90 protein-coding genes and 2 tRNA genes (1 of these 92 running past the window's edge) are annotated in these 115,343 nt (G+C 40.4%); 33 read left to right on the forward strand and 59 right to left on the reverse strand.

Annotated elements, in window-relative coordinates; translation table 11 throughout:
• The first annotated feature begins 595 nt into the window (after positions 1-595).
• Positions 596-2,002: a Gfo/Idh/MocA family protein gene (locus tag B3E00_RS16980; RefSeq protein WP_293939441.1), complete on the forward strand. Its 1,407-nt coding sequence runs from the start codon at positions 596-598 to the stop codon at positions 2,000-2,002.
• A gap of 67 nt (positions 2,003-2,069) precedes the next feature.
• Positions 2,070-3,107, forward strand: a complete 1,038-nt coding sequence (locus tag B3E00_RS16985; RefSeq protein ID WP_293939443.1) for a formylglycine-generating enzyme family protein — start codon at positions 2,070-2,072, stop codon at positions 3,105-3,107.
• 46 nt (positions 3,108-3,153) lie between these two features.
• On the opposite strand, the gene carB is transcribed toward B3E00_RS16985, so the two are convergent.
• Together carB and B3E00_RS16995 are read right to left on the reverse strand one after the other, a co-directional pair.
• Positions 3,154-5,973: a carbamoyl-phosphate synthase large subunit gene (carB, locus tag B3E00_RS16990; RefSeq protein WP_209578755.1), complete on the reverse strand. Its 2,820-nt coding sequence runs from the start codon at positions 5,971-5,973 to the stop codon at positions 3,154-3,156.
• Positions 5,974-6,235: 262 nt separating this feature from the next.
• Positions 6,236-8,494: a beta-N-acetylhexosaminidase gene (locus B3E00_RS16995; RefSeq protein ID WP_293939445.1), complete on the reverse strand. Its 2,259-nt coding sequence runs from the start codon at positions 8,492-8,494 to the stop codon at positions 6,236-6,238.
• Positions 8,495-8,643: 149 nt separating this feature from the next.
• Between B3E00_RS16995 and lipA the strand changes: the two genes are divergently transcribed.
• On the forward strand, positions 8,644-9,525 hold the full coding sequence (lipA, locus tag B3E00_RS17000; protein WP_046672297.1) for a lipoyl synthase: 882 nt from the start codon (positions 8,644-8,646) through the stop codon (positions 9,523-9,525).
• 285 nt (positions 9,526-9,810) lie between these two features.
• Here the strand turns inward: lipA and B3E00_RS17005 are convergent, their stop codons facing one another.
• From B3E00_RS17005 to upp, 8 genes are all read right to left on the reverse strand, one after another.
• Positions 9,811-12,471 (reverse strand): hypothetical protein, encoded by a 2,661-nt coding sequence (locus B3E00_RS17005; RefSeq protein WP_293939447.1) that lies wholly within the window; start codon positions 12,469-12,471, stop codon positions 9,811-9,813.
• Complete coding sequence (locus B3E00_RS17010) at positions 12,471-13,376, reverse strand: GLPGLI family protein (RefSeq protein WP_293879479.1); 906 nt, start codon at positions 13,374-13,376, stop codon at positions 12,471-12,473. The genes B3E00_RS17005 and B3E00_RS17010 overlap by 1 nt, the downstream gene beginning before the upstream one ends.
• 123 nt (positions 13,377-13,499) lie before the next feature.
• Positions 13,500-15,155 carry an amidohydrolase gene (locus tag B3E00_RS17015; RefSeq protein WP_293879480.1) on the reverse strand — a complete coding sequence of 552 codons (1,656 nt, stop codon included), beginning with the start codon at positions 15,153-15,155 and terminating at the stop codon, positions 13,500-13,502.
• A 292-nt stretch (positions 15,156-15,447) separates the two neighbouring features.
• On the reverse strand, positions 15,448-15,858 hold the full coding sequence (locus B3E00_RS17020; RefSeq protein WP_209578750.1) for a BrxA/BrxB family bacilliredoxin: 411 nt from the start codon (positions 15,856-15,858) through the stop codon (positions 15,448-15,450).
• A gap of 146 nt (positions 15,859-16,004) precedes the next feature.
• Positions 16,005-16,538, reverse strand: coding sequence for an ATP-binding protein (locus B3E00_RS17025; RefSeq protein WP_293939449.1), 534 nt, complete (start codon positions 16,536-16,538; stop codon positions 16,005-16,007).
• A 23-nt stretch (positions 16,539-16,561) separates the two neighbouring features.
• The gene (gene pnuC, locus B3E00_RS17030; RefSeq protein WP_209578748.1) at positions 16,562-17,164 is read right to left on the reverse strand and encodes a nicotinamide riboside transporter PnuC; all 603 of its coding nucleotides are present in this window, start codon (positions 17,162-17,164) and stop codon (positions 16,562-16,564) included.
• A 74-nt stretch (positions 17,165-17,238) separates the two neighbouring features.
• The gene (locus tag B3E00_RS17035; protein ID WP_209578747.1) at positions 17,239-17,712 is read right to left on the reverse strand and encodes a ribonuclease H-like YkuK family protein; all 474 of its coding nucleotides are present in this window, start codon (positions 17,710-17,712) and stop codon (positions 17,239-17,241) included.
• Positions 17,713-17,816: 104 nt separating this feature from the next.
• Positions 17,817-18,464 carry a uracil phosphoribosyltransferase gene (upp, locus tag B3E00_RS17040; protein WP_209578746.1) on the reverse strand — a complete coding sequence of 216 codons (648 nt, stop codon included), beginning with the start codon at positions 18,462-18,464 and terminating at the stop codon, positions 17,817-17,819.
• A gap of 284 nt (positions 18,465-18,748) precedes the next feature.
• Between upp and uvrB the strand changes: the two genes are divergently transcribed.
• From uvrB to B3E00_RS17060, 4 genes are all read left to right on the forward strand, one after another.
• Positions 18,749-20,782 carry an excinuclease ABC subunit UvrB gene (gene uvrB / locus B3E00_RS17045; RefSeq protein WP_209578745.1) on the forward strand — a complete coding sequence of 678 codons (2,034 nt, stop codon included), beginning with the start codon at positions 18,749-18,751 and terminating at the stop codon, positions 20,780-20,782.
• Between the two features lie 148 nt (positions 20,783-20,930).
• A complete protein-coding gene (proB, locus tag B3E00_RS17050; protein ID WP_209578744.1) occupies positions 20,931-21,962 on the forward strand; it encodes a glutamate 5-kinase in 1,032 nt (343 codons plus the stop codon).
• Positions 21,959-23,209, forward strand: a complete 1,251-nt coding sequence (locus tag B3E00_RS17055) for a glutamate-5-semialdehyde dehydrogenase (RefSeq protein WP_209578743.1) — start codon at positions 21,959-21,961, stop codon at positions 23,207-23,209. Before proB ends, B3E00_RS17055 begins: the two co-directional genes overlap by 4 nt.
• A 12-nt stretch (positions 23,210-23,221) precedes the next feature.
• Positions 23,222-23,629: a hypothetical protein gene (locus B3E00_RS17060; protein ID WP_293939451.1), complete on the forward strand. Its 408-nt coding sequence runs from the start codon at positions 23,222-23,224 to the stop codon at positions 23,627-23,629.
• 156 nt (positions 23,630-23,785) lie between these two features.
• On the opposite strand, the gene B3E00_RS17065 is transcribed toward B3E00_RS17060, so the two are convergent.
• Complete coding sequence (locus B3E00_RS17065) at positions 23,786-24,922, reverse strand: acyl-CoA dehydrogenase (protein WP_293879482.1); 1,137 nt, start codon at positions 24,920-24,922, stop codon at positions 23,786-23,788.
• A gap of 318 nt (positions 24,923-25,240) precedes the next feature.
• Between B3E00_RS17065 and B3E00_RS17070 the strand changes: the two genes are divergently transcribed.
• Positions 25,241-25,876, forward strand: coding sequence for a peroxiredoxin (locus B3E00_RS17070; RefSeq protein ID WP_209578740.1), 636 nt, complete (start codon positions 25,241-25,243; stop codon positions 25,874-25,876).
• Between the two features lie 163 nt (positions 25,877-26,039).
• Here B3E00_RS17070 and B3E00_RS17075 read toward each other — a convergent pair whose 3' ends face one another.
• Together B3E00_RS17075 and B3E00_RS17080 are read right to left on the reverse strand one after the other, a co-directional pair.
• A complete protein-coding gene (locus tag B3E00_RS17075) occupies positions 26,040-27,146 on the reverse strand; it encodes a S1 family peptidase (protein ID WP_293879483.1) in 1,107 nt (368 codons plus the stop codon).
• Positions 27,147-27,170: 24 nt separating this feature from the next.
• Positions 27,171-27,743 carry an RNA polymerase sigma factor gene (locus B3E00_RS17080; protein ID WP_293879484.1) on the reverse strand — a complete coding sequence of 191 codons (573 nt, stop codon included), beginning with the start codon at positions 27,741-27,743 and terminating at the stop codon, positions 27,171-27,173.
• Positions 27,744-28,135: 392 nt separating this feature from the next.
• On the opposite strand from B3E00_RS17080, the gene B3E00_RS17085 reads away from it, so the two are divergent.
• The gene (locus B3E00_RS17085; RefSeq protein WP_293939453.1) at positions 28,136-32,182 is read left to right on the forward strand and encodes a glycoside hydrolase family 2 TIM barrel-domain containing protein; all 4,047 of its coding nucleotides are present in this window, start codon (positions 28,136-28,138) and stop codon (positions 32,180-32,182) included.
• A gap of 104 nt (positions 32,183-32,286) precedes the next feature.
• On the opposite strand, the gene B3E00_RS17090 is transcribed toward B3E00_RS17085, so the two are convergent.
• The 7 genes from B3E00_RS17090 to B3E00_RS17120 all read right to left on the reverse strand — a co-directional run bounded on the left by B3E00_RS17090 (position 32,287) and on the right by B3E00_RS17120 (position 37,763).
• A tRNA-Asp gene (locus tag B3E00_RS17090) sits at positions 32,287-32,363 on the reverse strand.
• A gap of 31 nt (positions 32,364-32,394) precedes the next feature.
• A tRNA-Asp gene (locus tag B3E00_RS17095) sits at positions 32,395-32,471 on the reverse strand.
• A 173-nt stretch (positions 32,472-32,644) separates the two neighbouring features.
• Positions 32,645-33,718, reverse strand: a complete 1,074-nt coding sequence (gene prfA / locus B3E00_RS17100) for a peptide chain release factor 1 (protein ID WP_209578736.1) — start codon at positions 33,716-33,718, stop codon at positions 32,645-32,647.
• 98 nt (positions 33,719-33,816) lie between these two features.
• Positions 33,817-34,146, reverse strand: coding sequence for a DMT family transporter (locus B3E00_RS17105; protein WP_209578735.1), 330 nt, complete (start codon positions 34,144-34,146; stop codon positions 33,817-33,819).
• 61 nt (positions 34,147-34,207) lie between these two features.
• On the reverse strand, positions 34,208-34,798 hold the full coding sequence (locus tag B3E00_RS17110) for a Crp/Fnr family transcriptional regulator (protein WP_293879486.1): 591 nt from the start codon (positions 34,796-34,798) through the stop codon (positions 34,208-34,210).
• Positions 34,780-35,535, reverse strand: coding sequence for a UDP-2,3-diacylglucosamine diphosphatase (locus tag B3E00_RS17115; RefSeq protein ID WP_293879487.1), 756 nt, complete (start codon positions 35,533-35,535; stop codon positions 34,780-34,782). Before B3E00_RS17115 ends, B3E00_RS17110 begins: the two co-directional genes overlap by 19 nt.
• Before the next feature lie 59 nt (positions 35,536-35,594).
• Complete coding sequence (locus B3E00_RS17120) at positions 35,595-37,763, reverse strand: M1 family aminopeptidase (RefSeq protein ID WP_293879488.1); 2,169 nt, start codon at positions 37,761-37,763, stop codon at positions 35,595-35,597.
• A 320-nt stretch (positions 37,764-38,083) separates the two neighbouring features.
• Between B3E00_RS17120 and B3E00_RS17125 the strand changes: the two genes are divergently transcribed.
• Positions 38,084-40,207, forward strand: a complete 2,124-nt coding sequence (locus B3E00_RS17125) for a prolyl oligopeptidase family serine peptidase (protein WP_293879489.1) — start codon at positions 38,084-38,086, stop codon at positions 40,205-40,207.
• A gap of 116 nt (positions 40,208-40,323) precedes the next feature.
• On the opposite strand, the gene B3E00_RS17130 is transcribed toward B3E00_RS17125, so the two are convergent.
• The 18 genes from B3E00_RS17130 to B3E00_RS17215 form a co-directional block, all read right to left on the reverse strand.
• Positions 40,324-41,562 (reverse strand): thioredoxin family protein, encoded by a 1,239-nt coding sequence (locus B3E00_RS17130; protein ID WP_293879490.1) that lies wholly within the window; start codon positions 41,560-41,562, stop codon positions 40,324-40,326.
• Positions 41,563-41,673: 111 nt separating this feature from the next.
• Positions 41,674-42,861, reverse strand: a complete 1,188-nt coding sequence (locus B3E00_RS17135) for an aminopeptidase C (protein WP_293879491.1) — start codon at positions 42,859-42,861, stop codon at positions 41,674-41,676.
• Between the two features lie 266 nt (positions 42,862-43,127).
• Positions 43,128-44,180 carry a TerC family protein gene (locus B3E00_RS17140; protein ID WP_293879492.1) on the reverse strand — a complete coding sequence of 351 codons (1,053 nt, stop codon included), beginning with the start codon at positions 44,178-44,180 and terminating at the stop codon, positions 43,128-43,130.
• Between the two features lies 1 nt (position 44,181).
• The gene (locus B3E00_RS17145; protein ID WP_293879493.1) at positions 44,182-45,153 is read right to left on the reverse strand and encodes a polyprenyl synthetase family protein; all 972 of its coding nucleotides are present in this window, start codon (positions 45,151-45,153) and stop codon (positions 44,182-44,184) included.
• Positions 45,154-45,200: 47 nt separating this feature from the next.
• On the reverse strand, positions 45,201-45,767 hold the full coding sequence (locus B3E00_RS17150) for a DUF3109 family protein (RefSeq protein WP_209578726.1): 567 nt from the start codon (positions 45,765-45,767) through the stop codon (positions 45,201-45,203).
• 5 nt (positions 45,768-45,772) lie between these two features.
• Entirely contained in the window at positions 45,773-46,558 is a 786-nt protein-coding gene (locus B3E00_RS17155; RefSeq protein ID WP_209578725.1) for a DUF3108 domain-containing protein, read from the reverse strand.
• A 118-nt stretch (positions 46,559-46,676) separates the two neighbouring features.
• Complete coding sequence (locus B3E00_RS17160) at positions 46,677-47,198, reverse strand: DUF2480 family protein (RefSeq protein WP_293879495.1); 522 nt, start codon at positions 47,196-47,198, stop codon at positions 46,677-46,679.
• 61 nt (positions 47,199-47,259) lie between these two features.
• Entirely contained in the window at positions 47,260-49,359 is a 2,100-nt protein-coding gene (locus B3E00_RS17165) for a peptidylprolyl isomerase (RefSeq protein WP_293879496.1), read from the reverse strand.
• Positions 49,360-49,652: 293 nt separating this feature from the next.
• Positions 49,653-50,321, reverse strand: coding sequence for an LPS export ABC transporter periplasmic protein LptC (lptC, locus tag B3E00_RS17170; RefSeq protein ID WP_293879497.1), 669 nt, complete (start codon positions 50,319-50,321; stop codon positions 49,653-49,655).
• Positions 50,287-51,612, reverse strand: a complete 1,326-nt coding sequence (locus B3E00_RS17175) for a hypothetical protein (protein WP_293879498.1) — start codon at positions 51,610-51,612, stop codon at positions 50,287-50,289. Before B3E00_RS17175 ends, lptC begins: the two co-directional genes overlap by 35 nt.
• A 175-nt stretch (positions 51,613-51,787) precedes the next feature.
• Positions 51,788-52,771, reverse strand: a complete 984-nt coding sequence (locus tag B3E00_RS17180) for a DUF6427 family protein (protein WP_293879499.1) — start codon at positions 52,769-52,771, stop codon at positions 51,788-51,790.
• 18 nt (positions 52,772-52,789) lie between these two features.
• Positions 52,790-52,999 carry a CcmD family protein gene (locus B3E00_RS17185; RefSeq protein WP_293879500.1) on the reverse strand — a complete coding sequence of 70 codons (210 nt, stop codon included), beginning with the start codon at positions 52,997-52,999 and terminating at the stop codon, positions 52,790-52,792.
• Between the two features lie 86 nt (positions 53,000-53,085).
• Entirely contained in the window at positions 53,086-53,751 is a 666-nt protein-coding gene (gene ccsA, locus B3E00_RS17190; RefSeq protein WP_209578719.1) for a cytochrome c biogenesis protein CcsA, read from the reverse strand.
• A gap of 37 nt (positions 53,752-53,788) precedes the next feature.
• Positions 53,789-54,448: a heme exporter protein CcmB gene (locus tag B3E00_RS17195; RefSeq protein ID WP_293879501.1), complete on the reverse strand. Its 660-nt coding sequence runs from the start codon at positions 54,446-54,448 to the stop codon at positions 53,789-53,791.
• A 78-nt stretch (positions 54,449-54,526) separates the two neighbouring features.
• On the reverse strand, positions 54,527-54,925 hold the full coding sequence (locus B3E00_RS17200; protein ID WP_293879502.1) for a hypothetical protein: 399 nt from the start codon (positions 54,923-54,925) through the stop codon (positions 54,527-54,529).
• 103 nt (positions 54,926-55,028) lie between these two features.
• Complete coding sequence (locus B3E00_RS17205; protein ID WP_293879503.1) at positions 55,029-56,864, reverse strand: ABC transporter ATP-binding protein; 1,836 nt, start codon at positions 56,862-56,864, stop codon at positions 55,029-55,031.
• 158 nt (positions 56,865-57,022) lie between these two features.
• Positions 57,023-57,574, reverse strand: coding sequence for a hypothetical protein (locus B3E00_RS17210; RefSeq protein WP_293939455.1), 552 nt, complete (start codon positions 57,572-57,574; stop codon positions 57,023-57,025).
• Between the two features lie 314 nt (positions 57,575-57,888).
• Positions 57,889-58,686: an SAM hydrolase/SAM-dependent halogenase family protein gene (locus B3E00_RS17215; protein WP_209578714.1), complete on the reverse strand. Its 798-nt coding sequence runs from the start codon at positions 58,684-58,686 to the stop codon at positions 57,889-57,891.
• A gap of 351 nt (positions 58,687-59,037) precedes the next feature.
• On the opposite strand from B3E00_RS17215, the gene B3E00_RS17220 reads away from it, so the two are divergent.
• From B3E00_RS17220 to B3E00_RS17280, 13 genes are all read left to right on the forward strand, one after another.
• Positions 59,038-60,003 carry a PhoH family protein gene (locus B3E00_RS17220; protein WP_293879505.1) on the forward strand — a complete coding sequence of 322 codons (966 nt, stop codon included), beginning with the start codon at positions 59,038-59,040 and terminating at the stop codon, positions 60,001-60,003.
• 147 nt (positions 60,004-60,150) lie between these two features.
• The gene (locus tag B3E00_RS17225) at positions 60,151-61,101 is read left to right on the forward strand and encodes a phosphoribosylaminoimidazolesuccinocarboxamide synthase (RefSeq protein WP_293879658.1); all 951 of its coding nucleotides are present in this window, start codon (positions 60,151-60,153) and stop codon (positions 61,099-61,101) included.
• Positions 61,102-61,134: 33 nt separating this feature from the next.
• Positions 61,135-61,515: an STAS domain-containing protein gene (locus B3E00_RS17230; RefSeq protein ID WP_209578711.1), complete on the forward strand. Its 381-nt coding sequence runs from the start codon at positions 61,135-61,137 to the stop codon at positions 61,513-61,515.
• A gap of 1 nt (position 61,516) precedes the next feature.
• The gene (locus B3E00_RS17235) at positions 61,517-62,428 is read left to right on the forward strand and encodes a ribonuclease Z (RefSeq protein ID WP_293939628.1); all 912 of its coding nucleotides are present in this window, start codon (positions 61,517-61,519) and stop codon (positions 62,426-62,428) included.
• Between the two features lie 82 nt (positions 62,429-62,510).
• Positions 62,511-63,569: a histidinol-phosphate transaminase gene (hisC, locus tag B3E00_RS17240; protein WP_293886569.1), complete on the forward strand. Its 1,059-nt coding sequence runs from the start codon at positions 62,511-62,513 to the stop codon at positions 63,567-63,569.
• A gap of 4 nt (positions 63,570-63,573) precedes the next feature.
• Positions 63,574-64,713 (forward strand): bifunctional histidinol-phosphatase/imidazoleglycerol-phosphate dehydratase HisB, encoded by a 1,140-nt coding sequence (gene hisB, locus B3E00_RS17245; protein WP_293939456.1) that lies wholly within the window; start codon positions 63,574-63,576, stop codon positions 64,711-64,713.
• Position 64,714: 1 nt separating this feature from the next.
• A complete protein-coding gene (hisH, locus tag B3E00_RS17250; protein WP_293939458.1) occupies positions 64,715-65,305 on the forward strand; it encodes an imidazole glycerol phosphate synthase subunit HisH in 591 nt (196 codons plus the stop codon).
• A 21-nt stretch (positions 65,306-65,326) separates the two neighbouring features.
• On the forward strand, positions 65,327-66,079 hold the full coding sequence (locus B3E00_RS17255) for a HisA/HisF-related TIM barrel protein (protein WP_209578707.1): 753 nt from the start codon (positions 65,327-65,329) through the stop codon (positions 66,077-66,079).
• A gap of 1 nt (position 66,080) precedes the next feature.
• Positions 66,081-66,833, forward strand: coding sequence for an imidazole glycerol phosphate synthase subunit HisF (gene hisF / locus B3E00_RS17260; RefSeq protein WP_209578706.1), 753 nt, complete (start codon positions 66,081-66,083; stop codon positions 66,831-66,833).
• A 123-nt stretch (positions 66,834-66,956) separates the two neighbouring features.
• Positions 66,957-67,541, forward strand: a complete 585-nt coding sequence (hisIE, locus tag B3E00_RS17265; protein WP_293939460.1) for a bifunctional phosphoribosyl-AMP cyclohydrolase/phosphoribosyl-ATP diphosphatase HisIE — start codon at positions 66,957-66,959, stop codon at positions 67,539-67,541.
• Between the two features lie 258 nt (positions 67,542-67,799).
• Positions 67,800-68,702 (forward strand): WD40 repeat domain-containing protein, encoded by a 903-nt coding sequence (locus tag B3E00_RS17270; protein WP_293939462.1) that lies wholly within the window; start codon positions 67,800-67,802, stop codon positions 68,700-68,702.
• A gap of 124 nt (positions 68,703-68,826) precedes the next feature.
• Positions 68,827-70,047 (forward strand): LVIVD repeat-containing protein, encoded by a 1,221-nt coding sequence (locus tag B3E00_RS17275; protein ID WP_293939464.1) that lies wholly within the window; start codon positions 68,827-68,829, stop codon positions 70,045-70,047.
• Between the two features lie 31 nt (positions 70,048-70,078).
• Positions 70,079-70,681, forward strand: coding sequence for a hypothetical protein (locus B3E00_RS17280; RefSeq protein WP_293939466.1), 603 nt, complete (start codon positions 70,079-70,081; stop codon positions 70,679-70,681).
• Between the two features lie 134 nt (positions 70,682-70,815).
• Here B3E00_RS17280 and B3E00_RS17285 read toward each other — a convergent pair whose 3' ends face one another.
• From B3E00_RS17285 to dacB, 10 genes are all read right to left on the reverse strand, one after another.
• Positions 70,816-71,292: a GAF domain-containing protein gene (locus tag B3E00_RS17285; protein ID WP_293939468.1), complete on the reverse strand. Its 477-nt coding sequence runs from the start codon at positions 71,290-71,292 to the stop codon at positions 70,816-70,818.
• Between the two features lie 224 nt (positions 71,293-71,516).
• Positions 71,517-71,621: a hypothetical protein gene (locus B3E00_RS17290; RefSeq protein ID WP_293939470.1), complete on the reverse strand. Its 105-nt coding sequence runs from the start codon at positions 71,619-71,621 to the stop codon at positions 71,517-71,519.
• Positions 71,578-73,224 (reverse strand): S41 family peptidase, encoded by a 1,647-nt coding sequence (locus B3E00_RS17295; protein ID WP_293939471.1) that lies wholly within the window; start codon positions 73,222-73,224, stop codon positions 71,578-71,580. The genes B3E00_RS17290 and B3E00_RS17295 overlap by 44 nt, the downstream gene beginning before the upstream one ends.
• 2 nt (positions 73,225-73,226) lie before the next feature.
• Positions 73,227-74,948, reverse strand: coding sequence for a thiol-activated cytolysin family protein (locus B3E00_RS17300; RefSeq protein WP_293939473.1), 1,722 nt, complete (start codon positions 74,946-74,948; stop codon positions 73,227-73,229).
• Between the two features lie 127 nt (positions 74,949-75,075).
• Positions 75,076-75,999: a hypothetical protein gene (locus tag B3E00_RS17305; RefSeq protein WP_293939475.1), complete on the reverse strand. Its 924-nt coding sequence runs from the start codon at positions 75,997-75,999 to the stop codon at positions 75,076-75,078.
• A gap of 69 nt (positions 76,000-76,068) precedes the next feature.
• Positions 76,069-77,223: a thiol-activated cytolysin family protein gene (locus B3E00_RS17310; RefSeq protein ID WP_293939476.1), complete on the reverse strand. Its 1,155-nt coding sequence runs from the start codon at positions 77,221-77,223 to the stop codon at positions 76,069-76,071.
• A 20-nt stretch (positions 77,224-77,243) separates the two neighbouring features.
• Positions 77,244-78,431: a thiol-activated cytolysin family protein gene (locus tag B3E00_RS17315; protein ID WP_293939477.1), complete on the reverse strand. Its 1,188-nt coding sequence runs from the start codon at positions 78,429-78,431 to the stop codon at positions 77,244-77,246.
• A 544-nt stretch (positions 78,432-78,975) separates the two neighbouring features.
• The gene (gene ruvA / locus B3E00_RS17320) at positions 78,976-79,557 is read right to left on the reverse strand and encodes a Holliday junction branch migration protein RuvA (RefSeq protein WP_293939479.1); all 582 of its coding nucleotides are present in this window, start codon (positions 79,555-79,557) and stop codon (positions 78,976-78,978) included.
• Between the two features lie 32 nt (positions 79,558-79,589).
• Complete coding sequence (locus B3E00_RS17325; RefSeq protein ID WP_293939481.1) at positions 79,590-81,872, reverse strand: NADP-dependent malic enzyme; 2,283 nt, start codon at positions 81,870-81,872, stop codon at positions 79,590-79,592.
• Positions 81,873-81,965: 93 nt separating this feature from the next.
• Positions 81,966-83,390, reverse strand: a complete 1,425-nt coding sequence (gene dacB, locus B3E00_RS17330; protein WP_293939483.1) for a D-alanyl-D-alanine carboxypeptidase/D-alanyl-D-alanine endopeptidase — start codon at positions 83,388-83,390, stop codon at positions 81,966-81,968.
• Positions 83,391-83,633: 243 nt separating this feature from the next.
• On the opposite strand from dacB, the gene B3E00_RS17335 reads away from it, so the two are divergent.
• Complete coding sequence (locus B3E00_RS17335) at positions 83,634-85,409, forward strand: aminopeptidase P family protein (RefSeq protein WP_293939485.1); 1,776 nt, start codon at positions 83,634-83,636, stop codon at positions 85,407-85,409.
• A 159-nt stretch (positions 85,410-85,568) separates the two neighbouring features.
• Here B3E00_RS17335 and B3E00_RS17340 read toward each other — a convergent pair whose 3' ends face one another.
• The 8 genes from B3E00_RS17340 to B3E00_RS17375 all read right to left on the reverse strand — a co-directional run bounded on the left by B3E00_RS17340 (position 85,569) and on the right by B3E00_RS17375 (position 98,131).
• A complete protein-coding gene (locus B3E00_RS17340) occupies positions 85,569-87,422 on the reverse strand; it encodes an alkaline phosphatase (protein ID WP_293939487.1) in 1,854 nt (617 codons plus the stop codon).
• A complete protein-coding gene (locus B3E00_RS17345; RefSeq protein WP_209578698.1) occupies positions 87,416-88,936 on the reverse strand; it encodes a RagB/SusD family nutrient uptake outer membrane protein in 1,521 nt (506 codons plus the stop codon). The genes B3E00_RS17340 and B3E00_RS17345 overlap by 7 nt, the downstream gene beginning before the upstream one ends.
• Before the next feature lie 53 nt (positions 88,937-88,989).
• Positions 88,990-92,334 (reverse strand): SusC/RagA family TonB-linked outer membrane protein, encoded by a 3,345-nt coding sequence (locus B3E00_RS17350; protein ID WP_293939488.1) that lies wholly within the window; start codon positions 92,332-92,334, stop codon positions 88,990-88,992.
• A 67-nt stretch (positions 92,335-92,401) separates the two neighbouring features.
• A complete protein-coding gene (locus tag B3E00_RS17355) occupies positions 92,402-93,349 on the reverse strand; it encodes a FecR family protein (protein ID WP_209578697.1) in 948 nt (315 codons plus the stop codon).
• Positions 93,350-93,447: 98 nt separating this feature from the next.
• Positions 93,448-93,975 carry an RNA polymerase sigma factor gene (locus tag B3E00_RS17360; protein ID WP_293879525.1) on the reverse strand — a complete coding sequence of 176 codons (528 nt, stop codon included), beginning with the start codon at positions 93,973-93,975 and terminating at the stop codon, positions 93,448-93,450.
• Between the two features lie 127 nt (positions 93,976-94,102).
• Positions 94,103-95,566, reverse strand: coding sequence for a hypothetical protein (locus B3E00_RS17365; RefSeq protein WP_293939490.1), 1,464 nt, complete (start codon positions 95,564-95,566; stop codon positions 94,103-94,105).
• A 368-nt stretch (positions 95,567-95,934) separates the two neighbouring features.
• A complete protein-coding gene (locus tag B3E00_RS17370; RefSeq protein WP_293939492.1) occupies positions 95,935-97,026 on the reverse strand; it encodes a DKNYY domain-containing protein in 1,092 nt (363 codons plus the stop codon).
• 34 nt (positions 97,027-97,060) lie between these two features.
• Positions 97,061-98,131, reverse strand: coding sequence for a S41 family peptidase (locus B3E00_RS17375; RefSeq protein WP_293939494.1), 1,071 nt, complete (start codon positions 98,129-98,131; stop codon positions 97,061-97,063).
• A gap of 575 nt (positions 98,132-98,706) precedes the next feature.
• On the opposite strand from B3E00_RS17375, the gene B3E00_RS17380 reads away from it, so the two are divergent.
• The 9 genes from B3E00_RS17380 (at position 98,707) to B3E00_RS17420 (ending at position 112,037) form a co-directional block, all read left to right on the forward strand.
• A complete protein-coding gene (locus B3E00_RS17380) occupies positions 98,707-100,446 on the forward strand; it encodes a hypothetical protein (RefSeq protein ID WP_293939496.1) in 1,740 nt (579 codons plus the stop codon).
• A 10-nt stretch (positions 100,447-100,456) separates the two neighbouring features.
• Positions 100,457-103,954 (forward strand): DEAD/DEAH box helicase, encoded by a 3,498-nt coding sequence (locus B3E00_RS17385; protein ID WP_293939498.1) that lies wholly within the window; start codon positions 100,457-100,459, stop codon positions 103,952-103,954.
• Between the two features lie 16 nt (positions 103,955-103,970).
• Complete coding sequence (locus B3E00_RS17390; RefSeq protein WP_209578689.1) at positions 103,971-104,660, forward strand: hypothetical protein; 690 nt, start codon at positions 103,971-103,973, stop codon at positions 104,658-104,660.
• Complete coding sequence (locus tag B3E00_RS17395) at positions 104,644-105,297, forward strand: hypothetical protein (protein ID WP_209578688.1); 654 nt, start codon at positions 104,644-104,646, stop codon at positions 105,295-105,297. Before B3E00_RS17390 ends, B3E00_RS17395 begins: the two co-directional genes overlap by 17 nt.
• A 7-nt stretch (positions 105,298-105,304) precedes the next feature.
• Positions 105,305-106,066, forward strand: coding sequence for a hypothetical protein (locus tag B3E00_RS17400; protein WP_293939501.1), 762 nt, complete (start codon positions 105,305-105,307; stop codon positions 106,064-106,066).
• Between the two features lie 108 nt (positions 106,067-106,174).
• Complete coding sequence (locus B3E00_RS17405; protein ID WP_293886544.1) at positions 106,175-106,549, forward strand: hypothetical protein; 375 nt, start codon at positions 106,175-106,177, stop codon at positions 106,547-106,549.
• A gap of 124 nt (positions 106,550-106,673) precedes the next feature.
• Positions 106,674-106,991 carry a hypothetical protein gene (locus B3E00_RS17410; RefSeq protein WP_209578685.1) on the forward strand — a complete coding sequence of 106 codons (318 nt, stop codon included), beginning with the start codon at positions 106,674-106,676 and terminating at the stop codon, positions 106,989-106,991.
• Between the two features lie 138 nt (positions 106,992-107,129).
• Positions 107,130-110,381 (forward strand): SusC/RagA family TonB-linked outer membrane protein, encoded by a 3,252-nt coding sequence (locus B3E00_RS17415; protein WP_209578684.1) that lies wholly within the window; start codon positions 107,130-107,132, stop codon positions 110,379-110,381.
• Positions 110,382-110,516: 135 nt separating this feature from the next.
• Positions 110,517-112,037, forward strand: a complete 1,521-nt coding sequence (locus tag B3E00_RS17420; RefSeq protein ID WP_209578683.1) for a RagB/SusD family nutrient uptake outer membrane protein — start codon at positions 110,517-110,519, stop codon at positions 112,035-112,037.
• A 48-nt stretch (positions 112,038-112,085) separates the two neighbouring features.
• Here B3E00_RS17420 and B3E00_RS17425 read toward each other — a convergent pair whose 3' ends face one another.
• From B3E00_RS17425 to B3E00_RS17435, 3 genes are all read right to left on the reverse strand, one after another.
• Entirely contained in the window at positions 112,086-113,174 is a 1,089-nt protein-coding gene (locus tag B3E00_RS17425) for a Gfo/Idh/MocA family protein (protein WP_293939503.1), read from the reverse strand.
• A gap of 14 nt (positions 113,175-113,188) precedes the next feature.
• Positions 113,189-113,836 carry a hypothetical protein gene (locus tag B3E00_RS17430; RefSeq protein WP_293939505.1) on the reverse strand — a complete coding sequence of 216 codons (648 nt, stop codon included), beginning with the start codon at positions 113,834-113,836 and terminating at the stop codon, positions 113,189-113,191.
• Between the two features lie 150 nt (positions 113,837-113,986).
• Positions 113,987-115,343, reverse strand: partial view of a heparinase II/III domain-containing protein gene (locus B3E00_RS17435; protein ID WP_209578682.1) — the 3' portion only. 569 nt of this gene lie beyond the right edge of the window; 1,357 of the gene's 1,926 nt are visible here — the last part of the coding sequence; its start codon lies beyond the right edge, outside the window; its stop codon occupies positions 113,987-113,989.

A 115,343-nucleotide genomic window follows, 5' to 3' on the forward strand; every position in this document is an offset into this window, starting at 1 on the left:
CATAGATGCGGCTGGTCCATCGGCGATGTTCCGTTCCCATTCTTACCCGCTGCGGGCCCAGTGACGGTCCACTTTCTATGTGCTATCATTCGTATTTCCAGTAGTTGCTACATGGATCTTCTATAACTGTATCCGGTTAAAAGATGTAAATAGTTTATTCGTTCCGGAATATAGTTTAACGATCGCCATAACGGTATAGCAGCATTTTTCATCGACAGGAACTCGCTCTTCTGTGAGGTATATCAGCATAGTATCCATCTAGACAATCTAGCTTCAAGGGATAACATGGCTATAATCGTAATTTGGGAATACAGATTTAATGGCGAAATAATTCGTCATGGCCAATAGCAGAAAGCAATAAATATAACAAATTAAGCAATCGTTTGTGTAAATTGAGCAAACGATTGCTTTCATATTTCATTTTTTATTTCGGAAAAAGTGCCCTATCATTGTCACAGAGATTAAGTTCTTTAAATAGAACCGAATAAAATCCACCCCAAAATGGATTTTTCTATTGACTGTTTAGTTTGTTTTAAAATAGGTGATTTTTTAAAGGGACCAATTGGTCCCTTTAATTTTATATGAACTTTAAATTATGGATTCTAGAAGAGATTTTCTAAAAAAGGCCGGAATTTTGTCAACACTGGCTGTTTCACTTCCTGCGTTGGTGAATGCCAATGGATCAGGAGAGTCGTTTAATATGTGCGGTTATGCAGCTCCTAAAATTGATAAGGTCAGGGTAGCAGTAATTGGACTTGGTATGCGTGGACCTGGAGCTGTTGAACGACTGTCTTATATTGAAGGTTGCGAAATTGTCGCACTTTGCGACAAGCATCTAGACCGGGTCGAACGTGCAACAAAGATCGTCACATCAAAAGGTTTGAAGGCTCCCAAAGCTTATTCTGGCGAAGATGGATGGAAATCGTTGTTGAAAGAGGAAAAGCTTGACCTCGTCTACATTTGTACTCCTTGGGACTATCATACTCCTATGAGCATTGCTGCAATGAAAGCGGGTAATCACGTGGCTTGTGAAGTGCCAATCGCATTGACGATAAAAGATTGTTGGGAGGTAGTAAAGACTTCGGAAGCGACTAAGAAACATTGTATGATGTTGGAAAACTGCTGTTATGATTTCTTCGAAATGCTCACGTTGAACATGGTACGTCAAGGCTTGTTTGGAGAACTTATCCATGCCGAGGGTGCTTATATCCATGATTTGCTGGATCTGAATTTTGCAAAGAATGGTTATGATAACATGTGGCGCTTGAGAGAGAATATAAAACTGAATGGAAACTTATATCCTACGCATGGACTCGGACCTGTAGCGCAGTGCCTGAATATCAATAGAGGGGATAAAATGAATCATCTTGTCGCCATGTCTTCGAATGATTTCATGATGGGTGAAAAGGCAAAAGAATTAGCCACCAAGGATTCTTTTTTTCAGGAATTTGTCGGAAAGAACTACCGCGGAAATATGAATACAACACTTATCCGTACCGCAAAAGGAAAAACGATTATGCTGCAGCATGATGTTACTTCCCCCAGACCTTACTCCAGATTACATACACTGAGCGGTACGAAAGGTTTTGCTCAAAAATACCCGACAGAAAATATTGCATTTGGCCATGAATTCATTTCAGAGCAAAAGTTAAAAGAGCTGTATGATAAATATACGCCCGAATTGGTGAAGTATATTGGAGAGCAGGCAAAACAGGTGGGTGGACATGGTGGAATGGATTTTATGATGGATTGGCGTCTGATCGACTGTTTGCGTAATGGATTACCGCTGGATCAAGATGTCTATGATGCTGCTTCGTGGAGCTGTGTTGTACCATTGAGCTTTGAATCTGTAGCGAAGAACTGCAAGACCGTTGATATACCGGATTTTACGAAAGGAGCGTGGAAAGATAACAATCCTGTTGACATTACGCTGAAAGGTGGTGGTAATACACCTATTCGTTCAAGAGCTGCAAAAAAAGAAAATATACAATTGGGTGTATAGCTCGGTGTGTTAGTAATTAATAAAAGGGGAACTTTTTAATGTTCCCCTTTTATGTTTATCTTTAATTATGTTATTCAATCTAACCCTAATGACCTGTTTATCGTTGTTTTCCGCAAATGATACACTTTCTTGTTGTGTTGGGGAAAATATACCAACGCGGGCGGGCATAATTAAATCTCAAATCAATAAGTTAAATAGAAATACCGCTGACAAGATGATATTGGTCGAGGGCGGGACATTTCTAATGGGGAGTTCGAATTTTGAAGATAGTAAGCCATTACATCGGGTTGAATTACATTCATTTTATATGGATGAGCACGAGGTGACAAATGCGCAGTTTGCAGCGTTCGTAAAGGAAACAGGTTATGTGACAGTGGCGGAAAGGGAACTGGATCCTCAGGATTTTCCGGAAGTTGATCCCAAAATGTTGGTCGCGGGTTCAGCCGTATTCTCCAAGCCCAAAGAACTGAATTCATTAAATAATTATCTGATGTGGTGGGAATACGTTCCTGGTGCAAATTGGCAGCATCCAGAAGGACCCAATAGCTCGATAAAAAACAAAATGAATCATCCGGTTGTCCAGGTTGCCTATGAAGATGCTGCAGCTTACGCGAAATGGGCAGGCAAACGATTACCTACGGAAGCAGAATGGGAGTATGCAGCAAGAGCACGGAACGATGCGAACGACGATCTATATTACTGGGGCAAAGATTTGAAACCTCATGGACAATGGATAGCAAATATCTACCAGGGACAATTTCCTATTCAGGATTCTAAAGAAGATGGATTCGAAGGAACAGCACCCGTTAAATCATTTCAGGCAAATGCGCTAGGGCTATATGACATGGAAGGAAATGTGTGGGAATGGTGCGCTGATTTATATAGACCCGATTATTATCAGTATAGTACAATTGCTAACCCCAAAGGACCACAAGATTCTTATGATCCGCAGGAACCAAATCTGGAGAAACGCGTTCAGCGCGGTGGATCATTTCTTTGCAATGATCAATATTGTGAAAGGTATAAAGCCGGAAGTAGGGGAAAGGGCGAAGTCAACAGCCCCACCAATAATGTTGGGTTTCGTTGTGTAAAAGATATCAACTAAAAAAAGGCTTGCAATCGCAAGCCTTTTTTTAGTTGATTAATATGCCTTATTGGGCATTCAAAAACATTGATTTTTTATTGTACAATTCTCTGAAATATGGATCTTGAAGATCTTTAATAAAGCGAATTGCTTCACCAGTTGATTTCATTTCAGGACCTAATTGTTTGTCCACCTCCGGGAATTTGTTGAAAGAGAATACCGGTTCTTTAATTGCAAATCCTTTCAGCTTACGTTCGATTGTGAAGTCTTTTAATTTATTAGCGCCCAACATGACTTTAGTAGCAATATTGATGTATGGAACATCATAAGCTTTTGCGATGAAAGGAACTGTACGGGATGCACGTGGGTTAGCCTCGATAACATATACATTTTCACCTTTGACAGCAAACTGGATGTTTAGTAGACCACGGACATTTAACGCTTTTGCTAATTTGATCGAGTATTCTTCCATTTTGTCCTGAACAGCTTGTGACAAGCCAAATGGAGGCAATACCGCCGATGAGTCACCAGAGTGGATACCTGCAGGTTCGATGTGTTCCATCATACCAATGATGTGTACCTCTTCACCATCACAGATTGAATCTGATTCAGCTTCTTCGGCACGATCCAGGAAGTGATCGATCAGAATATGGTTTCCAGGAAGGTTTTTCAACAAGTTGACAACCGCTTTTTCTAAGTCTTCGTCGTTGATAACGATGCTCATCCCTTGTCCACCCAATACGTAAGAAGGACGGACCAATACAGGATATCCCACTTCGTTTGCTACTTGTAATGCTTCTTCTGCCGATGTCGCGACACCGTATCTTGGATATGGAATTTCCAATTCTTTTAAAAGATCGGAGAAACGGCCACGATCTTCTGCCAAGTCCATGTTTTCGAACGAAGTACCGATAATTTTTACACCTAACTGCTCCAGACGTTCAGCCATTTTAAGCGCTGTTTGTCCACCCAGCTGTACGATAACACCTTCTGGTTTTTCTAATTCAATGATCTCACGTACGTGTTCCCAGAATACGGGCTCGAAGTATAATTTGTCAGCCATATTAAAGTCTGTCGAAACAGTCTCTGGGTTACAGTTAACCATAATCGCTTCGTAACCACATTCTTTAGCCGCCAATAAGCCGTGTACACACGAGTAATCGAACTCGATACCTTGACCGATACGGTTTGGGCCGGAACCTAAAACGATGATTTTCTTTCTATCTGAAGAGATGGATTCGTTCTCTTCTTCGAAAGTCGAATAGTAGTATGGTGTTTGTGCAGGGAATTCTGCGGCACAAGTATCTACCATTTTGTAAACACGGTTAATGCCTAACTCCTTACGACGATCGTAAACTTGATCTTCTGTTACATTACCCAACAACCAAGCAATTTGTACATCTGAATAACCTTTTTGTTTTAAGGTCATGAAGAAATCGCGTGGGATATTGTTCAATTGGTAACGACGTAATTCTTGTTCAAGGTGTACCAACTCCTGGATCTGCACTAAGAACCATTTGTCGATACGAGTTGCTTTACGGATAGATTCCAAAGGAACGCCCAATTCGAAAGCATCTTTGATATGGAACAAGCGGTCACCACTTGGATGCTCCAGACTATCCATGATCTCGTCTAAGTTTCTCCATTGACGACCGTCGGCACCTAAACCAGCGCGGCCAGTCTCCAAGGATTGACAGGCTTTTTGTAAAGCTTCGATAAATGTACGGCCGATTGCCATAACTTCACCTACCGCTTTCATCTGTAGACCTAATTCCTTGTTTGCTCCTTTGAATTTATCGAAATTGAAACGCGGGATCTTTACGATCACATAGTCTAACGTTGGTTCAAAATATGCGGATGTTGTTTTCGTGATCTGATTTTGCAATTCATCCAAGTTGTAACCGATTGCTAATTTAGCTGCAATCTTTGCAATTGGATAACCTGTTGCTTTGGACGCCAAAGCGGAAGAGCGTGATACACGTGGATTGATTTCGATGGCAATGATTTCTTCGTTTTCTGGGTTTACAGAGAACTGAACATTACAACCACCGGCAAATGTGCCAATGGAACGCATCATCAGAATAGCCTGATTACGCATATCTTGGTAACATTTGTCTGATAATGTCATGCCCGGAGCAACCGTGATCGAGTCTCCAGTGTGGATACCCATTGGATCGAAGTTTTCAATGGTACAGATGATGATGACATTGTCGTTGGTATCACGAAGCAGTTCGAGCTCAAATTCTTTCCAACCCAATACAGCTTGTTCAACCAAAACTTCATGTGTTGGTGAAGCATGTAAACCTCTATTTAAGGCTGCATCAAAATCTTCTTTTCTGTGAACAAATCCGCCACCAGTACCAGCAAGGGTATACGAAGGGCGAATAACAAGCGGATAGCCAATTTCTTGTGCAGCTTCTTTACCTTCTAGGAATGAGTTTGCAATTTTGGATGTTGCAACGCCCACGCCAATATCAACCATTAATTGACGGAATTCTTCACGGTTTTCAGTTTTTTCAATGGCAGCAACATCAACACCGATAACTTTTACGTTGTATTTTTCCCAAAGACCTAGGTTGGAAGCTTCGATACATAAGTTCAAAGCGGTCTGTCCACCCATGGTAGGAAGTACAGCGTCAATGTTGTGTTTTTGCAAAATCTCTTCAATACTTTCGCAGGTTAATGGAAGTAAGTAGACATTGTCCGCAACAACTTTATCCGTCATGATTGTTGCAGGGTTTGAGTTGATGATGGATACTTCAATACCTTCTTCTTTCAATGAAAGGGATGCTTGAGATCCAGAATAATCAAATTCACAAGCTTGACCGATAACGATGGGACCTGATCCGATGATTAAAACCGACTTAATGGAAGTGTTTCTTGGCATTATATCTAGTTCAAAAAATTAAATTTCCTATTGTAAATCTGAGCAAAGACAATCAAAAATAGCTCATGGGGAAGGGTCATTCCGACTGCTTTGTCGGAGTGCAAAGTTACATTTTAAAATTTGAAAATTAAGTATTTATTTTAAGAATATTTAAAAAAAACATTTGGTTTGTTGGAAAGGTGCGTCTTAAAATGCAAAAACGAGTTAAAAAACATAAGTAAAATGTTCTCCAACTCGTATTGGATAAGGGTGTTCGATTTTGTTAATAGACGATTATTTCGTCCGTAAATAGGAAGCCCTTTTTAGTGTTGCTCGCTTTGATTTTGATATAACGCGCTTGCTGCGCTTTGTCCAGCTTAAGTTCAAACCTTTTAAAAGTCAATTTTGATTCTTTATCGGAGATGTCATTTTTAATCGTTCCGACGGATCTAAAAGTACGGCCATTATCCGAAAGCAGCACTTCCATTTCTCCGGGCATATACACACCAGGTCCAATAAGCTGCATGAAATTCATGGCTACCAAATGTATTTCTTCTCTTCTCTCCATATCGACAACAACATCAATAGGGCTCGTGAATCCTTGCCATTGCCCATCATGATAGGAGAGCCCGCCCATGATTCCGTTTGTTAAGGTCGAATCTTTTTGTGCCGGATACCCCGACCATGGTGAATTGTAGGTTACCTTTTTTCCAATGGCGCGGTGGATATCAATAGCAAAGGATAGCGTAGGGCCTATTTTGATCGAATCTTGAAAATACGCGGCATTGATATGTCCTGTAGAGCTCAATTCAAATGGCCCCGTATACGGTGTTGACTGGATGGTAGGCTCACTGCCATCTATCGTATATCGAATCTGATCTGTTTTAAGTTGTTCTGTTGTTAACGTGATTTTATTGTTGTTTTTTGCGGCATTGTATGTTGCCGTATAAGCGACATTATAGGAAGGACGATAATAGTTAACGTTCAGATCCTGTAATAGCTTGTAATGAGATTGTAGTCGGCGCTGAAAGTCTGCCCAGTTCTTCGCATCTTTGTTGGTCCAGTTGACCTCAGCCAATGCTAGCGCCCGTGGAAATACCATATATTCGAGATGTTCGGTGGTAGGGATATATTCTGTCCATATATTGGCCTGTGCACCGAGAATATGCTTGGCTTTATCTCCTTGTATGGCTGATGGAATTGGATCATAGGAATAGACCTTATCCAGAGTCAGATAGCCGCCGATGGCTTCAGGCTGTGTACGAGGGTCTGTCTGATAAGAATCAAAATAGAGGTGTGACCCTGGAGTCATGATGACATCGTGACCGGCATTAGCGGCCTTTATGCCGCCATCTTCACCGCGCCAGCTCATGACCGTCGCCCCTTCAGTGAGGCCGCCTTCCAGAATTTCGTCCCAACCGATCAGTTTCCTCCCTTTGGATTGCAAGTATACGTCCATTTGCTTGATCGCATAACTCTGCAGTTCATCGACAGATTTTAATCCTTCTTTTTGCATGAGTGCCTGATCTTTTGGACAGGTTTCCCAATGCTTTTTCTCGGCTTCATCACCGCCGATATGGATGTACGGAGAAGGGAATATCGTAAGGACTTCATCCAATACATTTTTTAAGAACTCAAAGGTTTTTTCATTTCCGATACAGAATTCGCCTTGACTATAAGGTTTTCCTGAACAAGAGAGTTCCGGATAGACGGCCAATACTTCTTCAGAATGTCCTGGCATTTCAATCTCAGGGATGACATTGATTCCTTTTCTGGCGGCATAATCGACCAATTCGCGAGCCTCTTCCTGCGTATAGAATCCACCGCTGGCATTAGGCGTACCTTTGTCTACATACTGGCGACCATTATTCCACCAATCTTTCCAGCTTGTATGGGTACGCCAGGCGGCTTTTTGCGTCAATTCAGGATATTTTTTGATTTCGAGCCGCCATCCAGCGCCGTCGGTTAAATGCCAATGAAAGTTGTTGAACTTATAGATGGCCATGATGTCGATATACTTTTTTACAAAGGATAAGGGCATAAAATGGCGCGATACATCCAGGTGTAGGCCACGGTAGGTAAAGCGAGGCTCATCGACTATTGTCGCATAGGCTATTTTACCTGGGTCAGCTTGTAGGTAGCCTAATTGAATGAGGGTATAAATCCCATTGATAACCTGAGGCACATTCCACGCTCTGAGTAGAAGGCCTTTTTCATCGATTTGAATGGAGTAGGTATTTTTGCTCACATTGTCAGCGTCGACAGCTTTAACAATTCGAAAACCTTCTTTTGGTGCTTTTTTATTTTTCTTGAGTACTTCGACAGTTAAACTTTTAATGGCAGGATGTTCCGTAAGCAGCTGGGCCGCTTCCTGAAACTCATCTGAAACAATGACCGGGACATGCGCAGGAATGGTGTATGTCCCTGTAGCCAATATGATTTTCGAAGGTTTGGGTATAATGTCAAAGTTGGTTTGGGCCTGTGCAGCAAAGATGGAGGCACCCCCAAGTAACAATATGGATAAAGATTGGCTCAGTCGCATAGTTTTGTTGTTAGATTAATGATAACCAACACAAATATCTTAATTTTTGTTTCATTATTGCATTACCGCATACAATCGGTCATTTTTTATGATATAAAACCAACAAATTGACGGTTAGAAATTACATTTTTAATCCTTAACTTTGTTGTATGATTGAACTTCCAGTTATTCCGGCAACTCCTGCACAGCGCAAGCCTGATTGGTTGCGTGTCAAATTGCCTGTTGGTAAAGAATATAGACATGTCAGAAGTCTTGTAGACGAGCATAAATTACATACAATTTGTGAGAGTGGAAATTGTCCGAATATGGGCGAATGTTGGGGGGCTGGAACGGCAACCTTCATGATTTTGGGGAATATCTGTACACGTTCTTGTTCGTTTTGTGCGGTAGCAACTGGCCGGCCGCTAGCGGTAGATTTGGATGAACCAAATCGGGTGGCGAATTCGGTTAAGTTGATGCAGGTTAAACATTGTGTGATTACTTCGGTAGATCGCGACGATCTAAAGGATGGTGGTTCAATTATTTGGGCCGAGACCATCAACGCTATCCGCAGAGAAAGCCCTGAAACGACATTGGAAACACTTCTGCCGGATTTTAAAGGACAATGGGATAATTTAGACCGCGTGATCGCAGTTCGCCCCGAGGTTGTTTCACACAACTTGGAAACGGTTCGCCGTCTGACAAGAGAGGTTCGTGTTCAAGCGAAATATGATCGTTCATTGGAATGTCTGCGCAGAATTTCTGAAGCGGGTCTCCGTACAAAATCAGGTATTATGCTTGGTTTGGGTGAAACAGAAGAAGATGTGATCGAGGCCATGCAAGATCTATATAATGTTGGCGTACACATTTTGACCTTGGGTCAATATTTACAGCCTACAAAAGCTCACCATCCGGTTATCGAGTGGATCACACCGGCGCAGTTTGAGAAATATCAGAAAATCGGTTTGGAAATGGGATTCAAGTATGTAGAATCTGGACCATTGGTACGTTCATCTTACCATGCTGAAAAACATTTATTCGACATGCAATAGAAAACGGGTTTAAAGTTTTTTTGGAAGGTATATTTCGCCTTATAGTGGAATTATCTTTTCAAGATATAAAAAAGAAGCCTGAGTGATTTTTCGCTCAGGCTTCTTTTTTCTGAAAATACCCGATTTGGTGAGTTAAAAAGCCTTTCGCTCATTTTCAATACTACTGGCCGGCTTGAAAATAGAAAACTTCGATCGGAAGATATTGGTCTATAGGCGCAATAATAAAACAACAATAGACGAACATTAGGCCAACGCAATTGTCTTTTTCCGAGGTGGTCTGATGCCTTAGAGGTTAAAAACTGTACGCAGTAAAATGGTTCTTCCCCGAAGCTCAAATTCACTCTGGGCAATCATATTGGCGGTCATCATATAGGTGCGATAGTTTTTGATATTGGCCAAATTATTCATTTCCAATTCGAAGTCCATTTTCCATTTGTTGACCTTATAGCGCGCAAAAAAGTCTATGAAGGTGTAACTTGCATTCTTCATGTCTGTTTGGAAAGTAGCGAGATTGCGGATGTTCACACGCATGAAGCCGTTTTGGAAGGGGTTAACCGGGAAGCCTATATTATGCATCATTGTGGTGGTTTTATTTTGGATCACATTGCCCAGCCCTTGTTGTTTACTCCAGCTCCAATTGAATAGTCCTGAATAGGAAATGTGATAAGATTGAAAGACTTTAGCTTCTATACTAGGCTGAAATTGATAGCTTATACTTCGAATAGGGACTAGGGCATTGTTTAACAATTGATTGTATTTGAAGTAAGAAATGCTTCCTTTTAGTTTGAGGGTACTTGCCAGGGGGAAAATGTATTTATCAAACCCGATCTGTGAAGACCATCGCTCCTGCAGGTTATCCATATTGACCAGGATATTTTCGGTGATGTTATTTTTTATAACGGAAGATAATATCGTGTTGGAAAGTGATCTTGAATAGCTGATACCAGCATGTGCAAATAATACTTTTAGGGTACGTGCGAGATTGTAATTCAGATTAAATGAATGCTTTTGAGATTCATTTAGCGCCGCATTATTTTGGCTCAGCATTCTATAGTTACGTAATACTGCTCCGCGGTATATGTCTTCAATGTTACCAATGTCCTGTGCGTACTGATAGTTAAATTGAAGATAATCTTCTTGAGAAACCTGCCATCGTGCTTTTAGATTGGGATTGACCAGCACTGAATTTTTGGAGCTCGTCAACTCCTGACCGTCATCTTCATAATGTGTATATAGATAGTTCACCGGAATATCCAACTGGGTTTCAAACCATTTGTTTTTCCAGGAATATTGAGGTGTAATGAATGCTTGGGTTCTGTTCCAATGCAGATCATTATGCATCCTTTCGCCGAGTGGCCGACTACCTTGGTCATTGTCCGCTATGGTTAGTAAAGAGTTGAAATGTTGACGATCTGTATTGAATCCAATTTGATAGTACTGCTTTATTCTACCTTTATTGAAGCGATAACCTGTACTGATCTCTGTAAAAAATGAGGGTACATCAATTTGCTGAAGACTACTTTTATAGGGAATGCTATCGTTGAGTATTTCAGGAAAAACACCGGGATAGATCTGTAAAGACTGTGGCTTGCTGCCATAATTTAGAGACCAGTTAATAGCAATGATGTCGTTATTTTTAAGTTGCGGGATATAACTGAACAAGTTACTGAATCCCTTAATGTGGTGTTTTTGGAATTGGTCGATTTGGCCCGAAGAGTTTGTTAGCAATGCTGTTATATCTTTTTTTTCATACTCAAGTGATAAGCTATTGCTCGCATATTTCTGTTCCGTATTGGTGGATGCCGAAAGCCTGGCCGCGCCAAGCCACCGCGCTGTTTTTAGGTGATTTTGTTCATTAAAATAAACATCACCCTCATCGAGCAGGTATTGTGTACTGGAAGCATTATTTTGCTTGTCGGTATCGTATAATACCTGAATATTGGATTTTAATTGCCAGCCATTTTTGAGATTATATAAGTTATTGGTATTGAGTAAGCCTGTATTGTTGAAATAATAATTATTTTTAGGTATGTTGGGACTGCCTGTTGTACTGGTCGCCAGAAGATTATTGATTGCCGAGCTGCCAAATTTGGCCAATAAAGATGACTGATTGCCGCCGATGATATCCCCAGAAAGATCTTTACCGGTATTATTCCCGCTGAGGACATTGAGCATCTTTACTTTTTTGTTGAATAAGATGGAATTCAGTTCGGGATCGTACAGACTAGGGGGACCGGCAGCGATTTTAGCCTGTCCCGTGAGTTTTAACTTCGCTTCGTCTTTAATAACCAGGTTAATAGCAACGTCGTCTGTAAATCTTTTATTTTTGAGAACCTTATAATGTTCATGGTTGTCGAGCACCTGAATGTCCTTCACCATTTTGTGTGGGATAGTCCGTGTACCGATTCCATAGCGATTTTCCAATAGGTCGTCCCCGTCGATGTAAAGTTTAGAAACGGTTTTGTCCTGGTATTTAATAAGACCCGATTCAGTCACTTCCATGCCAGGAAGGCGCTTGATGACATCACCGATATTTCGGTCTTCTTCTTTGGCAAAAGAGCCAACATCGTAGGAGATGGTATCATTGGAACGGGTGACCTTTGGCTTGCTTTTTACAACGACATCTTGCAATAGATTGTTTTTTGGAAGGAGTATAATCCGGAGATTTGAGGTCTGAGAACCAAGTTTACGTTCAAATTTCTCATAGGTTAGGTGGTTGATCTGCAGGTAGATGTTTGTGTAGTCCTTCGTTAAGGTAACGGCAAAGCGACCCTCTTTATCCGTCGGTTTAAAGGCAATAATTTTATTTCCTGAGAGGATATTAACACTGGCGTAGGGTACAGTACGAAATGTTTTATCCACTTGGACTGTTCCACTAATCGTTTGCTGGGCAAAGATGCTCTGCCCAAGCAATACGACTATTAATAAACATAGAAATACTTTCATTAAGGCGTCAGCTCTATCGGATTATTGGTAACTTTTGAAGGTTTGTATTTATCGTCTTTTGAAATATTGAAACTCTTTATTTTTGACGGATCCAAAGCACCAACCGGGGAGCCCCCTCCAGAGCCGGAACTGGATTTAACCACGGCCATGTTTCCTGATGAACCTACACTGATGGTTCTGTTTTTTCCCGACTGCGCTTGCAGGTAGGCTTGCGGATTGGCTTTAAAGGCTTCCTGAATTTTTTTTACTTCTTCTGCAGTGGTTGTGATGACATTCTGCGGCAGAGCGACCGAGGTTTTGCCATCCTCAATTTTGTCGAATCCAGCGTAAGCAAAAATTACTTCATTTTTTGTGTCTCGGGCATCCAGGATTAGACCGGGAAGACCATGGAGTTTCCAGGGACCATAGGGAAACGGCAGTTCGGTTGTAAACCAGGCGATATAGGTTCGGCCTTTAAATGTTGTTTTTGCGTTCTGACAATGGTATCCACCAATCTCTTTCTGATCGCTCAGCATTTCCCAATCTTGTGTGGGGTAGGACTGTGGAATGGCAAAATTGTCGCTGGCAACACTAATCACTTCGGTCATTTTGTTTTGATTGGCGTCTAATAAATAGGAAGAACTTGATGGCGTAGAGCGCTTAGTAATGGTTAGTGTACCGTCGAAGCCAGGGCCCTCCATTTGTCTCTTGACCTCTTCCTGCATACGCTTGGTCGAGTAGGAAGTATAATAGCTTCCTTGTTGATTGAGGTAGGTAACAGTTTCGTCTCGTATAAATTGATCCAGTTGGGTGCTATCGTTTACATGTTTGAATTCGTAGTGAACCTTGGCAATAGCTGGGGCACTTTCTTGTGCAAATGATAACTGTGTCATGACAGCTAGTAGAAATGATAATGTATATTTCATAAAATTATGTTTATATCGTAAATGTACGAAATATTCGTAATAATCAAGATTTATTTCATTTTCGCGCTTGATTTTTGGAAGGCAAAGGAAATAGAGATCAGTACAAGGCTCGTTACTAACGGGTTATTGAGTGGTTCTATTCGTGTTGCTATTAAAAACCGTCTCGCCAGCAATGACTGTCCGTTCTGTTTTTACATTTCGCAGTTGCTCATTCGGGATGTTCAAGATATCCTTTTCGAGGATAACAAAATCCGCATCTTTTCCAACTTCGATGCTGCCCCGTTTCTTGTCTTGAAAGCACGAGAATGCCGCCCATATGGTCATTCCTCGCAGGGCATCTTCACGGCTTATCGCGTCTTGCATCTGAAATCCCTGGTCTGGATACCCTTTTTTGTCGACACGAGCCACTGCTGCATGGAAACCATATAAAGGATTGAAGTGTTCTACCGGGAAATCACTTCCCAAAGCGAGTTTCCCGTATTCTTCCAACAGATGCTTATAAGCATAAGCGCCTTTCATACGTTCTGCCCCTAGCCGGTCTTTGGCCCAGTACATATCTGAGGTGGCATGTGTGGGCTGTACTGAAGGGATGATTTGGTACTCTCTAAATTTGTCAAAATCTGTAGGCGATATAATCTGAGCGTGCTCAATACGCCATCTCCGGTCATTGTTATTGTGCGGGTATTTGCCGTAGATATCCAAGATAATACGATTGGCCGAATCGCCTATGGCATGGGTATTTGCCTGAAATTTGCTTGCAGCGATCTGTTTGATCATTTCTTCATACTCCTGCGGACTATGAAGTAAAAAACCATGTGTGGGTGCATCATGGTAATGGGCGAGGAGGCAGGCTCCACGGGAACCCAGCGCACCATCGGCAAGTAGTTTAAACCCTTTGATTTCGAACCGGTCGGTCTCATAGAAACCTTGGTCGATAAATGATTTTATATTTTGAGGACTACCGAGGATCATGGCATAATCTCTGATTTTTAGCTGGCCTTCGCGGTAGTATTTTTTTAAAAGTTCGAGTCTCTCTTTTGATAAACCTGCATCAACAATTGAGGTAAGACCTACAGAAAGTAAAGAGTCCTGTGTGCGTTTGATCATTCTTAAGTATTCCTTTTCGTTGGGAACAGGGATTGTCTTATTGACAAGCTCCATTGCATTGTCGATCAACAGACCATTTGGTATGTTATTGATCCCCCCGACCACCCCACCGCGGATGCTGGGAGTACTGGTTAATTTGGCCCATTCCAGCGCTTTGGAATTGGCGACGGCCGCATGATAATCTACCCGCATAAGATAAACGGGAATATCAGGGAATGCTTTATCCAACAAATCTTTGGTGGGAAAAGCTTTATCTTTCCAGCGATTTTGGTCCCAACCTGCACCGATCAGCCAGGTTTTGTCTGGATTCTTCTGCCTGTAGTTTTTGACACGTTGAATGATCTCTTCAAAGGAGTCAGCCCCGTTTAGATCGACTTGATCCATTAATTCGGCTTCGTCAAACAGATGCGCATGGGCGTCATAAAATCCGGGGTAAATGGGTTTTCCTTCTGCATCAATCTTTTCCTTTGCTTTATATTTCCGCTGTATTTCATCATCCGAACCGATGGCTATAAATTTACCATCTTTGACCGCAAATGCCTGTGCTGTACTAAATGTGGAATCTACGGTATATACTTGCGCATGATATACAATAAAGTCCACTTTGGTTTGTGGAGAGCATGCGATGATCGTCAAGCAGAAAAAAAGAATGGTTATTGGAAGGGTTTTCATAGCCTAAAAATAGAAAAAAGCTTTTAATAAACTGCATCTGAGTTAGTGGCAAGGTATACTGGAGCTCAGGTTTGAGGTTTTGACAGGTTGGTGGAATGCCCTTTGGCAAAGAACCTAGGCTATTTTATGGTGTATGGCTAAGAAAAAGATAACCTGTTAAGTAATGAAATATGAAACGTTCCTTGAAGGAAGGATATGGGGATACACTGTATGCTGCTGCATTTTAAAAAGCAAAAAAGGCTATCCAATTAAATTTGGATAGCCTTTTCAATTCAAAAATCAAAATACGTGATTAACAGTACTCGTCAAATGCTGCGACTAAGTTGTCAGCGATCATTTGAGCTGGGCGACCTTCAATCATATGTCTTTCAATCATGTGTACCAGTTTTCCGTCTTTGAACAAAGCCATTGCTGGAGAAGATGGCGGATAAGGCAACATGTAATTACGAGCAGTGTTAACAGCATCCGTTTCCATACCTGCAAAAACAGTTACTAATTTAGCAGGGTGTTTTTCATTTTTGACAGCAGCTTTTGCAGCAGGACGAGCATTTGCTGCCGCACAACCGCAAACAGAGTTTACAACCACAAAAACGGTTCCTTCTGATGCAATCGCCTGATCAACTGCTTCAGGTGTTTTTAATTCTTCGAATCCTGCATCAACTAATTCTTGACGCATTGGAGCTACTAAATATTCTGGATACATTATTTCTTAAGTAAAATGTTAATATTCTATTTCAATTGTGTGTGATAAAACTTCCTATCCTTGACCTAGATCGGGTCAGGCACCGCAAGTTCTATTTCACTTGTACAAATATAGCTGTAAAAGGCAGCTTCGTCAAGATGCTTGTCTCAAATCAATGTCAGAAAATCGTTTACTGCGCGAAGTCCATTTTCAAGACGCTGCTCACCGAGCCCAGACACAATGCGATATTGTGCATGAAGGGCTGTCAATTCACCTTTCCAGATTTCCATAAAATGATCCCGTTGTTCGGGGAAATCTCGTAACGGATCATCCTGCCAGGGCAGATCGATATCCATCAGGAGATAAAGGTCGTAGGGATGTTGCTGGATTTTATCGGTAACTTCTTCTGGAGTATGGCCAAATAGATAATCAGACCAGATTTTTACGGTAAGGAAGGTCGTGTCGCAAATAAGAATTTGTCCTTGAGCTAATGGAACCAGTGCTTCTTCAAGTGCGACCTGTCCATAAAACATATTGACTTCGTCCTGTAAGGTGTATTTATTGTTGAGGCCTTGACAATAATAGCGTGAATATTCGGGTACACATACCGTTTTAAACTCTTTGGCAAGAAACTGTGCCATCGTTGATTTTCCAGTAGACTCGGGGCCAACAACAGCAATTTTTATACATTCTTTTCCCACATCGATCGTTTTGATAGGCAATATTACGCAAAATTTTTATAGGTTTTCTGCCAATCGCGGTAGCCATTCCAGGCGATGACCGCGAAGACAAAATAAAGCACGGCTGTCAACATAAGATCTTTATGGATGTAGAGTGGGATATAACAAATGTCTACAAACACCCAAAGTAGCCAGTTCTGGAGGACTTTTCTGGTCATCAGGAATTGGGCGACAAAACTTACCGATGTACAGAATGCATCAATGTAGGGCACATCCGAATTAGTTTTGCGGTCGAGAAGGTACCCGATGGAGATGGTGAGGATAAATATGGCTAAACAGCAGAGAAGCAATTGATTGCTGTTAGCATTGACGATGGGTTTCTTTTTTTCCTCTTTTCGTTTTATCCAATAGTACCAGCCGTAAACAGCAGTAGATAAAAAGTAGAATTGCAGGACAGTGTCTCCGTATAGTTTGGCATCATAAAACAGAATAGCATAGGACGCCACGCTGATGATACTAATCGGCCAATTCCATATGTTTTGCTTAGCGGCCAAATAGACACAAAGGAAGCCTGTCAGTGTACCTAACCATTCGAGCCAAGAGGTATGGGCAAATTGGCGGGCAATCTGCTGAAAAAAATCCTGCATGTGGTGTGTTAAAAATTACACCCTAAATATACAAAGTCCAACCAATAGTCAGTAATTGTTTATCCAATAGTCGATTATTGAACCTGTTTATTGGCACAGTTGGTACTGGCAAAAGACTCCGGCTTAGCCTTAAAGACAAATCCCATACCCATAATATAGCCCATGGCTTCTTTTAGAGCAACATTCGACTGGAAACTTGGATTGGTGTTGATGTCGGCGTGGACTTCAAGGTCCACTTTGTGTTTTTCGAGGAGGGGGCAGAGTTGATAGGCTATATCGATGGATTTTTGCACTTCGAGCAGCATCCTCTCTTTAATGCTCATTCGGTGATGCCTTTTGTCACGTTGGATAAACATAAATCCACCTTTATGTTCCCTGAGAAAGACGATGACTGTTGCGAAGTCGATGATGCCCCGCTTGACTTGGGAATCGGTGCCGATGTAAACCTTGAGCTTATTCCCGAGGGCGTCTTCGCGTTTTATGACTTCTTCAACAGCATCGAAAATTGTGGAGCGAATGGATTCGCCATTGTATTTTTGCCATCTCATAGCGATATAAATTAGATATAACAAAATTCAACTTCATCATTGACATAAATTTACTGAATTTCAATGAGCTAAGTGTTAATTTAATTTTAAATAATTTATCCACATTAGTGGTGTTTTGCACCATAGGCCAGATCTCCTGCATCGCCGAGTCCCGGCACAATATAGGCTTTGGAGGTCAGTTCGCGATCGACGTCACCTACCCAGATGTGCGCTGTTGGAATAAACGCCTGCACATGATTTATTCCTTCTTCGGAAGCGATGGCCGCAACAATGTGCAATTCCTTGATATCGTATTCGGCCAAAAGATCCCGGCAGCATAACACGAGACTTTTTCCTGTCGCCAGCATTGGGTCCACTACAATCACGGTGCGGTTGTCTAAATTGGGGGTATTCACATATTCTTTGTGAATCTCAAACTCGCCGCTTTTTTTGGTATGTCGGTAGGCGGCAATAAACGTATTGTCGGCGCGGTCAAACACATTTAATAGCCCTTGATGAAACGGAAGACCCGCTCTCAGAATCGTAGCGAGCACGGGTTGTTCCATCAGGAGTTGAGTTTTGGCCACACCCAGCGGAGTTTCAACTTCAATGGGCGTGTAGGTCATCGTCTTGCTGATCTCATAAGCGAAGATTTCACCCAATCGTTCCAAATTCCGGCGGAAACGCATGCGATCCTGCTGAATATGAATATCTCTCAACTCGGCGATAAAATGATTTGCAATGCTATTTTGGGTAGATAGAATAGTAACCATGACGTGTGTGCTAGTTCAGTGAAGCTAAAGATAATAAATAATCAATTGAAAGTAATAACATCTACGGTATTATTATAGTTTGCACTCAAATGGTAAAATTTTTAGTAAATTTGTTTTACAACACTACTGGATGTGGCCTGGATCGCATCTCGAAAAAACGTCCTGTTTGCAGATTAAAATCATCAGTTTAAAAAGAACAGTTTTGTGCTTGCCGCTCAAACTATTACTGGTGCAATGTTTGCTGGAAAAGGCCGAGATAGTTTTGTTTAAGAAATAGGAAGTATATGAAATTTGAATTGACATCAGAGTATAAGCCGACCGGCGATCAGCCCGAAGCGATTAGGCAATTGGTTGCTGGAGTAGAGCAGGCAGAGCAATACCAAACGCTTTTGGGAGTGACAGGATCGGGTAAGACCTTTACTGTGGCCAATGTGATTCAGGAAACGCAAAAGCCAACATTGATTTTAAGCCATAATAAAACGTTGGCGGCTCAATTGTACGGTGAATTCAAGCAGTTCTTCCCCAATAATTCGGTCAACTATTTTGTGTCCTATTACGATTATTATCAACCCGAAGCTTTTATTGCTTCTACAAACACTTACATCGAGAAGGATTTAGCGATTAACGAAGAAATTGAAAAGTTGCGCTTGGCCACCACTTCCGCTTTGATGTCGGGGCGTCGTGATGTCGTTGTGGTTTCTTCTGTGTCTTGTATCTACGGTATGGGAAATCCAGAGGATTTCTCCCGTTCTATCTTTCGATTCGGCGTAGGGATGACGGTTACGAGAAATGCTTTTCTGCATAAATTAGTTGAAATTTTATATTCACGCACGACCACAGAGTTTAAACGTGGTACATTTCGCGTTAAGGGAGATACTGTGGATATTTATCCAGCGTATCTGGATTTTGCAATTCGTGTGTCCTTCTTTGGGGATGAAATTGATGAATTGAGTGAGATAGATCCTGTATCTGGTAAAACGCTCCATAAAATGGAAGATTTAGCCCTTTTTCCGGCCAATCTTTTCGTTACGCCGAAGGAAAAATTTAAAGAATCGATTTGGGCTATTCAAGATGAATTGATGCAGCGGAAAACCCAATTGGAAGCCGAGGGCTTGATGCTCGAAGCAAAGCGTTTAGAGGAACGTGTCAATTATGATTTGGAGATGATGCGCGAGCTGGGTTATTGCTCAGGAATAGAAAATTATTCCCGCTTTTTCGACGGTAGGCAGCCAGGAATGCGTCCTTTCTGTTTGCTGGATTATTTTCCGGAGGATTATCTGTTGGTCATTGATGAAAGCCACGTGACCTTACCCCAATTGCGTGCAATGTACGGTGGCGACCGATCACGAAAAGTCTCTTTAGTGGAACATGGATTCAGATTGCCTGCGGCTTTGGATAACAGACCCTTAAACTTTCCGGAGTTTGAATCTTTGACGAACCAGACAATTTATGTGTCAGCTACTCCTGGTGATTATGAACTGCAACAGACAGAGGGTGTGGTGGTTGAACAGGTGATTCGTCCTACGGGGCTCCTAGACCCGATTATTGAAGTGAGACCAGCGATCAATCAAGTCGATGATTTCTTGGAAGAGGTGGATAAGACCATCAAAGAAGGTGGGCGTGTGCTGGCAACTACACTGACGAAACGTATGGCGGAGGAACTTTCCAAATATATGACCAAGCTGAACTTAAAAGTTCGTTATATACACTCGGAAATTAAAACCTTGGAGCGGGTAGAAATCTTACGCGGCCTTCGATTAGGTGAATTTGATATTTTGGTCGGCGTGAACTTATTGCGTGAGGGACTTGATTTACCGGAGGTTACGCTGGTTGCTATTCTCGATGCAGATAAAGAAGGTTTTTTGCGTTCTGAACGTTCGCTTATTCAGACGATTGGTCGGGCTGCCCGGAATGATAAAGGTCGGGTTATTATGTATGCAGACAAAATGACCGACAGTATGCGTGTGACGATCGATGAAACTAATCGACGTCGGGACAAACAGATGAAATATAACCAGGAACATGGCATTACTCCGCGTACAGTCGGCAAAACTAGAGAGGAAATATTGGAGCAGACCTCTGTCGCCGATTTCTCAGGTATTGAACCTAAAATTTATGTCGAACCGGATCCATCGCAGGCTGTTGCAGCTGATCCAGTGATGCAGTATCTGAGCGAGAAGGATCTGAAGAAAGCAATCGATAACGTCCGTAAGAAAATGGATAAAGCTGCGAAGGATATGGACTTTCTGGAAGCAGCGAAATATCGTGATGAAATGTTTTCCCTCGAGAAGCTTTATGAAGAACGGTTCTCCTTCTAAAGGGGCTTTTGTTTTCAGGTGCCTATTTTTTGTGGGTGAAGTGGTTTTTTTCTGTAAAATTATATTGTTCAATTGTTAACATATTTTGCAAAAATCAAATTCTTCTCAGTAAATTAGTGCTCAAATCTAAACTAAAGCATACTTGAAAATGAAAAAGCCAATTCTTGTTGTCAAATTCGGATCGGCTTCTATTACCACGAAAGAGGGAGAAGTTGATGAACGTATTGTTTTGGAGATCGCTAGGCAAATTGCTTCTTTACAAAAGAAATACAATATTGTCTTGGTGTCTTCTGGGGCTGTCGCTGCCGGTAAACGTTTTTTGCCCAATTATACGGGGACATTATCAGAACGTAAGGCTGCCGCTGCAATTGGAAACCCCATACTGATCAATACATATTCAACTTATTTCCGACCCTTCAAAATTTCTTTGGCACAAAGCTTATGTGAACGACATCATTTTTCCAATCGGGATCAATTTCTGCAATTGAAAAATACATACGAGGAATTGTGGAAGAATAATGTTATTCCAATCGCAAATGAAAATGATGTGGTGAGCAATAAAGAACTAAAGTTTTCAGACAATGATGAGCTGGCAACCTTGATTGCTGTTGGCTTTGGTGCCGAAAAACTATTATTCAGTACTTCTGTCCCAGGAGTATTAGATACAAACAACAAGATTATACCGCAAATTGAAACAATCGACAGGGACATCCTGGGATTGGCAAGGAAGGACAAATCGTCGGTGGGACTGGGTGGAATGACGTCAAAATTGAATTTTGCCCGATTAGCCAATCAGATGGGGATTGCTGTTGTGATTTTTAGCATGCAAACTGAGGATGCCATTCAGAAAGCAGTGAAACATGAGACTGGTACCTTGTGCCTACCTGAAAGCAAGAAAATATCATCCCGTAAGAAGTGGCTTGCGAGCGGGAGTTTAATTAAAGGAGAATTGATGGTTGACCGCGGAGCAGAGGAAGCGTTATTAAAGCACAAGAGTCTTCTGGCTGTCGGTGTTACACGAATCGTCGAGCATTTTGAAAAGGGAGAAGTGTTAAATATTGTCAATCTAGAAGGCTTAACCGTGGCCGTTGCCCGGGCGAAAATGGATTCATCCGCTTTGTCCCAATCCAGTAAAAAAAATATAGAAATTGCACACGCAAATGATATCGTATTGTTATGAGTGAATCCATTGTAGAACAACTTCAGGCAGCGGCCAACGCTAAAAATGTATTGCAGAAGCTAGCACCTGAAACCAAAATAACGCTTTTAAATGCTATTGCAGATGCTCTTGTCGAACAGGAGTCGGTTATATTACAGGCCAATAAAAGTGATCTGGACCGCATGTCTGATGAAGATCCCAAAAAAGACCGTCTCTTGCTCAACGGTGATCGTCTAAGAAGTTTGTCTGATAGTGTGAAGCAGATTGCACAGTTAGCGGATCCAACAAACCAGCTCTTATTAAAAAAGGTGCTACCCAATGGATTGGAAATAGAAAAGATCACTGTTCCGCTTGGAGTTGTTGGGGTAATCTATGAATCGCGGCCCAACGTTACTATTGACGTTGCTGCTTTATGTATTCAATCGGGTAATGTTTGTTTGCTGCGTGGCGGTTCCGATGCCCAATATACCAATCAAGCTTTATTAACCGTAATCCATGGAATTTTGAACGAACAAGGTATTACGAAGGATATTGTACAACTGTTGCCTGTGGACAGAAAGCACGTTTCAGAATTGCTGGAGGCGACGTCTTATGTGGATATTATCATCCCACGTGGGTCGCAGTCATTGATCAATTTTGTGCGGGAAAACGCCAAAGTACCTGTGATTGAGACAGGGGCAGGAGTATGCCATACGTACGTCGACTGTACCGCAGATTTGGATATGGCAGCGAAGATTGTCGCGAATGCTAAAATTTCTAGACCTTCTGTCTGTAACTCCTTGGATACAGTTTTGGTCGATAAGGATGTTGTAACGGAATTTTTAGTTAAACTGGCTCCGTATCTCGAAGAGGCTCAAGTTGAAGTCTTTGCTGATGCTATTGCCTATCAGGTACTAAAACATGAAAATTTTTCAAATTTAAAGCGAGCAGAAGAGGCGGATTTTGGAAAGGAATTTTTAGATTTGAAATGTTCGGTAAAAACCGTTGACGGTTTGGATGAAGCGCTGGAACATATTGGAAAATATTCTTCCAAACATTCGGAATGCATCGTCTCTTCCAATGAACTTCATATTGAGCAATTTTTAAATACAGTGGATGCCGCTGCGGTGTATGCCAATGCGTCGACACGTTTTACAGATGGCGGAGAATTTGGACTTGGGGCTGAAATAGGGATTTCTACTCAGAAATTACATGCACGGGGGCCATTTGCATTAGAAAAGTTGGTTACAGAGAAATGGATTGTCCGCGGAAACGGTCAGATTCGATAATAGATCTATACGATGGGAATAAGTTTTAAAAGAGATTTGATGGTACGCTGGGTGGAGGACATCGGGAAATTTCTGCGGATATGGATTGACGGTTACGATGCGTTTGCTGAGCCTGAAGATCCGGCCCAGTTTGCCGAAGCCTATCAGAAGTTTTTTGAAAGGGATCGGAGTTTTTATTTGCGTATTTCCGAAGCTGAGCTTACAGCTTATGCAAAAAATGACCTGGATGCGCAACAATTACATCCACTGGCACTGACGCTATTATTTGATGGGTTGAATGCTACGGATGGTAGCCAGGAAAACTTACTTCGTAAAGCAAAGCTCATTCTTAATCTAGCTATGGCCCAAACAGCCAGCTTTGCTTTTCAAGATTACCAGTATCTAGCGATGATCGATAATAAATTGAAAACTATAGACTAGAGCAGCGAACTGTCTGCTAAGTTCATGTAGTATTGAAGTGCTATAGGAACTTCGAGTTGTGATATGAACGATACTGCGCTTAGCAGAGAAAATAAACGGGAGCTGTCAGTTATTAAACTGGCGGCTCCCGTTTATTAAGGGATTTTTAACGGAATGCTACCGCAAGATTTCTCGGGCAATAACCAGGCGTTGAATTTCGGAGGTACCTTCATAGATTTGGGTGATCTTTGCATCACGCATTAACCTTTCGACATGATATTCTTTTACGTAACCATAGCCACCGTGGATCTGTACAGCTTCTACTGTGTGTTTCATGGCAACTTCAGACGCATGTAATTTGGCCGTTGCTGCTTCTTTACCGTAGGGAAGTCCTTGATCTTTAGTCCAGGCAGCTTTATATGTCAAAAGCCGAGCGGCCTCAATCTCGACCTCCATATCGGCCAATTTAAATTGAATAGCTTGATGTTCCGATATTGGCTTTCCAAAGGTCTTACGCTCTTTTGCGTAGGCCAAAGCAAGATCATAAGCGCCAGCAGCTATTCCCAAGGCCTGCGCAGCGATACCTATACGCCCGCCATCCAGCGTTTTCATGGCAAATTTAAAACCGAAACCATCTTCCCCAATACGATTTTCTTTGGGAATCTTAACATCGGAAAATAGGAGTGAGTGAGTATCTGAACTGCGGATGCCCAATTTGTTTTCTTTAGGGCCAATGGTAAATCCAGGCAGCCCTTTTTCAACGATTAAAACATTGATTCCTTTATGGCCTTTTTCAGGATGTGTCTGTGCAATGACAAGATAGATATCGGCATGCCCCCCATTAGTGATCCAGTTTTTTGTGCCATTTAGTAAATAATGATCGCCTTTATCTTCTGCAGTTGTATGTTGTGACGAGGCGTCAGAACCGGCTTCGGGTTCGGATAGTGCAAATGCACCAAGTTTTTCCCCTTTTGCCAAAGGAATCAGGTATTTCTGTTTCTGTTCTTCCGTCCCAAAAGCATTAAGTCCATATAATACGAGGGAATTGTGAGCGGAGACAATAACGGCCGCGGAGGCGTCAATTTTGGCAATTTCTTCCAGTACGAGAACGTAGGCTAACGTATCCATACCCGCACCGCCATAAATTTCCGGTGTCATGATGCCCATAAATCCAAGTTCGCCCATCTGTTTGACAAAATCGGTAGGAAATTTAGCGGATTCATCGCGTTCTATTACCCCAGCCTTTAATTCCTGGGCAAATTCCCGCGCTGCATCGCGGATCATTTTATGTTCTTCGCTTAATTCAAAATTCATGGTATTCCTATTTTTGGTTTATCAGTTACCAAGCCGATAACTAGCTATCTAATAAGGTTTGATCTCAAAATGTTTTTCCTAACACATGATTAGTTTAGAAGCTCAATGTAAAGCCATACCCAAATATACAAAATATATATTATGCAAGCATAGTAATTACGCGATTAACTTTTTGTGCTTTTGCATATTTAAACGGTGGATGAGATGACCTTAGTTTTTTCATATTAATTTAAAAAAATGAAGAATTACTTGTTTGCTAAATTTAATCTACTATATTTGTAGACTATATAATGTAAACACATTTAAAAAAATAAGATTATGAGTTTAAGATTAGGAGATGAAGCGCCAAATTTTAAAGCGCAAACAACCATTGGTGAAATAGACTTTCACGATTATATTAAAGATAGCTGGGTCGTTTTCTTTTCGCACCCGTCAGATTATACACCGGTATGTACCACAGAGTTGGGGCGCACGGCAAAGTTAAAATCGGAATTTGACAAAAGGGGTGTAAAAGCCATTGCGTTGAGTGTAGATAATGTAAACGATCATTTAAACTGGATCAAGGATATTAATGAGACGCAAAATACAGAAGTGAATTTCCCGGTTATAGCCGATGAAGATCATCATGTATCCGAATTATACGATATGATCCATCCGAATGCTTCTGCAACAACTACGGTGCGTTCGGTATTCATTATAGGGCCTGACAAAAAAATCAAATTGACGTTGACTTATCCAGCCTCAACAGGTCGTAATTTTGATGAGATTTTACGGGTTATTGATTCGTTGCAGCTAACGGCAGATTACCAAGTGGCTACGCCTGCTGACTGGAAGCATGGGGAGGATGTTATTGTTGTCCCTGCGATTAAAACGGAAGATATTCCAGCTAAATTCCCAAAAGGATTTAAAGAAATTAAACCGTATTTGCGGACTACGCCGCAGCCAAACTTATAGTAATTTTGTTCTGTTGTCCAAAAGCCTCCATTGCATTATAACAGTCCGGTAAGTCGGAAGTGGTATGTGAGGTCAAAGGAAGAGAAATTAGCTAAAGATCAGAATACAAAAAAAGCAACGTCGGGAAAACGTTGCTTTTTTATGTTGCTAAAAGATGCCGGTATTAATAAACTTTGACCATATAAATATAGTCTTGCATTTTCTTGATTTGTTCTGTTCTTGGTAAACCTGCCAAACTGTTCTTTTTGTTGATCTTAAGACCCGTAACCAAAGAATCCGTTGGAATGTCCGCTAAAGCATTCAAGATTGATTTTGTTTTGATTGCAAAGGCTGCACCATCTATGCCGCGTTGCTTTCCAGAAATAATACCAATCACATTACCTCTGCTATCCAATACGGGACCGCCACTGTTACCTGGATTAACTGGTACGGATATCTGATACGCAATCGTATCACCGGCATAGCCTGTTGATGAACTTAGATATCCCTGACCATATACGGCTTCATCTCGGGGAAATCCTATGGTATAAATATCTTCACCAAGATCTGAAGTTGATGTTTTGAATGTGTAAGGTAAGCTTTTAACTTTCTTAAAGTTCTTATCAGCGATGTACAAAATAGCCAAGTCTTTGCTTGGATCAGTATGTACGATTTGTGCTTTATAGGATTCGCCTTTATTATTTTGCAAATAAATCGAATCGGCACCACTAACAACGTGGTAATTAGTGACAACATAACCATCTGTTGTCAACATAAAGCCTGTTGCGCCAAATTGGCTTTCAGTACCTTTCACTGATTTTTTGTCGTTGATATCTTTGATTGCAGCATTATGAGCATTGACGTTCTTTTTGACATTGTTCATGTCTCTACGCAATGCACTGTAATCGGAAGATGCCTTTTCGAGGTTGCTGTAATAACCGCTCAACCATAATGTGCCAAACACTGCAAATACCGCGACTACTGCAGCTACCAAAGAACTGGCTTTGATACGTTCCCAAAGTGAAATCACCGTTGATTGCTTCATTGGAACGACCTTGGTCGTTTTACTTTGGGATTTATGGTATTCCTTTGCTGATTGTGCCAATGCATTTTTGAAATCTAGACGATGGCTAGTTTCTTTCATATGGGCAACAAATTCGCGGTGTTGTTGTAATTGGGCAGCATAGGACGGGTGTTCAGCACAGAAAGATTCAAATGCAGCTTGTTCCTCGGCCGATAATTCGCCGCGAAGATATTGATCTGCTAATTCGAAAAATTCTTTTTGATTCATTGTTCCCATGGTGTTACTCAAATTTTAATCTGTTGAAAAAAATATTTTTTTCAGCCGTTGCAGGCATTTATACTTCTGAGTCTTGGCATTATCTGTATTGGTATAACCAAATTTTTCACAGATATCCTGCATCGAATGGTTTAAGATATAGAAGTCGTGTAAGATTGTCTTACAGGGTTCTCCCATTTTCTCTAAGGCAAGCTCCATTTGGTCGAACTTTTTTTCAAGTTCTTCATGCTGTTGTAGATCTTCTTCCTCAAATAAGGAATCTTCATAACCGCGAATGTCACTATTGCCAAAACCAGCACGATTGAGTTGCTTAAGCCAAAGCCTTCTGCAAATCGAGTAAAGATATGTTTTAAGTTTGCTGCTGAGCTCAAAGTTCCCTTTGGAAACTTTATCGTAGAGCACAATGACAGCTTCTTGAAAGATATCTTTCGCTTCATCCTCCCTTCCATTATTTTGCAAGATCATATGGCTTATAGACGGATAGTAACGCTTATAGATAGCATCTATCGCCAAGCTGTTGCCGTCTTTGATGCCTTCAATGATTTGCTCATCATTTTCTAGCAGGACTGATTTACTGAATTTACTCACCTATTAATACCTTAATGCTTAAATTGTAACCCTTTGAAAAATAAAATTATTCGAAATAATTTCAAACGCAAACTTTTATTTGTTTAAAGTGAAATCTACCCAAAAATACTGCTTATTCCTGATAACCGAAAGCATTTGTTTTTTATTGGAATAGTGCGATCTATTTCTCAGCACTGCAAGTTTTCCTTGGGATCTTTTTTTAATGTTGTTATTTCCTTTGCATCTTATCTGCCAGAAGAACTTTCCTCGAATGATGAAGCACACGAAAGTGAGCGAAACGAGCTTTGATTGTATCGAAAAAGTTTCGCAATCGAGTGCTTTCATAATCTGCTTGTTATTACTACAAAATGAAGTTACATTTGGTTTCCTAGTCTAAATTGTTCAACGACATTATGTTAAGAAAATCTGTTATTTTTTCAACGATTCTAGCCTCCTTGCTATCTCTGAACCCAAGTTTCACGATAGGGCAGACAACCTCATCCGCTATCGACGGTTTTCAGTATGGCGCTTCACCGTCTCCAAAAGGGAATGAATGGGAATCGCCTCAATTATTATCACTGAATAAAGAACTGCCACATGCTTCGTTCTATTCTTTTAAAAACGTGCAAAGCGCAAGAAAAGTACTTCCCGAGCACAGTAACTATTGGATTTCGCTCAATGGATCCTGGAAATTCAACTGGGTGAAGACTCCGGAGGAGCGGCCAAAGGATTTTTATCATCCTACCTATAATGTTGGTAGCTGGGAATCGGTGCCTGTGCCCATGAGCTGGAATATTTATGGTATACAAAAGGATGGAAGCTTAAAGTATGGCGTTCCTATTTATACCAACCAGCGTGTTATCTTTCATCATCAGGTAGAGGTCGGTGATTGGAAAGGTGGAGTCATGCGGACTCCGGCGCAGGATTGGACAACCTATATTTATCGTAATGAAGTTGGATCGTATCGACGTAATTTTACAGTTCCTGCCGACTGGGACGGCCGGGAGGTATTTATCAATTTTGATGGGGTAGATTCTTTTTTCTACCTATGGATCAATGGTAAATATGTCGGTTTTTCGAAAAATTCAAGAAACGTTGCGTCTTTCAATATCTCACCTTACTTAAAAAAGGGTGCTGAAAATGTGTTGGCTGTTGAAGTTTATCGTAGTTCTGATGGATCTTTTCTTGAGTCGCAGGATATGTTTAGACTGCCCGGTATATTTCGGGACGTTTCCCTGACTTCTGCGCCGAAAGTGCAGATCCGTGATCTGGCGGCTATTCCAGATTTGGATAGCAACTATGAAAATGGTTCCTTGAAAATTACCAGTACGATACGAAATCTCAGCAGTAAGCAGGCTGAGGGCTATAAAGTTGTGTATTCACTCTATAAAAATAAATTGTATAGTGACGAAAATACGCTTGTAGACCAAACTGAAGCATCGGCACTTGTTCCTACGCTGGGCAGTCAAACTTCTAATAGCGTAGCCGCGACATTGAATGTGAAGAATCCGAATAAATGGTCGGCAGAGTTACCGTATCGGTATACTTTGGTGGCTGAATTGAAGGATAAGAAAAACAACACGGTTGAGACTATTTCCACCTATGTCGGATTTAGAAAAGTTGAGATCAAAGATACCGAAGCGGCAGATGATGAATTTGGGCTAGCGGGCCGTTATTATTATATCAACGGGAAAACAGTCAAACTAAAAGGTGTCAACAGGCACGAGACCAATCCTGAGCATGGTAAAGTGGTGACAAGAGAACAAATGGAAGCTGAGGTGAAATTGATGAAAAGGGCCAATATCAACCACGTTCGTAATTCGCATTATCCGGAACCTGCGTATTGGTATTACCTATGCGATAAATATGGGATTTACTTGGAGGATGAAGCCAATATCGAAAGTCATGAGTATTATTATGGCAAAGAATCGCTTTCGCATGTTCCTGAATGGAAGAATGCACATGTGGCCCGTAATATCGAAATGGTGCATTCGACCATCAATCATCCGGCTGTTGTTATCTGGTCTTTAGGAAACGAAGCTGGTCCGGGTGATAATTTCGTGGCTGCCTATCAGGCTATCAAGAAAATCGATACATCAAGACCTGTTCAATACGAGCGTAACAATGCAATTGTTGATCTGGGGTCCAACCAATATCCGTCAATTGACTGGGTCAGAGGTGCTGTAAAAGGTACCTATAAATTGAAGTATCCGTTTCATATTTCAGAATATGCACATTCCATGGGGAATGCTGGTGGTAACTTGATTGATTATTGGGAAGCCATCGAATCGACAAATTTCTTTATGGGCGGCGCCATTTGGGATTGGATCGATCAGGCCATGTATTATTACGATAAAAAGACCGGAGAACGCTTTCTGGCCTATGGTGGTGATTTTGGGGATAAACCCAATGATGGAACGTTCGTGATGAATGGGTTGATCTTTGCTGATATGAAACCGAAACCACAATACTATGAGGTGAAGAAAGTTTATCAAAATGTGAGCGTAAAAGCTGTTGATATTCAACAGGGAAAAATTGAGCTTTTTAATAAAAATTATTTCAAGGATCTATCCGATTATCAGGTACAATGGTCGTTATTCAAAGACGGTGTAGAAGTAACAAATAGCAAACGCACGATCAGTACAGCGGATTTGCCCAAGGCGCGCCAACGCAAGCAGCTTGTATTGCCGATAAATTACGCGCAGTTAGATGCGGGATCGGAATATTTTGTGAAAGTGCAATTTATCCTCCATGAAGATAGACCATGGGCGACAAAAGGTTTTGTCCAGATGGAGGAACAGCTTTTTGTCAAAGCTGCTGAAAATAAACCGCTGATTTCATCTGTTGCAAAAGGAGGAGCTCCGGTGCTTTCCAAAGAAGGCGATTTACAAGTGGTGAAGGGAGATCTGTTTACGGCTAAGTTTGACAATAAGACAGGCTCGATTTACAATCTAGTTTATGCAGGCAAACAAATTATCCGTGATGGCCAAGGCCCTCAATTGGATGCGCTACGTGCTCCGGTTGACAATGATAACTGGGCTTACCAGCAATGGTTTGAAAAAGGATTGCATAATCTGCAACATAAGGTTTTGTCTTCAAACAGCTATACCAAGAAAGATGGAACGATTGTATTGGCGTTTACGGTTGAGTCGCAAGCCCCTTACGGTGCGTCTTTGCTGGGCGGAACTTCGGGAACCTACACCCTTAGAGAACATAAAGACAAACCTTTTGGTAAGGACGACTTTAAATTTACAAGCAATCAGATCTGGACAATCTATAAGGATGGCTCCATTGAATTGTCTTCGAGTATTACATCCAATAATGCGAGTGTGGTCTTAGCGCGACTGGGCTATTCTTTGCAACTGCCTGCTGAATACAGCAACTATAGTTATTATGGCCGGGGACCGATCAATAATTATGCTGACCGGAAGACTGCTCAATTTATTGAAATGCACAAAAGCACCGTAAAAGATCAGTTCGTGCCCTGGCCCAATCCGCAAAATATGAGCAACAATGAAGATGTGCGCTGGACAGCATTGACAAATGATAATGGACAGGGAGTTGTTTTTGTTGCGAAAGAGCATTTATCGACCTCGGCTTTGGAATATAGTGAGCTTGAATTGACGCTTGCACCACATCCTTACCAATTGCCAAAGAGTTCGGGCGTCCACGTGCATCTTGATGCCGCGGTAACCGGATTGGGTGGCAATAGCTGCGGACAAGGGCCACCGTTGGACAAAGATCGTGTGAAAGCAGTACCAACTGCAATAGGCTTTATTATCCGTCCGATTCAGAACAATGATATGAAGGAGAAGGTTCAGGTAGCGACTGCAGGAGATGCGCCAATATCAATCGTGAGAAGTTCCAATGGTGAAGTTTCGATGCTAGCAGGAAATAAAAGTGAGCCTGTATTGTACAGTTTGAACAACGCAAAACCACGTGTCTATAAAGCTCCTTTTGATTTACGGACCGGTGGTACCGTAACCGCTTGGTATCAGCATAATGAGAAATTAAAGGTAACACAACAATACACAAAAATCGAGACCATTCCAATGGAAGTTGTCTTTGCTTCAAGTCAGGAAACTGGTGAAGGTGATGCTAAAAACCTATTGGATGGAGACCCATCTTCGATCTGGCACACGATGTATTCGGTGACGGTAGCTCAATACCCGCATTGGGTTGATTTTGACGCAGCGCGTATCAAAATAATTAAAGGGTTCACTTTCCTGCCAAGACAGGATGGACCGAATGGTGATATTAAGGATTACAAGATTCAAGTAAGCAAGGATGGCAAGAATTGGGAAGAGGTGATGTCGGGATCTTTTGAAAGAAATAAAAAACTAAAAACTGTTCGATTTGAGAAGCCTGTTAAGGGACGGTATATCCGTTTTACAGGACTTAACTCACAACGGGGCGATGATTATGCTTCGGGTGCTGAATTTATGGTTATAGCGGAGTAAAACGACCCTGTGGACGCCCATCAATATGAATTAAAAAAAGTGGAATTTGGCTTATCAAAGCAAAAAAAAAGCATCATTTAATGATAAATGATGCTTTTTTTTGTTGGCGGTCTGGACGGGACTCGAACCCGCGACCCCATGCGTGACAGGCATGTATTCTAACCAGCTGAACTACCAGACCTAAAATCTTAAAGATTGTTTTTAACAATTTTTGGCGGTCTGGACGGGACTCGAACCCGCGACCCCATGCGTGACAGGCATGTATTCTAACCAGCTGAACTACCAGACCTAAAAATCTTAAAAACTTATTTTGTTAAAGAACATAAGAGATTTTTCTCTCTTTTGAAGCGGTCTGGACGGGACTCGANNACCAGCTGAACTACCAGACCTCAACCCTTCTCCTCAGAAGGTGTGCAAATATAGCGTTTGTTTACGTATCTGCAAAGATTTTTTGAAAAAAAACTAATCTACTTGGCCGTCTTTCATCTTCTCTGCATTCTCTGCAAATTGCAGTGCATCGATAATTCCTTGAATATCACCGTCCATAATTGCCGGTAAGTTGTACATTGTCATTCCGATACGGTGCTCGGTAACTCGACCTTGTGGGTAATTATAGGTACGAATCTTTGCCGAACGGTCTCCTGTTGATACCAATGTTTTTCTTTTTGCGGCGATGTCGCCGTTCTTTTTGTTCAACTCGAGCTCGTAAAGTTTGTTACGCAACATCTCCATAGCTAACTCACGGTTGGCTAATTGGGAACGTTCGACCTGACAAACAACGACGATACCCGTCGGTTTATGCGTTAATTGTACTTTTGTTTCTACCTTGTTGACGTTCTGTCCACCGGCACCTCCCGAGCGGGATGTCTGTAATTCAATATCACCAGGATTGATTTCAACATCCACTTCTTCCGCCTCGGGAAGAACTGCTACCGAAGCTGCGGATGTATGTACCCGGCCTTGCGTTTCAGTATCTGGAACGCGTTGCACACGGTGTACACCTGATTCGTATTTCAATTGTCCATAAACGTCTTCACCGATTACCTTTAATATCACCTCCTTGTAACCGCCAGAAGTTCCTTCGGTAACATCCATGACTTCATTACGCCAGCCTTTGGTCTCGAAATAACGTGTGTACATGCGATAGAGGTCACCAGCAAATAAAGCTGCTTCATCACCGCCCGATCCACCACGAATTTCGATAATGGCGTTTTTCGCGTCTTCAGGATCCTTCGGAATCAGCATCAGACGAATCTCTTCTTCTTTCTCTTCTTTGGCGACATATAAAAGATCCAACTCCTCCTTGGCCATCTCACGAAGCTCTTGATCCTTTTCGTTCATGATGATGTCCTTATTGGTGTCGATATTACTGACCATATTTCTATAAATATGGTACTGATCCACAATCTTGCCCAAATCTTTGTATTCTTTATTTAATCTGGCAAAACGTTTCATATCTTGCATGGTATCAGGGTTGCTTAATTCAGCTTCCACTTCTTCCCATCTTTCTTTTATCGCTTGTAATTTGTCTAACATATTTCAAAAATGCTTCTTCTAGGAATGTATGCCCTAGGTTACTATTGAGTGTACAAAAGTAAGGAAATTTTGTTGCTTTTAAACTACCTAGCCGGCTATTAATGAGAGGAAACTGCTTTTAGTCCCACAATAGAGGCAATGAGTGTGAAAATAAAGAATATGCGCCAGAAATCTGCTGGCTCCTTGAAGAAAATGATTCCCATTAAAACCGTACCTACTGCTCCGATCCCCGTCCAAACAGCGTAAGCTGTACCCAGAGGAAGTGTCTGTGTAGCTTTGATCAGCAAGCCCATACTCGCAAAAAGAAAGATCACAAAAGCCCCATACCAGAGCCATTGCCCAGTCCCGGTCGCATCTTTCGCTTTACCCAAACAGGTGGTGAAACCAATTTCACATAATCCACCCAATATTAAAAATATCCAGTTCATAGCCTTTTCTTTGTTTACAGACAAAGTTCCTTCTTTTGGATGATAATAGTTTTTACAAATGTTAAAAATTTGTATGAATATTCGCGCGAATCCGACTTAAAGTAACTTGACTAACACCGAGATAGGAGGCGATGTACCCCAGTTTGATGCGCTGGATATATTGGGGGTATTTTTGAAGGAGTTCTGCATAACGCTCCTGCGCAGTATTAAAAAGCTTCGCCATTGTGCGGTGCTCGGCTTTTATAAATTCGAGTTCAGCCATCTTTCTCCCCCAGTTGGCAATCGCGATATCACTTTCGTAGAGCTCAAAAAGCTGTTGCTGGTTGATGCGATAGACCACACTGTCCTCCAGCAGATCGATGTTTTCGTAACCTGGGGTATCATGCACATAACTATTCATGGAAATAAGTGTTCCTCCGGGGGAAACAAAATCAAGGGTAATTTGACGTTTGGGCGTCTCGTAATAAACCCGTGCTAAACCCGAGGCCAAAAAATAGATGTCTTTTTGCGTTTTGTCCTGTTCGATTAATAGGCTATTTCTTTTCACGGTGATCTTTTGACTAAGCTGCTCCAATTTTGAAGTGCTTTCCCCCGAAAGAGAGTGATAGCCATGGAGGCAATCCGATAATGAAATTAAGATCTGCCCACCCATTTCTCCAAACGTAAATTTTCACCATCCCATACGGCGTAGGTATGGTAGTTTATCCATTCGCCCAAATTTATGATGCGGCTATTGGGATTCAGCTTAATATCATAGGGCAGATGTCGATGTCCAAAAATATAATAGTCGTGATGCTGTATGGACTCAACTTCCTTCGCATAGCCAATTAGCCATTCTTTGTCTTCGCCCAAAAACTTTTCGTCCTCATTATTCGAAAGCCTGCTATGTTTTGACCAGCGTGTCGCGATTCCAATGCCAAGATTTGGATGTAAACGTGCAAATAACCATTGGCAGAAACGGCTCCGAAATACTTTCTTGAGTATCTTGTATTTGTAATCTCCCGAACCTAATCCATCACCGTGGTGAATATAAACGTGTTTTCCGTTGAGCTCTAACTCCAGCTCATTGTCGATGATCCGAACATTTAATTCCTTTTTGAGGTAATCAAACATCCACATATCGTGGTTTCCTTTAAATAAAGTAATGGGAATGCCAAGATCCGAAATTTCGGCTAATTTACCCAAAAAGCGGATATAGCCTTTCGGGACAACCGTGGTATATTCAAACCAGAAATCAAAAATATCACCAACAAGATAGAGCTGTGCAGCATCTGTTTTGATCTGGTCTAGCCACTGTATAATTTGCAGCTCCCTTTCCCGTGAGCGTTCCAAGGGATACGATCCTAGATGGAAGTCGGACGCAAAATAAATTTTTGTTCTTGTTGACATGTGGCCAAAACTAAAAAAAATGGAGGCGAATACAAAATTCGCCTCCACAATATATTTTCCTAGGATTTAGATAATTCGGTGATGAGCGCCTTTAGATAATCCATGGCATCGGGATCAATGCGCTTTAAAGACTGCTGAAGTTGATCGGGATAAGCACTTTTTATCGCCATGATCGAACTTGCGATAACCATATAGGATTTGTCGTTTACAGCATTCAATATTAGACTTTTGTATTTTTTATCTTTTGTCTGCGCGAGCTTTTGGATCGCAGAGGCACGGATAACAGAGGCTTCGGATTTCTCTGCAAGTGTCGAGATTGTTTTTTCTGTTGATTTGCGGACTGCGGGATTGCTTAGATCGAGACCCTGAATCGCTGTAGCAGCAAGGTCGGGATCGGTATCCTTTAACGCTTCAGTTAAGATTTGTTGACTAATGGTATTCGCCGGATTTTTTGCAGCGTAAGTAATGGCCTCTGCACGGTTTGCAAAGGAAGGAGCATGTTGATATTGATACAGATAGTCGGCAGCTGACTTAGCGATTTGAATTTGGCCAACGAGCACTTTTTCGGGATCAATATCGATAAATTCAACGGCAGCAGGTACGGGAACCATAAATTGGGCATTCCGCTTGTTGAGTTGAAAGTGCTGTCTGATCTTACCATTTTTGGTATAGATATCGACGGTCAAAGGGACCTGGAATGTCTGCACGGTAGAATCTTGAATTTGGGCTACGTTCAGTATAACACTGTTCTCTCCAGTTCTTGTCGTAATTTTCAAAATTGGATGCCCACCTTGGTAATACCATTGATTGAAATACGGAGCCCAGTCTTTGCCGGTCACTTCCTCCATAGCGAGACGCAGCTGTTGCGGTTCGCCGGTTTTAAAAGAATTGTCTGTCAAATATTTTTTTAGCGATTGATAGAATGCGTCATCCCCCATCTGCGCTTTCAGGGCATAGAGAATCAATGATCCTTTCGCATAGCTGATGTTATCGAACATATCTTCTTTATCGTGATAATAATAGCGCGCTAAAGCCGGACTCTTTCCGTTTTTAGTCGTGTTAAGGTAAGACTGTAGTTTTTCAAACCTCGATTTATCCCCACGATCTTTACCTCCGTCGTGTTCACGCCAGATAACCTCGCCGAAAGTGGCGAAAGACTCATTCATGGTCAGATTGGACCAAGATTCTGCTGTGACCAAATCGCCAAACCACTGGTGAAACAGTTCATGGGCAATCGTTCCCTCCTGATTATCGTCCAACAATTCGCGTTTGGTCTTTTGTACATGTTCCCCATGCAATGTTGCACTGGTGTTTTCCATTGCACCTGAAACATAATCACGACAGACGATCTGTGCATATTTATTCCATGGGTAAGGGACACCCAGTGTTTTGCTATAAAAGTCCATCATGGCCGGCGTCTTCCCAAAAATATCTTTGGCATAGGGCGAATATTTCGGCTCCAGGTAATAGTCAACAGGGATATTATTGTACTTATCGGCATAGATTTTGAAATCGCCGACGGCCATCATAAACAAGTAGGGAGCATGTGGTAGATCCATTTTCCAGGTATCCGTGCGTGTACCATCCTGATTCTTCTCTTGGTTTATCAACGCTCCATTCGATAAACTGACATATTTATCAAGGACAGTCATGGAGATTTCGGCCGTGGTTTTTTGATTTGGACGGTCGATGGTGGGAAACCATGCTGAAGACGCTTCGGTTTCGCCTTGTGTCCATATCTGGCGCGGCTTATTTGGCGTACGCTCATCAGGATTGATAAAATAAAGTCCTTTTGCATCATTGATTGCTGCACTGCCCTGTGCTTTTAATAAGTTGGGTTTTGCAGTATAATCGAGGTAAATGGTGTACTTTTCTTTTGCGAGATACTTGCGGTCGAGCTTGATCAAAAGCGAGTTGTTATCATAGTTGTATTTTAATGGAACCAGCTGCTGGTCATTAACCAAAGACACCTGTTTGATATCCATTCCTTTTGCATCGAGGCGAAGGGAGTCCGTCGGATAAAAATGGGGTTGCAATGTAACCCATTCTTTTCCGTAGAGGAATTGATTTGTATAGTCAAAACGTACATCCAGCTTGGTGTGAACAAGATTATTGATCTTGGTAGGGGTGGCTCTATACTGTTGATCCACCGGTAGTTGCTGACCATTGCTGACACCCGTTTGCAGCATGGAAATTCCTACTAAAAGATATATGATTTTTTTAAACATGGTTTAGTAATTCAAGATTTAAATAAATCTAAAGAAATTTCGGCTGTCCAAGAAATATGCTGCTAAGAAATATGCAACTGCTGATGGATGTTTTCTCGATTGCTCTATCGCTGATAAACAGACAGCGATTTTGTTGTAGCGCTTTTCGCACCATATTGTGGTTGTCGGGTAACGATGAATCCGGGCTTTTTAAGGTATGCTTTGCAAGATAAATACAGCCTGAGAAACATCGGAGGTCGATAAATTTGTTTATATTCAACTCAAATTTTCAGATACTAGGTGAATTGAACTTAGATTGGTTGAAACAAGTATACGATTTTATGATAAAGAAAAATTTTGGTCTTATCCTCATGATGATGGGTATGGCAGGTACGGCGACAACTGGTTATGGACAACGGTTAACATATCCCACGACAACGAAAGGAACCGTCGTGGATGAATTTTGGGGGGAAAAGATTGCAGACCCCTATCGCTGGCTGGAAGATGATCGTTCAGCTGAAACAAAAAACTGGGTAGAGGCTGAGAATAAGGTCACATTTGACTATTTGAATGCAATCCCGTTCCGCACAAAACTGAAAGATCAATTAACCGAAATATGGAATTATGAAAAAATAGGAACACCTTTTAAGGAAGGTGGATATACATATTTTTTTAAAAATAATGGCTTACAGCAGCATGCGGTGCTTTATCGCAAACTAGGGGAGAAAGGGACAGAGGAAGTTTTCTTGGACCCAAATACTTTCTCGAAAGATGGATCGACTTCATTAGCGGACATTTCATTTTCTAAAGATGGTAGCCTAGTCGCCTATTCTATTTCTGAAGGCGGATCAGACTGGCGGAAAGTCATTGTGCTGAATGCCAAAGATAAGTCACCTGTGGGGGCCACCCTCATAGATGTCAAATTCTCCGGTATCGCATGGAAAGGAAATGATGGGTTTTATTATTCAAGCTACGATAAGCCAAAGGGGTCTGAACTTTCTGAAAAAACAGATCAACATAAATTATTTTACCATAAACTCAACACAGCACAGTCTGAAGATAAATTGATTTTTGGAGGTTCTGCAACACCAAGGCGTTATGTGGGTGCTTCATTGACAGATGATCAACGGTACCTAATTATCTCCGCCGCAAATACGACAACGGGAAATGAACTGTATTATCAGGATCTCAAGCAGCCGAATAGCAAGATTATTTGCTTGCAGGACCATTTTGATGCCAATACCGGTGTCGTTGACAATATTGGGGACAGTTTCTTACTGGAGACAAATTATAAGGCTGCCAACAACCGTTTGGTTAAAGTAGATTTGAAGAATCCTGCAAAAGAGAACTGGAAAGATGTTATTCCAGAGACTGAAAATGTCCTTTCGATCAGTACTGGAGGGGGCTATCTTTTTGCAAATTATTTGAAGGATGCCGTTTCTGTTGTGATTCAATACGATTATACCGGTAAGAAGATTCGACAAATAGAATTGCCTGGCATTGGTACAGCGAGTGGCTTTTCGGGTAAAAAGACAGAAAAAGAAATCTATTTTGGTTTTTCAAATTACATTACACCGTCTTCGAGCTATAAGTTCAACGTGAGTTCTGGGCACGCTACACTTTATATCAAGCCTAAAGTAAAGTTTGACTCGGATCAGTATGAATCCAAACAGGTGTTCTACACATCGAAAGACGGTACGAAAGTTCCGATGATTATTACCTACAAAAAGGGGATTGCTTTGAACGGTAAAAACCCGACGATTGTGTATGGTTATGGGGGCTTTAATATCAGCTTAACCCCTGGGTTCAGTACTTCCGTTGCTGTGTGGTTAGCAAATGGCGGTGTTTATGCTGTTCCGAATCTCCGTGGCGGCGGCGAATATGGTCAGAAATGGCATGATGGCGGCAGGCAGTTCAATAAATTAAATGTCTTTCATGATTTTATTGCAGCTGCCCGTTACCTGCAGGAGAATGGGTATACATCACCGGAGTATACCGCTTTAAACGGGGGATCCAACGGTGGCTTGCTTGTTGGGGCGACAATGACAATCGATCCTAAAATTGCCAAAGTGGCTCTTCCAGAGGTTGGTGTTTTGGATATGTTACGTTACCATACTTTCACGGCTGGTGCAGGTTGGTCCTATGATTATGGTACGGTCAGTGATAGCAAAGAAATGTTTGATTATCTGAAAGCGTATTCTCCGGTGCATAATGTGAAATCTGGCGTTTGCTACCCAGCAACAATGGTGTTTACCGGAGATCATGATGATCGGGTAGTACCAGCACACTCCTATAAATTTGCTTCAGAGCTGCAGGCAAAGCAAGGTTGTGATAATCCTGTATTGATTCGTATTGAGACGAAAGCTGGTCATGGTGCTGGAAGGTCTACAGAAGTTCTGATCAATAGTAATGTGGATAAGTATGCTTTTGCGCTTTGGAACATGGGAATAAAGGCATTAAAGTAACCAGGCAGCTTGAAGCTTCAGGCTGAGGTCTCTATCTATATAAAAGTCCCGATCCATAATTGGATCGGGACTTTTGTCTTTAGGGATGATCAGCGTAGGCTCTTATCGGGTTCCTTTTAGTTTTCCCAAGTTTTTATTCCTTTCATCATCTTTTCAAGCGTTTCTTGATAGATAGGGCGATCGTCCTCACTGGCCATTTCGACGGCTTTGTTTTGCCACTTTATCGCTTTTTCTTTTTCACCTTTTTTATAGAGTAGATTGGAGTAGGTGTCCAAGAATGCGCTGCTCGGATCTTCAATAATCGACTTTTTGCTCCAGCTTAGTGCGGATTCGATACAGGCCGGATCGCTGCTGTTATTAAAGATAGTCCAGGCAAAAGTGTTTAATTGATGTGGAGTAAAATCTTCTGATGAAAGATAATCATTGATGGTATTCTTCATCGCCACATAATTTTTCACCTGAAGGTAATAGTGTGCTCTAATCTTCTTGAACATCGGAACGAAATCGATGTCCGGATATTTTGCCGTCAGTTCATTTTGATAACTATCCCAGTTAGGTTCGTGCTTGGCATCTATTTTAATCTGGAATAATTCGTTAACGACAACATTTGCCAGCGTACGGTTGGCAATACCAGGTGACTCTAATAGGATATCAATTTTTTCTTTATTGTTCCGGATAAGATTGAAAGCTTTCGAATTGGTAAATTTTGCTGCAGCCAATAGAATATGCACGTTCTCCTTTTTGAACAATTCATCTGTTCCTAGTGAATTTGCTAACGTATTTTCCGCCTTGCGCGCAGTGTTTTCATCGTAAGCGATATTCGCTGCTTTTAGCATCTGCTTGGCCGTGTAAATATCCTGCGGTCTTTTATCGAATTTTTTTAACAGGGTGTAATACTGTGTTTCGGGATTTAGCCCATCCATTACATGGCCGACAAATTCAGGCGCATCACTTGCGCCAACAATGCGGTGTACAGCTTGTCCATTGGGATTAAAAATAAGAAATGTAGGAAACGATTGAATATTATATTCATTGGAAATAGCACGCGCATCGGCATACCATTTTTTGACGTTGGCATTGTCAGATTCTGTGGAATCCATTTGTACCCTAACACTAATAAAGTTTTCATTAATTGGCTGCCCCACCTGTTCTAAAGGAAAGATCTCATTACTCATATATTGGCATGGACCACACCAGGTTGCAAATAGCTCTACAAAGATATATTTGTTTTCAGCTTCTGCGCGCTCCTTTATTTGTTTCCAACTCAATCCATTTATAAATTTCACACCCTTAGTCTGGGCGTGAGCCAAATTCCCGAATAAAATCGTAAGGCACAATGCGATTATACTTCTCATACTCACTCAACAAAAGATTCATAATTATGCTTAAGTTATCAAATTAATCTGAAAACAAAAACACCTCGGATGTTTTAATTTCAGAGGTGTTTTTGTGGATTGATAAATCGTCTATTTGATATTTATCTTAGCCTTTAAATCTTTTGTTAGGCCGTCTTTGTGTAACATCAAAGAAGTTGTTTTATAACGTACGAATTCTTTTGAGGCATAAAGGTAACCATGATAGTCATTTGTTGTTCCCCAAGAGTTTTTAACAATGTAGTACTCTTTTCCATTTTGATCTTTCACAAGCCCAACAATATGCATACCGTGGTCATCAGTTGTTTGCCAGTTATCAAAAGCTTTTTGTCTTTCTTCGGCTGTAACTTTTAATTCCGGTTTAGGACCAACGAACATGGTTGATTTTTCTTGCTCTGTCATTTCCTCGAATGGTTTTTCAGGTACATAAGCAACCCCGTTTTTCCAGGAGAAACCTTTTTCAGATACGTCAGTTGCCCAAGCCACAGTATAACCCTTTTGTAAAGCGTTGTCAATGATATCCGTTAAATCGTTCATTTTAACATTGTAAAAACGGTCGAATGACCAGTTGTCTGGAATCAGCAATACGAACTGGCTGTAATACGGATGATCGGTTACGGAAGCAATACCGACATAGTCGTCTGGATTGATACCGATTACCTGATCTGCAAAGGTACGTGGTGTGTAGGATTTACCGTTATAGTCAAATTTCTCAGGGACCTCTCCAAGGTAAGAATCCATGGCAGCGGTATAGGCTTTCTCCCAGTTTGGCGTCAATGTTTTGCCCTTCACTACTGCACCCAACATAGCGTCCAACATAGAAGTCATTTCGCCAAAGTTGTTACGGGTAGTACCGTAGTGGAGACCGGTATACGCCGATTGTGGCATTGTTCCGTATTTACGAAAGGAGTTCAATACATCATGGAATTGACCGCCCTCGCCCAATGACAATCCACCATGAAGGCGTACATAGGTACGTGCTTTGTCTAAGTATGTGTTCCGCGCAGTATAAATTTGGGATATCTCAACCGGTTTCTTACCCATACGAATCATCTCAGACTCTAGGAAAGAATTACCTGAATAAGACCAACAAGTACCTGATGAACCTTGATTTTTGATGGATGTATTCCCTAGATTGATGACTTCAGTAAAGGTAAATCCAGATTTGCTATTGTCATTTTGATTTGCTTTAAGCGCATTGATCAAATTGTCTTGTGCTTGTACTTGGAAAGACGCTGCAAAAAGTGAAGCGGCTAGTACAATCGTTTTATTCCAATTCATTGTTAGTATGTTGTTAATTTAATGTGGTGCTAAAATAAATAAATAAAATTGAGTAAGATCAATTCCTCTGTAAAATAATTGTGCTGAAAAATCTACTATTTGTATCTTAATGTCCTGCTAGGCAAAGAAATGATAGAAGTTTTCTAAGGTTAAATAGAAATGGCCAGAATTCTCATTCTGACCATTATAGGATGTTTATTCTATTATGTGCTGCCCCTTGCGACAACATTTTACAGCGATAAGCATAGTTGTTCAATCGGCTTCGTCTAATCAGCAATGGAAGACTTTTTTGGAAAAAGCAGCGAGGCAATGATACTTAAAGCGAGGATGCCGATAATAACAATCAGTGAATGTGTTGTCGTAAAACCAACTTCGGCCAACCAATGGTGTAGCAGCATCTTTAATCCAATGAAGACCAGTAAAAAGGCTAAACCTACTTTGAGGTATTGAAATTTGTGTATGATATTGACCAATAGGAAAAACATTGATCGTAAGCCTAGAATCGCAAAAATGTTAGAAAAAAATACGACGTAGGGATCTTTGGTAACGGAGAAAATCGCAGGAATAGAATCCACAGCGAAAATGAGATCTGTAAATTCAATCACCAGCAATACAAGAAAGAGCGGAGTCATGTATTTAACACCGTTCTCTACATGGAAAAAGTGTCCACCGTCTAATTTTGGAGTTACTTTAAAATAGCGCGAAGCGAATTTAACGACTGGGTGATTCTGTGGATCAACGTCCTCTTCCTGGTTGCGGTTAATAAACATTTTTACACCTGTAAAGACTAGGAAAGCGCCGAAAACATATAGAATCCAGCCAAACTTAGCAATAAGGGTGGCGCCAAGGAATATAAATAAGAAACGCATAATGATTGCGCCCAAAATACCCCAAACCAAAACCTTATGGTAATAACGCTCTGGAATACCGAAAGAGGTGAACAGTAAGACCATCACAAAGATATTATCTACTGACAAGGCGTATTCCACAACATAACCGGTAAGATATTCCAGACCAAGATTCTTATTATAAACATCGAGACTGGCCGCTAGATCTCCGGGAATAATTTTAATATCGTGGTGGTGTTTGGCGATGACCTCTTGGAGGTGATTAAAATCATGGATATTGTGCAGTTCAAATCCATAGTGACGTAGCAGCCAATAGAAGCCTAAAGAGAATAAGACCCAAATGGCACTCATAATACTAGCCATCTTCAGGCTGACAGGTTTGTCGCCCTTAGAAAATAACCCAAGATCTATTGCAAGCATAAGCGCAATAAATATTAGGAACCCACCAAAAAACATTAATTCGTGACTCATTTTATTTTTTTCTTTCTGTTGTGTATTTTACCAATTGCTCCAGTCCGGCTTTGTATTCGCTGTCTGGAAAGTCCTCCAATATTCGAAATGCATCTTGTTGGTATTCTAGCATCTTACTTGTCGCGTATGCTAACCCACCACTCTTACGGACAAAATCAATGACTTCAGCAACTTTTTGAGCATCCTCATTGTGGTTTTTAACTAAATTAATGATTCTTCGTTTTTCGCTTGCAGTAACTTGATGTAATGCATAAATGAGCGGTAAAGTTATTTTTTTCTCTTTGATATCATTGCCGAGCGGTTTGCCGACGTCATCTAAGCCAAAGTCAAACAAATCGTCTTTGATCTGGAATGCAATTCCAATTTTTTCACCAAATTGATGAAGTTTATCTACTGTTCCTTGATCTGCATTTGACGAGGCCGAGCCGCAAGCACAGCAAGAAGCGATTAGCGAGGCTGTTTTTTTTCGGATCACTTCAAAATAAATAGACTCTTCAATATCCAGTTTACGAGCCTTTTCGATCTGAAGCAATTCACCTTCGCTCATCTGTTCAACAGCTTCGGATACAATTTTTAGTAAGTGATAATCCTGATGTTTTACCGAAAGGAGTAAACCTCTTGACAATAGAAAATCACCCACCAAAACAGCAATTTTATTTTTCCATAGCGCATTGATCGAAAAAAATCCTCGACGTTCGTAGGAATTGTCCACCACATCGTCATGTACCAAAGAGGCAGTGTGCAACAACTCTACAAGAGCAGCACCACGGTAAGTGGATTCATTAATTCCGTTACATATGCCCGCTGAAAAGAACACAAACATAGGCCGCATTTGTTTGCCTTTACGTTTGATCAAGTATTGTGTAATGCGATCCAACAAGGGGACGGAGCTTTTCATCGAAGCTTTGAATTTTTTCTCAAAAGCTTCCAGTTCATGGACAATAGGACGTTGAATCTCTCTTAATTTTGACATGAATTAGGGTGAAATACCAAAATAGTTAAAGCTTAAAGATAGTGATTTTAGGACAACTCTTCGGCTGCTCGCTCAAGATTTTTGTACCATTCCTCACCGTACGTGCGGATTAACGGATCTTTTAAAAACTTAAAGACAGGGACCTGCAATTCTTTCCCGAATGAACAGGCATCTTTACAGATATGCCAACGGTCATAGTGAAGTACGTCAAATTCGGGATAATGTGTTGTCCGTATAGGGTATAGGTGACATGATACAGGTTTTCGCCAATGGATCTCGCCGAGTTCGTAAGCTTTTTCAATAGCACATTTTGTGATGCCATTTTCCCAGGTCACATAGGCGCACTCTTTATTTCCATCGACACAGGTAGTTGTCAGATCACCATCTACATCAATTACATATTTGCCTTGCTCCTCAATCGCTTCAATACCTTTCTCTGTCATATAAGGCTTCACTTTAGGATAGATCTCCTCCAGGATGGCCTTTTCACTTTCCAATAACGGGGCGCCCGAATCGCCTTCAATACAACAGATTCCTTTGCACTTTGATAAATTGCACACAAAGTCATTATTGATTAGATCTTCGTGTACCAATACATTTCCTACTTCAATCATTCTAATTATTTTGAGTAGCTTGCTCGTTGTCCCAATTTGTACTTTAATCCGCTTGCTTCCAGTAATTCTAACGTTACGGAGCCGATTAAAATATCTACATTGGCTTTGACCGGAATACGGTTGCCATCATTGGTTACCCACAAATAAAGCTTGCTATTTTTTTTAAATATCCGTCCCGGTTTGATTTCGGGACTGAATTTGAGGCATTCTAATGTGCCTAATTCTGTTTTTATCTTTTCTATTCCAATATATTGTATGCCTAAGGTAGCAATCTCATCATTCAGAAAATAAGTCAGCTTGAAAGATTCTCCCGGTTTAACCGTTGACAGATCCAAGTTGCGCGCAAAATAGTAGGAGGAAAGCAAGTCAAAAGTTTGATCTACTTTCGAATTAAATGTTCCTTTATTACCGACAACGGTATTTGTCGCTTGGTTAAAGCGTACCTTATCATTCCTTCTGTATCCTCCTTCGCGAATGTTTTCCGTATAATAATAGGGTAAAAATGTTTTACTGTTAATATACGAATTGTATTCATTGCGTACCGTATATATCGCAAAGGCACCTGCTGTCTTACCTGCTGCATATAAATGAAAGGAAGGGTTTCCAGTTCCATCCTTTGTGTCTTCAACAGTTAATGTTCCAGTTGCGGCGGAAATAAAGCCATAACGGAGTTTATACTTTAATTTCTCACCACCTTTAAATGCAGATTCCTTTAAATGCGGTAATTCTTGAGCAAAAGCAGTACTTACTACCACGGATAAGTAAAAGAGCAAAGTCGATATAAGTTTCATGTAGGTAAGTTTACGAAATTTGTTTGAAAAAGAAATGTTAATTTCATTCAAATAAATTTAACTTTTGACATTAAATGAGACGTTCATAGACAATGACTTATACATTTGTGCAATTGGATTACTTAGGCTGTACTCGTTTAAATACAGGTACGGTAGAACAAGGTTCACCATACATAATACTTTTTGCCACCTTGCTTAGTTTTACCGTAAACTGTACAAATATGGACTCTGGAATAAAAGTGTCACCACATCCCTTTACAACTACACGCTGATCCCGAAATTGTTCCATGTCAATCTGTTCAATAGCTGCAGCATACTGCATGCGTAACAGTTCATCCGCGTCTCCGAAGATGATTGTTGCTGCATGAGGTTCCAATTTGTTAGCCAATAACATGTAAGCCCAAGTGGGCACAATAGCATCTGCACTACAGGTAATTGCTACATGTTTACCGGCATATTGCGACCAATCGTTTGTCTTAATGAACTCGCGGAAATCCTTTTCTTTAAGAATCAAGCCATGGAAGAGATTATCCTTAATATCATATACCACATTGTCTGCTTGAGGATGGTAGTTGGCCAAGTCAACTGTGACTAACCCACTTTGCGCAACTTTGTTGACAATATTTGTTTGAATATCCATATTTACATCAAAAAAAAACCGGACGATAATTCGTCCGGCTACAAATTTACTTAAAAATCTTTTAAAAGAATTTCACTCTATTGTCAATGATTTCAGCTTTGTCTTGTAATGCGCGGAAAATAGATCCCCAAGCGCGTTGTGCTTTAGCTGCAAGCATTTGTTTCTTTTGTCCATTGATATCGGAGATAGCGGCAGGATTGGTAAAACCGTTGACCTGTACTACATATACACCTGTATTTCCTTCAATCGCTTTGGAAGGTTTATTTGGTTGAAGTCCAAAAACTGTTCCTACAACCTTGTTTTCCAATGCAACACCAGGGATAACTGGGTTCGCGAAGACAACATTTTCAACGTGAATAGCTGATTTACCTACTTTTTGAGCAACCTGATCTATAGAAGATGCACCTGCTAAAGCTTTGTCAAATTTCTCTTTCAACATCTTCGCTTTAACCATATTTCTTACTGCAGGCTCAATATCTTTTTTAACGGCATCCAGAGAAAGCGTTCCTTTAGGTTGTATGTCAACCAAACTTGCTAAGATGTAAGAAGTTTCAGTCTCAAATACTTTGTCTGAGATATCGCCTTTTTTCGCTTCGAAAGCCCATTTAATTAAATCACGTGGCGCTTCATTACCATCTAATACATTGTCCATCGCTGTTACGCGTGAAGCTGTTTTTGCTTCTAGACCAAGTTTTTTCGCTTCTTGAGCAAAGTTCTGTGCTGTGGCTGCAGATAAGAATGCTGTTGCTTTGCTATGCGCATTGTTTAATGTTTCTTTTCCACTGCTGATCACTTTATCAATGATGGCAACTTTCGCATATTTTGAGCTACCTGATTGTTTCTCAATTTTAATGACATGCACACCAAATTGAGATTTTACAACTTTGATATCACCTGTTTTTCCTTCGAATACGGCATTCTCAAACTCAGGAACCATACGACCTCTTGTGAATGTCCCTAGTTCGCCACCATTTGTTTTGCTTTCTGGATCTTTACTGAACTGAACGGCCAATGCTGCAAAATTGTCTCCTTTTTGAATCAATCCTTTGATCGAATCTGCTTTCGCCAAGGCTTTATCTACGCCACCCTCAGCTGTAGGGTCCAGTAAGATATGAGATGCTTTCACCGAGTCAGGACTTACGATCGTCGAAACAACTTTTGCGATTTCATACGCGTTGTTGTTTAAAAAAGGTCCAACTGTTGTGCCAGCAGCCACATTGAATACAACTGAATCCAAAGAAGGGCTCAACTGTCCTTTTTTCACATAAGTGAACGGGTATTTGTTGTCTGAATTGATCGAAGCAAACAAGGAGTCGTCTTTGGCAACGATTAAATCCTGTTTCAATTTGTTGATGGTTTCTTTTACGGCCAAAGAATCTTTAGCAAGAGGTTTTGCATCTACAGTTACATATTGAATTGCACGAGTTTCCTCTTGGGTTTTGAACATGTTTTTATGTTCATCATAATATTCTTGGTAATCAGCATCCGTCAATTTAGCATCTGCATCTTTGACAGAAGCATAATCTAAAAGAATGTATTTGAAGTTTGCCAATTTATTGCGCTCTTGGTATTCTTCGTTTGCTTCCAATGAAGTAACGTATACGCTATTGGAAAGCAACTCGCCGTATTTGCTGCTTAAACGTTCATCTCTAACGCCTTCAAGTAACGTATTCCATTGGTCGTAGACAGCAGGATTATTGTTCACCTGCCCTAAGAAGGTCATCAATTGACTATGGTCAAACTGTCCCGTTTGTGGGTTAGTAAAAGCCTGAACGATTTGAGGTGAAGGATTTGGTCCTTTTACTAAATCATTTAATTCTTCTTTACCGACAGTCAAACCGATTTTTTCAATCTCTTTTTTCAAGATCTCTCTTGACAAAAATTGATTCCAAACTTGTTGGACAGCGTATGTTCTCATTTGAGGAGTCACTGCACCTCCCATTTGTTGTTTGAACATTTCTTCTGTTTGTTCAACTTGTTGATTGAACGCAGGATATTCAATTTCAGTTCCGTTGACTTCCCCTACACGATTTTGATGTCTCGCCCAAAAAGGAGCTCCTCCCCGAACGACATCGCCTAGTAAAAATGCTAAAATTGCGATAGCCATAGCTGCGGTCAAGATGACACCCGCTTTGTTACGCAAAAAGCCCATTAATCCCATAGTCTGCTTATTGTGTTTATATTGTGTAAATACTTGTATTTCGTTAATTTATGCATAGCATAGCAAAATGCGGTGCAAGATACAATTTTTATAAAAAAAAATGGAATATTTTCCTGAATGTAGCAAAACAAATTTGAAAAATAATTGTATAAACTGAAGTTTTCTGTTCTCTTTTAGTTCAAATGATTCGTTTTGAATAACTTAATCGTATAAATAAACAGTCTGGGGCGATTGTATCAGATCCATAGCTGCTTTTAAACCAAACCGGAATCTGGTTTATGACCCACGATGAGCTATTTTCCTAAAGAAGGGAACAGATTGTTGTTGGTAATAATGGTGTAACCAGTGGCATTGGCTATATTGACATGTTTGAAATCTTTGTCTGATGTAAATGATGACCCCTGTAAATTACCCCGATTATCGCGAAAGAAAGCCGTTATCGGCACGTGATTATAAAAGATCCTGTTGCTGTTGCTATCAACTTGACTTTCGTCATAGATGATCTCTTCAGTTTTGATGATCGATCCGTCAGCCATAGTTACTACAACGTTTTTTGTGAAAGTGGTCGTCTTTTCTTTTTCCCTACGAATGGCGTGGTCGGAGGTGATGCGTTGAGTTTCCTTTAAATTGTCATCGTAAAAGATGATTTTTATGCTTTTGGGAAATTCATATACTTCAGTACTATCGTGTTTGATACGCATTTCAGGCGCGGTAAGATTGGCTTTTACCCGGGTCGAATCGCTGTAGATGATGTCTACATGACGTGAGATGTCGACCGCCTCTTCCTTTTTCATGTTGGCAATCCGGTCGACCTCTTTTAAATCAGGTTCGCACGAAGTCAATGAGAGCGCCCCTAGTAAAGATACGATTACTAGGGGCGATATATTTTGGATTATGGTCGAAGCAAATGTCTTGCGTACCATCGGATTAATCAAATTGTGTTCTTCTAAACCAGCGGTCATTTAAGGTAAAGCCTATATTAAAGTTAATATAACGTTCACGTAAGAGACTATTGCTGATTTTGCCCATTTGTCCAAATTCTGCCGAAAAGTTTATTTTAGAGAAAGCTCCCGAAAATTGATTTCTGGCAAATGGGAAACCAACACCAACAGTAACAGCCATATCGTTGATATTTTGGTTACTTAAGAAATATTGTGTTTTATTATATCTAAAGCCAAGTCGATAATCTACTCGGTTCAAATACTTAAGCGAGGTGACATCGGGCGTAATTTGCCCCCCAATCGCTACGCCGTAATTCTTGCGGAGCTCATTTTCTCCTTTTCTAGTCTGAAATCTCGACCAATCTGCGTATTTAAAATCAGCACCAACCAACCAGCGGTTGCTACGCGCAAGCGTGATACCAACATTATGCTTCAGTGGAAGGGTCAAATGTCTGCTACTGCGGTCAGAAATAAAGGTGCTATCCAACGGGATATTTTGGTTGTCCGGATCAGAAGAAGGTGTAGTTCTCGTATTAAATATTGTTGTTCTCTCTTTAATATCATTATTTAATGAACCAGAATAACCAAAGGTCAGTGAGTATTCCTTATTTAACGGTTGCTCGTATTGTAAACCATAATCAAAGATAATACCTTGTATTTCGCGTTTATTCTGTTGCTGGGTATTCAATGCTCCCGATGAAGGGAGAAATTCTACACGGCTATAATCATTTAAGGTTCCAAATAGATAAGACATGTTGGCACCGATACTCAGGCCTTTCACGATGCGTACCCCCCAGCCAGCATAGGCTTTTGTTAAACCACCTTCGCCGGTGAAAACTTTCGTGTAAGGATCAGCATTTACAGTTCCTGTTGAAGATGTCCGATAACCAATATCAGAGTAGGGAAGAATACCCAAACTGATTCCTCCAAAGCGTTTCATGGGGAAAGTCATGGTGATATGGCTAAAGGCAAAGTCAGCCGTGTTATCTGATCGGGTTGTCGAATTTAATTGCGTGTAATTGCCATATAAACCAGCATCAAAGGTGGTAAACTGTGTGGCAGAGTAAGATGCAGGATTGCTCGGGTTGGTGTTGTATACGCCATTGATTCTTCGGATAGCGGTATTCACGCCCCCCATACCTCTATATTGTGGCAATAAATCCTCTCGCATCTGACCAAGTCCAAATTGAGAGTAGGGTGATGCGGATGTCGTTTTTTGGGCAAATGCGGTAGTAGAACTAGCTAAAATTCCCCCTGCTAACAACAGTTGGAGTGATTTATTTTTTAGAGAGCTTGTAAAGCGTTTCTGCATGGTCAATCTATAAAATTGAGAAACTAATGTTTATTTAGTTTTAGTGAAATTTTCGAGTTATTTGACTCTGATATTAAATGTTTTTTGCTTTTAATCGCATACAAAACTATTCAATTTTTGCGAGCTTGTTAAGCCGATTTTGTTAAAAAAGGTTAAACGCTTATTGTACAGTAGCTTAGAAAAACTGAAAGTAGATTATAGTGAGGGTTATAATGGCGTATACGACCTCAAAAAACCATTTCTTTTTGGCATAAGTGAAATAGTACGCCATATAGATGGCGATAGAAGGTGCACAAAGTAAAAAATGGGCCTCTGTTAGTTTTTTATTCCAGTAGAACGAGACTACCGCCAGGCATAACATAAAGAACAACAATTGAAATGACTTGCGAATATGCACGACACTTTTAAAAAAGTTGTCTTTTAAGACCATTAAGAAGAGTATTAAAGTAAAGATGACCGGCACGAGTACCAGATAGTCAACTAATTGAATACGGATAGCCGTAGGAAATTTGTACGTAAACGGCAGCCAAATCGTATAAAACTGCTCCATTTTGCCCATCCAAAGATAGATTACCGCCAAGATAAAATACACCGTGGCCAAGCCAAGGAGTGGGGTAATCCATTCGCGCCAGTTGAACGGCCTAAAAATGAGTAAACCTATCCACAATAAGCCAAACATACTCAAGAATGGAAAGTAGACCAAGCTTCCGATGCCTACGATCATGCCAAGATCGAACATTTCCGCTTTAACATCCGTCTGCCGATAGAGGGAGAGCAACTTGCTTAACATCCATATCGAAATAAAATTACAGATCAGCGTTGGAGACAGCACCAAAAATGGTAAAAACAAGCTGGCCAGTGTCATGTACATCAAAGCGACCAAAAAGCTAGGTTTCCCTAGTAAGTTAAAATGGCTTGTGATGCGATTGAGTATTGTCGCCTGGAAGATCGTCAAGATCAGCGTGAAAAAAACATTGGTGGCAGGAGAAAGGTTGATTAAGTTGTTTTCTCCCAATAGATTGCCCAATGCAGGTTCAAAAATTACAGAGTCAAGTTTATCCGGAAGGTGCAAAAATATCCCTAAACATAGCACAAAGCCTACGAGCGATAGAAATAAAATATTAATGGGTGAATAATTCCTAAACTGATTGATAATCATGGTGTTGATAAATATGTGCTATTTATTCTTTTTTTCCAATTTGCTAATGCGGCGGTCAAGCAAAAAAAGGAAGAAAGCCAAGCCAAGAAAAATGACCAACATGACCAATACTACGACGTAGATCTTTCCTTCGCTACGCAATCCGGTCGCCATATCGACATCTTCTTGCGCAAATGTACTCAGGGTAGAAAACATGAGTAAGACGATTGACAATACTATTTTTTTCATTTCTATTTCTATATATTATTATTCGTCATGTTGTCCATTTTTATGCGCAACATGACAGGTGTTTGATGAATACAAATTTTTGATACTTATGCGCCTAATTCTTGCTTTCTCTCTAATAAACGCATCCTATAGCGCATTGTACAGATCCAGGTCGCTATCAAAATCCATCCAATAACAGAACTGTAGAACGTCGGGCGTAATTCATTACTCATCTGAAGATCAGCAAATGTTCCATTCCCCCCACTACCTGGATGTAGGGAATCTGTCAGTTTAGGTAAGATATAGATGAGTACAATGATAATCGGAAAGGCAAAAATATTATATACTGCAGAAATCTTCGCTCTTTTTTGTTCTTCTTCCAAGGCATTTCGGAGAACAAGGTAAGCGAGATACATCAATGTTGCGATCGCAGAGCCATTCAGTTTCGGGTCATTTGGCCACGGTTCACCCCAGGTGATATTTGCCCATAGCATACCCGTCGCAAGTCCCAAGAAGCAGAACGTAATACCCGTGTTTACAGCCTCTATAGCCATTAAATCGTATGCTTGTTTTCCAGTATTAAGGTATTTAATGCTGTATACTACAGAAACGAAATACATCGAAATCATAGCAAACCACATCGGAACATGAAAATAGACATTACGGATGCTTTCGTGTAGGATAAATAGACGGGGAACAGGGCCTAAAAGACCATTGATAATAACACCACAGATAATCAATACTGCTAATACTTTCCACCATTTTTTTCTCATGGTTATATTGAATTTAGTTTGTCGTCAATGCTCATATTTAATCTCGCCAAAGGTACGGAAATAACAACAAAGAAATAGTGATCGTGATTACATTAATTGCAAGTAATACGATTATTTCTTTACTGCTTGAAGCTCTTTCCAAACCTTCTATTGCATTGCGTGATAGCTTTATTAATACGATTAATAGCGGGATAATTGCCGGGAAACTAAGTATTGCCATTAGCGTACTGTTATTTCCTGCTTTAGCGCTAATTCCAGAAATCATGGTAAATACAGTTGAAAAGCTAATGCTGCCGAGCATGACCGATAAGAAGTAGAGTATCGGGTCACCGATGGGATTTTTAAATATGGTTGAATATACAAAATAAGCGATGGTGGCTAATAGCGTCATCACGATGGTATTGTAGATGATTTTTGCTAAAATGATCGCTCGAGGATCAACAAGTGAATAATAGTAGAGTTGCCGATTGGGGTTTTCTTGGACGAAGCTTTTGTTGATTGCATTGATCGAAGCGAAGAGCATAATGATCCAAAATAATGCGTTCCAAGTAGTCGTATCAACTGATTTAAATGCTTGATAGCAGACGAAAACAGTTGATACGACATATAGTAGAATTCCGTTAATAGCATATTTCGAACGCCATTCCAGAATGATGTCTTTAAGAATTAAAGTTTTTACTTGTTGCATCAACGTCATAGGCAGCAAAGATACAAATGTATTTTAACCGCGAGAGTGATCAACAACATCAATTCCTAAAAAAGACGTTATTTTTACTTATACGTTAGAAATTTTGGACTTCGCAGCGTCAGTTGTATCATCGATTTTGCCTGCCAAGTTTTGAGCTGCGCTGTTGGCGTGTTCCAAAGCTTCTCTGCCTGCTTCTTTCGCTTTGTTTTTCAGTGCATCTGCATCTTCTGTAGCTTTGCTAAAGGCAGCCTGAGCTTTCGATTTTAAATTATCTAATTCGGACGAAGCTTTATTAGCTAGTTTTTGCGCTTTTTTAGCTTCTTTCTTAGAAAGATCTTTCAATGATTTAGTTAAGCTCTTGATGCCATCATTTGCACGATCTAATTGTTTTTTTCCATCGTCAGTTCCTAAAAGATACCATGCAGCAGCTCCCGCAGCTAATCCTACCAAAGCAAATGCCACTAATCCATTTTTGCTATTTTTCATAATTCTTCTATTTTGTTATATATTCAAATGATAATCAAGTATGATACCAAATGAACAATCACAAGGTGATTTTGTTTAAAAAGAATCAATAATTAACAAAATTTTACATATCAATCTTTTGCTGTTTCGATTGGAGGTTGTAGAGGTGTTGATAGAGGCCGCTTTCTTTTTGGAGCAGTTCAAAGTGAGTGCCGCTTTCCGATACGATGCCGTTTTCGATAACGATAATTTTATCAGCATCGATAATGGTAGATAATCTATGAGCAATGATAATCGAAGTACGTCCGCGCATTAATTCTTCCAATGCCTCTTGTACCTGGCGCTCGGACTCAGAATCTAATGATGAAGTCGCCTCGTCTAAGATAAGAATGGCCGGATCTTTTAACAGCGCGCGGGCAATGGCAATACGCTGGCGCTGCCCGCCAGAGAGTTTTACGCCACGTTCGCCAACGAGCGTGTTATAGCCTTCAGGGAAATTTAAGATAAATTGATGTGCATTGGCACGTTTAGCAGCGGCTATAATTTCATCTTCTGAGGCATCGAGCTTGCCATACGCAATATTTTCGCGTATAGTACCTCCAAACAGCAATACATCCTGCGGTACAATAGCGACTTGATTACGGATATCGCATAATTCAAAATCGGATGCTGGTCTGTCGTCGTAGCAGACTTCACCTGTATTAACCGTGTAGAATTGTAAGATCAATGAAGCGATTGTTGATTTTCCTGTTCCACTGGGGCCGACTATGGCAATCTTATCCCCTGCATTGGCCGTAAAATTGATGTCTTTTAGAATTTCAATATCGGGACGACTTGGGTAGGCAAAGGAAACATGATTGAAGCTTAGTTTGCCGGTCATTACTTCGTGAACTTCTTTACAAGTCGGTTTCACATTGAGGTTTTCTTGAGGCTCATCCAGAATTTCCAAAATGCGTTCACTTGCCCCTAAGGAGCGTTGGATATTGGCATAGAGTTCAGGAAAACTGCCCATGGATCCTGCAACAAACATCGAATATAAAATGTAGGTCGTCAGATCGCCGACAGTCATTTCGTGGATAGCAACTAGTGCCGCTCCATACCATATAACGGCGATTACTGCACCAAAAATACAGAAGATAATAAATGAAGCAAACGCACCACGAAAGGTTGCACCTTTAACCGCAAGTTTGACAACAGAATCCATCTGTCTGCTATAACGGTTAAACTCGAAGTATTCATTGACAAAAGCCTTCACATTGCTGATCCCTAATAAAGTCTCCTGAACGATACTATTTGATTCAGCCATTTTGTCTTGGGCCTGTCTTGATAGTTCGCGGATAAACTTTCCAAAGATGATAGCCGCCACCACAATGATCGGTAAAATACAAAGGTTCATAAGAGCAAGTTTGGGAGATACCCAAACCAATAGAAAAACACCAAAACAAAGACTGATCAACTGCCTTAGAATTTCAGCTAGTGTGGTGGTCAGGGTATCCTGGATCTGCGAAAGATCTGCAGACAGACGGCTGTTTAATTCCCCAACACGACGGTTGGCAAAAAATTCGATCGGTAATGAAATCAGTTTTAGATAAGTATCCTTGCGAAGGGCAGCCAATGTACGTTCTGCAATTTCAACAAAAATACGGATGCGAAAAAAAGAAACGACTGACAGAAAAGATAATATAATAAATGCAATGCCACCAATGTAATATACTTCTGGAGGAAGCCAGAGATATTTTTGCTTACCTTGAGCAGCATCGATCATAGCCCCAAGCAGCGCCGGGAACGCTAACATGGCTAAACTGGATAATACCAAGAAAAACATCCCTATTCCAAATTTAAACCGATAAGGTTTTAAATAGGTCATTAGTTTTGCAGCTCTCAACAGGAGCTCCTTATTCAATTTTGGTTTTGGTAGATCCTCTTCTTGTTTATTACCGCTGTTGAATCCTCTTGCCATATCCGCTACTTCAAATTTTGTTGCGAGGACAAATGTAACGAGATTAAAAACAATTTGCTATCATACTATAGTCAATTTTTAGCATCAAGGTGACTTTTTAATACCTTAAGGGCTGTTTGACTTGTTGGCTATTATGTTGAGACTGGTATTCGCCTATTTTATCCTATATTTTGTTGTTTTGCAGCGGCGTGTTTTGCTTTGGCCGTGTAGAGTAGATAGCCTAAAACCCCGATCACAACTAAAGCAATATAAAGGAGAATATTGCTTAGGCCTCCGTTACCCGATGTTTTGTCAACTTGGCTACGCAATTTTTCGTTTTCTTTCTGAAGCTTGCTTATGGTACCGATATAAGCAGAAACCTGTTTATCATAATCTGTTGCCAGCTGCTGAAATTTATCTTTCTCAAAATCTTTGATTTTAAGAAGTTTTTGTGTTTCGAGAAAGATGTTATTATCGGTAATCACAATATCTTTAAGGATGTCGATACTCTTTTGCATATCTCCTTTTGATTTAAATAGACCAAAAAGACCCGTTTTTTGGGTAAGACTGGTGTCATAAGCGCCAAATTTTTGTTGCCGGGCATTGAGTAGCTCATTGACATGGTTCCGCTGTACTTCGTAAGCGCTGGAATCTGGATTGGTTTGAGCGTTGACTTGTTTAAGGAAGCCGGATAGAATGGTGAACAGAAAAAGTAATTTTAGCAATCTCATGTATGTTTAACAATTTGTATAATCAAATATCTAATTTAAAACTAACGTTTGCCGTAAGATTTTGTTTTATTATTGTGTTGTCATCAGATAGTAGCTCACTTCGCCCTTCGTTCGCCATCTATTCGCCCTTTGTTCGGAAATTGTCTACCTCCTGTCCACCTCTCGTCCACCTTGCGCCCACTGATTGTCCACCNNGGTGGACAATCAGTGGGCGCAGAGTGGAGCGGCCCCGAATAAGAAGCGAAGCAGGTGCGAACAATTAGCGAAGCAATTGCCAGTAAATGATGACTGTGGGTTGAAGTTTGATAATTGTTTTACAGTACGGAATCTTTGAATTCTATGCGAATTACGTTGGAGTCATCGTCATGAAGTCCAAGGAGCTGGCTTGCATTGCCTTTATTGATGGCGATTTCAAGATAGTTGGAAATGCCAAATAAGCAAAGTTTTTCTCCTTCACCTACTTCGTTGTAGTGCCAGGAAAGGTTGGTGATGGTCTCATTGCGTTTGAAGTAAAGTACAAAATGCCGACCTTTCTGTACCTTATTGAATAAATCTTTGGAGATGTTGGTGATGGCATTGCCAAAGGCATCCACATAAATGACATTGCCTCGGATCATATCTTTGTCAAAGATGGGCTGCAAAGTCACTTTTTCAATCAGCTGTTGCATTGGCGTTCCGACATCTTTCAGTTTTCCGCCTTTGGCGATGTGACAGGCAGATTTAGATAGAATGTCTGCTAGTGGAAAATGTAGATACCGCAAATCCTGCATTAAGTTGAGTTCGTAGAGTTCTTGTGGTTCATTGCCATTCAACAATAGGCTGAAGATGCCGTTGTCGGCTCCAACGAAATAGTGATCATTATATTTCATGCCGATATACCTGGATTCTTCATGAAATAAGGTGTTGATCCCGATGATGTGGACAGTTCCTTTGGGGAAATAATGATAAGCATTGCCCAATACAAATGCGGCTCGAGGGATATTAAATGCTGGGATCTCATGAGTAATATCAACAATATTGGCATCAGATAACTGCGTTAAAAGACTCCCTTTTAGCGCTGCTTGATAAAAATCTTTATGTCCTAAGTCTGTTGTTAATGTAATTACTGCCATTATAATCTAAATCCTAGATTGAATTGCTGTCGAATTCCCGTAAAATATACCCCGTAATTTATTTAAATAGAGAACAAAATTACTATTTATCAGGTGATTTGTAAAGCTAATTGGAGAACTTATTTTGATTATCTTTTTTTTCGGTTGATATACACCTACATAGCGGATATTTCACGTATATTGAAATGTTTGCAACATAGACATTGCCCTCCAAATACGCATTCTTATTCTCGTTGTTTGTACGCGCTATATTCTTGGTGGTTTCGTTAGAATACGTTAATTTTGAATAGTGTTATACAGGAATGATATTGTGTAATGGCTACAATCTAATTAATTCTAAATAGATAAAATTTGAACGAATTACTAATTGCATTAGATGGTCTGAATTTACCCGTATTGTGGGGAGCAGACAATGAGCACTTCGATTATTTGAAGAAGCAATTCCCAAAACTGCGGATTGTAGCTCGCGGAAGTGAAATGAAGGTGCTAGGAGATGCGAAGGAATTGGACCTGTTTGAACACTCTTTTCAGGAAGTCGTGGCTCATTTGGAGAAATTTAACAACATTACCTTGTTGGATTTTGAAAATCTGCTGGGTGCAAGCGCAGGTTCTGCCGCTCAACAGGAAAAAGAACTCGCTTCCAAAAATGCTGCTTTTGGTTCCGAACCAATCGTATACGGCCCTAATGGCCTGATTGTACGTGCACGCACCGCCAACCAGCGGAAGATGGTGGATAGTATTTCCAAAAATGACATCTTATTTGCTATCGGACCTGCAGGAACGGGAAAAACCTATACTGCAGTTGCTTTGGCTGTTAGGGCACTCCGAAATAAAGAAATCAAAAGGATCATCTTGACGCGGCCAGCCGTTGAGGCCGGAGAGAATTTGGGATTTCTACCGGGCGATCTAAAGGAAAAAGTAGATCCTTATTTGAGGCCCCTTTATGATGCCTTGGATGACATGATTCCTGCCGAAAAGCTCAAAGGTTATTTAGAAAACCGCACCATCGAGGTTGCGCCATTAGCGTTTATGCGGGGACGTACGCTCGACAATTGTTTTGTCATTTTGGATGAAGCTCAGAATGCAACAGATATGCAGTTGAAGATGTTTTTAACGCGGATGGGACCTACGGCTAAATTTATTGTTACTGGTGATATGACACAAGTGGATTTGCCGAAGAAAAATCAGTCTGGATTGTCAACAGCGATTCGCTTATTAGACAATATCGAAGGGATAGATATTGTTCACCTCAGCGGCGGAGATGTGGTACGGCATAAATTGGTGCGTCGCATATTAGAAGCATATGGCGATATTTAATAGGCCAATGCGGAAAGTAAGGTATTGTTCCCTCTAGAAACAAATGAGTACAGCGGCTCATAAAATAAATGCTGTATGATCCTGCCTGGCATGAAGGTGCCATTTGCGGATTATAATAATTATTTACAGGTGTATTTTACTTTGAACATGAATGCTATAAAAGAAACAAATTTCAATTTTGAAAACCAGACTGCTTTTTACAGAGGAAAGGTACGTGATGTGTATACAATTGCCAATACGTATTTGGCGATGGTAGCTTCCGACCGTATTTCAGCATTCGATGTGGTGCTTCCACGTCCTATTCCGTATAAAGGGCAAGTTCTGAATCAAATTGCAGCCAAATTTTTAAAGGCTACTGCTGATATTATTCCAAACTGGGTGGTATCTGTTCCGGATCCAAGTGTGACAATCGGCCAAATGTGTGAACCGTTTAAAGTGGAAATGGTTATCCGTGGTTATTTATCAGGCCATGCCTGGCGTGAATATGCGGCAGGTAAACGTGAAGTTTGTGGTGAATCATTGCCAGAAGGGTTAAAGGAAAACGACAAGTTGCCGGAACCTATTATTACGCCGACAACTAAGGCAGCGGTCGGCCACGATGAGGACATCTCACGTGCTGATATTTTGAATAAGGGTATCGTAAGTGAAGAAGATTATGTTCAGCTAGAAAAATATACGAAAGCTTTATTCCAAAGAGGAACCGAAATTGCCGCACAACGGGGGTTAATATTGGTGGATACAAAATATGAGTTTGGTAAAAAAGATGGTCAAATCGTGTTGATTGACGAAATTCATACACCCGATTCTTCGCGTTATTTTTATGCCGAAGGTTATCAAGAACGCCAAGATCAAAATGAGCCACAAAAGCAATTATCGAAGGAGTTTGTTCGGAAATGGTTAATCGAAAACGGTTTTCAAGGAAAAGACGGTCAGGCTGTTCCGGAAATGACGGATGAAATTGTAGCTTCGATTTCTGAGCGTTATATTGAACTATACGAACATATTGTTGGAGAAAAGTTTGTTTACCCAGATCAAGAAAATGTACTTGAACGAGTAGAAAGAAATGTGTCAAACGCCTTAAAAACGCTAAATTATTAGTACATTGTATCCTCAAATAAAGGAGATCACCTCATGAAGTATACCATTGATAAACACGATCGCTATATTGTCATAGAACCACATGTCGATGTGATAGATGCGGATAATGCAGCTAAACTCAAAGGAGAGTTCTTGTTGCGGAATACGATTGGACAACGAAATATTGTGCTGGATATGATTCATGTTAAGAAAACAGACGAAGTTGGCATCCGGTTAGGGGTACTAGCACATCGGTTGTGTCAATCGGTTGGTGGCATATTTATTCTTGTGAATCTTTGTCCTACATTAATGGATATGGTTCGTGTATCACATTTAGATAAATCGCTAAAGATTGCACCATCATTAAAGGTTGCTGAAGATTTAATCTTTGCGCATGAACTGGAATCTGAATATCGGGGGACAATTGAGGATTAATATGAAGTTTGAAGTTCTGATATTAGGAAATAGCTCGGCAACGCCCATGTTTGATCGTCATCCGACTAGCCAGGTGTTGAACTTTAATGAGCAATTGTTTTTGATCGATTGCGGAGAAGGCACACAGATGCAGCTCAGTAGGTATGGTATCAAGAGCAATCGTATCGGACATATATTTATTAGCCATTTACATGGAGATCATTATTTGGGCTTGGTGGGTTTGCTATCATCCATGCATCTTGTCGGCAGAAAAAGTGATCTCCATCTGTATGGTCCTGCCGCGTTAAAAGAAATTTTAGATTTACAATTTCTACATTCTGAGACAATTTTACGCTACAATCTTGTTTTTCATCCAATTTCACCCGAGGCGCCGGGTGTTATTTTTGAAAATAGGACACTAAAGGTGAGTACATTCCCGCTGAAACATCGAATTGCCTGTACGGGATTTCGCTTTGATGAGGGGCCGCGGGCAAGAACTTTGCTCGCCGATGTGGTACAAGCCTTGAATATTCCTACAGTATATTATCCTATGATAAAAAAGGGTATGGATTATGTCGACGAAAGCGGTAAAGTATATGCTGCAGATGATCTAAGTCTTCCTGCACCACTGTCGCGAAGCTATGTCTATTGTTCGGACACGGTACGTACAGCAGACTATCTCCCTTTTGTTCAGAAAGCAAATCTCATGTATCATGAGTCTACATTCTTACATGATATGGTGGATCGTGCTAAAGAGACATTTCATACAACAGCCTTTGAAGCTGGCGAGATAGCGAAAGAAACTCATGCCAAAAAATTACTTTTGGGGCATTACTCAGCACGATATAGAGATTTAAATCCACTATTGGAAGAAGCGAGGTCGGTATTCCCCAATACAGAGCTTTCGATAGAGGGGAAATGGTTTTCAGTATAAATAAGCGCTCCAATGAATAATTGCTTATTATATTGCATATGATGAACAATTTATCTAAGTTTACGGCTCTAATTTTTTTATAATGGATAATCCATTCAACTTAAACAACCTATTACGGGAAAATATTAAGAAGCTCGTACCTTATTCATCCGCAAGAGATGAATTTAAAGGGGAGGCATCTATATTGATCGATGCCAATGAAAATCCTTTTGGATCCCCACTAAGCCATGATTACAACCGATACCCAGACCCTCTCCAACATCAAGTTAAAACAAAGCTTTCTAAAATAAAAGGCGTACCCGCAGAAAATATCTTTTTGGGAAATGGAAGCGATGAAGCAATTGATATTTTATATCGTGCTTTTTGTACGCCAGGTGTGGATAATGTGATTTTAGTTCCACCAACCTATGGTATGTATGAAGTTTCAGCCAACATCAATGATGTAGCCTGCAGGAAAGTCAACCTCACGGCAGATTATCAATTGGATTTGGAGGGTATCGCCAATGCGATAGATGAACATACCAAGTTAATTTTTATCTGTTCACCAAACAATCCGACAGGAAATTCAATCCGTCGCCAGGATATCGAAACAATTTTAACTAATTTTCAGGGGTTGGTGATTGTGGACGAAGCTTATATCAATTTTTCCGCTGTAAAATCATTTACACAGGAACTGGCAGAATACCCCAATTTAGTCGTGTTGCAGACATTGTCCAAAGCCTGGGGCTTAGCAGCCTTACGCTTGGGTATGGCTTTTGCGAGTAAAGAGGTAATCGCTGTTTTTAATAAAATAAAACCTCCATATAACATTAACCAGGCCACGCAAGATATCGTTTTACAAGCATTGGATCAAGTAGATCAAGTGAACGACTGGATCAAAGAAACCGTAGCGGAGCGTGAAAAACTCGTGCGCGCATTGCTTGAACTGGACTTTGTGCAGCATATCACACCTTCCGATGCTAACTTTATTTTGGTCAAAATGGATCAACCTCGGGACGTTTACAATTACTTGGTTCAATATGGAATCATCGTGAGGGATCGATCTAAAGTCGAATTATGTGAGGGATGTTTGCGGATCACTGTCGGCACACCGGCTGAAAATCAAACATTGTTAGAAAAACTTAATCAAATCAATAAATAATACTATGCCTGATAACTTAAAACGTGTACTGTTTATAGACCGAGACGGAACATTAATTTTGGAACCAGAAGATGAACAAATCGATTCTTTTGCCAAATTAAAATTCTATCCCGGTGCCTTGCAGTATCTGCCACGTATCGCAAAGGAACTGGATTTCGAATTGATCTTGGTTTCCAACCAAGATGGTTTAGGAACTTCTTCCCATCCGGAAGAGAATTTCTGGCCAGTCCATCATTTTGTGCTGGATACGTTTGCAGGGGAAGGGGTGGTATTTGCCAAAGAGCATATCGATAAAACTTTTCCACATGAAAATGCGGACACGCGTAAACCGGGGATCGGCATGCTGGGGGAGTATTTTGATGCATCAAGATATGATTTGAGCCAATCTTTTGTTATTGGTGATCGTGTAAACGATGTTAAACTAGCTCAAAATCTTGGGGCTAAGGCGATCTGGCTCCGTGCCAATGATCAATTAGGTGCATTGGAAAACTTAGCGATCGATTCAACTGTTATAGCTTTAGAAACAACAGATTGGAAGAGCGTATATGAATTTCTTAAATTGGGCACGCGTACCGCCGAACATCATCGTAAGACCAATGAAACAGATATTTTCATTCATTTGAATTTGGATGGTTCAGGAAAGTCTGACATGGATACAGGATTGCCATTTTTTGACCATATGTTGGATCAATTGGCTCGGCATGGGGCATTAGACTTGACGATAAAAGCAAAAGGGGATCTTCATATTGACGAACATCATACCATAGAAGATACAGGTATCGCTTTGGGTGAGGTATTTTTGAAAGCCCTTGGTGATAAGCGAGGTATTGAACGTTATTCGTATACGTTGCCGATGGATGATTGTCTGGCTCAGGTTGCATTGGATTTTGGTGGTCGCAACTGGATTGTATGGGATGCAGCTTTTAAACGGGAAAAAATTGGAGATATGCCTACAGAGATGTTTTTTCATTTCTTTAAATCTTTTTCGGACGCTTCGCGATCTAATTTAAATATAAAAGCGGAAGGCGAAAATGAGCATCATAAGATCGAAGCAATCTTTAAAGCTTTTGCTAAATCCATCAAGAAAGCAGTGAGACGCGATGCTGATCACATGCAGTTGCCAAGTACGAAGGGAGTATTGTAAAATGATAGGAATTATTAATTATGGTGCAGGGAATATTTTTTCCTTAACAGCGGCGTTAGATCGGGTAGGACTCTCCTATGGGATGATCAATACGGCGGAGGAGATCGATCAGTACGATCGGATTATCATCCCAGGAGTCGGGCATGCGGGGGCAGCGATGGATAAATTGCAGGAGTCGGGACTCGTACCAGCTATCAAAGCGCTGCGTAAGCCGGTGTTGGGTATTTGTGTAGGAATGCAATTGCTAACTGACTTTTCAGAAGAGGGAAATGCAGAAATGTTAAAGTTAATTCCTTTGAAAACTCTTCATTTTGATAGCAAAATGGCTGGCAAAGTCCCACATATGGGGTGGAATAGCGTTGCTGTACAAGCAAATAATCCTTTATTTGCACACATTCAAAATCAGACTTATTTTTATTTTGTCCACTCGTATTTCATTGAATTCGATGACAGGTATACCGCTGCAAAATGTGTCTATGGGCAACCTTTTTCAGCGGCAATTTCCAAAGACAATTTCTTTGGTGTACAATTTCACCCAGAGAAATCCGGGAAAGCAGGTGAGCAATTATTGCTCAATTTTTCAACTATTTAAATTGACTAAAAACATTCAACTATGTATATCATTCCAGCAATAGACGTTTTGGACAAAAAGGTTGTCCGTCTGAGAGAAGGCAACTATGACGACGTCACAACGTATGCAATCAGCTTAGAAGAGCAGATCGAAAACTATCATGCAAATGGTACCGAGTTGGTTCATATCATTGATTTAAACGGGGCAAAAGGAGACTTCAGCAATCAGGCCTACCTATTTGATATCATCCAAAAAACGGAAATGAAAATTCAATATGGAGGTGGTGTTAGAAGTATAGAAAAGGTAAAGGAACTGGTCGATGCTGGTGTTTACCGTGTTATTGTAGGAACACAGGCGATTACAAATCCTTCTTTTCTGGAGGAACTGGCTACCTTGAACGAAGGGAAAGTGAAGTACGCGGATCACATTGTAATAGCAATCGACGTATTGGATGAAGTCATTAAATATTCTGGCTGGTTGGAAAGCTCGCCAATTAAATTGATCGAGTATATCGATAAATGTTTGGTATTGGGATTCTTTAGATTCCTATGTACGGATATCAGTAAAGATGGCAAATTGGGCGGTGCTGGTGTTGAGTTATATCAAAAACTATTGAACCATTCGCCGATTATCAAATTGATCGCGTCCGGCGGTATCAGTTCAATGAACGATATCCAAAAATTGCAGGAATTGGGTGGAGTAGAATCTGTGGTCGTTGGAAAGGCAATCTATGAAAATAGAATCTCGATCGATGAAATAAAAGATTGGAATTTAAAATCGTTAATCAGATTTTAGCATGCTTGCAAAACGTATAATTCCTTGTTTAGATGTTAAAGATGGACGAACTGTAAAAGGCGTCAATTTCGTAGACTTGCGTGATGCGGGTGATCCTGTTGAGCTAGCGTATGCGTATTCCCAACAAGGAGCTGATGAACTTGTTTTTTTAGATATCACAGCCACCCATGAAAGACGTAAAACAACGATTGAATTGGTAAAGGCCGTAGCCCGTCAAGTGAATATTCCATTTACAATCGGTGGGGGGATCAATGAAATCAAGGATGCAGAAATTTTATTGAATGCGGGTGCTGATAAGGTTTCCATCAATTCAGCCGCGGTACGTAATCCGGCTTTGATTAATGAAATGGCAGCTGCTTTTGGTGCTCAATTTGTCGTAGTAGCAGTAGATACGCGATCTATTGAAGGACAAAATTTTGTGTACTTGAGCGGTGGACGGATAAAGACTGAGTTGAATACATCGGAATGGATCGTTGAGGCACAGGAGCGAGGAGCAGGAGAGATTTTGCTTACATCGATGGACCATGATGGTACAAAAAATGGCTTTGATAATGGCTTCTTAAAAACCATAAATGATCAGATCCATATTCCGCTTATAGCTTCTGGCGGTGCCGGTAATCAACAGCATTTCGTGGATGTTTTTCAACAAGCTAACGTAGATGCTGCTTTGGCGGCTTCTGTCTTCCATTATGGCGAAATATTGATTCCAGATCTTAAAGCCACGTTGCAGCAAAATGGAATTATCGTACGATAAAATCTAGGATGAAAGGTCAATCATCCAGTAGCAGCAAATTATAAATTTGCTGAATAATATCTTAAAATACAACATGGAGCCATGTCTCTTTGAAAAATAATTAAAAATTGAAATACTAAAATCATGTTAGATTTTACAAAAAGTGACGGTCTCATTCCAGTGATTGTGCAGGACTTCCAAACGTTGGAAGTCTTGATGTTGGGCTATATGAATGAGGAAGCTTGGCAGAAGACTCAAGCAGAGAAACGTGTCACGTTTTTCTCCCGAAGCAAAAATCGCCTTTGGACAAAAGGCGAAGAGAGTGGTAACTTTTTGAATGTAAAAAGCATTCATATTGATTGCGATAAAGATACCGTTTTGATTAAAGCAGACCCGATTGGTCCGACTTGTCACACAGGGAGCAGAAGTTGTTTCAGTACAGACTTTAATCAAAATTTTCTGTTGGAGTTAGAGCGTATTGTTAACAATCGATATGCGCATCCGTCAGACGAATCTTATGTTAACCGCCTGCGTTCTCGTGGCATCAATAAGATTGCGCAAAAGGTGGGCGAGGAAGCCGTCGAAACGGTAATTGCAGCTTTGACCGAAACTGATACTGATTTTATCAATGAGACGTCAGACTTATTGTTTCATTTAATCGTATTGTTGCGGGAGAAAGGATTTTCTTTAGAAACAATTGCGAAAAATCTGGAAAGCAGACATCAATAGGTGTTTGGGCAATGGGATTGCCGTTGAACAAAATTAAAAGTGGTCAGCAGGCTTTAAGCTAAGATGACAAAAGAATCTCAGAAGTGCAGTATATTTGTGGATATACTGCACTTCTTGTTTCTACCGGCGAACAATTGGTATTGCTGTATTGATCGTTAGCGGATCACAGTTCAGTCGGCGGAAAATTTAATCCTACAGCATAAAAAATGGATATCAACTATGCGATCTGGATAGAGAAGGAGTTTTAGAGAAATTACTATGGATATTACATTAAAATCAACATTACCAGGACATCAAAACCCTATTTTTTGTGTAGAAAGAGGCTATCACCCGCACACTTTTTTTACCGCCGGTAACGACAAGGGTGTTGTGGAATGGGATATTGAAAACAATGCGTTTAAGCGTATTCTCTGTGCGGTAAGTTCATCGGTTTACGCTTTACGGATGATAGCGGGAACACCGATTCTGGCCATCGCATTGCGCGAAGGTAAGCTGCTTTTTGTACATGTAGAAGAGCAAAAGCTTGTCGCAAGCATACAACTAAGCACCAAAGCTATCTTTTCATTGGTCCATATGCCTTGGAAAAATGAACTGCTGGCGGCAGGTGAAGAAGGGACATTGTATGTCATTGATTTGGAGACCTATAAAAATATTTACGAAAAACGTATATCCCCGACAACAATTCGGGCAATTGCAATCGATGAAGGACTTGGAAGAATAGCTTTGGCCGATAAAGATGGACAAGTTTATCTATTGGACAGTGCCGACTTTCATATGATTACTAATTCAAAATTGCATAGTATGCCCGCCACGTCTTTGGCTTTTATCGATAATAAATTGCTAAGTGGTGGACGGGATGCACAATTGGTGATTTCAGACCCAAATCAATTGACGAGTAATTTTTCATTTGTACCTCATCTTTTTACCGTATACGGTATATATCCCCATCCTAAAGCGCCGATTTTTACAACCGTCAGTCGGGATAAATCGTTAAAATTCTGGTCAGCAGATGACTTTGCCTTATTGAAAAATATGAGTCGAGAGAAAATGCAGGATGGCCATCATTTATCTGTAAATGCGGGAGTATGGTCTGAAGATGGGAAATATTTCTTTAGTGTGAGCGATGACAAACTCGTTAAAGTCTGGGAATGTCATTTATAGAAGATTGACCCGGAAAAGCAAACTATCCAGGTAGAAAAAAAAGTATATATTGTTTGTAGCGAATTCATAAGTATATCGTTAACTATAGAGATTGTAAACTTAATTGACCTCATAGTTATATTTTATGAAAAGAATTTGGATTATCTTATTGAGTTGTATAGCGCTTGCGAGCTGTGATAAGATCGAAAGTAAGGGAATGTATCTGGCTCGCGTGCCAATATTTGAAACAATGGAAAGTATACGGGCTAAAGCGAATCCCGTAAGCGGCCCTACCGCTATTGTTCAAGCTGGAAAGATCTATATTTATCAAGATTATTTGTTAATCAATGAACCAGGGAAAGGTATTCATATCTTTAATAATGTAGATCCGTCAAAACCTCTGGCGATGGCGTTCTTAAGTATTCCTGGAAATGTGGATCTTGCGGTTCTGGATGGAAAGCTGTATGCTGATAGTTTTACAGATCTGTTGACCTTCGATCTGGAAAATCCAGCGTCACCCAAGTTATTGACACGAAATAAGGATGTGTTTAAGGTCTTGCTTGAAATGGATTACATCAATAATACTACAGATCGCATCATTACAGGATACCGAGATAGTCTTGTAAGCTATAGCCAAAAAGATAAATATTCACCCTATGACCGAAAAGATAATGTTTATTACGAGACCAATTCGGGATCGGGGCAGGGCGGATCTATGGCGCGATTTACCATTGCTAATAAACATTTATATGCTGTAGATCAAAGGACATTACACCTTTTTAATGTACAGAATGCAAGTCAACCTGCCTATGTAAAGGACATCAAGATAGGCCCTGGTATCGAAACAATTTTTCCTTTTAAAAACAGCCTATTTATAGGCTCCAATACAGGCATGGTGATTTATGATATCACCACAGCATCGGCTCCCGTAGAGCTGTCGCGTTATTCGCATATTCGTGCTTGTGATCCTGTGGTAGTTAACGAGAAATATGCCTTTGTAACTTTGCGGGCGGGCGTAGTATGTGGTGGACAGCAGAATCTATTGGAAGTTATCGACATCCAAGACCTGACAAAACCGATGTTAAAAAATACCTTCACGTTGGAGAATCCCCATGGCTTGGCGCTCTCAGACCAAACCTTATATGTTTGTGAAGGAAAATTCGGATTGAAGTCATTCGATGCCAGTGATGTCAGCCAAATAGGCAATAAGCTTCTCGAAACTAAAAATGAACTGACGAGCATAGATGTGATCGCCGGATCAAAATCACTAATCGTTGTTGCAGAAAAAGGTGTACATCAATATGATTATAGCAATAAAGCCAAACTGAAGGAATTGAGCATTATTCCTATTATTGGTTCCAATTAAAAAACGATTTCAAGAGCTTCATTATTCTGATATGAAAAGACTTTCGATTGCCATTTTGGCTCTTCTCGGGTATTTAACTGTTGATGCCCAAACAAAAAAATATACAAATCATAATGAATTTTCGGTTATTACTTATGGCCCTGCTTTTCTCGAATCTGGATTTGGCCTACATACATTCCATGGGGTGCAGCTCCATGAAAATATCGCTCTGGGTTTAAATACAGGGGTGGATAGGTATCCTGTAAACAATGAAGGATCAAAATGGTTTTTACCACTCTCAGCCAAAGTAAATTATGTAGAATTTCCTGACAGAAAGCGTAGTTTTTTCGCAGGATTGGATTTAGGCTATAGTTTTACTTCCTTGAATAAAAATGCAGTCGAGAACAATTTAAAATATGAATATCAGGGCGGCTTGCTGATAAACCCACAGCTGGGTTGGCGCTTTAAATTTAATAATTCGGCGAAATATTGGTCATTGGCAACAGGATATCGGTATCAACACTATAGCCGAAAGGACACGTATACACAACCCTCAGCAAGCTTACCAGAAATTGCTATCTGGTATGGAAGAACACAAATAGATAAAAAATATGACCTGCACCGTTTTACTTTACAGGTCGGATTTGGTTTTTAGGTATCGATCAGATGTTTTTTTTTATTAACAGGTGTCGATTGCTTGAATTGTAAAAAAATAGCGTAAGTATACGGTTTGTTTTTCAAATCTAGTCCGATACTTATGCTATTTCATTCGTTGGTTGTGGCGTTTATCTATTTACTGTCTAAAAGTTCGAGAATCTGTGTGAGATATTTCTCATCGACTTCATCAAAACTATTTAATTCACTGCTGTCAACGTCCAGCACACCGATAATCTGTCCCTGTTTAAAAACGGGTAGCACGATTTCGGATCGCGATAGTGAGCTACAGGCAATGTGTCCCGGAAATTGCTCCACATCAGGAACAATCAATGTTTTTTCTTGTGCCCAAGCTCCCCCGCACACACCACGACCTTTCTTGATACGCGTGCATGCGACGGGTCCCTGAAATGGACCTAATACCAGCTCATCTGCATCTATAAGATAGAATCCAACCCAGAAAAAATTGAACTGTTCCTTCAGCGCGGCGGCTATGTTGGCCAGATTGGCGATTTGATTGGATTCGCCAGTCAATAATCCTTCAATCTGAGGAAGTAAATTTTGATATTGTTCTTCTTTGCTACCTTTAGCTATTTGTAAATCCTCTGCCATAAAAATCTGTCTAAAAAAATAATCATGCATTTGCTATGAGGACTATACTTCCAAACATGCTTTGCTTGCCCAGAAAGCTACAGTACATGTCATGTCTCAACCTGCATGAAATGAAAAAGCACTAATACGCTGTTCAAAGTTAAGAGAATATTAGCGCTTTCGCATCAGGCAAATGTTAATATTTCTTTGTGTTGATAATGTTTACCCGAATGTAGTCGCATCTTTTACCGAAAGGGGTTACACCAATAATCGTCAGCTGTCTTGTAGTTACCCAAAAGCATTTGCTCACGGTAACCTCCAACTTGAGTCAATTTTGGATGTGATTTCATTTCTATACGCTTGCCTTGGTCCTCTATCAAATGACAATGGAGTATTCAATTTGTAAGATGCCAAAATATCTATGCGTTTTATTTTTAACTCGTTGATATTTTTTATATTTCCTATCAATCGATCCTTATTAAAATAAAATGAAAATTTATCCCGCCTTATTTTATTACTAGCCTTTAGTTCTATTCTCTTCTTTTCCATTCCTAAAATCCAAGCAATAGCTGGGTCATCTTGCATTCCAAAATCCGTATCGGTAGCGTCATTCAAGGAGATATCAGCTTTGATGCCTTTAAAATAGTTGCTTTCCTTATTGGCGTTTTTGAGTTCATACATCCCTAAATACAGATCAAATTGACTTATTGGAATTCCAAATGATCCAACTGGCTTACCGTAAGTATACACAGCAGAAAGATTATCCTCTGATACGCCTATAACTTGAACATCCATATACGGTTTTAGAATATTGATCAGTAGCTCACTTGCAGATGCAGTTCTGTTGCTCACTATAAAGTAAACTTTTTTTAAATCCGTCAACCCTTCATCTTTATGAAAATACGTTGTATTGGCTTCTACGCTATAATCAATATCATAAAGGCTTATCGCTTTGCCATTAATGATAACAGGCCGATTATATTCATCATACAATTTGTAGTTTTCTAATACTTTTGAATTCCCATCCTGCATTTGCCTGTTATAATGTTCAGTATACATAATCTTTGCATCTGCATTATTTGGTGCAAGCAGATTCGCAATAAAATCAGCTGTAACCTGATACCCACCTTGGTTGTACCGCAGATCAATGATGAGTTCATTAATTTTATCCTGTGTAAAAGAAAGAAAAATTGGAGTAAGATATTTCTGCGCATTTTGAATTGGGGTGAAACTATTTAAGGCAAAATAACCGATTTTCCTTTCTCCATTTCTCAATATATTTTGCTTTACCACCGGATTTATCTCATAGGAAGCTGCATTTAAACGTACTTCCCGCTTTTTAACACCATCCTCTGTCACTTCAAGCTTAATGAACGACATGGAAAGAGACTTTTTCCATTGCTCTAGAAACGAATCTTCTGTTAGTACATTTTCCCCATTTATGGATAAAATTTGTGTCCCACGCTTGAGACCTGCTTTACCCACAGGTGAATTGGGATCAACATAGAGTAAACGGAGAATATTATTTTTAACCACCACGGAAAGGCCAAACGTATTACTTAAATTATAAGCATTCTGCGGCTCTTTTTCTTGGAATTCTCTAAACACCACACCGGAATACTTAGGTCTATTTAGATCTGATGGATTCCGTTCATAGAGTTCTCCTGTTTCCTCATTTTTCGCATATTGCGAAATTTCAAATATCTCATTCTCATAACACCGAAACTCACTCAACCCCTCATTATAAAACCGCCAAGGGTTGAAACGATCAACCGAAGGAAGTTGATCGTTCCATAAATATACTCCCTGCGCAAGAAGAAAAATAGAGTCCAGATTTTCACTTATCCTATTTTTCTCTTTAGATATTTGAGGAATGTCATCATTATCTTTATTACAGGATTGCATCACACTAAATGTGGCAATGAATATAAATATATATAGTATTCTAACCATCGCTAATAACTCTCATCAGACCTCATGGCATTGTAATGATCATAGACTTTAGGAAGAATGCGATAATTTTCGCTTGCTACCATATCAAAATGTGTATAGTCTCTAGAAGTTGTAGCATCAGAACCATATTTTACAAAATAAAATACTTTATAATTTTCGATTATCTGATTCGCTGTCGGATATTTTAGAATCAAATCATCCGTCCGCTTAGACGTACTCCAAGTCCCCGCCCAATTGTAGGTACTTTTCGAACCAAAACTCCGCTCATATTTATATGTCACAAATATTGGGACATCTTTGGAAGGAATTGTTGCAGCGGGGTCTGCATAAAAACACATATAGATATCGGAATTAGTATACTTTGGGTTTGAAGATGAATTCGCCTCCCACTGGCTATTTTTGTATTCAATACGAACATAAGGCTTGTCAAAAGGCCCATAATTGATCTGGAAAGGAGCCTCTACCAAACCGTTTCCACTGTTCAGGTAAGCTAGTTGAAAGGCAATAGGAACTCCCGGACTTGCCTTGGAATACGTAGTATTAGCGCTCAATACTTGAATAAAACCATTCAGACCAGCAACTGCAACTGCAGGTGAAGTATCTGTTCCGATCCCCGTATATTTAACTTTTATCGTTGCTGAATTTATAATATCTTTCTCTTCATTAGTCAATGAGGTACCGATGCCAATCAGATTTTTTAATATTCCGAGCTGCTTATATACAGCGTTATACAGTTTAGTCGAACTATAGGAAGATTCGATTACCATAATACCCATGCGACCATAGGTTACACTTTTTACATAGACCGGAGTTACCCCTCCAGTAATAGCTTGCATATCTAGACCTGTAGGATCAAATAATTGAGTATTATTTTGAGGAACATCCATGTCAATTGTAAAATTATGCTGGAAAAATTTAATCTTAATCGCCGATGTGGAGGCAATCAGGTGATTCTCTCCCTGTTGAGTGGTATTTGTGTTGATCAAAAATGCATCTAACCCTTTATTAAATCCATAAATAGTTTTCAATTCCTCATACACACGAAAAGTATCCATCTCCACGATCAAAGAAGCAGCGCCTACTTCACCGGGATTTGTATTCTCTAAATCAGTCAGAGCGGCATTGTATAATGCAGCTTGAGAAGTCGGACGGGGAAGACTGGTTCGAGCAACCGCGGAACCAGAGACAGGCATCGAAGTAGATATGGTAATCGGGCGAATATTATTGGAAATACCTGTCAGCATTTGAGGCGAAAAAATACCTTCAATGCTCTGTCCCTTTAATATTGCGCCTGGATAAATATTGAGTCCCATTGATTGATCTGTAATAGTGAACATCTGGGATTTATATTTCTGATAGAAATATAATTGATTTGGATCAGGCGTTGGAGTATTATTTCCATTAACAATGATCCCGGGACCATCTTTATAGCTACCTGAACCTGCTTTTGGCTTAAAGGGATTATCTTCATCAGGAGGAGTAGTCAAGTCTGCTCTTTTCCCTCCTGCTGATCTTTTGCCGGACACATTATTTTCCGGATTAGATTTTGAACTAACCGTAAAATCTTGGATCTTCGGTAATCTTAATTGATCCAAAGCGTTTTTACCGTTTCCGCTGTCAAAGTCAGATTCCAATTTTGAACAACTAACTACTGAAAATAGCATCAATAACAAAGGAACATACTTAATGATCCTTTTTAAAAAATAGTTCATTCTACTTTTCATATATTTAATAATTGATAGGCATAGGTCTCCCTGGCATACAGGAAACATGATGCTTATTGGTTTAAAAAGAGGTGAACGTTCTTAATTTAGAACTTCACATCAAACAGTAAAATTTTTCATTTAAAGATTAACTCCCTAATGGCATTCCATTACCAATTGCCCATTTCCGGGTCCTTTTCTCCTTTAACTGGCCTTTTTCATCATAAATGTTATAACTAGCACTTACGACATTATTCTGAATATTATAATCAGTAATTTTTATGGAATAATCTGCCGGAATATTATTTGTCTCCTTTAGGTTATCTCGCCAGATCACAGCCTGTTTTCCAGCCCATTTATCCTCGACACTGGTGACTATTTGCATCCGACCTACATAGCCGTCATTTAAGAACAGCATATATTCATAATTGTTAATAGGAATATTCCATAAATTACCAGAAGGATAGTAAGCATCAGAAGCATCTATATCCTTCGTATAACGAATGGAAAAATCTCGCTCATAACAGACCAACTGCGTACCACGCTGTCCCAATCCCATATATCCTCCCCCTCTATTTAGGTCTTTTTCGGTACCTTCTCTTACCAATAAGCTATTTCCGTACCACTGGACTAGTTGATTGTCAAGGACTTTGTAAGTCCAATCTAGGGGTTCTTCAACTTTGTACTTTTTTGTATAAAATTTCTTGCTTTCAAGATCTATATTAGCCAAAAGTTGAATATGTTTTTCTTGTATATCTATGTTGTCGAGCACAATTCTTAATGAAAGCGTGGCATGATTGGCATTGATATATTTACTGGGCGCAACAAGATAGGTAAAAAGCTTACTCGAATTTTCAGGAATCTCACTTGCTCCTATTGTTGGGCAAACTTCTGAAAAGATTGTCTTACCATCCTTATTATCGACTCTGATCTCTAATGTATTGTCCAGTGTATTTACCACATAGTATTGATTGCCCACACTATCGGTTTTAGCTTGGGTTCTCCATTTTTCATTTCTCTCTACCGGAGCATCTGGAGTATCTTTTTTACATGAAAATAAGAAGCATGCCATTAGTAAACATACACTTAAAATCCCTAAACTCTTTTGTCTATATGTTGTATTCATCATCATAAAATATATTTAATGGTCAATTCTAAAGGTTGTTTTAAATAGCGAGTTGTCTTTTAGATATTTTGCCGTATAGTAAATCGGCACACCTGGATCACTCGCTGTAAATGTACCTACGTTCTGTGCGATAAAATCGGATACACCATCAGGACTTGGATTGATCAATAACTGGATCACATTATTTCCGATAGTACTTCCCAAAAGATAGATCGTTATACGACAACTTGCAAAAAGATTCGTTTCTTCCTGCGTGTAGGATTCTGTAGTTTTCTTAAGGATCTTTTTCACCATCTTCTGAAAAGCGCTTTTCATCTCATAACTATTATTGTTAGATTCAAGTACCAATAATCCAAACCTACCATAAGTTACGGAATTAATATATACCGGAGAAATTCCATCAAATGCATTGGCGGGAATAGAAGTCATATCAATCAGCTCATTAGCAGTAGGATCAGACATCGAATAGGTGAAATTCTCTACTGTATAACTGGCCATGAATTTAGTGGAATAGTAGGTTCCACTTGAATAGGAATCGAAATTTGTATTAGTCGAAGAAAACAGCTTATGTTGATTTACATTGTAACCAAAAGCATATTTCACTTCCTCATATTTTGAAAATGCAGAAAAATAATCTGAGTAATTAAGTATCATATTCCCTGAAAAATCGGGTGCTAAAAGTGCATTTCGTAAAAATATCCGGCTATTTGAAAGACTTGGAATGGAGATCGTGCCAATTGATAAACTGGAAGGAAATGATAACTGGACACTGATAGGGGCAGTTTGATAACCCGAAAAGGTTTCAAATTGATCTGATGCGATTGACGCAGCCTTTAAAAGTGAGCCGGGATAAATATAACTTAAATTCCCCGGTGTTACGACCATCTCATCAGACTCATAAAATGAGCTTGTTCCCGACCCATTTGTCCATACACTGTCTCGAAGATGTATCATGCCCGCAGTCTTCTTACGGTCAAATACAGATTTGATATCCGCATTTTTATTCCTAAGATCAACAATATCCAATGGGGCTATACGTAGCTTACTAAAATATTCCGAGAGAAGTTTCCCATCGCCTTTTTCAGTAGACGATGGGATTTGAATTTCTTCCTTTTTACATCCTATAAATGAAAGGAGAGAAAAAATGGCTATGATTATTTTTATTCTCATACCAAGCATATTTGAATGACTTAATTGGCTATATTAATCTTGAACTGATTCCTAAAGGTGGAAAAATCATCGAGATAGTTCAACGAGTAATAAAGAATATCTCCCGGACTATCTTTTGTAAAGCCACCATTTCCAGCCAAAACCTCTGCAAAACCTGTTAATCCGGTTGTTATGGCCTTAACGATACTCTTTCCATCAGCTCCGATTATATACACTTTCATCCGCGAATTATTTATTATAGTTTTCTGTGCATTAGTTAGTCGCAAGTTCAATGCTGCCGAAAATGCTGGACCTAGACTGTCAGTCGAGGAAACATTTAACATTTCTGCGGATAATGTTAGTGCGACATTAAGCGTTTTTTTGACAGCGGCGTAAGAGGAATCTGACTCCATGATAAAAATCCCCTTTCTTCCGTAAGTTACCGAACTCACAATTACAGGTCTAATTCCATTAAAAATAGAAGCATCAAAATTGCTTTTAAGGTAAGGCTCATAGATCGGTGGTTCGATAGCAATAGAAAAGTTCTCTTGGGTAAATTCAGCTCTTACAATAGTTGTTGCAGTTGAATTTTCAAGAGTATCCAGATAATTAACTGTCAAGATTTTACCAAGATTCAAATTTGCTCCAAAAGATTTTTTAAGTTCCTCGGTCTTTCTAAACTGACTTTGTTCGTAGGTAAACGATTGGATTTGGTTTCCGGCTGCCGAACTTAATGCTGCGCGCATATAACTAAGATCTTGTATCTTAGAAGGAATGACAGTTCTATAGATACTGTCAGTAGGGAAATTGGCATACATGGTGATTGGGTTTCTATATGTCACCGGAATAAAAACCGGATTCACATTGTCTACATCAATTGCCGTCTCCCCCTTTAGAATAGCACCTAGATATAATTTTCTTCTTGTTTCTTCAAGAACCGCAGGAATATCTGTGGTCTCATAGAATGAAGTTTTTCCTGCATTGTTGGGCCAAATACTGTCGCGAAGGAATGTAAGAGAATTTTGCTTACCTTTTTTGGTAAAACCTTGTATTCCAGACGTGTCAAAACTTGAAAGATTGATCTCTGTAGGTTTAAATGTGTATGTCTTTAGGCCTTTAAGTCCAGAGTTAGGCTCAAGAGTTCCACCTGGAACGAGATCTTTTGAACAGGAGGTAATTAAAACCATAAATGATGCTATCAAAGCAATACAATTTAGTTTCTTTTTCATAATTTAATTGTCTTAGTTTATAATTAGCTCTAAAATAGGGATAAGCTATATGTTAAAATTATAAAATTAAACTTTAATAATAACTAAGGAATAAAAAAACTACCCATTTGTGTACTGATTAACTCTAGCTATTTAAGAAAAAATTGACCTTCCTATGCAGGTATTTGAATAGTAATATACCGATCAGTGAAGTCCAGATCTAGATCATTATTGGATTTTCAGAAGTCTCGACGAATGTCGATACTTTTAAGCGTTGCTTTAGATGCTTGAAGAAGACTTCGATATGTAAGCGCTATCTATATATGTTCGCTACCAGAGAAGCCCTCCATGCAATATTATTGGTGGAAAAGTGGTACTCATTAACGTGGTGCTGTCCCAAAAGTGAACCGTTAATAGGGCGCGAAGTATTGCAAAACCGAGGTTAGGAAAAAGACATAAAGGAACGCTAAGGTTCCTTTATGTCTTTTTCGCTACAGCATAAGCAGTACGTATCTCTGTGATCTGATGTTTGTTGTTGGATTCGTTCAGCAAAAACGTACATGTATTAAAGACGTTTCAGTGCTAATTTGATCATATCCTCTACAGAAAGATTGCTGTCTGTTTTTAGAATGGTATTTAATACTTTCTCTGCCGCGGCTTTGTTGAACCCGAGCATAACAAGTGCGGATAGCGCTTCGTCCGGTATGGATTGGGACTGAATAGATGTTGCCAAAGCTTCGAATCCCTGTTTCTTTAATTTATCCTGAAGTTCCAAGATAAGACGTTGTGCTGTCTTAGGACCAATTCCCTTAATCTTTTGAATCAGTGCGACCTGCCCATTAACAATGGCAGACTGGATCTCATCTGGTGTGTTTGACGAGAGGATCATACGGCCTGTATTGGGACCAATACCGGAAACAGAGATCAAATTTTCAAATAGTTTTTTCTCACCTTCAGTTGCAAAGCCATACAGTGTATGAGAATCTTCCCGAACTTGAAGTGAAATGAATAATTTGCAGTTTTCCTGATCTTTGATTTGAGAAAAGGTATAAAGAGAGATGTGGACATAGTAGCCAATCCCACTCACATCGATAACAACGTGAGTGGGGGCTTTATATGTTAATTTTCCATTGAAATATTCGTACATAGTATACGAATATAGGAAGATTTTAAGCTATTCTATAAATTTTTAAGATGTGTCTGTACGTCTACGACGGCAATGGTTACCATATTGACGATTTCGCGTACAGAGCTATCCAATTGCAATACGTGGATGGGTTTGTTCATACCCAAAAGAATCGGGCCTACAGCTTCCGCTTCACCAACTTCTTGCAATAATTTATACGCAATATTGCCTGATTCTAAATTAGGGAACACAAGTGTATTTGCTGATTTGCCATTTAAATAGCTGAAAGGGAAGTTTGCTGTCAACATTTCGCTATTTAACGCGAAGTTTGCTTGTAAATCACCCTCAGCAATGATATCAGGATATTGATCGTGTAGAATCTGTGCTGCAGCTCTGACTTTTGTAGGCGTTTTTCCTTCACTTGACCCAAAGTTAGAATACGACAATAAAGCGATACGTGGCTGGATATTCATGCGCTTTACGGCTTTATTCAGAAGCAAGGTGATGTCGGCCAATTCTTGTGCAGTTGGATCTTCGTTCACCGTTGTATCCCCCATAAAAATTGGCCCTTTTTTGGTTAACATCATATACATACCTGCGACGCGACTTCCTGGTTTAGCACCAATCACATGCAATGCCGGACGAATCGTATTCGCGTAATTTTTGGTCATCCCAGAAATTAATGTATCAGCTTCGCCAAATTCCACTAAAGAGGCTCCAAAATAGTTGCGGTCATACATCAACTTACGGGCATCGTATTTGGATATACCACGACGTTGTCTTTTGATGTACAGATGCTCAATGAATTTCTGAGAACGCTCTGTTTCACCATCTACTTCAGCAACGGGATCGATGATTTCAAGACCATCCAATTCAAAAGCGTATTCTTTAATTAGGCGTTCGATTTTATCTTTTCGGCCTAAAAGAATAGGGACCGCAATGCCCTCTTCTTTGACAATCTGTGCCGCGCGCAGTGTTTTGTAATTGTCTGCTTCCGCAAAAACAACACGCTTCGGATCCCTTTTCGCTGCCATGGTCAGGTTACGCATGATGGCGTCGTCCTTACCCAGGCGTTTACGTAGCGCATCGCTGTATTGATCCCAATCTTCTATTACGGTCTTTGCTACACCTGATGCGATAGCGGCTTTTGCAACAGCCATAGAAACTTCTGTGATCAGACGTGGATCTGTAGGCTTTGGAATAATATATTCTTCCGAGAATTTTAAGTTATTGGTGTTATAAGCCTGATTAACTTCTTCTGGAACAGGTTGTTTCGCCAAGTCAGCAATCGCACGTACCGCCGCAATTTTCATTTCTTCATTGATGGAAGTTGCACGAACGTCTAACGCGCCACGGAAGATATATGGGAAACCCAATACGTTATTCACTTGATTTGGATAATCAGAACGACCAGTACCCATGATGATATCGTTACGTGTCGCCATGGCCAAATCGTAAGCAATTTCAGGATTTGGATTTGCCATTGCCAATACAATCGGATTGGGAGCCATTGATAACAACATGTCAGCCGACATAACATCCGCTGCAGATAAGCCGATAAATACATCCGAATCTTTTACCGCGTCTGCTAAGGTGCGTATATCACGATCGGTCGCATACTGTGCCTTCATACCATCCAGATTTTCCCTGTCCTTACGGATAACACCTTTGCTATCCAGCATGACGATATTTTCCTTGCTTGCACCAACCGAGATATACATTGCTGTACATGACATCGCTGCAGCCCCGGCACCATTGACGACAATTTTAACTTTAGAAATATCTTTACCGATAATTTCACAAGCGTTGATCAATGCTGCACCTGAGATGATTGCCGTACCATGTTGGTCATCGTGCATCACAGGGATATTCATTTCCTCTTTTAGGCGACGTTCGATTTCAAAACATTCCGGTGCTTTAATATCTTCCAGGTTAATACCTCCGAAGGTCGGTTCTAAAGCTTTAACGATATTGACGAATTCATCCACATTTTTGGTGTCCACTTCGATGTCGAATACATCAATGTCAGCAAAAATTTTGAATAATAAACCTTTACCTTCCATGACTGGTTTACCAGCTTGGGCACCGATATCGCCTAAACCCAATACTGCTGTACCATTACTGATAACGGCAACAAGGTTTCCTTTTGCGGTATATTTATAAGCATCTTCTTTGTTCTCAGCAATAGCCAAACATGGCTCCGCTACACCAGGAGAATATGCTAACGATAAGTCTCTTTGCGAATTTGTTGGTTTGGTCGGAACAACAGCTATTTTACCAGGTCTACCCATAGAGTGGTAATTTAATGCTGCCTGTTTACGATTAGTGTTACTCATTACGATTTTATTAATTTAAGGCTACAAATCTATCATTCTTTTTGATAATTGGAAATTTTTACCAATATCTTATTATTATTAGACAATAATATGTTACTTCAGGACATCCAGTAATTTAAACATCTGCTGCCGCATACCAGAAGCAGGTCCCGAATAGTTGTTGACCAGCAACGTATAAGTAAACGACTGTCCTGACTTATTGGTATGCACACCTGTATAACCAAGAACGCCGCCAATTGTTCCGCTTTTCATCTTCATATTGTTATAGGTGGGAAGACTTTCATAAAAAGCAGGATACCAACTTTGCTTTTGGGCATAATGCATGATCTTATTCATGGCTGATGTGGTCACCCTATTTTGAGGTGATAAACCAGAGCCATCCATGTTATTGAGTTCACTGGATTTTATGCCTAGTTTGGCATTCCAATATTTCTGTATATAATACGCCCCTTCATCAGTCCCGGTTTTACCCGCTGTCGTATACGCGATTGCCTTTAATAAGGCTTCTCCGTAGAGGTTGATGCTCTTTTGGTTAAACCAGTAGACAATTTTGTCTAAGGTTGGGGAAAGGTGGATATCCAGGGTTTGTTTTTTTGAAACATCGACTGAATCCATTTTGGTTCCGGTAGCTGGTAGTTCGCTGGCGGGAATACCGTTGTTACTTAGTACTTCATTTAATTGATAAGCGAGATCATAGGCCGGGTCTGGCGAAGAGAGCTCGATAGTTTTCTTGAGGTCCTGTCCATAGGTGCCGCGCACAAATATCTTGGTTGAATAGGGAGCGGCATAGGCGTATACATTGTCGCCACTTCCAGCTTTACCCGTAGTTGTTTCGTTGATAATTTCCAGGTAGGGAACATGCTTAGTATAGCTCAGGATCTCCGCTTTGGCGCCAACCTTATTGCTTGGACTGAAATTTACGCCAAAAGCGTTTTCACACCAATTGAGTGACGAAATTCCTGCACCGTAATAGTTCCCCATATCGGTCCAGATCCACCCGCCCGGAAGCTGGTTACCATTATAAAGCCTGTCATCGGCGATGATGGCACCATGAATACTTTTGATACCGGCATTTTGGATTGCTGCAAGCCACTTGTTCAGTATCGTTTTTGCTTGAGTCTCTGGATAGCGGGCGCTGCCGAGGGTGGGGTCACCCGTGCCTGTTACAATAATATTTCCGTTTAACACACCGTTTTCGTCAATCTCACCGGTATAATACAAGGTGGTTTTGAACTGATAATTTTTGCCCAGGAAATCTAGCGCTGTTGCCGAAGTGATTACTTTCATGGTGGAGGCGGTCGCCAGTCCGATATTTTCATTTGCTGCGAAAACCGTTTGTCCTGTTTTTCCATCGAAAACGATCAGTGAGCTCAAACCATTCCTGAGGCTTTCCTGATTTTGAAACTGTGTAAAAGCATCCTGGATTTTACTGCGAAGATCCTGTGCAAATAGTGGAGTGGTAACGGTCGTTAACGCGTAAGTGGAAAAAGCTATAGTACTTAGCACAAATTGGTTCATATATCCTATTTTTTTATTGTCCTATGGTATATCCTCATATCCTGAATTAGATTCGACCAAACACAAACACGGTTATCTACGTTCGTGCTGGCAATCATGGATATTTCGTTGGATTTATCATGATGACTTGAACGCTGCCTATTTTTAGGGGAAAGCGTTCGCTGTATTCGTTTGTTTTATTTGGCTTAAAGTTAGGCATTCGCCCCTAAAAAATCCTAACTTGCATAAAATTGTATAAACGACATGAAGCATATCGAAAAATTAGCTGCTATTCGTGAGGCGATGAAGGTTCAAGGAATCGACGGCTATATTATCCCGTCATCAGACCCTCATATTAGTGAATATTTACCAGAACGTTACAAATGTATAGCGTGGGCATCGGGGTTTACAGGATCCGCAGGCACTTTGGCTATCACGCAAGATTTTGCTGGTCTATGGACAGATTCGCGCTACTTTGTTCAGGCGGCAGAGCAGTTGGCAGGAACAGGTTTTGAACTGGTGAAATTGAAAGCACAGGGAGCCGCGGAGTACGCTGATTGGTTGGGAGAGCAGCTGGGTGCTGGCGCTAAAGTTGCTTTTGACGGCAATCTCGCTTCTTTATTGGTGGCCCAATCTGTTCAGCATACTTTGGAGCCTTTGGAGATTACAGTAGATGGTCATGTTGATCTGCTGTCCTCCTTATGGGAAGGACGTCCAGCGCTGCCCCAAGCGAGGGCTTATCTATTGAATGAAGATACGACAGGACAATCTACCGTTTCTAAAATTGAAGCTGTGCGTGCCGAAATGAAAAAGAATAGAACGGCGGCGCATCTGATTTCATCTTTGGATGACCTGGCCTGGTTGTTAAACATCCGTGGTCAGGATGTGCCCTGTAACCCTGTTGTTTTGGGCTTTGTACTGATCACAACCGAAGATACTACACTTTATATCGAACCATTGAAGCTAAGCGCTCAGGCAACGGAGCAACTGAAAGGTTATGGAGTGCGTGTGGCGCCCTATGAAGATGTCTTTAAAGCGATTTCAACATTGGCTGTGGCATCAATTCTTATTGATCCCAAACGTACCTGTTTTGCCGTTTTCGACAGCGTACCTAAACAGGTTAAAATTGTTGAGAAAACGAACCCTTCGACGAGTTTAAAAGCCATTAAGAATACAGTTGAAATTGAAAATAATCGCCATACGTTTGTAAAAGACGGGGTAGCGTTGACACGTTTCTTTAAGTGGTTGGAAGAAAATGTTTCTTCCGGTGAACTTTCCGAATTATCTATCGCAGATAAATTGCGCGAGTTGCGCGAAAGTCAAGAGGGCTTTGTTGACGTCTCTTTTACCACAATTGCAGGATATTTGGACCATGGTGCGCTACCGCACTATTCGGCAAATGAAAAATCAAACTATATCTTACAGCCTAAGGGTTTGCTATTGGTGGATTCTGGAGGTCAATATCAAACGGGCACAACAGATATTACACGGGTAGTAACCCTGGGTGCTGCGACCCAAGAAGAGAAAGAAGATTATACATTGGTGCTCAAAGGAACGATAGAAGGCTCTCAGGCCATTTTTCCGACTGGAACGCGCGGCTATCAGATCGATGCAATTACCCGTCGTCCATTGTGGGAAACGTTACGCAACTATGGGCATGGTACCGGACATGGGGTAGGCTTTTTTCTGAATGTGCATGAAGGGCCTCAGGTGTTTAACCCGGCGGCAATCGATGTTGCGGTTGAACCTGGCATGATTACTTCAATAGAGCCTGGATTGTACCGTGTAGGCAAACATGGGATCCGTATTGAAAACTTAGTATTGACCCGTAAAGCAGGTTCTTCTGAATTTGGCGACTTTCTGGACTTTGAGACATTAACGATATGTTATATCGCAACTGATTTGATCGAGAAGTCCCTATTGGATAAGAAACATATTGCCTGGTTGAATAATTATAATCAATGGGTTTTTGATCAGTTATCAACGCATCTTAATGCGGAGGAAAAGAACTGGTTGGCAGATAAGTGCCAAGCAATTTAATCCCCATAAACTGAAGATTAAAGCGCAATAGCTTTCAAAGTCGCTGTGCTAAGCAGGCGATCCGGAGCAAGTCGACCATGCACATTGATCCCATATAAAAATGAAACCCCTCGGTATAAACCCCGAGGGGTTTTGCGTTGTATGAAGGCTTCAAATCGATTATTTCAATCGATAGGCCTGGATAATCTTTTTAAAAACTGCTGTATTGTTGTAGATACCAATAAACTGCTGTGCGCCGGGACCATAAGCAAAAACAGGCACCATAATGTTGGTGTGGTCATCACTGCTGAAATTTCCTCTTATCGTTCCTTTTTTATAATTGGCATCCAATAGGGAAAGTCCACCAGTTTCGTGATCTGCAGTGACAATAACGAGCGTTTCGCCATCTTGATCGGCAAATTTAAGGGCTTCTCCCACAAGCCTGTCAAAGTCATGCTGCTCGGTAACAACATAAGGGAGATCATTAGCATGGGCTCCATAGTCAATTTGTGCACCCTCGGCCATGATAAAGAAGCCCTTATCATTTTTAGACAAAAGCTCAATCGTTTTTGAGAGCGAAGTTTTTAACATTTCTCCTCGTCCATCGAGTATTCTTCGTGTCGCAGAATCCGCCAGGAGCACCAGCTGCTTGCCGGATGTCGCTTTTTCGAAATCATCTAAATTTTGCTGAAGCTGATAACCTTTTGCCGCCAGTTGCTTCATCAGCGTGTTATCCTTGTTTTTAACAAAGCTTTCGCGACGCGAACCCACTAAAATATCCACATGACTATTTTTGAAATCTGCTGCAATTTCCTCCGACATAGTCCGGTCGATCTGGTGCGCATAAAATGCCGCAGGGGTGGCATCTGTAATGTCTCCGGTACTGATGATGCCGCTTTTGATCCCATGCTGAGCGAGTGTATCTGGAATCGAACTGATCGGTTTGCCATTGGCGTCCACACCGATGTACCTATTATTTGTTTTGTGTCCCGTAGCCAAGGCTGTCCCTCCTGCAGCAGAGTCGGTAAAATCCGAATTGGATGCTTCGGTGCGCGAAAGACCGATATACTTCATATTGATGATATTAGATTGGCCAAAATTGGCACTTAAACCTGCCTGTATTTGGGCCAAACCCATCCCATCACCGATGAGTAAAATAACATTCTTGACCTTGCTCGTTGCACCATCATTTTTATAGGTTGGCTGATAGGGAGCGTAGGCCTTTGGATTTGCGTATTCGACTTTGGCATTGTTCAGATAGAAATTCTTGAGTGCCGTAGGGTGGTCTGTATTGATCCAGTCAACCCCCATGTGGCCAAGCTCCTTCCAGCTGTTGGGACTGTCTTTTGTCGCCCAGAAGCGAAAAGGTTTTCCCAATTTATGCGCTTTGTCTATCACAGATCTCATTTTTTCAAGGTCGGGTGGCGTAGGTGTTCCTTTACCATTCCAGACAGAATACTGCTTAATATCCTGACTGATCATCCCGATATGTTTGAGCTGTGCCGGCGTATAGTCTTTTTCTGGCCGACCATCAAAATAGATCATCGATGGATAATTTTCAAACTTTTCGGGCGGTGGGATTTCACCGCTGACGACAATTTTAATGGCGGAAGGATTTTTCTGCTGATCGAATATAGATTCGTTGCCTTTCAAATCGGCCAATAATTTAGCCAATACCTGTTCGTAGTTTTCCTTAATATCGATTACCAGCTGTAATGTTTGTTCAGGCTTAGCATAGGGCCTATTGCCATTTTCCTTGAAGAAAGTAACCAAGGGATCGATGTAAAGTTTTTTTAACGTCTTCCCTGCTTTGATTTCGCTGCTTTCATGGGCAACGTAAAGCTCTCCGTCGCGATAGAAGACGTCTGCTTCTATTGATCCCATTCCTGCATAGTAAGCCTCTAATAGTGGGATTTGCTGTTTGTAATCATTATGACTATGTCCTGCATTGGCAGTCAGTTTCTGCTGAGCAGAAACCGACTGAATGCTTAGGCCGGCAAATAGCAGCCACATGAATTTAGTGTTTTTTACCATCCTGCATTTTGTTTAATGACACCAGCACTGTTGTCGATCTCGCGTTGTGGAACAGCCCAAACATCATGTACTTGCGGATTGAAATTTCTAGCTGGCCAAATGACAGCACCGTCGAAATCGTGTAAAGGTTTGGCATAGGTCGCTTGCGCATCACCCCATCTGACCAAATCACGGTGACGGTCTGCCCATTCACCCGCAAGCTCATTGCGGCGTTCGCGTTTTAGATCCATAAGACCCATTCCGCTTTTTGCCAACAAGCCCGCTCTTTTACGGATTTTATTTAATTCAGTATCACCGGCCCCAGCACCATTTAAATTAATAGCAGCCTCAGCTTTAATCAATAATACTTCGGCATAACGCATCAAGGGTACATTGAGATCTGTTGTTCCGTTGTCGCCATTTGGATTGACGTGTGTAGGAATCGGGTTGGCGTATGAAAATGGTTCCATATACTTTTTAAACTGATAGTTTGAAGTCGCTCCACCATCTTTTGTAAATGTACGTTCTGCGCCAAAAAACTGGAATTTGTCGCCCGGTTTTAAGATGGTTGCTTCACGACGCAAGTCACCTGTTTCAAAAGAATCGTAAAGTTCTTTTGTCGGTAGATAGTAGCCCCAGCCATTGTAGATTCCCCAGGCCTTGTTGGTCAACATCACACCGGGAAGTTTGCTGCCCCAGCCAGTACCACCACCATTTGGCGTACAGACCACCGACCAGATATATTCTTTGGACCAGTTGTTGGCGGCTTTAAACACATCCACAAAATTGGTCAATAATTCATGTTTGCCCGAACTGATCACCATATCCGCGTACTTCGCCGCATTGGTATAATCCTTTTTGTACAGATATACTTTTGATAAATAGGCCCATGCTGCAGTTTTGTGCGCTTTACCGTAATCGGTATCCTTCATTTCCGAAAAATAAGGAAGGTTGTCGGCCGCTTTTAATAACAGTGAAATGATGTAATCGTAGTTTTCGTTAACGTTGTTGGCTCTGGCTACCGGAACGGAAGCATCTGTTTCAGGAGTAACAATAGGCACACCTGCCTTGTCGTTACCATAGTTTGCCGCTAATTGAAAATAAACCAGACCTGCATTGAAATAGGCATCGCCAATGATCTGTTTTTTTCGCGCTTCATCCATGCTGATATTGGGAACATGGGTAATAATATCATTGGCCCTTTTTATAATCGCATAACGCATGCTCCATTGCGATTCGGTATAACCACCGCCGATGTAATTGCGGTTGAAGTTTTTGATATTGTCGGCTTCGGGCTTGTTACGTCCCGTCACCATGTCGTCACTGGCATTAATAAACCAAAACATCCCACGACCGTAATAATCCTCTTCATTATACTTTTCGTACATCCCGGCTTCTGCTTTGATCGCGTCTTGTTCCGTTTTCCAGAAATTCTGTGCGGAGGGAGAGCCCTCTGGTGTTATATCTAACTGTTTATTGCACGATACAAAAAGCGCTACTGCTGCTATTGCAAGGTATTTTACATTTGTTTTCATCGTTTTATTTTTTTAATGGCTGATGAGTATACATCATCGGCATTTTTTTAAGATTAAAAATTGACATTTAAACCAACAATAAAGCTTCTGGCTTGTGGGTAACGTCCCACGTCAAGACCATTGTTATCCATTCCAATCTCGGGGTCGAAACCTGTATATTTCGTAATGGTGAATAAGTTATTGGCCGTTGCGTATATCCGCACTGTGCCCATCTTAAATTTATTCGCAATTGATTTTGGGAGGGTATAGCCTAATGTGACGTTACGAATGCGGAGGTAAGAACCATTTTCGATGTAAAAATCGGACGCATTAAAATTGCCATTTGCATCTGAAGTGGAAATGATGGGCACTTTACCATTTGGATTTTCTGGAGACCAGGCGTCCAAAATGCCCGTTAACTTATTGTAAGAAGGTCCGCTTGCACTATATGTTGTTCTTTTGATAGCGTTGAAAAGCTTATTGCCTTGAACACCCTGAGCAAAAATATTGAAATCAAAATCCTTATAATTTGCATTAAAGCTCAATCCATAGGAGAAATCAGGGTATGCACTGCCCGCAAAATAACGATCTTCAGAGCCGATTGAACCATTGCCATCGATGTCTACAAATTTGAAATCTCCTGCTTTTGCATTCGGCTGAATTTTTTGTCCATTGGCATTTTTGTAATTATCAGCTTCGGCCTGGCTCTGGAAGATACCATCTGTTTTGAGCACATAGTAGCTGTAGAGCGGTTGACCAACAGTAATAGAGAGCGGAGCCAATTCATTCCTGAAATTTGTAGGCACCGCTATTGTTGATAAACCCGCATCCAATTCTTTAACTTTATTGTTCAATTTGGTCAAGGTCGCATTGATGGAATAGCTAAAGTCAGCGTTTTTTGAGCTAATGTACGTCAATCCCAGCTCAATTCCTCTGTCATTGACTAAACCCGCGTTGATCGTTTGACTATTTAAACCCGCTGTGCCTGGAAGCGATCTCGTCAAGATCATTTTATTTGTTTCTTTAATAAAGTAATCGGCGACTAAGTTAAAATGGTTGAAAATTCCTAAATCTAAACCTATATTGGTCTGTTTACTTTCAGCCCAAGTCAGGTTCTTGTTCGCTAGAATAGTTTGAACATATCCTTTTTGCAAAGCCGGTGTTTGACCAAAATAGCTTTGGGTAATGGCGAGTAGCGGGTTTACAGCCGCCGGCGACAAGCTGGCAAGATTACCTAAAATACCATAACTACCGCGTAATTTTAATTGATCTAACCAAGTTGCTGATTTTAAAAACTCTTCTTTACTGATCACCCAACCTGCTGATGCAGAAGCGTAGTTTTTAAATCTATTTTCTTTTGTCAACATGGATGAACCATCTCGTCTACCAATCAACGATAGTAAATACTTGTCGTTATAACTGTAGTTTGCTCGTAAGAATAGTGATGATATTGCTGTGGCATTCAATCCGCTTTCGGAAGGTTGGGAGGTGTTGGCATTTCCTAAATAGCGATATTGTTTAGATTCATCGTCAAATCCAGATCCTGAAGCGTATAGGCTGGTACTTTTTGTTTTTTGAAAGGTATAACCACCGGTTAGGTCAAGTTGATGTTTGTCAAATGACGTTTTGTAATTTAAAACTTGCTCTGCAAGAATATCATTTGCATCATCTGCTCGTTCCACTAGACTATTGCTCAAAACCGGTTTACCTATTTCAGGACGTCGTGGTGTAAAACTTTTATATCTAGCGTTTGATTTAGTAATACTTAAGTTGGATCTGAATGTTAAGCCTTTTGCCAATTGGATGCTAGCATAAGGGTTGACAACAAGGACATTGACTGGATTGTTGATGTCGATGCGCATCAGTTCGGCAACAGGATTAATGATGTCACCGTAATCGCCCGGAAATGGACCCGGTAGACCAGCAAAGCTTCCATCTGCATTGTAAGGAGTTCCATTAGTTGGATAATAGATGGCAGACAATAGTGCTCCTGTATAATCGCTGCTCGTGTTCGCACCATTTCCATTGGTACTGCTGTAGGATAAATTTTCACCTACTTTTAACCATGGTGTGATTTGATGTTCTGAGTTTATCCGGAAATTATAGCGCTTGGTTTTGGTATTCAATACGATACCTTCGGCGTTGCGGTAATTAAAACTCAGGTAAAAGTTAGACTTTTCGCTACCGCCATTAATTGCAGCATTGTAATCCTGTAGTGTAGCATTTCTAAAAACTTCATCCATCCAGTTTGTTTTGGTCACTAGACCCTCTGGGTATTTCGTTGGATCAAAAGCAGGAAGGATGGTCGTTCCACCATTTTTAGCAGCTGTTGCAGCTACTTGTGCCCGTTGTTCGGCATTTAGCGGTTGTAATTTTCGCCAAGCACTTTGTTGCCCTAACTTGGCATCAACGCTAATTTGCATCTGTCCTTTATTTCCTTTTTTAGTGGTGATCAATACCACACCACCAGAAGCTCTGGCACCGTAGATTGCTGCCGATGCATCTTTAAGGACCGAAATAGATTCGATATCGTTCGGATTGAGCTGTGGGGTGCCTAGGAAAATTGAACCGTCAATAACGTAGAGTACACTCTCGCCATTGATACCACCGGCACCTCTGATATTGATACGTGGCGTTGAAGTTGGGTCACCACCTTCATTCGTAACAATAACACCTGGTGATTTACCGGCCAATACTTCGCCAACACTGTTGACAGATCTAGACGATAATTTGTCAAGTGATACCAAGCTGACAGCACCTGTTAATGTTTCTTTTTTCTGCGTTCCATACCCTACGACAACAACTTCGGATAAGGTGGAACGTTCTTCGCTCAGCGTTACATTTATAACTTCATTTTCAGCAACAGAAACATCTTTAGAATGGAATCCGACCATCGAAAAGGAAAGTACGGCTTGCGGTCCTGCTTCGATTCGAAATGCTCCTTTTGCATCTGTTGTGGTTCCAGTCTGCGTACCTACTACTTTTACTGATACACCTGCTATGGCAGCTCCCAGTGTATCTCTTACAAAACCTGTGACGATCCGATCTGCTTTGATGTTTCCTTTCGTGTTCAGGATCACATAGTCCTCTTTTTCTACCGCACTGATTCCAAGTTTATTCAGGAGAGAACGAACGGGTTCAGTTTTAAAACTGCCGCTTAAGACTGTATTCCGTTCTTGCAATAGATCAGGGTTGTAAACAAAATGAAGACCCGAAAGACTTTCGATTTTGTGAAGGATCACATCGAGTTTCTCGCCCTTGCTTATGTTGATGTTTACGCTGCTTTTGTCCAAACGTTGGGCCAGGCTTGGGGAGGCCATCAATGAACTGCAGAATACTGAAGTAATCGAAAATGCGATGCAGGGATACTTCATAATCCGATAAAAAGAGAATGCTCTCTTGAATGCAGGTGTTTTCATTTTTTTGTGATAATTAGGTAATGAATTACGCATGGTGACTAAGATGTTTTAGGTAAATTTTTAAACATTATTTGTAGACTTTAAATATTTTATCTTGCTCTATCGTACTGTATTTAAGGTGGTGTAGACTACAGATGATATCCAGTATTTCTGCCGGATCTTGTGTGCTATTAAATGTGGCTGTTGTTTTTAGCGCTGAAAGCGATGTGTCTTTTAAGATAATTTCAATGTTGTAGATATATTCCAGTCTTTTTGCCACCTCTTTGAGACTTGTTCCATCAAACGCAATGGCGACGGCTGTATTTTTTTCTACTACGCTACGGGAAGATTGTGCAGTTTGTTTGCTATATCGTAAACTTTGGTTTTTGGTTAATATACCCAAGGTCTTATCTTGTTGCTGTACAGCAACCTTACCTGTAGCAACAGTGACTTCGACTTGGTCGGAAGCCTGATAGGCTTTTATCCGAAAAGAGGTTCCCAATACTTTAACCGCTAGCTTGGATGCAAGCTGTACCTGAAATGGGCGCTGCTCGTCGTGGGCAATATCAAAGAAGGCTTCCCCTTCAGTCAGTGCTATTTCACGGATATTTCCCTCGAATTTACTTGGATAGCTGATTTTTGAAGAGGGTTCCAGGTTAATTATCGAACCATCTGCCAATACAATCTTTTTATGTTCATCTGCAAGGGTCGTCGTGACGAGCTGTGTAGAGGCTGCGATAGGTTGATTGTTCACTGTCCAATAAACGAGTCCTGCCGAAACAATCATTAAAATAGTAGCTGCAATTTTGAAAAGGGAAGAATAGCGCAGCGAAAGCCGTTTACTTTTATTTTCTGAAGTGGCTGATTGGATGTTGCTCAGCAATTGCTGACGCAGTGCGGTTTTGCGTTCCTGCGGGATTTTTTTGTCAGTATTATCCAGTTGAGCATACCAATCTTCAACTTGTCTGATTTCAGCGGCGGTAGCCTCTCCATTTAAATACCTTTGCAGTAATTGCTTTGCTTTTTCTTCTGTCATTTGAATACATGTCACTTCAAATGGGAGATGGTACTAGCTGAAAATGTTAGGAGTATATGAATTTATTGTTAACTAATGAAAAAAGATCGAAAGGCTAGTTAAGAAAGACTTTTTTTGAGCAGTTTCATAGCTGAGGTAAGCTGGTTTTTAACAGTTTGTACGGAGACATTCAGCTCGCTGGCAATTTCTTTGATCGATTTTTCTTGCTTTCGGCGCATGGTGACGACCAATCGCATACGTTCGGGAAGTTGCGTTAAAGCTTCTTCAACTTTTTGCTGTGCATCTTTAAGGATCAGCAGGTCATCGGCTGAATCTGCATATTGCTGGTTCATTAAAGATGCTAGTTCGGCTTTATGACCACCTTTAACCGTCGTACTCCGAAAATGGTTGATGACTTTAAATTTTACTGCACCATGCAGATAGGCTGCCAAACCGCCAGATATGATGACTTGTTCACGATTTTCCCACAAGGAGATAAAAATTTCCTGAGTGATGTCTTGAGCGACATTTTCGTCACCTATTTTCTTAAAAGCGGCATCAAATATGGCTTCCCAGTACAAATTAAAAATCTGTTCCATGGCAAAGTGATCACCCTGCTTCAATGATGCTATCAGTAATTCGCTCACAAGATCAGTTTTAGTTGGACAAAGCTACTAACTCAGTATTCCTTTAAGGTTAATAAATCTTAAAGCATATATGTTGTCTGGTATAAATTGATCTTGGTAATTTTTGCTGAGATTGAGCGGTATATTTTTATTCTTTATATTCCTTGCCCGTAGCAATGTCAATAAAATAGCCTTCGTCCCGATTGCGCTCATTTTTATGTTGTACCCACCCGTTGGGATTGATGGTCATGTAGCTTTTGTTGCCGATTCGTTGTTTTGTCTTGTTGTTGTATAAAGTACAGCGACCATCTTTATGGTCCTGTAATGCAAAGATTTGTCGTTTACCATCTAAGGTTTCGATATGTTCGAAATCGGGGTTTATATCCCAAGTCTTTGTACTTGAATTCCATAGGCCTTTTGTGGGTTCTAGATCACCTCGTTTTACATCAATTAAATAAAGATCTTCTGATGAATCGACATATTTTATTTTTCCGGTCTTCCAATTCTTTTTCATGGCATTCGAGGTGAGTAACATGTGTTTGTCTGGCCAGACCAAATTACCCACCTGATCTAGGATATAGAAATTCGGGGCTTTGATGGTGTCCAATAAGTTGCCATCTTTATCTATATATAACCAATCATAAGCCCAGATCGCATGCTCGTAGTTAAATCTGCCCAGAATAAAATAAGGCGAATTAGTCACCGAATAAACTAAGGATATTTCTTTTAGAAAGGCAATCTGTGTCGCGTTGGCTTGTCTAATTTGTTTTGGAAAAGCTTTGTCGTATTGTGGAAAGGCATATATACTCCCTGTATTATTGTCCTTTAGTAGTTTGGGGATTGTTGGGCTGTAGCGCTCCTGGTTGATGGAATCGAGCTGTATGGCCTCATTTTTCCAAAGAAGGTCTATTTTGTCTATGCCTGTCAAAGCGGATAAAACCGGTTTTTTGCTTTTGATATCAAGGATGGCAAAACTGTTTGTTGATGCTGGAATATAACGTCCGTTTTCCAAGGGCACTTCAATGTGTTCTTCTATTTTCTTAAGTTTTTGATCTTTTAGTAGATATAGGTTTCCATTGAGGATCAGATGCTTATCGTCTAAGGGGTAAGCCGCAAGATTATATTCGTTTTCATCGTAAGGAATGTCTTTCTTTAACAGAACCTGATTACTTTCCAATACCCGTATTTCTAGTTTTACATAGGTGCCTGTTTTCTTGATATAGCTGCTTAGGATATTCCAGTCCCACTTCCAAAAGGGTAAATTCTTTTCATATTCCTGGCGTTTCATTACGAGAGTCAGCTGTTCGAGCTCTAAGAGCTGTAAATCTGCGTCGGAATAATGTTCGATAAATTCACCTTTGCTGTTAATGATCCCCGTTTGATCCTTTTCATTGGCTACCAGTGCATATCCTGTGGACGTGAAAGGCTGAGCCCAATGGAACTCTTGGGATAGCTTCTTATGGAATGCGCTGTCGACATAGACAAACTGCTTGTTTTTGGTTTGATAGGGAATCCATTTAACCCGGTCATTTTTTGTGATTATGGCGGATTCCTGTGCACATGCTGTGATACATAGCATAGCTGTTATACTTAGCAATAATGATTTGATCATCCTTTTTTTTCTATAAATTGGACCTACTTGTTTGCAGCTCGCATGTTATTGCAATTGCTCTCGTTGATCGAGCCGAATGCGAATCGTACACGCGCTGAAACGCGTTGGTTTCGAAGCTAAAGTAGTGGAAAACAAGCTTTAGAAAAATAGCCGATTTCAGTGATTATCTTGGCGGCAATCAGGGAAGATTTAGTGTAATGAAAGTGAAATAGAATACCGCATATTGTAAGTTATAGCCTGTTGGCGTGTAATATTGACCGTTCATTGGACAGATGATATCGGGAAGGAGCAGCGCTAATTTTGGGGTTGAGCCGATTAAATTGGTTAATCGGCTCAAATTTTGCTTATTGTTGAGCCGATTAGTGTGATCACTTTTTAGTAACCGGAACCAAAATAACCTCCCCTTTGTCGGTTTGGTACCAGTATTTGTTGCCTAGGTCATCTTCGAAATCATGGTTTACTCGCGACTTATCAACCTTTCTGAAGCTTTTTACATCAGGGCCATTGAATATTTTATTTCCAATGAAAATGTGGTTCGCGTCTTTTGCTACAGCGAACTTGAGAACCTCGAAGGTTTTCGGATCTGCTTCAGCAAATAATCGTTGCTCGTAATAGACATGATTTTTGTCGCGCGACCAAAGGACTTTTCCATTTGCCCCTTCCAATAGCTCGAAACTTTCGGCATCGACCGCTGCATATTCAAATTGCTTACCCGAGATAATCACCAATTGGTCAATGATTACTGTCTTATCATTAAGGAATTTTATGTTGTTTGACGAGGGAAGTTCGATCTCCAGTATACCGATGTTTTGATAAGGCTCGTAGTAGAGCAGTATTCGGTCATTCAGTAGTAGATAGGCTATATTGAGAGACTTAACGTTCTCTGTTTTATAGTGGAGCGGAAGAATCGCTTTGTCTGTTACTACGAAAAGCTGATTTTTATCTTTTACAAAATTACTGTTAACTACGTTGAATGAAGCATAGTCGACGTTCAGCGGTTGATACCTATAAAAGTAATGTGCTTTATCTTTAGCTAGTGCTGGAAGTTTATGATATAACGTTTTATAAGTCGCAGGATCGGCACCTTCGATAATGGTGAGCTGATTTTGGCTACAAGATGAAGTAGCCGAAGCAAAACCTTCAAACTTGAATACATGCTCCTGATCGATTGGAATGTTGTTTTTCAGTTGAAAGGTCTTTACATCGACCAGCTCTTGCGGGCACCCCATAAAATAGACGCGATCTTTATCGCGGGCATAGACCTCTTTGATCACAGCAAAACTTGCCAGATCTGCAACCATCTTTCTCGAGCCTCGTTCAAAGCCGTTTCCGCCCGGTATAAAATAAATCGCACCGCTCTTTTTGTAGTAATCTTCAGACAAAGGACTCACTTGCTCTTTGCAGGAAAAGAGCAGACCTATCAAAGCACTTATTATTCCCATTTTTAAGATATTTTTCATACTCGCCAACGTTATACCTTATCGCAATTATTGATTATTCATTGATGTAACGCACCGCAAAATCGATCCAGTCTGAAATGGATTCATCCATATAGATATCGGGCTGTATACCTATATTGTCAATCGGATATTGCGGTAAACGGGTAGATCGGTAGGTCGGCAAAAGGAGCTGGTAGTTGTCGCAACCAAATTTGAATTCACGTATAGAGCCATAGTCAAGGGCGCCCATGCTCGGGGTTCCCATGATTTTTACTTTTTTGCTCTGGCGGGAACTGAATAAAAAATTCTCTGCTGAACTGGCTACATTTCTATTGGCTAGGATAATGACCTGCTGCGGACTTTTTTTATTAATAGCAATCGTATCTATGATTACCTTCTTGTCACCATACAGTACAAATTTTCCGATATTCTCCCTGTATTCCCGAAGATCTTCGTCAATTCTTTTTACTTCATTCAGAGAATCCTGCTTGATATTCTTGATGGCATAATCACGCAAACCATTGATTAAGGTCTGTGTCGCAAAAAACTCAACACTCATAATTCGGATGGGATTAGTTAAGATGTAAGGCAACAGCGGCTGGTATACATCGTCCGTTCCACCACCGTTGTTTCGTACATCTATAATAAGTCCTTTACTGCTTTCGATCTTTTCTTTGTTTTTTTCGATCAGCTCTTTGAAAGGGGCTATGTTTTCGTACCCGAAGCTTGAGATCTTAATATAAAATATATCGGGACTGATCGATTTTGAACTTATTTCCTCTTCTGGTTCTACCTTTGGGTTTTCGGTACTTGTCTGTGGAGCATTTTTCTTTTTGGAAAGATCATCTAAGACAATGTGTTCATCGTGGAAGAAGTCAAGATATTCCTGCAAAAGTTGCATGCAGGTCCAATTTGAAACCAGCAAGCTTTTCTTTGTCAATATATTTTTTTTAACTTGGTACAGGTCCTTATTCTGCTTGGTTTTTTCTGGAAAACCGGGGTACTCGCTCTCTATTTTTACAATTAATTGCTTAAGTGCCTGTGAGCAGTTGCAGGTGGTTTGACCATATATTGGTCGAACAAAGAAAACAAGACAAAAGATGAGGAATAATTTGGTATTGGTCATGGATATTGTTGTTAAAATTAATGCAATTTAAGAAATAGCGTATTTTCTGATAGCTTAAAAATTGAATAGCCTAAAAATAATAGAAATATATAATTGGTTCGTGAGTTGTTTACAATTCGCAGCATAAATTTATAATTTGTAAAAGCTAGAAATAAATGGTCATCTGTCTATGTACAGGCTGGTATCCTTTATTTAAAATTTTAATGATAAATAATATTTTGATTTGGTTTTGTTTATTTATATATTTGTATATATAAACTATATTAATGTATTCTATTTTGTTTTTCTTTTAATGGGAAAACAAAGTGTTTTCTCTGTCTATATTGCCAGCGACGGTGAAACACTTTTTCGCTAAATGAATGATTTGAATACATGTTGATTTAAATGCTGGTATTTCCTGAAAAGCCAAGGGGCGAACGTCTATATGTAGTAATGTGTTAACCCCTCTTTAGTCTCCTTGGTTGTAATACTGTTTTTTTACAATAAAGTATTGATTATTTGCAATAATGATCTGTAACAGTCTGATCTGTTGGAGTAATTTATTGTGCCAAATTTTTAATCTTAAATCATTTAGTATGGAAATTAATAGCCAATTAATTATCGATCGGCTTTCTCAGCGTATGGATCTCGATCGTGCCTATCTTTTTAAATATCAGTTTCTCGGTCAGGATCATTATCATTTGCTTCTTGCGCTCAAGCATGTGAGCGGGCTTTCACCGAAGGTATTAAAGCCTATTGTGGAATTATGTTTAATGGACCAGAAGAATATTTCCTTTGAGCTGGTTCCAATTGCTGAAATGCTCAGTAAAGTCAAAGTGGGTAGTCTGTATTATTCCTATGCCTCCCTACCTGAAAATACTGTTCATCAGGCTAGTAACAAAAAGAACCCACCCCTTCAGGCGAAAGAACTAAAAAGTGTTCTAGAAATAGCTGATGAATATTACCAGAAGCTCTTGCCTATTTCAGCGGGATTCCTACAGGGGGCTGAAACATTTGGTCAACAGGGCAACTATCAAAGGGCTATATTTATGTTACATCAAAGTATGGAAAACCACTTGCGTTTTTTACAGCTAATGATTGACGGAAAAGCCAATAATGTACATCATGTTAATAACAGAATTAAAAGCGTCAATGAGCATTTTTCCATGTTAAGGGAGTCCCTTGTCGGAAAGGATGAGGAAGAAAAGAAACGTTTTAGATTATTGGACAGTGCCTTTGATGCGGTGAAACAAAACAAGGATCTCGAAATCTCCGCCTTTGATGCCTCCTGGCTTTATGAGCATTGCAAGTTTGTTCTTCATACGATTGAACAGCTGTACTTGAGTTTTATGGAAGGCCTTAAAACGGGCTATGAAAAATTGTTGGCAAAAGAGCAACAAAAAGTCGTAAATAAAAACGTCGAAGTTGTAGCAGGTAATCTGGGGGCGAAGGAGACTACATTATCGAGTACTACGGCCTCGCAGTTTCATGCATTTCCTTGGCCGGAGCGGTATGAGACAGATATACTTCATGTGCTGGCTCAAATTCGTCAGGAGAATAATCCCGAACAAATGATGCTGCTCAATTATTACGTCAGCGATGCACATGGGAAAGGACTTTTTCATTTTCCTGCGGTGGAAAATGAAAAGGCAGAAATATACCTTGCAGTAATAAAAAAGAAAATAGGTCACTGTCATTTTCGAAAAATCGTTTATGGTAGAGTTACTGCAATTGTAGCTTTTCTGAGTACAGATTTCCTGGCAACAAAACTGGATCTAGGCAGCCGTTTCTCACATACCATCTGGAATGAATCTGTTGTTGTTTACCGTCGTCCGAGTTATAAACCGAGGTATTCCGTTTCTCCGATCAATTGGCATGATACATTGTTTAAGACATCTATTTCATGGACACGCAATTCAAAACTCATGCAGGATCTGCTGGGTGTATTTGCTTTTGAAGGACTTGCTAGTCCACAATTGGCTGTATTATTTTTAAATCAATTGACATCAATTGGACTATACAGTTATCTCTACCTACGGGTCGGTTATGCCCCAATGAATGTGACTATAGCCGATCTGGTGGACTGGACCTGTATCTGTGATAAAAAGGTGAAAGAATTTTTTACAATAAGAAGTGAGGTGGAGGAAATATTGAATGCAGAGCTGTTAAAACACATGAAAGGGCGGGTCTATGAGCTTCCTGCACAATTGGCTCAGCTTGATATGGACTACTTTAAGTCAAAAGCGAAGGAAATTACGGATTTCTTTGTCGATCTCTGCGATCAGAGCATACGGTATATGGAGTTGAAATCGGAGGTTAAGTCCAATAAACAATAAAGGAGGATTTATGGAAAATAGTGTTGAAAATCTGGAGTTAGTAACAGATGTTGTTCCGATTATACCTGACAAAGAGAAGAATAGCTTTATTATTCCTTGGGAAAACCAAGAGGATCTTTATATTTCATCAGACTACTTTCTTAAGCGCTATAAAGGAGAAATACCACTGACGGATTTTCAGCTTTATAGTTACAGCGTTAGGATAATCAAAGTCAACAAGTTTAAATGGCCATTTTCTCTAAGAAGAGACGGAAATTATAAAAACAAAAATCTCAAAATTGATCTCGAGATCCGAGAAATCGGATTGAAGGTTAAGTGCGATTGTAAAAAGCGTCATGATAGTCTGTGTGATTATGTAATTATTGGACTTTATCGTAAGTTTTTAGTCAGTAATAAATTCTTACATGATTTATATGCAAAAGATATTGCCATCCTACCCGAAAGTCAGCATAAGTACTTTCAATTGGGTATTTCTAGGCTATATTACCGCAAGGACAAGGTTTGTATTGAAAATCATAATCAATTTGGTCAGGTATATAATTATTTCGACCACCAGGAGCTTGAATCGGAATTGCTAGATGCAGCATCTGAAAACCGATGGATGGAACAGCATGAGGCGCCTTTTCCGAATTTTATGTATGTTATTCCTAGAGAGCGTCAGGTGGACGGACTACCCTTTTTAATACCTTTTGAAATAAACAGTAAGATAAATTATTTAGGAGAATTTGGTAATAAGTTGGCGAATTTTGCTGATAGTGATGTTTTAAAAATCGATTTATGTCGTAAGATTTTAGCTTTTTCCAAAAGTCCACAAAGACAATTAGGGGATAGGGAAAAAGATGAGATGCGAAATGACGCTGATCGTGTGGAGAAGGATATTATCATCAGTGCTTGGCGTAAACTTTTGGAAGGAAAATCGGATCAAAGATTACGTGTTGCTTTTGTCGATAGAAATAATTTTAAAACTACAATTGAAAACTTCAAATATCCATCCAAATATCGTACAACGTATCGGAATGTGATTTTGGCGGGCGATGATCTTAGTCTGAAATTTCATTTGAAAGAAGGCAGCGATCACCTGCTTCTATCGTTAATTCTTGTCTACAAAGGAGAGGAGTTGAAAGACTATACATCCGAATGTCGGTCCAATTTCTTCTTTATCAATCTAAATGAAGATGAGTGTCTTTTTGTTGATAATCTTCAAAAGGAGTTTCTATTACGTTTCTTTTACAGTATTTCTACTAAAATAACGGTGTTAAAGCGGGACTATGAAGACTTCTTTACACGTATGTTGATTCCATTGTCAACATCCCTTCATATAGACCTTGAACCTTTAAAAAAGGATACAGTTTTTATTTTTAATACCGCTCATCATGTGCCTCAATTTAAGGTTGTGGTGGAGAAAGACGACGATGATCATTTAAATTTCGAATTGAAAGCTACGCTGAGTGAAAAGGAAGAATATGTAATTCCATATGGAGGAAACTTGATTTTAAAACCGGAAAATGGAACCTGCCTGTATACTGAGCGAGATCTTGTTGGCGAGCATGAGTTTAATACCTTTATTGAAGCTCAGTTGCCAAATTTGAAAAGCTGCACCAATAGAATGGTTAAGCGCTTGGAATGGCAGGCGCATAGCAACAGAAATAGACTGTATGAATTTATAAAAAAATGTAAGAGCAAGGGGTACAAAACTATTCTGAACAATATTTCAAAGGGAGCTTATTTGCTGCCACACCAACTGAAATGGGAAGTATTGGATATTCGTCAGGACAATAATGTATTTTCCATTTACATGATTTTCAAATTTGGAACAACGACCTATTTACCGGGAGAGTTTGAAGAAAAGATCATAAACGACTACAGTAGCATCCAATTGGCAGATAAATCTTTCGGATATATTAAAGCCTCAGATAAAGCATTATTTGATGTCCTGTTTAAGTATGCGCTGGTTGAAACCGACTGTCTTAAACTCACTTCAGCCCAATTGCTATCTTTCCAAACACGGCTGGATCGAATTGATCCCCGTATTATTCAAAATAGCCTAGCTGAACGTCGAAAGAAACTGTTGGATACGGATGAAATAGCCCTGTTGGATGTTCCGAAAGAGATCCAGGCAGAGTTGCGCCCTTACCAACAGGCAGGATTTAGCTGGATGGTATTCTTAAGCGATTTTCAATGGGGCGGTATCTTGGCTGATGATATGGGATTAGGGAAAACCTTACAGGCAATAACGCTTTTGGAATATTTCTATCAAAATAATCCAAAAGCAGCCCCCTCAATTATTATTGTACCCAATTCCCTGCTATTCAATTGGCTGGCAGAATTTAAGAAATTTTCCCCAAATCGTCGGACAGCTATTTATCATGGACAAAAAAGGAGGGAAATCACAGAAATAGAGAACGAATCCATCTTGATTACGACCTATGGAACAGTTATGATGGAGCTTGATTTTCTTAAATCCCAGTCCTTTAGTTACATGATTTTAGATGAGTCGCAGGCGATAAAAAATCGTAATTCAAAAAGATTTAGATCGCTCACTGAGCTAAAATCCTGCTATCGCATAGCGATGACAGGAACACCTATTGAAAATGGCGTGGAGGATATCTATGCACAAATGAGTATGGTCAACCCGGGTTTTTTTGGAACTTATGGCAATTTTAATAATACCTATCGGGGGATCAAAGATGAAAATACAGCGCAAGAAACTGTCCTTGGCCTCCAAAAGATGATCCAACCTTTTGTCCTTCGGCGTACAAAAAAACAGGTTGCTTTGGACCTTCCTGAAAAGACCGAAACAATTCTGTATATGGATATGCTTCCGGAGCAAAGAAAGATATACGATAAGGTCAGAAAGATATTCAAGGGGGAGATTGAAAGTAATCTGAATAGCGCTGACTCCACGAAATCCAAATTTTTGGCGATTGAGGCCCTGCAAAAACTACGGCAGCTTTGCAACTCGCCCATTCTGATGAAAGATGGCGGCTTCGGTCATGAATCTATTAAATTGGATTTTATTGATGAGATCATGGATGAAGTAGCTCCAAATCATAAGATTCTTCTCTTTTCGGCGTATACTTCCATGCTTAAGCTGGTGGCTCAACGAATCGAAAATAAGGGAATAGCTTATGTCTACCTTGATGGTAAGATGAATCAAGATCAGCGGCAAAATGCGGTCGAAAGATTTCAGAACGAGGACGAATGCCGTGTGTTTCTCATTAGCCTTAAAGCGGGAGGAACCGGCTTAAATCTAACGGCTGCCGACTATGTCTATATTTTAGACCCCTGGTGGAATCCTGCTGCCGAAGCACAGGCGATAGATCGTTGTTATCGAATAGGGCAAGAAAAGCATGTGATGGCTTATAAGATTGTTTGTCGGGATTCCGTTGAGGAGCACATCTTAGCCCTTCAAGAAAGTAAAAAACGAATATCCGAAGGACTGATTTTAGATGAGGCTAATCTAATGAAATCGATCAGTAAAGATGAGCTGCTTAAATTATTTGAATAACCAATTGTACACTATAATGATCAAAAAAGTATCTCCACAAAAAGCATCCTATGGGGGAATGATGTATTCGCACGACTTTCAACTATGGTACACCTATCTAAAACGGAGGATAGAAAAGGGCTGGAGACCTGAAGAACTGTCGTTCTTGGTTGGTAGACCTGATCACGCGTATTTAGACTTTGAAAAAATGTATCAGGTGCGAAGTTTTTTGGCTCAGGAATCGATCTCACTGGATCGAATATACATGAGCTCATGCATTGAACCGATGGAATTCCATCGCGAAAGATATGAAGCTACCGAAGAACGTCTCGTCCGTCTTCATATTGAAGAGGACGAGGTCAGGTGGCATTATTCTATCGAAATTCCTTGGCAGTTTGTCTCGCAAAAAAAGTCTTCAATTGCATTGCAATTTGAGGAATGGAAAGCTGAAAAAGATATCCAGCATGAATCGGATGCGATGTTACATGTACGCCAAAAGATTGAAGGGCTATTGGATCTGGAATTCTTTGTGCATGGTGCAGCTCCTTGGCAACTGTTTCGGAAAGTTAAGGAAACGGGACAGGTTCATCTCCAGATTTATCCAAGGCATTTGAAAAATGTGCTGTATGGACTCATTCAGCAAAACAGGTTGGTCGTCAGAAATGTGGAAGGAAGGTATTCTTTTTATCCGGTCGATAGAAAGGAGGAGCATGCAAAATTTAATTAATGATATTGGCAGAGAGAGATTTCGTGCAGAATTTTCTATGTACTATGCGGGGATTATTTATCTCCTGATATTAAATCGGATCAGCTTCGGATTTACTCGTGAAGAAATGGCTTTCTTAATGGGACAAAAGGAAACCTACGTTAAGGAAATGGAAGAACTCAAAATACCGGCCGGAAATCTTGAAGTTATGGTCCACCTGAATTGGGTTTTCAACATTAGGAAAGTAGATATCAGTAAATTTGATAATAAAATCAGCTATCAGTTTGAGTTCTCGATTTGGGAAGAAAAAGGTATCCGCCACTACCAAATGGAATATTTTATCAATGCCGTAGAAACCATAACTTTTTTCCAGTTAATGGAAGAAATCAGCCCCGAAGATCCAGCACAAGTTGAACAGTATACAAGTGATTGCATGGCCGTGGAACTCCTTTTGGATAAGCTTATCCAAAAAGATTATTTTAAGAAATACAGAACGCCGCTTGAACTTTGGCGCTATACGGAAAAATACCTGGAAGAAAATATCCGCGTGAAAAGCTTGATGCGGGAACTGGTGGTGTTGGTAGGAAAGAAGGGAAGCGCACCGCTGCGGAAAACTAAAGCCAAAAGTTTTGGCTTCCGCTATATTGAACATAAATAAAAAAAATATGGAAGATATTACTGGAGTACCTTTAGAGGTACCGCGAAATTTTCGGTTAATATGCGAGCTTTTTGGCATCGCTGCACCAGCTTTTATTCAATTGTTTCTAGATCATTACTCTTTTATAGATCAAAATTTTACAGATAATTCAAGCTACAATATTGCCACTAGAGCCGTACGTTATGTCAACGATAAAATTCCTAAAGTCGATAATCCTTTAAAAATTGAATTCGAAAAGAACGAAAAGGAAATGGTGGTGAAATTATTGCGACGTCAGGTAAAATTGGCAATCAATAGAAATTATAGCACGGGCGAGCGCAGAAATAAAGGCCGTATGATCACTGCACAGATCTATGACTTTTTTGCTACAAAAGTGCGGCTTAAAGACCGCATCTATTTAAACGAAAACATATCCTTTAAATTGAGTAAGGGTTTTCTGCTGACTTGCCTGATAAATGGTGTTCATCCAGCGCATTATATCAACACCATGATGCAACAGGTATCTACACCCGACTTTTTAGCAACAATGCACTTGGATAAAGCTACCTATAATCCAGTTTTGGGACTTATTCATCGTGTCCATGATGGTTATGGAGATCTTATTGATTGGGAATATCGCCATACGCCTTTTTTTAAACGATTTATTATGGATTTACAGGAACTCAATAAACGCTATTTTTTTTATCGCGACCTCGATAAAAGAATAGCGCTGTATGAGGCCTGGCTCGATCGTATTTTGGAATCTAAAGATGAAGAGTTTGAGTTATAAATGAATTGTGGAAAGCTACTTGTCTTTTTATAAAGGAGGACTTGCATCAAAGTGGTTAGACAGGTACGATATGGATGAAGCCATTAATGACTTTTTAAATGAATAAATATGAAAACATTAGAAAATATTAAATTAACGCCAGCATTTAAGCAATTTTGCGACCTGTTCAATTTCACACCGGAAGAAGTTGTACAGGAATTTATTGATAAGATTGACATTGCTGAGTATATGTGTGATCCAATACACCCCGACCGTTGGGCTAATGTATTTGCGATGGAATATTTGATCCAATATACGCAGTCCGAAAATAGTATCGTTGAATATGGGGAATTTGCAGAAGAGTGGGTGAAAATGATGGAGACGAATGAGGGGGGAGACCTTGTCGGAAAAACAAGATCGCTATTGGATGCTTGGCATAAAAGAGTTTTAGAGGACCGCATCCATCTTATCATGAAAGGAGATGAAGGGAAGGATATAGTATAACGCTATGTTAAGTTTGATCAACCTTGTAAAATACGACGATCAAAATGTGTAGAACGAGCTAGTCAATACCAAGGTACCTATAGTGATTATAACATGCAATCAAAATGAATTGCTATATTTAATCATGCACGCAAAACCTGAACAACATAAAACATCAATAGTACCAGCATTATTCAAAGTGCTTGTTGGTACTATTGGTGTTTTTGCTATTATGACAGTTTGTTTCTATCAGAATGAACTGGATGTCGATGGCAATTTAACAGTAGGGTTTCCATGGATATTCTATAGGGAGGGAAGCGGCTATAGCCCTGATCTTAATGAGCAGGTCGGATACCATGAGTTTGAACCTCTAAATTTGATCGGCAATATTCTTTTTGCGGCTACTTTATATCTTCTGATTTTATGGATTTATAGTTTTGTTAGCAGGAAGCCTAAGCAATAAATGCTAGGTGTATTGTTATCCTTTTGTTAAGCTTTCGTAGTTTGCTAACCCGGTTTAGTTAAAAACTGTTAATGTTTTATTGACCCTGCCTTCATATAGCATTTGTAATCTTGTACCCATAAATCAAATGCGCTACTTATGAAATTTAAAGCCGACAATGTCTTTTGTTTGTTATGTGCTATCGCAGCAAGCTCACCAGCTGTTCAAGCCAAACCACTCACACTAACCTCATCGCAATTTACGCATGTACAGGGAATCGTAAAAGGTCGTGTCGTCGACGCCCAAGGACGTGCTGTCGCTGGAGCAACCGTCCAAAATTTGAAAAGTAAAAGATCTGTTCAGTCTGACGAAAAAGGAAATTTTCAGATCGAAGCCGAAATGGGCGACAACCTAAGTATTTCCTTTATTGGGTATAGCAGACTTGTGCAAGCTGTTACCCAATCCAATGGGCAGATATTTTCCTTACAGACCGATGAAAACACACTGGAAGAGGTGACCATCTCTATCGGATATCAGCGAATCAGAAAGTCGGATGTTACTGGCGCGATCGCTAGCGTTAAGGCCGAGGAACTCAATTTGAGCGCACCAAAGTTATCCCAGGCGTTGGTTGGTAAGGTAGCAGGTGTACAAGTCATGCAGACAAGTGGTGCCCCATACGATGGTACCAAAATGCGTGTCCGCGGTATGGGATCGATCAACGCTGGTTCGGATCCACTGTACGTTATTGATGGCTATCCTGCAGGAAACAATTTGAATATCAACCCCAATGATATTGAATCTATCGATGTGCTAAAGGATGCTGCTTCTGCAGCCATCTATGGCTCGCGTGGCGCCGGCGGTGTTGTATTGATCACAACCAAGCGTGGCAAGGAAGGTAAAAGTAATGTAGACTACGAAGTATTGGGTGGCTTTGGTCAGCTTTCCAAGAAAATTGATGTTCTAAATTCAGAACAGTTTATTGATCTGCTGATTGATGGTCGTAACAATTCCTATAGAGACCTGTTGGCCACGAAAGGGATCGCCTGGAGCGACAGTAGGCGCTTTGATGATAATAAAACACGTATCGCCAATGTTGGAAATGCTGGCTCAGTAAGTATTCCTGAAGATTACTATGACTTTGCGTCTGGTACAGCAAAAAAAGCGAAATACGATACGGATTGGCAGGATGCGCTATACCGTAATGCACCTTTCCAACGTCATAATCTCTCTACATATGGCGGTAACGAAAAAAATCGCTATTTCCTAAGTGGATCTTATCAGAATCAGCAGGGTATCATGCTTGGTACGGATCAGAAAGTCTTTAATTTCCGGGCCAATATCGATAGCAAAGTGAGTAAAAGACTGACCGTTGGCGCTAATGTATCGTTCACGTATAACGACAATAATGAGGTAACTACCGGACGTTACGATAGAAGTCCATCCATGGCGGCTTTGATCTATCTGCCGACGTTACCTGTTTATAATGAAGATGGGACTTATGCTAAATATCTGATGGCCGATCTTTCTGCCAATAATTATGGTATCCAGAATCCAGAAAACCCATTGGCTTATGTCACTGAGATTAAAAATAACCGTCGTGGAAAGCGTGGTTTATACAATGCTTTTGCTGATTTTTCCATTATCGATGGCCTAAATCTCAAAGTAAACGGTGGACTGTCTACTTATGACGAGAAGTATAATTATTTCCGTCCGACAAGTATATCCGATGGAAACAACAAACCGTTTTCACCGCAGGCAATTTCTGCGGCCTATGCAGATGCCAAGACAAAAAGTGAATTGGACAAATTGCTGGAAACAACGTTAAACTACAACAAAACCTTTGGTGGTAAACACCAGGTATCCGCATTATTAGGTTATTCGGCTCAACGAACAGATTACGATTATCAAGGTGTGAGAGCCAACGGTTTTAATAATAATGCTATAGGTGAAATTACCGACAAGGGTGCTGATCCTTCTAATTTCCAATTGCTAAAAGACGATACGTTCAAACGCATCACCACGCTCCAGTCTTATTTTAGCCGCGTAAATTACAGCTTCGATTCGAAATATTTCCTTTCGGCATCCATTCGTACAGACGGTTCATCGCGCTTTGGACCGAACAGTAAATGGGGAACTTTTCCATCGGTTTCAGCTGGTTGGACTCTCTCCAAGGAGGAATTTTATACGGATTGGTTAGGGCAACAATCGACAGTCAAACTAAGAGCGAGCTGGGGACGTAGTGGAAATAATAATATTGGTGATTACAATGCGATATCCGTGATCAACTCACCAGCAGGTGTAATCCTTGGCGATAAAGTAGAGACCTCGTATACGGCAGGCAATCTACTCGATCCAAAATTGAGCTGGGAAACAACCTCGCAATACAACGCCGGTCTTGATCTCGGTTTGTTGAAAGGCCGCCTCAACATTATGACCAACTTCTACCTGAGCCGTTCCTTCAATTTATTATTCAACCAACCACTCTCTGCTGTATCTGGATCAACGACGATCTTGACCAATCTCCCTAATTCGAAGGTGCAGAATAAAGGCTTTGATTTACAGGTTGATGCTACGCTGATTCGTAAAAATGAATTTGAACTAGGCTTGAGCGGGAATATCAATGTAAACAGAAATAAAGTGCTCGATCTTGGCGGGGCTTCTACCATCTTGACGAATGGTGCTGAACGCTCTTACTTAACGCATATTACGCAAGAGGGAAGTCCAATTGGTATGTTCTACGGTTTTAAAGTTCTGGGTGTCGCAACTGAAGAGAATTATAAAACTGTTGCACCTTCAGCGGCTTCAACCACTCCGCTACAACCTGGAGATCTCTATTTTGAAGATGTAGATGGCAATGGTATCGTCAATGATGCAGATAAACGGGTGATCGGCAATCCACATCCTAATTTCACCTATGGCTTTGCTCTTAATGCGCGCTATAAGGCTTTTGATCTAAGGGCATCATTTAATGGTTCCCAAGGAAATAAAGTATTGGATGGCTATGATTATTACCTCTACAATATGGAAGGCTCCGGCAATCAATATGCAGATGTGGCACAACGTTACCGTTCAGCTCAAAATCCCGGAAATGGTAAAGTATACCGTGCATCGCGTGGTGGTACGCAAAGTAACAGTACACGCCTTTCCGATTTTTATTTGCAGGACGGTTCATTCTTGCGGATGACAAATATTGCTTTGGGCTACAATCTTCCCAAAGGTTTGGTAGAAAAATTAACGCTTTCTGGGCTAAGAGTCTACGCTACTGTAGACAATCCATTTACGATTTCTAAATACAAAGGCTACAATCCAGAACCGGATTACAATCAGCGTGGTAATTTGACTCCGGGTGTGGATTATGGGCTTTATCCATTGGTGAGATCATATAACCTTGGCGTGAAAGTCACTTTTTAATAGCAGTATGTAGGAGCTATTTGTGCAGCGGAAATATTAAGCAAAAACCTATGTTAATAGCTTCAGTATAGTAAAATGCAGTACTATGAGCACCCTTGGGTTGCATGGACTGGTGAAAAATAAAAAAATAACAGGATGAAAAAAAGATATATATTACCCTTTGTTTTGTTGGCGTTGTCTTCATGTACCAAAGATTTCTTAAATCAGAAAAACCCCAATGCTGTCACAATCGATGATTATTTCAAATCGGAAAATGATGTGCTTTTGGCCGTCAATGGGCTCTACCAGTCACTTCGTTCGGGGAGTACACTTGGGGAATCGAGTACATTATATAACGAGGAACGTTCTGATAATAGTGGACGTAATGATAATCAATCCAATGCCGGGGAGCCTTTCCAATTCAATGACTTTTCGTTGCTACCAAGCAATACCTACCTCAAGACACATTGGTCGGCTATGTACGCCGCAATCAGTCGCTGTAATGTTGTTATCTCGCATGTGGACGATGTGACCTTTACTAGTGCAGAATTAAAAGGACGTTATATTGCGGAAGCAAAATTTGTACGTGCATTATTATATTTCCACATGGTACGTAAATTCGGAGATATTCCATTAGCTACAACACAGGTGATAAGTAAAGAGCAAGCAAATGAATTGGCTTTTCGGCAGAAAGAATCAATTGTTTACGAGCAGATCATTAAAGATTTGACCGAGGCATTGTCCAGCAATCTTCCCAATACACAAAAAGATTATGTCATTGGCAGAGCGTCTAAAGCGGCCGTCAATGCGATTTTGGGACAAGTATATCTGACTTTGGGCGCTACGCAGACATCGGGGAGTGCGGAAAATTTTGCGAAAGCAGAGCAGTACCTCAATGCGGCTTACCAAATGCGTACTTTCGGCAAACTAAACGAAATTCCTTATGCCGATGTTTTCGATGTGACCAAGAAAAATAGTTGTAAAGAACTTGTTTTTCAGATTCAGTACAAACAAGGAGACCAAAACTATAGTTCAAGTATTGCCCGTAACTACCAAGCGCGGGGGGAGACCATCAATTCACGCTACAATTCGACGGGTGCTGGTGAAGTGGCAAAACTCGATTTGGTCAAAGATTACGAACAAAGCGATATCCGAAAAGATTTCTCCGTAAAGTTTGCCGCGAATACGCAAGTTAACGATTGGTTTGTAACCAAATTTAGGGATAATAGTGACGGGGCAGGTACCAATGGTTGGGGAGGAAACGATTGGATCTTGATCCGTTACGCCGATGTCATGCTGTTATTGGCAGAAGCAAAATATCGCTTGGGCAAAGATGCTGAAGCTATTGTGCTGTTAGATGAAGTACGTGAGCGTGCAGGGTTGCCATCTTATGCAACAGCTATGCTGAATACGAGCTATCGTAGTAAATATCCAACCTTGAAAGAGGCCATATTGCATGAACGCCGTGTGGAACTGGCATTTGAAAACCAACGCTGGTTTGATTTGATCCGTAATTATAATGCGCAGGAACTGGTGACTTATTTTAAGACCAAAAGCCAGGCTGACTACGGCAATGCCAAAATCTCCAATATATCCACAAAAGATCGATACTATCCAATTCCTTTTGATGAATATAAACTGGATCCGGCGCGCATGTATCAAAACCCAGGATATTAATTGAATAGTACACACAAGGTCGGTAGATTAGCTGTCTACTGACCTTGCTTAATTTAGAACGATGGTCTTTCCTGCTGTAGCCGATCGTTTTGCAGCTTCCAGAATCTCGACTACGACGACATTATTATTAATTGATCCGAGATCATTTTCTGGGATTATTTTATGTTTCAAGACCTGTTCAAGGTAAGCAATGTGATGCTCAAAGTAAGGAATTGTCGTCGGTATATCCGTAGGCGGACCATTTTGTTGCGTGTATTTTAGGAGCTCCTTATCGTTTTTGGCATAGAGCTGGGCTTTTGTACCAAAGATCTGCAGATCTTTAACACTATATGGCCAAGCCCAGGAAGCTTGGATAATGCCTGTACTGCCATCTCGATAGTTAAGAATAATAGTGGCGTTGTCGTCGACCTTAGGATAGACTTTCGGTTTTAACTGTTGTGTGAATGCTGTGACGGAAATTGGTTTTTCGCCATTTTTGAGCCAGGTCATGAGATTGGCACCATAGCAGCCAAAATCCATGATTGCACCCCCACCATTTTTTTTCGGATCAGTGAGCCAATCCAAAAAGTAATCGCTGCATCCTATTTCCTTGGGACCTTCGTGTCCGTCTTTTACAAGCATACGTGTGATTTGTCCAACTTCACCTTTGTCCACCAATTCCTTCAGTTTCTGATTGCTTTTATACCACGTCGTTTCATAATTTACCAAAAAGGGAGTCTCAAACTGTTTGGATAAATGTGCGATCCGTTTTGCATCGTATAAAGTGGTTGCGAGGGGTTTCTCCACCATCACAGGGATTTTCAGCGGGAGGCAGGCCTCTGCCACATGGATATGCTCATCGGTGGGATTGTAAGCCAACACCGCATCCGGTGTAACATGCGCCAATAAACTGTGTAAATCTTGATGGAAGAGGGCGGCGGGTAGATTATATTGCGTTTGTATCTTTTTCGATAACGTTTTATTTGACTCAGCAATACCAATAATATCCACTTTTTTATCCTTATATAAATTGAGCAGCAAGAATACATGGTCATGGTTAAGTCCCGCTACAGCCACTTTGAGTCGTTCACTCGCTAGCGCAGCTTGATGGAATAATATAATAAGCAGGAAAGTTATTCTGATCAGATGCTTCATCATGTTAAGTTTAGTTCTTATAAATAGAATGATTTGTTATGAGGATGTCCTTTGTAGATCCAGGTGATCTTGCGATGAGATCGGATGATTTCGGCAACGATGTCAAAATACGTTTCTCCTTGGCCGGCTTTTAGCTCTTCCAGTTTCCTTTGAAAATGTGTTTGATTAAAAGGCGAACCTGCCCCGAGTTTTTGCTGATAATACGCCAAAGTTGTTTCGGTACCCAAAGATGCGCTGCTATGGGCAATATCTTTCCAAACAATAGCATGTGAGGCGGCGTCTTTAAACCTGCCAAATCCACCGTACAGTAAATCGTCAAAGCCGTCTAGACTTCCTATCTTCCAGTTTTCAAAAGACATGTAAACTGTATTGATTTCATCGAAAAAGCCGGCAATGTTGTTGATCCTAATGCCGTCAATCATAGCGATACCAAGATCAGGATTACCGCCCACAAGCTGCTTGAAATCCGTCCAAAGATCCTTTCTAAGAATAGCTGAGCCATCTTCTTTATCTTGCCATCTTTTCACAAATTGCACAAGCGCAGTTCGATTTTTACTTAGGTTACCGATTAATGAATACAGAAATGTGTTCACTTCAACGCTATCGGAATCGTTTACCAAAAGATGAGCTAGCGTACCTACAATTTTTCTTTCATCTGTTTTCATCTCTATTCGTATTGTTCCGAAAATTGATTTCCCGTGTCAGCAGCATTAAAAATGCTGTCTAGAAAGCCCGGTTTCGGCCCGCAAATGCAGGACTTTTTTTCACTTCCGGCTTATAATTCCATGAAGTTACATAATATCACGATTCTTTTATTATAAACTCTCTTGACGAATTGTAAAGCTATATTTATCAGTCGGATTGATGTTTTTAGCGGTGAGTTTAATGCGATAAAGTTCCTTCCCCCATACCTGATTCAGCCTGGAGTCCTCCTGTGGAATGACATCGAAGCTGGCAGTGAACTGTGCAGGATCGAAATACAAAGTTGCGCCTACATTTTTTAGACTGATGGCTCCGTTCCCTATTTTTGGTTCCCGTGCAACCAGAAAATGAATGATATTAGCCTGCTTAGGATCAATAATTTTAAACTCATCCTGAATATCCAATCCTTTTTGCGAAAGTGTGTAACTTCTCTTCCAGTATGTGATGTTGGCTGATTTTGGATAAGCTTTTCCAATATCAAGCTGGAATCTATTTTGATCAGGCATAAATACGACATTTTCGGCTTTATATTCCTTTCCAAAGGATTGATCCGTTCCATTGATCGCCGGAACGTTGTGGTACGCACTCTGCATAGTCCAGATGCTGTATCTGTCGGCACTAAATGTTTTTTTTGTATAGGTGCCAACACCCGCATCAATGAATAATGGCTGTTGATCCTGATACAAAATGAAATTTCCAACATCATTATGATTGTGGCTTTCGTTGTTGAAACCACCTTTCGCAGCAAAGAAAAATGGCGCCTTTTTCAGGTAAATGAATTGTGTTTCGGGATACCATTTAAAATTGTTGTGTGGGAGGGCAGCTGTAATATCTTCCAGCTGCGGATAGCATCGGAGGTCTTCGAAGACACGGAAAATATCTCTTGTGGGTTTGAAATTTAAGCTTCTGTCACCAAGTCTTTCCATATATCGGGCAAATTGCATCATCTCGCTGCTGTTGACGTCCCTTCCGTAGCGGTAAATCAGTAATGGATCGCTGGCACTTTTGGCAGAGGCATCTGCAAAATTGACGACCCATTTATCACCACCAATATAGGATTGCGCAATGTATTCGCCCATATCACGAATAATAGGTTGATCAAAAATAGTGATTTTACCCTTGGTAGCTAATGCAAGTATTTTTAGGTAATCGTAAAGCTTGCCTGCAGCATGCCCCCAATAGGAAGGGCCCTCTTCACAAGCCCCATCTGTCTTGACATAATTGATGAAGCGATCCACAGAAGACATCGTTTTATAGATTCCTGCAAGTTGTATGTCGGGATTATCCTCAACCAAAAGTAGGGCTGTCAGGACGTTAAAATTGCACCATGGGTTCCAATTATTGACCAATTGTCCTTCTTTAAGTTCAAATGCCTGCCACCACATATCGTTCCGGTCTAGGTAGGGTTGTATGATGCGTAGTTGAATCTGTTGTTTTAAACGGATGCTGATTGCTGGATTTATTTGATTG

The sequence above is a fragment of the Sphingobacterium sp. UBA5996 genome (assembly GCF_002429765.1).
GTDB lineage: Bacteria > Bacteroidota > Bacteroidia > Sphingobacteriales > Sphingobacteriaceae > Sphingobacterium.

What these genes read in the sequence shown, in the direction of transcription:
- B3E00_RS17290 (WP_293939470.1), bottom strand. Translation starts at nt 71,621, where the DNA reads ATGAAATCACATCCAAAATTGACTCAAGTTGGAGGTTACCGTGAGCAA.
- B3E00_RS17215 (WP_209578714.1), bottom strand. Translation starts at nt 58,686, where the DNA reads ATGGCAGTAATTACATTAACAACAGACTTAGGACATAAAGATTTTTAT.
- B3E00_RS17380 (WP_293939496.1), top strand. Translation starts at nt 98,707, where the DNA reads ATGGAAATTAATAGCCAATTAATTATCGATCGGCTTTCTCAGCGTATG.
- B3E00_RS17385 (WP_293939498.1), top strand. Translation starts at nt 100,457, where the DNA reads ATGGAAAATAGTGTTGAAAATCTGGAGTTAGTAACAGATGTTGTTCCG.
- B3E00_RS17390 (WP_209578689.1), top strand. Translation starts at nt 103,971, where the DNA reads ATGATCAAAAAAGTATCTCCACAAAAAGCATCCTATGGGGGAATGATG.
- B3E00_RS17180 (WP_293879499.1), bottom strand. Translation starts at nt 52,771, where the DNA reads ATGATTATCAATCAGTTTAGGAATTATTCACCCATTAATATTTTATTT.
- B3E00_RS17005 (WP_293939447.1), bottom strand. Translation starts at nt 12,471, where the DNA reads ATGAAAGTATTTCTATGTTTATTAATAGTCGTATTGCTTGGGCAGAGC.
- B3E00_RS17205 (WP_293879503.1), bottom strand. Translation starts at nt 56,864, where the DNA reads ATGGCAAGAGGATTCAACAGCGGTAATAAACAAGAAGAGGATCTACCA.
- pnuC (WP_209578748.1), bottom strand. Translation starts at nt 17,164, where the DNA reads ATGCAGGATTTTTTTCAGCAGATTGCCCGCCAATTTGCCCATACCTCT.
- hisC (WP_293886569.1), top strand. Translation starts at nt 62,511, where the DNA reads ATGGATAATCCATTCAACTTAAACAACCTATTACGGGAAAATATTAAG.
- B3E00_RS17310 (WP_293939476.1), bottom strand. Translation starts at nt 77,223, where the DNA reads ATGAGAATAAAAATAATCATAGCCATTTTTTCTCTCCTTTCATTTATA.
- B3E00_RS16980 (WP_293939441.1), top strand. Translation starts at nt 596, where the DNA reads ATGGATTCTAGAAGAGATTTTCTAAAAAAGGCCGGAATTTTGTCAACA.
- B3E00_RS17165 (WP_293879496.1), bottom strand. Translation starts at nt 49,359, where the DNA reads ATGGGATTAATGGGCTTTTTGCGTAACAAAGCGGGTGTCATCTTGACC.
- hisB (WP_293939456.1), top strand. Translation starts at nt 63,574, where the DNA reads ATGCCTGATAACTTAAAACGTGTACTGTTTATAGACCGAGACGGAACA.
- B3E00_RS17195 (WP_293879501.1), bottom strand. Translation starts at nt 54,448, where the DNA reads ATGACGTTGATGCAACAAGTAAAAACTTTAATTCTTAAAGACATCATT.
- B3E00_RS17065 (WP_293879482.1), bottom strand. Translation starts at nt 24,922, where the DNA reads ATGAATTTTGAATTAAGCGAAGAACATAAAATGATCCGCGATGCAGCG.
- B3E00_RS17365 (WP_293939490.1), bottom strand. Translation starts at nt 95,566, where the DNA reads ATGATCAAATCATTATTGCTAAGTATAACAGCTATGCTATGTATCACA.
- B3E00_RS17020 (WP_209578750.1), bottom strand. Translation starts at nt 15,858, where the DNA reads ATGTATCCAGAATATTTAGTAGCTCCAATGCGTCAAGAATTAGTTGAT.
- lipA (WP_046672297.1), top strand. Translation starts at nt 8,644, where the DNA reads ATGATTGAACTTCCAGTTATTCCGGCAACTCCTGCACAGCGCAAGCCT.
- B3E00_RS17160 (WP_293879495.1), bottom strand. Translation starts at nt 47,198, where the DNA reads ATGGATATTCAAACAAATATTGTCAACAAAGTTGCGCAAAGTGGGTTA.
- B3E00_RS17135 (WP_293879491.1), bottom strand. Translation starts at nt 42,861, where the DNA reads ATGAATTGGAATAAAACGATTGTACTAGCCGCTTCACTTTTTGCAGCG.
- B3E00_RS17010 (WP_293879479.1), bottom strand. Translation starts at nt 13,376, where the DNA reads ATGAAATATACATTATCATTTCTACTAGCTGTCATGACACAGTTATCA.
- B3E00_RS17140 (WP_293879492.1), bottom strand. Translation starts at nt 44,180, where the DNA reads ATGAGTCACGAATTAATGTTTTTTGGTGGGTTCCTAATATTTATTGCG.
- B3E00_RS16985 (WP_293939443.1), top strand. Translation starts at nt 2,070, where the DNA reads ATGTTATTCAATCTAACCCTAATGACCTGTTTATCGTTGTTTTCCGCA.
- B3E00_RS17355 (WP_209578697.1), bottom strand. Translation starts at nt 93,349, where the DNA reads ATGACAGAAGAAAAAGCAAAGCAATTACTGCAAAGGTATTTAAATGGA.
- B3E00_RS17425 (WP_293939503.1), bottom strand. Translation starts at nt 113,174, where the DNA reads ATGATGAAGCATCTGATCAGAATAACTTTCCTGCTTATTATATTATTC.
- B3E00_RS17085 (WP_293939453.1), top strand. Translation starts at nt 28,136, where the DNA reads ATGTTAAGAAAATCTGTTATTTTTTCAACGATTCTAGCCTCCTTGCTA.
- B3E00_RS17130 (WP_293879490.1), bottom strand. Translation starts at nt 41,562, where the DNA reads ATGAGAAGTATAATCGCATTGTGCCTTACGATTTTATTCGGGAATTTG.
- B3E00_RS17375 (WP_293939494.1), bottom strand. Translation starts at nt 98,131, where the DNA reads ATGACCAATACCAAATTATTCCTCATCTTTTGTCTTGTTTTCTTTGTT.
- B3E00_RS17270 (WP_293939462.1), top strand. Translation starts at nt 67,800, where the DNA reads ATGGATATTACATTAAAATCAACATTACCAGGACATCAAAACCCTATT.
- B3E00_RS17105 (WP_209578735.1), bottom strand. Translation starts at nt 34,146, where the DNA reads ATGAACTGGATATTTTTAATATTGGGTGGATTATGTGAAATTGGTTTC.
- B3E00_RS17115 (WP_293879487.1), bottom strand. Translation starts at nt 35,535, where the DNA reads ATGTCAACAAGAACAAAAATTTATTTTGCGTCCGACTTCCATCTAGGA.
- B3E00_RS17285 (WP_293939468.1), bottom strand. Translation starts at nt 71,292, where the DNA reads ATGGCAGAGGATTTACAAATAGCTAAAGGTAGCAAAGAAGAACAATAT.
- B3E00_RS17395 (WP_209578688.1), top strand. Translation starts at nt 104,644, where the DNA reads ATGCAAAATTTAATTAATGATATTGGCAGAGAGAGATTTCGTGCAGAA.
- upp (WP_209578746.1), bottom strand. Translation starts at nt 18,464, where the DNA reads ATGGTTACTATTCTATCTACCCAAAATAGCATTGCAAATCATTTTATC.
- B3E00_RS17275 (WP_293939464.1), top strand. Translation starts at nt 68,827, where the DNA reads ATGAAAAGAATTTGGATTATCTTATTGAGTTGTATAGCGCTTGCGAGC.
- B3E00_RS17280 (WP_293939466.1), top strand. Translation starts at nt 70,079, where the DNA reads ATGAAAAGACTTTCGATTGCCATTTTGGCTCTTCTCGGGTATTTAACT.
- B3E00_RS17300 (WP_293939473.1), bottom strand. Translation starts at nt 74,948, where the DNA reads ATGAAAAGTAGAATGAACTATTTTTTAAAAAGGATCATTAAGTATGTT.
- B3E00_RS17420 (WP_209578683.1), top strand. Translation starts at nt 110,517, where the DNA reads ATGAAAAAAAGATATATATTACCCTTTGTTTTGTTGGCGTTGTCTTCA.
- B3E00_RS17400 (WP_293939501.1), top strand. Translation starts at nt 105,305, where the DNA reads ATGGAAGATATTACTGGAGTACCTTTAGAGGTACCGCGAAATTTTCGG.
- B3E00_RS17145 (WP_293879493.1), bottom strand. Translation starts at nt 45,153, where the DNA reads ATGTCAAAATTAAGAGAGATTCAACGTCCTATTGTCCATGAACTGGAA.
- B3E00_RS17305 (WP_293939475.1), bottom strand. Translation starts at nt 75,999, where the DNA reads ATGGCATGCTTCTTATTTTCATGTAAAAAAGATACTCCAGATGCTCCG.
- B3E00_RS17185 (WP_293879500.1), bottom strand. Translation starts at nt 52,999, where the DNA reads ATGAAAAAAATAGTATTGTCAATCGTCTTACTCATGTTTTCTACCCTG.
- dacB (WP_293939483.1), bottom strand. Translation starts at nt 83,390, where the DNA reads ATGAACCAATTTGTGCTAAGTACTATAGCTTTTTCCACTTACGCGTTA.
- B3E00_RS17150 (WP_209578726.1), bottom strand. Translation starts at nt 45,767, where the DNA reads ATGATTGAAGTAGGAAATGTATTGGTACACGAAGATCTAATCAATAAT.
- B3E00_RS17350 (WP_293939488.1), bottom strand. Translation starts at nt 92,334, where the DNA reads ATGAAAACACCTGCATTCAAGAGAGCATTCTCTTTTTATCGGATTATG.
- hisH (WP_293939458.1), top strand. Translation starts at nt 64,715, where the DNA reads ATGATAGGAATTATTAATTATGGTGCAGGGAATATTTTTTCCTTAACA.
- B3E00_RS17125 (WP_293879489.1), top strand. Translation starts at nt 38,084, where the DNA reads ATGATAAAGAAAAATTTTGGTCTTATCCTCATGATGATGGGTATGGCA.
- prfA (WP_209578736.1), bottom strand. Translation starts at nt 33,718, where the DNA reads ATGTTAGACAAATTACAAGCGATAAAAGAAAGATGGGAAGAAGTGGAA.
- B3E00_RS17225 (WP_293879658.1), top strand. Translation starts at nt 60,151, where the DNA reads ATGAATGCTATAAAAGAAACAAATTTCAATTTTGAAAACCAGACTGCT.
- B3E00_RS17055 (WP_209578743.1), top strand. Translation starts at nt 21,959, where the DNA reads ATGAGTGAATCCATTGTAGAACAACTTCAGGCAGCGGCCAACGCTAAA.
- B3E00_RS17075 (WP_293879483.1), bottom strand. Translation starts at nt 27,146, where the DNA reads ATGAATCAAAAAGAATTTTTCGAATTAGCAGATCAATATCTTCGCGGC.
- proB (WP_209578744.1), top strand. Translation starts at nt 20,931, where the DNA reads ATGAAAAAGCCAATTCTTGTTGTCAAATTCGGATCGGCTTCTATTACC.
- B3E00_RS17315 (WP_293939477.1), bottom strand. Translation starts at nt 78,431, where the DNA reads ATGAAAAAGAAACTAAATTGTATTGCTTTGATAGCATCATTTATGGTT.
- B3E00_RS17325 (WP_293939481.1), bottom strand. Translation starts at nt 81,872, where the DNA reads ATGAGTAACACTAATCGTAAACAGGCAGCATTAAATTACCACTCTATG.
- B3E00_RS17210 (WP_293939455.1), bottom strand. Translation starts at nt 57,574, where the DNA reads ATGAGATTGCTAAAATTACTTTTTCTGTTCACCATTCTATCCGGCTTC.
- uvrB (WP_209578745.1), top strand. Translation starts at nt 18,749, where the DNA reads ATGAAATTTGAATTGACATCAGAGTATAAGCCGACCGGCGATCAGCCC.
- B3E00_RS17035 (WP_209578747.1), bottom strand. Translation starts at nt 17,712, where the DNA reads ATGAGATGGCAAAAATACAATGGCGAATCCATTCGCTCCACAATTTTC.
- B3E00_RS17255 (WP_209578707.1), top strand. Translation starts at nt 65,327, where the DNA reads ATGTATATCATTCCAGCAATAGACGTTTTGGACAAAAAGGTTGTCCGT.
- B3E00_RS17015 (WP_293879480.1), bottom strand. Translation starts at nt 15,155, where the DNA reads ATGAAAACCCTTCCAATAACCATTCTTTTTTTCTGCTTGACGATCATC.
- ccsA (WP_209578719.1), bottom strand. Translation starts at nt 53,751, where the DNA reads ATGAGAAAAAAATGGTGGAAAGTATTAGCAGTATTGATTATCTGTGGT.
- B3E00_RS17235 (WP_293939628.1), top strand. Translation starts at nt 61,517, where the DNA reads ATGAAGTTTGAAGTTCTGATATTAGGAAATAGCTCGGCAACGCCCATG.
- B3E00_RS17120 (WP_293879488.1), bottom strand. Translation starts at nt 37,763, where the DNA reads ATGTTTAAAAAAATCATATATCTTTTAGTAGGAATTTCCATGCTGCAA.
- B3E00_RS17415 (WP_209578684.1), top strand. Translation starts at nt 107,130, where the DNA reads ATGAAATTTAAAGCCGACAATGTCTTTTGTTTGTTATGTGCTATCGCA.
- B3E00_RS17430 (WP_293939505.1), bottom strand. Translation starts at nt 113,836, where the DNA reads ATGAAAACAGATGAAAGAAAAATTGTAGGTACGCTAGCTCATCTTTTG.
- B3E00_RS17175 (WP_293879498.1), bottom strand. Translation starts at nt 51,612, where the DNA reads ATGCAGAAACGCTTTACAAGCTCTCTAAAAAATAAATCACTCCAACTG.
- B3E00_RS17295 (WP_293939471.1), bottom strand. Translation starts at nt 73,224, where the DNA reads ATGGTTAGAATACTATATATATTTATATTCATTGCCACATTTAGTGTG.
- B3E00_RS17110 (WP_293879486.1), bottom strand. Translation starts at nt 34,798, where the DNA reads ATGGGTGGGCAGATCTTAATTTCATTATCGGATTGCCTCCATGGCTAT.
- B3E00_RS17345 (WP_209578698.1), bottom strand. Translation starts at nt 88,936, where the DNA reads ATGAAAACAAATGTAAAATACCTTGCAATAGCAGCAGTAGCGCTTTTT.
- B3E00_RS17060 (WP_293939451.1), top strand. Translation starts at nt 23,222, where the DNA reads ATGGGAATAAGTTTTAAAAGAGATTTGATGGTACGCTGGGTGGAGGAC.
- lptC (WP_293879497.1), bottom strand. Translation starts at nt 50,321, where the DNA reads ATGACCGCTGGTTTAGAAGAACACAATTTGATTAATCCGATGGTACGC.
- carB (WP_209578755.1), bottom strand. Translation starts at nt 5,973, where the DNA reads ATGCCAAGAAACACTTCCATTAAGTCGGTTTTAATCATCGGATCAGGT.
- B3E00_RS16995 (WP_293939445.1), bottom strand. Translation starts at nt 8,494, where the DNA reads ATGCGACTGAGCCAATCTTTATCCATATTGTTACTTGGGGGTGCCTCC.
- B3E00_RS17405 (WP_293886544.1), top strand. Translation starts at nt 106,175, where the DNA reads ATGAAAACATTAGAAAATATTAAATTAACGCCAGCATTTAAGCAATTT.
- hisF (WP_209578706.1), top strand. Translation starts at nt 66,081, where the DNA reads ATGCTTGCAAAACGTATAATTCCTTGTTTAGATGTTAAAGATGGACGA.
- B3E00_RS17370 (WP_293939492.1), bottom strand. Translation starts at nt 97,026, where the DNA reads ATGAAAAATATCTTAAAAATGGGAATAATAAGTGCTTTGATAGGTCTG.
- B3E00_RS17335 (WP_293939485.1), top strand. Translation starts at nt 83,634, where the DNA reads ATGAAGCATATCGAAAAATTAGCTGCTATTCGTGAGGCGATGAAGGTT.
- B3E00_RS17200 (WP_293879502.1), bottom strand. Translation starts at nt 54,925, where the DNA reads ATGAAAAATAGCAAAAATGGATTAGTGGCATTTGCTTTGGTAGGATTA.
- hisIE (WP_293939460.1), top strand. Translation starts at nt 66,957, where the DNA reads ATGTTAGATTTTACAAAAAGTGACGGTCTCATTCCAGTGATTGTGCAG.
- ruvA (WP_293939479.1), bottom strand. Translation starts at nt 79,557, where the DNA reads ATGTACGAATATTTCAATGGAAAATTAACATATAAAGCCCCCACTCAC.
- B3E00_RS17070 (WP_209578740.1), top strand. Translation starts at nt 25,241, where the DNA reads ATGAGTTTAAGATTAGGAGATGAAGCGCCAAATTTTAAAGCGCAAACA.
- B3E00_RS17410 (WP_209578685.1), top strand. Translation starts at nt 106,674, where the DNA reads ATGCACGCAAAACCTGAACAACATAAAACATCAATAGTACCAGCATTA.
- B3E00_RS17155 (WP_209578725.1), bottom strand. Translation starts at nt 46,558, where the DNA reads ATGAAACTTATATCGACTTTGCTCTTTTACTTATCCGTGGTAGTAAGT.
- B3E00_RS17230 (WP_209578711.1), top strand. Translation starts at nt 61,135, where the DNA reads ATGAAGTATACCATTGATAAACACGATCGCTATATTGTCATAGAACCA.
- B3E00_RS17340 (WP_293939487.1), bottom strand. Translation starts at nt 87,422, where the DNA reads ATGGTAAAAAACACTAAATTCATGTGGCTGCTATTTGCCGGCCTAAGC.